The sequence below is a fragment of the Gemmiger formicilis genome (assembly GCF_018784445.1).
In the GTDB taxonomy this organism is placed as follows: domain Bacteria; phylum Bacillota; class Clostridia; order Oscillospirales; family Ruminococcaceae; genus Gemmiger.
Genome location: NZ_WQOH01000052.1, coordinates 212,414 through 308,809, shown reverse-complemented (window position 1 = coordinate 308,809; position 96,396 = coordinate 212,414). Strand labels below are relative to the sequence as shown.

At 60.5% G+C, this 96,396-nt stretch carries 89 protein-coding genes (1 of these 89 running past the window's edge); 35 read left to right on the top strand and 54 right to left on the bottom strand.

Annotation, left to right across the window (positions count from 1 at the left end; genetic code table 11):
* Positions 1 to 91 precede the first annotated feature (91 nt).
* The 4 genes from mgsA to GPK89_RS13950 all read right to left on the bottom strand — a co-directional run bounded on the left by mgsA (position 92) and on the right by GPK89_RS13950 (position 4,020).
* Positions 92 to 496 carry a methylglyoxal synthase gene (gene mgsA / locus GPK89_RS13965; protein ID WP_215694045.1) on the bottom strand — a complete coding sequence of 135 codons (405 nt, stop codon included), beginning with the start codon at positions 494 to 496 and terminating at the stop codon, positions 92 to 94.
* Between the two features lie 36 nt (positions 497 to 532).
* Entirely contained in the window at positions 533 to 1,273 is a 741-nt protein-coding gene (locus GPK89_RS13960; protein ID WP_252261672.1) for an AAA family ATPase, read from the bottom strand.
* A 196-nt stretch (positions 1,274 to 1,469) separates the two neighbouring features.
* Positions 1,470 to 3,260: a peptidoglycan D,D-transpeptidase FtsI family protein gene (locus GPK89_RS13955; RefSeq protein ID WP_215694043.1), complete on the bottom strand. Its 1,791-nt coding sequence runs from the start codon at positions 3,258 to 3,260 to the stop codon at positions 1,470 to 1,472.
* 91 nt (positions 3,261 to 3,351) lie between these two features.
* A complete protein-coding gene (locus tag GPK89_RS13950; RefSeq protein ID WP_215694041.1) occupies positions 3,352 to 4,020 on the bottom strand; it encodes a hypothetical protein in 669 nt (222 codons plus the stop codon).
* A gap of 92 nt (positions 4,021 to 4,112) precedes the next feature.
* Between GPK89_RS13950 and GPK89_RS13945 the strand changes: the two genes are divergently transcribed.
* From GPK89_RS13945 to GPK89_RS13915, 7 genes are all read left to right on the top strand, one after another.
* Positions 4,113 to 4,943: an HAD-IIB family hydrolase gene (locus tag GPK89_RS13945; RefSeq protein WP_215694039.1), complete on the top strand. Its 831-nt coding sequence runs from the start codon at positions 4,113 to 4,115 to the stop codon at positions 4,941 to 4,943.
* A 1-nt stretch (position 4,944) separates the two neighbouring features.
* Positions 4,945 to 5,469 (top strand): DNA-deoxyinosine glycosylase, encoded by a 525-nt coding sequence (locus GPK89_RS13940; RefSeq protein WP_215694038.1) that lies wholly within the window; start codon positions 4,945 to 4,947, stop codon positions 5,467 to 5,469.
* A gap of 49 nt (positions 5,470 to 5,518) precedes the next feature.
* Complete coding sequence (locus GPK89_RS13935; protein WP_215694036.1) at positions 5,519 to 6,148, top strand: 5-bromo-4-chloroindolyl phosphate hydrolysis family protein; 630 nt, start codon at positions 5,519 to 5,521, stop codon at positions 6,146 to 6,148.
* 27 nt (positions 6,149 to 6,175) lie between these two features.
* On the top strand, positions 6,176 to 7,360 hold the full coding sequence (locus tag GPK89_RS13930) for a toxic anion resistance protein (RefSeq protein WP_215694034.1): 1,185 nt from the start codon (positions 6,176 to 6,178) through the stop codon (positions 7,358 to 7,360).
* Between the two features lie 252 nt (positions 7,361 to 7,612).
* On the top strand, positions 7,613 to 8,248 hold the full coding sequence (locus tag GPK89_RS13925) for a LemA family protein (RefSeq protein WP_215694032.1): 636 nt from the start codon (positions 7,613 to 7,615) through the stop codon (positions 8,246 to 8,248).
* A gap of 22 nt (positions 8,249 to 8,270) precedes the next feature.
* On the top strand, positions 8,271 to 9,248 hold the full coding sequence (locus GPK89_RS13920; RefSeq protein ID WP_215694030.1) for a TPM domain-containing protein: 978 nt from the start codon (positions 8,271 to 8,273) through the stop codon (positions 9,246 to 9,248).
* Positions 9,249 to 9,470: 222 nt separating this feature from the next.
* Complete coding sequence (locus GPK89_RS13915; protein WP_215694028.1) at positions 9,471 to 10,238, top strand: SDR family NAD(P)-dependent oxidoreductase; 768 nt, start codon at positions 9,471 to 9,473, stop codon at positions 10,236 to 10,238.
* 101 nt (positions 10,239 to 10,339) lie between these two features.
* On the opposite strand, the gene aroF is transcribed toward GPK89_RS13915, so the two are convergent.
* On the bottom strand, positions 10,340 to 11,359 hold the full coding sequence (aroF, locus tag GPK89_RS13910) for a 3-deoxy-7-phosphoheptulonate synthase (RefSeq protein WP_215694026.1): 1,020 nt from the start codon (positions 11,357 to 11,359) through the stop codon (positions 10,340 to 10,342).
* 295 nt (positions 11,360 to 11,654) lie between these two features.
* Here aroF and ybaK point away from each other — a divergent pair, with 295 nt between their 5' ends.
* Positions 11,655 to 12,149 (top strand): Cys-tRNA(Pro) deacylase, encoded by a 495-nt coding sequence (ybaK, locus tag GPK89_RS13905; RefSeq protein ID WP_215694024.1) that lies wholly within the window; start codon positions 11,655 to 11,657, stop codon positions 12,147 to 12,149.
* Positions 12,149 to 12,865 (top strand): pseudouridine synthase, encoded by a 717-nt coding sequence (locus GPK89_RS13900; RefSeq protein WP_215694068.1) that lies wholly within the window; start codon positions 12,149 to 12,151, stop codon positions 12,863 to 12,865. The genes ybaK and GPK89_RS13900 overlap by 1 nt, the downstream gene beginning before the upstream one ends.
* A gap of 84 nt (positions 12,866 to 12,949) precedes the next feature.
* On the opposite strand, the gene GPK89_RS13895 is transcribed toward GPK89_RS13900, so the two are convergent.
* Together GPK89_RS13895 and GPK89_RS13890 are read right to left on the bottom strand one after the other, a co-directional pair.
* Entirely contained in the window at positions 12,950 to 14,065 is a 1,116-nt protein-coding gene (locus GPK89_RS13895; RefSeq protein ID WP_215694022.1) for a zinc ribbon domain-containing protein, read from the bottom strand.
* Positions 14,066 to 14,337: 272 nt separating this feature from the next.
* Entirely contained in the window at positions 14,338 to 15,510 is a 1,173-nt protein-coding gene (locus GPK89_RS13890) for an MFS transporter (RefSeq protein ID WP_215694020.1), read from the bottom strand.
* 124 nt (positions 15,511 to 15,634) lie between these two features.
* On the opposite strand from GPK89_RS13890, the gene GPK89_RS13885 reads away from it, so the two are divergent.
* Positions 15,635 to 16,540 (top strand): AraC family transcriptional regulator, encoded by a 906-nt coding sequence (locus tag GPK89_RS13885; RefSeq protein ID WP_215694018.1) that lies wholly within the window; start codon positions 15,635 to 15,637, stop codon positions 16,538 to 16,540.
* A gap of 117 nt (positions 16,541 to 16,657) precedes the next feature.
* Here the strand turns inward: GPK89_RS13885 and thrS are convergent, their stop codons facing one another.
* The gene (thrS, locus tag GPK89_RS13880; protein WP_215694016.1) at positions 16,658 to 18,448 is read right to left on the bottom strand and encodes a threonine--tRNA ligase; all 1,791 of its coding nucleotides are present in this window, start codon (positions 18,446 to 18,448) and stop codon (positions 16,658 to 16,660) included.
* A gap of 684 nt (positions 18,449 to 19,132) precedes the next feature.
* Between thrS and GPK89_RS13875 the strand changes: the two genes are divergently transcribed.
* The 15 genes from GPK89_RS13875 (at position 19,133) to GPK89_RS13805 (ending at position 34,485) form a co-directional block, all read left to right on the top strand.
* Entirely contained in the window at positions 19,133 to 19,930 is a 798-nt protein-coding gene (locus GPK89_RS13875; protein WP_215694014.1) for a transporter substrate-binding domain-containing protein, read from the top strand.
* Between the two features lie 279 nt (positions 19,931 to 20,209).
* Positions 20,210 to 20,977: an amino acid ABC transporter permease gene (locus GPK89_RS13870; RefSeq protein WP_215694011.1), complete on the top strand. Its 768-nt coding sequence runs from the start codon at positions 20,210 to 20,212 to the stop codon at positions 20,975 to 20,977.
* Positions 20,964 to 21,680, top strand: a complete 717-nt coding sequence (locus GPK89_RS13865) for an amino acid ABC transporter ATP-binding protein (RefSeq protein ID WP_215694009.1) — start codon at positions 20,964 to 20,966, stop codon at positions 21,678 to 21,680. Before GPK89_RS13870 ends, GPK89_RS13865 begins: the two co-directional genes overlap by 14 nt.
* A 267-nt stretch (positions 21,681 to 21,947) precedes the next feature.
* Positions 21,948 to 22,826, top strand: coding sequence for an ABC transporter permease (locus GPK89_RS13860; protein WP_215694007.1), 879 nt, complete (start codon positions 21,948 to 21,950; stop codon positions 22,824 to 22,826).
* A gap of 18 nt (positions 22,827 to 22,844) precedes the next feature.
* Positions 22,845 to 24,122 (top strand): ABC transporter ATP-binding protein, encoded by a 1,278-nt coding sequence (locus tag GPK89_RS13855; protein WP_215694002.1) that lies wholly within the window; start codon positions 22,845 to 22,847, stop codon positions 24,120 to 24,122.
* A gap of 3 nt (positions 24,123 to 24,125) precedes the next feature.
* A complete protein-coding gene (locus tag GPK89_RS13850) occupies positions 24,126 to 25,100 on the top strand; it encodes a glycosyltransferase family 52 (protein WP_215694000.1) in 975 nt (324 codons plus the stop codon).
* A gap of 136 nt (positions 25,101 to 25,236) precedes the next feature.
* The gene (locus tag GPK89_RS13845; RefSeq protein ID WP_215693998.1) at positions 25,237 to 25,971 is read left to right on the top strand and encodes a 3-deoxy-manno-octulosonate cytidylyltransferase; all 735 of its coding nucleotides are present in this window, start codon (positions 25,237 to 25,239) and stop codon (positions 25,969 to 25,971) included.
* Positions 25,964 to 27,523 carry an aldolase catalytic domain-containing protein gene (locus GPK89_RS13840; RefSeq protein WP_215693995.1) on the top strand — a complete coding sequence of 520 codons (1,560 nt, stop codon included), beginning with the start codon at positions 25,964 to 25,966 and terminating at the stop codon, positions 27,521 to 27,523. Before GPK89_RS13845 ends, GPK89_RS13840 begins: the two co-directional genes overlap by 8 nt.
* Before the next feature lie 2 nt (positions 27,524 to 27,525).
* Positions 27,526 to 28,032, top strand: a complete 507-nt coding sequence (locus GPK89_RS13835; RefSeq protein ID WP_215693993.1) for a KdsC family phosphatase — start codon at positions 27,526 to 27,528, stop codon at positions 28,030 to 28,032.
* Between the two features lie 12 nt (positions 28,033 to 28,044).
* The gene (locus GPK89_RS13830) at positions 28,045 to 30,594 is read left to right on the top strand and encodes a DUF2142 domain-containing protein (protein ID WP_215693990.1); all 2,550 of its coding nucleotides are present in this window, start codon (positions 28,045 to 28,047) and stop codon (positions 30,592 to 30,594) included.
* Positions 30,595 to 30,607: 13 nt separating this feature from the next.
* Positions 30,608 to 31,738, top strand: a complete 1,131-nt coding sequence (locus GPK89_RS13825; protein WP_215693989.1) for a glycosyltransferase family 4 protein — start codon at positions 30,608 to 30,610, stop codon at positions 31,736 to 31,738.
* A gap of 1 nt (position 31,739) precedes the next feature.
* The gene (locus GPK89_RS13820; RefSeq protein WP_215693987.1) at positions 31,740 to 32,459 is read left to right on the top strand and encodes a glycosyltransferase family 2 protein; all 720 of its coding nucleotides are present in this window, start codon (positions 31,740 to 31,742) and stop codon (positions 32,457 to 32,459) included.
* Between the two features lies 1 nt (position 32,460).
* Positions 32,461 to 32,820, top strand: coding sequence for a DUF2304 domain-containing protein (locus GPK89_RS13815; protein WP_215693986.1), 360 nt, complete (start codon positions 32,461 to 32,463; stop codon positions 32,818 to 32,820).
* 101 nt (positions 32,821 to 32,921) lie between these two features.
* A complete protein-coding gene (locus tag GPK89_RS13810) occupies positions 32,922 to 33,209 on the top strand; it encodes a hypothetical protein (protein ID WP_215693984.1) in 288 nt (95 codons plus the stop codon).
* A 58-nt stretch (positions 33,210 to 33,267) separates the two neighbouring features.
* A complete protein-coding gene (locus tag GPK89_RS13805) occupies positions 33,268 to 34,485 on the top strand; it encodes a hypothetical protein (protein WP_215693982.1) in 1,218 nt (405 codons plus the stop codon).
* A gap of 187 nt (positions 34,486 to 34,672) precedes the next feature.
* Here GPK89_RS13805 and GPK89_RS13800 read toward each other — a convergent pair whose 3' ends face one another.
* The 6 genes from GPK89_RS13800 to GPK89_RS13775 form a co-directional block, all read right to left on the bottom strand.
* The gene (locus tag GPK89_RS13800; RefSeq protein WP_215693980.1) at positions 34,673 to 35,113 is read right to left on the bottom strand and encodes a CD1247 N-terminal domain-containing protein; all 441 of its coding nucleotides are present in this window, start codon (positions 35,111 to 35,113) and stop codon (positions 34,673 to 34,675) included.
* A gap of 72 nt (positions 35,114 to 35,185) precedes the next feature.
* Positions 35,186 to 35,746, bottom strand: coding sequence for an elongation factor P (gene efp / locus GPK89_RS13795; protein ID WP_078783163.1), 561 nt, complete (start codon positions 35,744 to 35,746; stop codon positions 35,186 to 35,188).
* Positions 35,747 to 35,863: 117 nt separating this feature from the next.
* Complete coding sequence (locus tag GPK89_RS13790; protein WP_215693978.1) at positions 35,864 to 36,727, bottom strand: TIM barrel protein; 864 nt, start codon at positions 36,725 to 36,727, stop codon at positions 35,864 to 35,866.
* Positions 36,720 to 37,229: a YqeG family HAD IIIA-type phosphatase gene (locus GPK89_RS13785; protein WP_215693976.1), complete on the bottom strand. Its 510-nt coding sequence runs from the start codon at positions 37,227 to 37,229 to the stop codon at positions 36,720 to 36,722. Before GPK89_RS13785 ends, GPK89_RS13790 begins: the two co-directional genes overlap by 8 nt.
* Before the next feature lie 103 nt (positions 37,230 to 37,332).
* Complete coding sequence (rpsU, locus tag GPK89_RS13780; RefSeq protein WP_005928271.1) at positions 37,333 to 37,509, bottom strand: 30S ribosomal protein S21; 177 nt, start codon at positions 37,507 to 37,509, stop codon at positions 37,333 to 37,335.
* Between the two features lie 238 nt (positions 37,510 to 37,747).
* Positions 37,748 to 38,509, bottom strand: a complete 762-nt coding sequence (locus GPK89_RS13775) for a heparan-alpha-glucosaminide N-acetyltransferase (RefSeq protein ID WP_215693974.1) — start codon at positions 38,507 to 38,509, stop codon at positions 37,748 to 37,750.
* Between the two features lie 111 nt (positions 38,510 to 38,620).
* Here GPK89_RS13775 and GPK89_RS13770 point away from each other — a divergent pair, with 111 nt between their 5' ends.
* On the top strand, positions 38,621 to 39,445 hold the full coding sequence (locus GPK89_RS13770; RefSeq protein WP_215693972.1) for a Cof-type HAD-IIB family hydrolase: 825 nt from the start codon (positions 38,621 to 38,623) through the stop codon (positions 39,443 to 39,445).
* 32 nt (positions 39,446 to 39,477) lie between these two features.
* Positions 39,478 to 40,698: a 6-phosphofructokinase gene (locus GPK89_RS13765; protein ID WP_215693970.1), complete on the top strand. Its 1,221-nt coding sequence runs from the start codon at positions 39,478 to 39,480 to the stop codon at positions 40,696 to 40,698.
* Positions 40,699 to 40,923: 225 nt separating this feature from the next.
* Here the strand turns inward: GPK89_RS13765 and GPK89_RS13760 are convergent, their stop codons facing one another.
* From GPK89_RS13760 to GPK89_RS13705, 12 genes are all read right to left on the bottom strand, one after another.
* Positions 40,924 to 41,229 carry an HU family DNA-binding protein gene (locus GPK89_RS13760; protein WP_227595201.1) on the bottom strand — a complete coding sequence of 102 codons (306 nt, stop codon included), beginning with the start codon at positions 41,227 to 41,229 and terminating at the stop codon, positions 40,924 to 40,926.
* A gap of 180 nt (positions 41,230 to 41,409) precedes the next feature.
* Positions 41,410 to 42,372, bottom strand: a complete 963-nt coding sequence (locus GPK89_RS13755) for a carbohydrate kinase family protein (protein ID WP_215693967.1) — start codon at positions 42,370 to 42,372, stop codon at positions 41,410 to 41,412.
* Positions 42,373 to 42,383: 11 nt separating this feature from the next.
* Positions 42,384 to 43,784: a glycoside hydrolase family 32 protein gene (locus GPK89_RS13750; RefSeq protein WP_215693965.1), complete on the bottom strand. Its 1,401-nt coding sequence runs from the start codon at positions 43,782 to 43,784 to the stop codon at positions 42,384 to 42,386.
* A gap of 82 nt (positions 43,785 to 43,866) precedes the next feature.
* Positions 43,867 to 45,264 carry a PTS transporter subunit EIIC gene (locus tag GPK89_RS13745; RefSeq protein WP_215693963.1) on the bottom strand — a complete coding sequence of 466 codons (1,398 nt, stop codon included), beginning with the start codon at positions 45,262 to 45,264 and terminating at the stop codon, positions 43,867 to 43,869.
* Between the two features lie 292 nt (positions 45,265 to 45,556).
* Positions 45,557 to 46,573: a LacI family DNA-binding transcriptional regulator gene (locus GPK89_RS13740; RefSeq protein ID WP_215693961.1), complete on the bottom strand. Its 1,017-nt coding sequence runs from the start codon at positions 46,571 to 46,573 to the stop codon at positions 45,557 to 45,559.
* Between the two features lie 142 nt (positions 46,574 to 46,715).
* The gene (gene carB, locus GPK89_RS13735; protein WP_215693959.1) at positions 46,716 to 49,955 is read right to left on the bottom strand and encodes a carbamoyl-phosphate synthase large subunit; all 3,240 of its coding nucleotides are present in this window, start codon (positions 49,953 to 49,955) and stop codon (positions 46,716 to 46,718) included.
* Complete coding sequence (gene carA, locus GPK89_RS13730) at positions 49,948 to 51,078, bottom strand: glutamine-hydrolyzing carbamoyl-phosphate synthase small subunit (protein ID WP_215693957.1); 1,131 nt, start codon at positions 51,076 to 51,078, stop codon at positions 49,948 to 49,950. Before carA ends, carB begins: the two co-directional genes overlap by 8 nt.
* Positions 51,079 to 51,196: 118 nt before the next feature.
* Complete coding sequence (gene pyrE / locus GPK89_RS13725) at positions 51,197 to 51,793, bottom strand: orotate phosphoribosyltransferase (RefSeq protein ID WP_215693955.1); 597 nt, start codon at positions 51,791 to 51,793, stop codon at positions 51,197 to 51,199.
* Between the two features lie 230 nt (positions 51,794 to 52,023).
* Complete coding sequence (locus GPK89_RS13720) at positions 52,024 to 52,929, bottom strand: dihydroorotate dehydrogenase (RefSeq protein ID WP_215693953.1); 906 nt, start codon at positions 52,927 to 52,929, stop codon at positions 52,024 to 52,026.
* Positions 52,929 to 53,699 carry a dihydroorotate dehydrogenase electron transfer subunit gene (locus GPK89_RS13715; protein ID WP_215693950.1) on the bottom strand — a complete coding sequence of 257 codons (771 nt, stop codon included), beginning with the start codon at positions 53,697 to 53,699 and terminating at the stop codon, positions 52,929 to 52,931. The genes GPK89_RS13720 and GPK89_RS13715 overlap by 1 nt, the downstream gene beginning before the upstream one ends.
* Positions 53,680 to 54,543 carry an orotidine-5'-phosphate decarboxylase gene (pyrF, locus tag GPK89_RS13710; protein WP_215693948.1) on the bottom strand — a complete coding sequence of 288 codons (864 nt, stop codon included), beginning with the start codon at positions 54,541 to 54,543 and terminating at the stop codon, positions 53,680 to 53,682. Before pyrF ends, GPK89_RS13715 begins: the two co-directional genes overlap by 20 nt.
* 178 nt (positions 54,544 to 54,721) lie before the next feature.
* Entirely contained in the window at positions 54,722 to 55,912 is a 1,191-nt protein-coding gene (locus GPK89_RS13705) for a dihydroorotase (protein ID WP_215693946.1), read from the bottom strand.
* A gap of 474 nt (positions 55,913 to 56,386) precedes the next feature.
* Here GPK89_RS13705 and epsC point away from each other — a divergent pair, with 474 nt between their 5' ends.
* A complete protein-coding gene (gene epsC, locus GPK89_RS13700) occupies positions 56,387 to 57,037 on the top strand; it encodes a serine O-acetyltransferase EpsC (RefSeq protein WP_215693944.1) in 651 nt (216 codons plus the stop codon).
* Between the two features lie 209 nt (positions 57,038 to 57,246).
* Here epsC and GPK89_RS13695 read toward each other — a convergent pair whose 3' ends face one another.
* Genes GPK89_RS13695 through rfbC form a run of 6 tightly spaced genes read right to left on the bottom strand, consistent with a single transcriptional unit; the run spans position 57,247 to position 63,633 of the window.
* Entirely contained in the window at positions 57,247 to 59,079 is a 1,833-nt protein-coding gene (locus tag GPK89_RS13695) for a glycosyltransferase family 2 protein (protein WP_215693942.1), read from the bottom strand.
* Entirely contained in the window at positions 59,069 to 59,593 is a 525-nt protein-coding gene (locus GPK89_RS13690) for a transposase (protein WP_252261670.1), read from the bottom strand. The genes GPK89_RS13695 and GPK89_RS13690 overlap by 11 nt, the downstream gene beginning before the upstream one ends.
* A complete protein-coding gene (locus tag GPK89_RS13685) occupies positions 59,593 to 61,467 on the bottom strand; it encodes a glycosyltransferase family 2 protein (RefSeq protein ID WP_215693938.1) in 1,875 nt (624 codons plus the stop codon). The genes GPK89_RS13690 and GPK89_RS13685 overlap by 1 nt, the downstream gene beginning before the upstream one ends.
* Before the next feature lie 3 nt (positions 61,468 to 61,470).
* Positions 61,471 to 62,205: an ABC transporter ATP-binding protein gene (locus GPK89_RS13680; RefSeq protein WP_215694066.1), complete on the bottom strand. Its 735-nt coding sequence runs from the start codon at positions 62,203 to 62,205 to the stop codon at positions 61,471 to 61,473.
* 54 nt (positions 62,206 to 62,259) lie between these two features.
* Complete coding sequence (locus GPK89_RS13675; protein ID WP_215693936.1) at positions 62,260 to 63,057, bottom strand: ABC transporter permease; 798 nt, start codon at positions 63,055 to 63,057, stop codon at positions 62,260 to 62,262.
* Positions 63,058 to 63,066: 9 nt separating this feature from the next.
* Complete coding sequence (rfbC, locus tag GPK89_RS13670) at positions 63,067 to 63,633, bottom strand: dTDP-4-dehydrorhamnose 3,5-epimerase (protein ID WP_215693934.1); 567 nt, start codon at positions 63,631 to 63,633, stop codon at positions 63,067 to 63,069.
* Between the two features lie 198 nt (positions 63,634 to 63,831).
* On the opposite strand from rfbC, the gene GPK89_RS13665 reads away from it, so the two are divergent.
* Together GPK89_RS13665 and GPK89_RS13660 are read left to right on the top strand one after the other, a co-directional pair.
* Positions 63,832 to 64,386 (top strand): 5-formyltetrahydrofolate cyclo-ligase, encoded by a 555-nt coding sequence (locus GPK89_RS13665; protein ID WP_215693932.1) that lies wholly within the window; start codon positions 63,832 to 63,834, stop codon positions 64,384 to 64,386.
* Positions 64,383 to 65,060, top strand: a complete 678-nt coding sequence (locus GPK89_RS13660; RefSeq protein WP_215693930.1) for a hypothetical protein — start codon at positions 64,383 to 64,385, stop codon at positions 65,058 to 65,060. The genes GPK89_RS13665 and GPK89_RS13660 overlap by 4 nt, the downstream gene beginning before the upstream one ends.
* 63 nt (positions 65,061 to 65,123) lie before the next feature.
* Here the strand turns inward: GPK89_RS13660 and acrA are convergent, their stop codons facing one another.
* The 7 genes from acrA to coaD form a co-directional block, all read right to left on the bottom strand.
* Positions 65,124 to 66,224 (bottom strand): acryloyl-CoA reductase electron transfer subunit beta, encoded by a 1,101-nt coding sequence (acrA, locus tag GPK89_RS13655; RefSeq protein WP_215693928.1) that lies wholly within the window; start codon positions 66,222 to 66,224, stop codon positions 65,124 to 65,126.
* A 17-nt stretch (positions 66,225 to 66,241) separates the two neighbouring features.
* A complete protein-coding gene (locus GPK89_RS13650) occupies positions 66,242 to 67,027 on the bottom strand; it encodes an electron transfer flavoprotein subunit beta/FixA family protein (protein ID WP_215693926.1) in 786 nt (261 codons plus the stop codon).
* A gap of 14 nt (positions 67,028 to 67,041) precedes the next feature.
* A complete protein-coding gene (locus GPK89_RS13645) occupies positions 67,042 to 68,211 on the bottom strand; it encodes an acyl-CoA dehydrogenase family protein (RefSeq protein WP_215693924.1) in 1,170 nt (389 codons plus the stop codon).
* Positions 68,212 to 68,286: 75 nt separating this feature from the next.
* Entirely contained in the window at positions 68,287 to 69,159 is an 873-nt protein-coding gene (locus GPK89_RS13640; RefSeq protein WP_215693922.1) for a 3-hydroxyacyl-CoA dehydrogenase family protein, read from the bottom strand.
* A 92-nt stretch (positions 69,160 to 69,251) separates the two neighbouring features.
* Positions 69,252 to 70,037: an enoyl-CoA hydratase-related protein gene (locus tag GPK89_RS13635; protein WP_215693921.1), complete on the bottom strand. Its 786-nt coding sequence runs from the start codon at positions 70,035 to 70,037 to the stop codon at positions 69,252 to 69,254.
* 18 nt (positions 70,038 to 70,055) lie between these two features.
* Entirely contained in the window at positions 70,056 to 71,270 is a 1,215-nt protein-coding gene (locus GPK89_RS13630) for a thiolase family protein (RefSeq protein WP_215693919.1), read from the bottom strand.
* Positions 71,271 to 71,357: 87 nt separating this feature from the next.
* Positions 71,358 to 71,849, bottom strand: coding sequence for a pantetheine-phosphate adenylyltransferase (gene coaD, locus GPK89_RS13625; RefSeq protein ID WP_215693917.1), 492 nt, complete (start codon positions 71,847 to 71,849; stop codon positions 71,358 to 71,360).
* Positions 71,850 to 72,328: 479 nt separating this feature from the next.
* On the opposite strand from coaD, the gene ptb reads away from it, so the two are divergent.
* Positions 72,329 to 73,237: a phosphate butyryltransferase gene (gene ptb, locus GPK89_RS13620; RefSeq protein ID WP_078783194.1), complete on the top strand. Its 909-nt coding sequence runs from the start codon at positions 72,329 to 72,331 to the stop codon at positions 73,235 to 73,237.
* Between the two features lie 229 nt (positions 73,238 to 73,466).
* The gene (buk, locus tag GPK89_RS13615; protein ID WP_215693915.1) at positions 73,467 to 74,534 is read left to right on the top strand and encodes a butyrate kinase; all 1,068 of its coding nucleotides are present in this window, start codon (positions 73,467 to 73,469) and stop codon (positions 74,532 to 74,534) included.
* A gap of 327 nt (positions 74,535 to 74,861) precedes the next feature.
* Here the strand turns inward: buk and GPK89_RS13610 are convergent, their stop codons facing one another.
* From GPK89_RS13610 to GPK89_RS13600, 3 genes are all read right to left on the bottom strand, one after another.
* Entirely contained in the window at positions 74,862 to 75,872 is a 1,011-nt protein-coding gene (locus GPK89_RS13610) for a helix-turn-helix domain-containing protein (protein WP_252261669.1), read from the bottom strand.
* A 107-nt stretch (positions 75,873 to 75,979) separates the two neighbouring features.
* The gene (locus tag GPK89_RS13605) at positions 75,980 to 76,852 is read right to left on the bottom strand and encodes a YitT family protein (RefSeq protein WP_215693911.1); all 873 of its coding nucleotides are present in this window, start codon (positions 76,850 to 76,852) and stop codon (positions 75,980 to 75,982) included.
* A 65-nt stretch (positions 76,853 to 76,917) separates the two neighbouring features.
* On the bottom strand, positions 76,918 to 78,057 hold the full coding sequence (locus GPK89_RS13600; protein WP_215693909.1) for a hypothetical protein: 1,140 nt from the start codon (positions 78,055 to 78,057) through the stop codon (positions 76,918 to 76,920).
* A 244-nt stretch (positions 78,058 to 78,301) separates the two neighbouring features.
* On the opposite strand from GPK89_RS13600, the gene GPK89_RS13595 reads away from it, so the two are divergent.
* Both GPK89_RS13595 and GPK89_RS13590 read left to right on the top strand, forming a co-directional pair.
* Positions 78,302 to 79,024 (top strand): uracil-DNA glycosylase, encoded by a 723-nt coding sequence (locus GPK89_RS13595; protein WP_215693907.1) that lies wholly within the window; start codon positions 78,302 to 78,304, stop codon positions 79,022 to 79,024.
* 82 nt (positions 79,025 to 79,106) lie between these two features.
* Positions 79,107 to 80,090: a helix-turn-helix domain-containing protein gene (locus GPK89_RS13590; RefSeq protein WP_215693905.1), complete on the top strand. Its 984-nt coding sequence runs from the start codon at positions 79,107 to 79,109 to the stop codon at positions 80,088 to 80,090.
* 141 nt (positions 80,091 to 80,231) lie between these two features.
* Here GPK89_RS13590 and GPK89_RS13585 read toward each other — a convergent pair whose 3' ends face one another.
* From GPK89_RS13585 to GPK89_RS13540, 10 genes are all read right to left on the bottom strand, one after another.
* Entirely contained in the window at positions 80,232 to 81,014 is a 783-nt protein-coding gene (locus GPK89_RS13585) for a Cof-type HAD-IIB family hydrolase (RefSeq protein WP_215693903.1), read from the bottom strand.
* A 4-nt stretch (positions 81,015 to 81,018) separates the two neighbouring features.
* Positions 81,019 to 82,017: an NAD(P)H-dependent glycerol-3-phosphate dehydrogenase gene (locus GPK89_RS13580; RefSeq protein ID WP_215693901.1), complete on the bottom strand. Its 999-nt coding sequence runs from the start codon at positions 82,015 to 82,017 to the stop codon at positions 81,019 to 81,021.
* 100 nt (positions 82,018 to 82,117) lie between these two features.
* A complete protein-coding gene (locus GPK89_RS13575) occupies positions 82,118 to 82,768 on the bottom strand; it encodes a metallophosphoesterase family protein (RefSeq protein ID WP_215693899.1) in 651 nt (216 codons plus the stop codon).
* Positions 82,765 to 84,732 carry a BMP family ABC transporter substrate-binding protein gene (locus tag GPK89_RS13570; RefSeq protein WP_215693897.1) on the bottom strand — a complete coding sequence of 656 codons (1,968 nt, stop codon included), beginning with the start codon at positions 84,730 to 84,732 and terminating at the stop codon, positions 82,765 to 82,767. Before GPK89_RS13570 ends, GPK89_RS13575 begins: the two co-directional genes overlap by 4 nt.
* An 83-nt stretch (positions 84,733 to 84,815) precedes the next feature.
* Positions 84,816 to 86,114, bottom strand: a complete 1,299-nt coding sequence (locus GPK89_RS13565) for a putative ABC transporter permease (protein WP_215693895.1) — start codon at positions 86,112 to 86,114, stop codon at positions 84,816 to 84,818.
* Positions 86,115 to 86,173: 59 nt separating this feature from the next.
* Positions 86,174 to 86,794 carry an epoxyqueuosine reductase QueH gene (locus GPK89_RS13560; protein WP_215693893.1) on the bottom strand — a complete coding sequence of 207 codons (621 nt, stop codon included), beginning with the start codon at positions 86,792 to 86,794 and terminating at the stop codon, positions 86,174 to 86,176.
* A gap of 15 nt (positions 86,795 to 86,809) precedes the next feature.
* The gene (locus GPK89_RS13555; RefSeq protein ID WP_215693891.1) at positions 86,810 to 89,155 is read right to left on the bottom strand and encodes a hypothetical protein; all 2,346 of its coding nucleotides are present in this window, start codon (positions 89,153 to 89,155) and stop codon (positions 86,810 to 86,812) included.
* A gap of 18 nt (positions 89,156 to 89,173) precedes the next feature.
* Entirely contained in the window at positions 89,174 to 90,925 is a 1,752-nt protein-coding gene (locus GPK89_RS13550) for a hypothetical protein (RefSeq protein ID WP_215693889.1), read from the bottom strand.
* A 125-nt stretch (positions 90,926 to 91,050) separates the two neighbouring features.
* Positions 91,051 to 92,928, bottom strand: coding sequence for a PTS fructose transporter subunit IIABC (locus GPK89_RS13545; RefSeq protein WP_215693887.1), 1,878 nt, complete (start codon positions 92,926 to 92,928; stop codon positions 91,051 to 91,053).
* A gap of 66 nt (positions 92,929 to 92,994) precedes the next feature.
* Positions 92,995 to 94,107, bottom strand: a complete 1,113-nt coding sequence (locus GPK89_RS13540) for an ABC transporter ATP-binding protein (protein WP_215693886.1) — start codon at positions 94,105 to 94,107, stop codon at positions 92,995 to 92,997.
* Positions 94,108 to 94,236: 129 nt separating this feature from the next.
* Here GPK89_RS13540 and GPK89_RS13535 point away from each other — a divergent pair, with 129 nt between their 5' ends.
* Positions 94,237 to 95,010, top strand: a complete 774-nt coding sequence (locus GPK89_RS13535; protein ID WP_215693884.1) for a helix-turn-helix domain-containing protein — start codon at positions 94,237 to 94,239, stop codon at positions 95,008 to 95,010.
* Positions 95,011 to 95,174: 164 nt separating this feature from the next.
* On the opposite strand, the gene galE is transcribed toward GPK89_RS13535, so the two are convergent.
* Together galE and GPK89_RS13525 are read right to left on the bottom strand one after the other, a co-directional pair.
* Positions 95,175 to 96,200: a UDP-glucose 4-epimerase GalE gene (gene galE, locus GPK89_RS13530; protein WP_215693882.1), complete on the bottom strand. Its 1,026-nt coding sequence runs from the start codon at positions 96,198 to 96,200 to the stop codon at positions 95,175 to 95,177.
* Positions 96,201 to 96,271: 71 nt separating this feature from the next.
* Positions 96,272 to 96,396 carry the 3' end of an AraC family transcriptional regulator gene (locus tag GPK89_RS13525; RefSeq protein ID WP_215693880.1) on the bottom strand. The gene runs 808 nt beyond the window's last position, so the window shows 125 of its 933 coding nt (coding positions 809–933); its start codon lies beyond the right edge, outside the window; it ends in the stop codon at positions 96,272 to 96,274.

Here is a 96,396-nt window from a genome sequence, read left to right as displayed (position 1 = left end):
GCCCCGGAGCCGGATGGCGGAGGGGCCTGCGTGTGGATTCTTAACTTGTCTCTTTGTTCTTCGGTGAACGCCCTGTATCAAAACGTATAATTCACCGCTGCGGATTGATGATTTCGCGCCAATCCAAATCGCCGTGCTCCAGGCCGTGAATCAGAACCTCGGCGGTGGCAATGTTGGTGGCGACCGGGACGTTGTGTACGTCGCAGATGCGCAGCAGGTTCATCTCGTTCGGTTCGCTGGGTTTGGCACTGATGGGGTCACGGAAGAAGAGCAGCATGTCCACTTCCTCGCAGGCGATGCGCGCCACGATCTGCTCGGCACCGCCGTGACCGCCGGGCAGAAACTTTGTCACCTTCAGCCCCGTGTTCTCCTCAATCAAGCGGCCGGTCGTGCCGGTAGCCAGCAGACGGTGCTGCTCCAAAATATGGCGGTAGGCCATACAAAACTGCACCATCAGCTCCTTTTTGGAGTCGTGGGCTATCAATGCGATCGTCATAGAAAATGCCACCATCCTTCGCAGCAGAATTACAAGTTAAAAGGTAAGCGGAACGCGCTGTCCGCACAAACGTTTTGCCATAGCCTGTCCGGCCGCCACGGCGGGGTCGCCCGCAGGCGGCACGGTGCCGTTGGCCCCGGCCAGCTGCAGTACGCGGCTTTCGGGTATCACGGCCAGCAGCTGGGCACCCACGGTGTCAATGCACTCATCCAGGTCAGCCACAGCGGCGTTTTTGCCAAAGCTCTCGCGCCTGACGCGGTTCATCACCAGCCGCACGGCGCTCTGGGGGCGTGCCCCGGCCAGCAGCCGGTCCGCCACAATTTTGCCGTCGCGCAGGGCGACCGGGTCAGGGGTCAGCACCAGCAGGGCCTTGTCCGCCACGGCGGCGGCCGCCGTGAACGGCGCACCCATCCCGGCGGCGGTGTCCAAAATCACAAAATCGAAATAGGGGCGCATGGCGACCAGAAGCCGCCCCAGGGGCGCAGCATCCACCGCGCCGCCTTCATAGGGGGCACTGATGACCGACAGCCCGGGGTAAAGCGGGCTGGGCACAACGGCCTTGGCCCCCTCGCATCGGCCGCAGAGGACATCCTCAATGTCATAGACGGTGCGGCCGTAGACGCCTGCAATAATGTCCACGCTGCGCAGACCCGAATCCAGCTCAATGAGCAGGACCTTCCGCCCCAGCCGCGCCAAACAGGCCCCCAGCAGCACCGAAACCGTGCTTTTGCCGGTGCCGCCCTTGCCGGAGCAGACCATGATACACTGTGCGTTCATGTCGGCTCCCTTCCGCAGTTGTGCAACACTATCTCCCGTATATTCTAGCACATTTCCGGATGAACTGCAACTGGCTTTTTGTCAGAAAAGGACACCTTCTTTTTGAAGAAAATCACGATAAGGTATACTTTTTGATGCACAAATATGGATAAAATGCACAAGGAATGGCGATGGGCTGCGAAAAAATGGAAACGTTTCATATCCCGAACACGGCGTCCAGCACCGCCCGCAGGATGGGCGCGGCGTTGGCCCCGCCCCCACCGTATTCCAGCACGACGGCCACGGCGATCTGCGGGTCGTCGGCGGGCGCGTACCCGATGAGCACCGAGTTGACATAGTGGCTGCCGCCAGGTAAAGTGTCAGCCAGCTGCGGACTGCCCGTTTTTGCAGCGCAGACGACCGGGGCCTCCCGCAGCACGCGGGTCGTCTGGGCCATCCGCTTCATGCCGTCCCGGATGGGGCCAAACACGGCCTCGCCGCCCGGCACGGCGGTGAAGGTCGGTGTGTACTGCCACAGCGTCTCGCCGGTGGCGGCGCTCACGGCGCGGTCGGCGTAGTGCAGGGCGGGGCGCTGGCCGTAGTTGGCCAGCGTGGCGGCGTAGGCGGCCAACTGCAGCGGCGTCACGGCGGTGTTCCCCTGCCCGATGGCTGCCATCAGCGTAAGCCCGGCCTGGTAGTTTCCGTCGCTGGACCAGGTCAGACGGCCCCGGGCTTCGGCGACCTCAACCCCGGTGGGGGCGGCCAGGCCCAGCTGCTGCGCCATGGCGGAGAAAGTATCCACCCCCAGCCGCCGCCCGACATCGTAAAAAAAGATATTGCAGCTGTGTTCCAGCGCGGTGCGCAGGTCGACCGGGCCGCTGTGGCCGTATTGCAGGCAGCCGGGCTGGTAGCCGTTGTAAAAGCCGTACCGCCCGGTGCAATTCACGGTGGCGGCAGGGTCAATGCCTGCAGTCAGCGCGGCGGTTGCCACGGCGGGCTTGAAAGCCGAACCCGGCGCATACAGCCCCTGGGCGGTGCGGTCCAGCAGCGGCGCGGCGGTGTCAGCGGCAAGGACCGCGTAGTCCGCACGGCAGGCGTTCAGGTCAAACCCCGGCACGCTGGCGGCGGCCAGGATGCCGCCGGTTTTTACGTCTACGACCACGGCGGCCCCGGCGCGGCACTCCCGCCCGGCCCCGGCGGCCTTGGTGGTCTGCAGGGTGTGGATTTGCAAAATCAGTGCGTCCTGCAGTGTTTTTTGCAGGGAGCTGTCCACCGTCAGCACCAGCGCGGCCCCGGGTACGGCCTGCCGCAGCTGCGCGGTGCGGCGCACGGCCCCGTCAAACCCGGTGTTGATGAGCACCCGCCCATCCTGCCCACGCAGCAGGTCGTCGTAGGCGGCTTCCAGCCCGCTCTGGCCGATGACGGCATCCATGGCCAGGCCCCGCGCTTTGGCGGCGGGCCATTGCGCGGCGGTGATAGGGCCGGTCAGGCCCAGCGCGTGGGGCAGCAACGTACCGCCCATCCAGCTGCGCACGCCCCGGGCGGCGGGCCGCACCGCGCCGCTCTGCACAAGGCCCGCCGTGTAGAAGGCGGTCAGCATATCAGCATCCGCGCCCCGGGCTACGGCCAGCTCCCCCGCCGAGGCAGCAGAACAAAAGGCAGCAAGCTGTGTTTCCACATCCTTGCTGCCTGTCAGGGTCTCTATGTTTTTTACAGTCTCGCGCAGGTCGGTCCCCGGCGGGGCCGGGATGCGCAGGTATAAATCGTACACGGTGGTGTCCCGGGCCAGCACCACGCCGTTTGCGTCGGTGATGACGCCCCGTGCGGCGTGCTGGGTTATGGTGTAGCTGGCCGAACTGGCCTCGGCGGCTTTGTCGGCGTAGTAGTCGGCGCGGGCAAACTGCATCCAGGCCAGCCGGGCAAAGAACGCCGCAAACACCGCGCCGCACACGACGGCCAGCACCGCCACGCGCAGACGGCGGCGGTGGGCATTTTTGCGGTTGGACATGGAATCACCTCGAAAAATATAGACGGATTTATGGGGCATTAGCCCGCGAAAAATACATATTTATTGTACGCAATTTTCGACGAAAAAGCAATTACTTTTTCACGAAATAGACGCTGGCGCACAAATCGGCGGTATCGGCCAAGGCGGCGCTGGCGGTCAGGCCGTCGGCGTCGGGCATAGGTGCGGTGGCCAGCGTGCCCAGCCAGTCGCCGCTCGGCGTTGTTACGACGTCCCCCGCCGCTAACCCGCAGTCGGCGGGCAGACCGGTCAGCTGCCATGTCCCCGGTGTGACTAGCCCGGCATAAGCCCCACACAACCCGGCAGTCCGGACCAGCGCCACGGTGCAGGTGTCGCCGTCCACGGCGGTGACGATGCCCGCATACCGCCCGCCTGCGTCCAGCACGGCGGCCCCGGACACGGCCCCCGGACAGGCCAGCGTGAAGCCGCCCACGCCCCGGGCAAGGACCCGCGCCGGGGCCACAGCGGCGCTGACCCGCCCGCACCCGGCCAGCCGGCGCAGGGCATCGTTCTCGGCCAGGGCATCGGCACTGCGGGCAAGCTGCTGGTGCAGCGTGAAATTTTCGGTTTGCAGCGCGTCGATCTGCGCCGTATACCGCGCCCCGACGAATCGGTCGATAGAAGCAGCCGTGCCCGGTACAACAGCGGCCAGCCACGGCCCAGCCAGCAAAACGGCGGCCAACACCAACGGCAGAAGCCACCACCGCCGACGCCTGTGGGAATGCGAAAGATCCAGCTGCACAAACATCACCCCAAAGCAGAATATGCCTTGCGGGAGGGGGTTAGACTTTGGTATAATAGAAAACAATGATAAAAGGATGTGGGAGCGATTCCATGAAACCAAGTGAGGTCAACCCTATGAAATATAAACTATTATTACTCGATATCGACGGTACGCTGCGGCCGGGCAGCTGTGAGCGTGTACCCAGGGAAAATGCCGAGGCCGTCTGCGCTGTGCAGAAGGCGGGCGTTAAAATCGCTATTGCCACCGGGCGCGGGCGCATCGGTGTGGGCAAGGGTCTGCTGCGCAGCATTCGGCCGGACTACTGGGTCTGCGCGGGCGGTGCCCAGCTGGTGGACTACAAGGGTGCGGATCTGGCCTTGCACCGTCTGACGACCGAGGAAATGTACGCCCTGGTGGACTTTTTTGAAAATTACGACCTGCCGCTGCGGTTCACCTTCCACGATGCGAACCACGCCTATATTGGCTACGAGGAGTTCGCCCGGCGCGAGCGAGAGAAAAACCTTGCGCTGAACATCGTGGACGGAGAGGATCAGGACCATCACCTGACGGAAATGCCCTTCGGCGCGTTCGGCTTTTTGCCGCAGGCGATGGCCGAAAAATTCCAGGAACAGTACGGCTACCTCGGGCTGAACTTCCTCTTCTCCTACCCCGGCAGCGACGGCTGCGATATCCTGCAAAAGGGCATCGACAAGGGTACCGGCCTGTTGGAACTGGCTAAGCTCGCAGGGCTGGACCCGGCGGACTGTGTGGCCGTGGGTGACGGCGATAACGACGTCGCTATGCTGAAAGCGGCAGGCCTGGGCATTGCCATGGGCAACGGCAGCGCCGCCGCCAAGGCTGCTGCGGATCGCACCGGCCCAGACGCTGAACCCCACGGCATTGCCGAGCTGTGCCGCGAACTGTGGCCGGAGGCGTTCTAAGATGGCCGGGTACACCCACGTCGGCCCCGGGCTGCCGCCGCTGCACGGCGCCCGCGCCAATGCGCTGATTTTAGGCAGCTTCCCCAGCCCCAAAAGCAGGGAGCAGGGCTTTTTCTACGGCCACAAGCAGAACCGCTTCTGGCCGATGATCGCCGCCGTGACCGGGGAGCCTGTACCCGATTGGGCCGACATCGAGGCGAAGAAAGCTATTATTTTGAATCACGGCCTGGCCGTGTGGGATACCATCGGTGCCTGCGATATCAAAGGCGCGTCGGATGCGTCCATCCGCAACGCGGTTCCCAACGATGTAGCTGCGCTGATACGCAAGCTGGGCGTGCAGGCGGTGTTCTGCAACGGCGCGGCGTCGGGGCGCATCTATGCAAAATATGCCGAGCCGCTGACCCACCTGCCCGCTACCGTGCTGCCCAGCACCAGCCCCGCCAATGCCGCATGGTCCCCCGCCCGCCTGCAAGCCACCTGGGGCGCAGCATTGGAACCATTTTTGCAGCTAACCGGTTGCAAGTGAACGGATTTTGTTCTATAATAGGTATATATTATATTGGAGGGACTGTTGCATGACCAACTGGCTGGAAAAAACCAAACGCCCGGTGCTGCCCATCTATCTGGCGGCGCTGGTCTGGCCCATTATGGCGCTGGTGCTGCCCATCTACACGCTGGGCGGGCTGATCGCCACGACGGTCATCAGCGCGGGCGTGTACATCGCGGGCACAAAACTCTGCCCCGTCCGCGTCGTGCGGGTGCCGGTCGCTTACGCCACCGGCAGTGAGGACGTGGACGCCTTGCTCAACGGCGTCACCGCCAACCTGGATGCCCTGCACAAACTGAACGACGAAATTCCCGACAAGCAGCTTTCCGACGCGATGGACCGCATGGAAAAAGCGGGCCGCAGTATTGCGGACACCGTGGCAAGGACCCCGGACAAAGCGCGCAATGTCGATCGTTTTGCCCGCTACTACCTGCCGGAGATGGTCAAGCTGATGGGCGCTTACGCCGAGCTGGAAAAGCAGGGTGTCAAGGGCGATAATGCTGCCCAGATCGAAGCTGACCTGCGCCGCAACGCCGATACCACCGCCGCCGCCTTTGAAAACCTGCTGGACGCGCTGTACAGCGCTGAGGCAATGGATATTTCGACCGACATCGAGGTACTGGACAGCATCCTGAAAAGCCAGAACCTTACGAAATAAAAGTATATGCAGAAAGGACAAACGACCATGGCTGACCTGAACAATGAACTGGATCTGAACGCCCCTGTTGCCCCTACCCTGACCCTGGACTCCGCCCCCGCCGCCCCGACGCTGACCCTTGACCCCGCCGCTGATGAAAAAATCGTCGAGGAAAGCAAGAAGGCAACTCCCGTGCAGGTGGAGGATACCCCCCTCTCCCCTGAGGAGCAGAAGATGGTCAACGATTTTGCCGAAAAAATCGACCTGACTAACTCCCAGATGGTCTTGCAGTACGGTGCCGCCAGCCAGAAAAAGCTGAGCGACTTCTCCGAGACGGCGCTCTCCCGCGTCAAGACTCAGGATATGGGCGAGACCGGCGAGCTTATCACCGGCCTGATTGCCGAACTGCAGGGCTTTGACGCCAACGCCGAGCAGCCCAAGGGTATTCTGGGCTTCTTCAAAAAGACGTCCAACAGCATCGAGCAGCTCAAGACCCGCTATGACAGCGCCGACAAAAACGTCGAGCGCATCAAGGCGAAGCTGGAAGATCACCAGGTCGTCCTGATGAAGGACATTGCCATGCTCGATAAGATGTACGAGTACAACCTCGTCTACTTCAAAGAGCTGACGATGTACATTCTGGCCGGCAAAAAGAAGCTGGCCGATGTGCGTGCCAATGAGCTGAAAGCCGCCCAGGAGAAGGCCCAGCGTACCCAGCTGCCCGAGGATGCCCAGGCCGCCCGCGACCTGGCCGATATGTGCGACCGCTTTGAGAAAAAGCTCTACGATCTGGAGCTGACCCGCAACGTCTCCATCCAGATGGGCCCGCAGATCCGTCTGATCCAGTCCAACGACACGATGATGGCCGAGAAGATTCAGACCACCATCGTGAACACCATCCCCCTGTGGAAGAACCAGATGGTGCTGGCCCTGGGCATTGCCCACAGCCAGCAGGCTATGGCCGCCGAGCGCGCTGTGACCGACGCTACGAACGAGCTGCTGAAGAAGAACGCCGCCACGCTGAAACAGGGCACCATCGATATCGCCAAGGAGTCCGAGCGCGGCATCGTGGATATCGAGACCCTGCAGCAGACGAACAAGCAGTTGATCGAGACGCTGGATGAGCTGAACAAGATCCGCGCCGACGGTAAGGTCAAGCGCGCCAACGCCGAGCAGGAGCTTGGCCGCATTGAGGGTGAACTGCGCCAGAAGATGCTGGAGATCAACGGCTGAGAAGCTGCGTTGTAGGGGGCGGCGTCCCAGACGCCCCGCAAATTGGCACACGATTTCCGGGTGGTTGTAGGGCGGGCCAGCCCTCTGACCGCCGGGGAGGGGTCAAGACCCCTCCCTATATGCACAGCCATCCCGGGGCAGAGTATGTAGGGGCGAACATGGTTCGCCCGCGCCGAGAATGGCAGACGACCGTTTTCCATAACCGTGCGGGCCGGGTATGCCGGCCCCTACGGTGCAATACAGGTATTTGCAATGCAACTTGAACAACAGGAAACCTTTACCATCCATGGCCCGCAGCTGGAAGTGCTGGGCGAGGTCGAGTCAAAGCTGCCCGCCCCGGCCAAAAAGCGCAGCACGGCATCGGTCGTGCTCGTCGCGCTGGCGCTCGTGTCGGTGTTTGGCATCGGCGGGGCAAAGCTGAAAGGAAAATACAACGATACAGCGAAGCTCTACACCGCCATCGACAAGTACAACAACAGCATCCAGACCGATTTTGGCACCCAGGTGGACGCGGCGGCTAACCTCATCAAGCAGGTCGGCTACCTAGAAGACGCCCCGACAGAGGCCCTGCAGGACGCCCGGGTCGCGCTGGAAGTCTGGAACAACACGGCAGCTGACCCCGCCGCCCAGTACAACGCCAACCGCGATTTGTATAACGCAGTGGATGCGCTGTACGCGGCGGTCAATAATAAAGTGGACGCCAGCACCCAGCAGGCCATCAACAACCAGTACAACGCCTTTGTCTCGGCCCAGGCCACCATTGAACGCGCGGCTGCGGCCTACAACCAGTCGGTGGAGAGCTACGAGACGACGACCGCTCAGTTCCCCGCCAATGTGATTTCCGGTATATGGGGCGTGCGGGAAATTTCCCGATTTGCACCCCAATAAACCACAATAACAAGGGAAAATTATGAAACTGAAAACATTTGCCAAACGCGCGGCGGCTGCCGGTGCGGTGGCGGCGGCGCTGGTGCTGACCGCACTGCCCGCCCTGGCTGCGCCCGCCGTGGATGTGGATGCCAAAAACCCGGTGGCCGACCACGCAAATATTCTCTCGGCGGATACCGAGGAATACATCTACGCTATTTCCAGCCAGCTGTCCGATGCCTGCGGTGCGCAGATCGGCGTCTACACGGTGGAGGAAGCGCTGGGCAACACGACGATGGAAGGCTTTGCCTACAACGTCTTTACGGCCTGGGAGCTTGGCTCGGCTGACCAGGACAACGGTGTACTGCTGCTGTTGGCCCCTTATGAGGCAGACGGCGGCGACTACTACATCATGCGCGGCACCGGGTTGGAAAGCCGCCTGAGTGTCAGCACGCTGGGTTCGCTGCTGGATGAATATCTGGAACCCTACTGGGCAAAAGGCGATTATGACACAGGTACGCAGAAAACCGTGCGGGCGCTGGCCGATAGGCTGTGCAGCATCTATGGCGTGACGCTGAGCAGCGATACCGGCAGCACGACGTACCGGACAGGACCGAACATTATGAGTATGATTCTTGTAATTTTTGCCGTTATCCTGATTCTGTGGATCGTCTCGGTGCTGCTGCGCCCGCGCCGTCCACGCCCGCCGCGCGGCCCCGGATATGGCCCCGGCCCCGGCGGCAATGCGGTATTCTGGTACGGCGTGGGCCGTGCCTCCCGGCGTCCGCGCCGCCCGCCGCCCCCTCCCCCGCCGCGCGGTGGTGGGTTTGGCGGCCCGCGTCCCGGTGGCGGCCCCAGGCCCAGCAGCCGTCCTTCGGGTGGGTTCCACTCGGGCGGCGGTTTCAGCAGCGGCGGCGGTGTAGGCCGCAGTCGTCCCTCCGGCGGCTCGCGCCCCTCGGGCGGCGGGTTCCGTTCCGGCGGCGGTTCCACCCGCGGCGGCGGCGTGGGACGGCACCACTAATGTAAAAAGCTTTTCCCCGAGGGGCTGCGCCCGCAGGCGCGTGTCGGAGCGCAACCGCCGTAGGCGGCTCTTAGCGCGTAGACTGAAGGTGGCCTGCAGGGCCGGATGAGGGGCGGCTTCCCCGCGAACGAGGTGTAACGGCAAGGTTCGCCCTCATCAGTCGCCTTCGGCGACAGCTTCCCCCTCGGGGGAAGCCTTTTTTGTAAATGAAGGAGGTTTCCTATGCCCAAATTTGCAGTCATCACCGGGGCAAGCTCCGGCATTGGGGCCGAGTTTGCGCGCCAGCTTTCGGCACGCGGGTATAACCTGCTGCTGGTGGCCCGCCGCGCGGACCGGCTGGAAAAACTGTCCGACCAGTTGACGACGGTCTGCGAGATCATGACCGCTGACCTCTCGAAGAAAAGCGAGTGCCTGCGGCTGGTCAAGGCGCTGGACGACCGCCGCGTGGATCTGTTCATCAACAACGCGGGCTTTGGCGACTGCGGGCCGTTTTTGCAGACCGATTTAGACAAAGACCTGGATATGCTGGCGCTCAACATCCGCGCGGTACACATCCTGACGAAAAGAATCGGCCAGAAGCTTTACAAGCAGGGCTTCGGTGCGCTGCTGAACGTCGGCTCCTGCGCGGGGCTGATGCCTGCCGGGCCGTATATGGCGACCTACTACGCCACGAAATCCTACGTTGTCAGCCTGACCAGCGCCTTAGCCCAGGAGTTGCGCGAGGCCCACAGCCCGGTGTACGCGGGCTGCCTCTGCCCCGGGCCGGTGGATACCGAGTTCAACGCCGTAGCCAACGTGGAGTTTGCGCTGCGGGGCATCACGCCGGAATACTGCGTGCGCTGTGCGCTGGACGGCATAGCCCGCCGCAAGACGGTCATTGTGCCCAGCCCGCTGGTAGCCGCCGGCATGACGCTGGGCCGCTTCCTGCCGCGGCCGGTGTATATCAAGATCGCTGCCCACCAGCAGCGGAAAAAATTGTATAAGCGATAAAAAATCGCGGCTGCCCGGGAAAAGGACAGCCGCGATTTTTGTTTTGTTGTAGGGGCCGATGCTTGCATCAGCCCGCAAAGGCTTCCCCCTCGGGGGAAGCCTTAGTTCAGTTTCTTCCCAAAGAACTCCAGCTCCGGTTTGATGATGCTCATCAGGTCGTCGAACTGGTCGGGGGTCAGGCTCTGGGCACCGTCGCTCTTGGCCTTGGCCGGGTCGTTGTGCGTCTCGATCATCAGACCATCCGCGCCGACGGCCACGGCGGCCTTTGCCAGATCGGGCACCATGAACGCGATACCCGCCGCATGGCTCGGGTCGATGACGACGGGCAGATGGGTCATCTTTTTCAGCATAGGTACGGCGGAAATGTCCAACGTGTTGCGCATGCTCGTCTCAAAGGTGCGGATGCCGCGCTCACACAAAACAACATTGGGGTTGCCCTCGGCCATGATGTACTCGGCGCTCATGACCAGCTCTTCCAGCGTCGAGGACAGGCCGCGCTTCAGGAGCACCGGCACGTTCAGCTTGCCGACGGCTTTGAGCAGCTCAAAGTTCTGCATATTGCGTGCGCCGATCTGGATCATGTCCACCTTGGCGTCCAGGAACAGCGGAATATGCTCGTTGTTCATCAGCTCAGTCACGATGGGCTGGCCGGTGACCTTACGGGCTTCCTGCAAAAGTTCCAGACCCTCGGCGCGCAGACCCTGGAAGCTGTACGGGCTGGTGCGGGGTTTGAACGCACCACCGCGCAAGATGCTGGCCCCGGCGGCCTGCACGCGCTGGGCCACATAGGTGATCTGCTCTTTGCTCTCGACGCTGCAGGGACCGCTCATCACGGCAAAGTAGCCGCCGCCCATTTTGTGCCCGCCCACATCGACAATCGTGTCGTCCGGATGGAACTTGCGGTTGGCCTTTTTGTACGGCTCAGACACGCGGCGGCAGGTCTCGACGACCGGGTTTGCCAGCACCCAGCTTTCAGCAAGGGCCTTGGTGTCACCAATCAGGCCCAGGATGTGGGTGTCGCTGCCGACGGAGTCGTTGATCTGATACCCCATGCCGTTCAGTTCTTTGCAGAAGGCTTCGACTTTTTTGGCGGGTGCGTGCTGTTTCAATACGATGATCATGGTGGGTTCTCCTGTCTTTCCTATCTAATACACGATGGATTTATTTCAATGACGGTATTCTAACACTTTAAAGCGCTAAAGTCAAGCCCCCTTGCGAAATTTGTTTAGGGGTTATATAATAGGAACGCAAAGGCTTCCCCCTTGGGGGAAGCTGTCCGCGAAGCGGACTGATGAGGGGCGGCCTTGCCCATTATTGCCCAACAGAGGGTTGCCAGGAACACGCGCCCCTCATCCGGCCCTGCGGGCCACCTCCCCCCAAGGGGGAAGGCAAAGAGAAGATAAAGAGGTTGCCAATATGCCAAAAGAAGCAAAAACCAATGCAATGCGGATGCTGGAACGGGCGAAGGTCGCCTACTCCGCACATGAATACCCCCATGAGGAAGGCCAGGCTGTGGACGGCGCGAACGTGGCGCGGCTGACCGGGCAGGACCCGGCCAAGGTGTTCAAAACGCTGGTCACCCAAGGTGCGGACCGCAATTATTACGTCTTTGTCGTGCCGGTGCTGGCCGAGTTGGACCTGAAAAAGGCTGCCAAGGCCGCAGGCGTCAAGAGCGTGGCGATGATCCACGTCGCCGACATCAACAAAGTCACCGGCTACATCCGGGGCGGCTGCAGCCCGGTGGGCATGAAAAAGCAGTTCGTCACCGTGTTTGACGAGAGCTGCCTTGCCCAGGACACGATGCTTGTTTCCGGCGGGCGCATCGGCACGCAAATTGAGTGCTCCCCCGCCGACCTTATCAAGGTCACGCGCGGCAAAACGGCGGCCATCACCCAGGAGCACGACGCATGATGCGGCTGGACAAGTACCTGGCCGAGCGCACCGGCATGACCCGCAGCGAGAGCCGCAAGGCCGTGACGAAGGGACGCGTGATGATTGACGGCGCAGTCTGCCGCAAGGCGGACACCCAGCTGGACGAGCACACCGCTGCCGTGGCGCTGGACGGTGTACCGCTGGCAGGCGCGTACCGGAAATACGTCTACATCATGCTCAATAAGCCCGAGGGCGTCGTCAGCGCCAGCCGCGACAAGAAGGATACGACGGTGGTCGATTTGGTGGCGGCGGACTTCCCCCGGCGGGAGTTGTTCCCGGCCGGGCGGCTGGACAAGACGAGCACCGGCTTTGTGCTGTTGACCGACGACGGCGCACTGGCGCATGATATCCTCTCCCCTGCCCACCATGTGAAGAAACAGTACGTTGTAACGCTGGATACCCCGCTGACCGACGCTATGCGGCGCGGCTTTGCTGAGGGTGTGACGCTGGCCGACGGCGAGACGATGGCCCCAGCAGGAGTGGAACCGCTGACCGACGACGGCCTGACCGTGCGTGTGACGCTGCGGCAGGGCGTGTACCACCAGATAAAAAGAATGTTCGGCGTGTATGACGCGGGCGTGAACGCCCTGCATCGCGAGAGCATCGGCGGCGTGGCGCTGGATGCTGCACTGGCCCCCGGCCAATGGCGGGAGCTGACGGAGGAAGAAGAGAAAAAATTGCGGCAGAAAGTGTGATTTCCACCACACGGTAGGGGCATGCCCGACCCCTACAACTCTATAAAAATAAATTCGGCCACTCATTTTTGAGTGGCCGTTTTTTTATTCATGCACATACACCGTTTCACTGGGGGTCAGCGTCACGGTAAAATCCATATCGCTGTAGTTGGAGAGCGTGACCTCGGTGTCCTCAGTCAGGGCGATGTGGCGGAGCGTATCGACATAGTCGGGGTCGCCGTAGAGCCATGCGCTGCAGTACATCGTGCGGGTATTCTCCATCGGCAGGACAAAGGAAAAATATCCGGTGCCCGCTGTGCAGGTCACATCGTAGACGCCGGGTTCGATGTCCTCGCCCACAAGCAGATACAGGCTGTCATCGCTGTCGCTGAGGGTATACGCCGCATCGCTGACCAGCGGATTGGGTGCGGTCTCGGTGGGCAGCGCATCGACCTGGGCGTTGCTGCTGTGGAAGTACAGCGTGCCATTGCCGCTCAGAAACAGCACGGTGCCTGTCGGCAGAGACACATCGTCCCGCTCACTGTCGCTGGCGTCATAGCCGTTGGAGGACAGATCCTCGTAGATTTCAACACCGTGCTCATCGCTGACGATGTGCAGGTCAATGGATGTATTGCTCTCGGCACACTGGATGGTGTAGGTGCCCTCGGGCAGATCCTGCCCTACGGTGTACAGGCCCGCAGTCAGGCTACCATCCCAGTCCGCACCCGCGGCGGGCACAGTGCCGCGCAGGTCGTCATAGGCGTTGCTGTCGGCCTCTATGGCCTGTTCTTCGGAGAATTCGGGAACGGGCTCGGAAACCGAGGAAAAGATTTCACGCTGCAGCAGGACCTGCAGCATGGGCAAAATCAAAAACAGCGCCACAACGATGATAAGCCACGCAACATTGGCACTGCGTCTGCGTCTGGAGGGTGCCTCGATGTGGTGCTCCACCCGGGCCGTGCGCACCGCGGGGCGCGGTGCATTGTGGCGGTCTGTGCCGCTCTCATGTACATGGGCGGTGCGCTCTTCCTCGTCGTAGCCGTCCACCTTGGGGCGGCTGCCGGTGGGCCGCACGCGGTGCAGCACATCCTCGCCGTTGACGCGGTGGTAGTGGGCGCTTTCGCCCCGCAGGGTGTAGGTATGTTCGGGCGGGATGGGCATGCCGCATTCCTCACATCGGCCATTGACGACCCGCCCACCGCACAGGCTGCATTTTTGCATGGTATCGCCTCCTCTTTCCACCATTATACAGGAAGCGACAGGAAAATAACAGGGGGTGGGGAAAATAAATGAAAAAAGGCTTCCCCCCTTGGGGAAAGCTGTTCGCGAAGCGGACTGATGAGGGGCAACGCGGCAAATATCGCCTATTTATATCTGCCGCACACGCGCCCCCATCCGGCCCTGCGGGGCCACCTTCAGTCTACGCGCTAAGAGCCGCCTACGGCGGTTGCGCTCCGACACGCGCCTGCGGGCGCAGCCCCTCGGAGGAAGGCTTAGGAGTTCTTTGCCCGCCTCGCGGCCGTCTTTTTATGCAGCTGCTCCGACAGGATAAACATCAGTACCAGCATGGCGAGCAGTGCCCACGGGTAGAGCTGCATCGTGATATTCTGCGCTAACACGCCGAAAAACGGCGACAGCATCGTCACGCCAACGTAGGCGGCGGCCATCTGGATGCCGGTCATCGCCATGCTCAGGTTTTTGCCGAAGTTGGCGGGCGTCTCGTGGATGATGCAGGGGTAGATGGGCGCGCAGCCCAGTCCGATGACCACAAGGCCCACCGGCAATACAGCGCTGCCCGGCAGAAGCAGCAGCGCAATACCCACGGCGATGAGTGTCTGCCCCAGACGGATCATCTGCTGGTCGTTGAATTTCATCGTCAAAAAGCCGCTGAAAAACCGCCCGACCGTGATGCCCAAGTAAAACAGGCTCGCCCAACTGGCGGCGGTCGTCGCGTCCAGCCCGCGCACCAGTGTGCAGTAGCTGGCAGCCCACATACCGGCCACGGCCTCCAAACCGTTGTATAGCGCAAAGCAGCACATCACTTCCGGCACGCCGGGCACTTTCATCAGCTGCGGCAGGGTGCGATGCTCGAGGGTAAAATCCTCCCCTGCCCCGGTATCGGCGGGGGTCTGCCACAGCGGCAGGCTGAATATCAGCACAGCCGTCAAGACGATTTGCAGAATCGAGATGATGCGGTAGCCGTTCTGCCAGGTGCTGCCCGCCAATGCCCAGCCCATGATGACCGGGCCGCCCGCCGCGCCGATGCCCCACATACAGTGCAGCCAGCTCATGTGGCGGCTCTCGTAGTGCAAGGCCACATAGTTGTTCAGTGCAGCGTCTACGCTGCCGGCGCCGAGGCCGTAAGGAATGGCCCACAAACACAGCTGCCAGAACTGTGTGCAGATGGAAAAGCCGAACAGTGCCACGGCGGTGGTGGCCACGCTCAGCGCCGTGACCCGCCCAGTGCCGAGGCGGGTGTTGAGCCGCTCGCTGGCAAGGCTGGACACGATGGTCCCGGCAGAAATGATCATCGATACGCCGCCCGCCCAGGCGACGCCCGCGCCCAGCTGCGGGTACATGGTGGGCCACGCCGCACCCAGCAGCGCGTCCGGCAGGCCCAGGCTAATGAAGGCCAGATAGATGATGGGCAGAAGCAGAGAAACCATAGTAAATACCTCTTGACTTTTTGTGATTGCGATACTATGATTATATCATCAAACGGTGGGAAATAAAGGCACTATTCCCGTGGAATTCCGGTATAATTTCGCCAAAAATGGAGATGAACAGAAGATGGCACTGTCTGTATGCAGAACGGTCATAGACGATTTTGCCCGGGAACTGCTGAAACATGGCACGGCAGCGTTCCCCATCGCCTGCTACCATGACGATTTGCAGACCGAGCCGGTCCCTTGGCATTGGCATGAGGAACTGGAAGTGCTGGTGGTCAGCGAGGGCACGATCCTGGCCACTGCTGCCGGGGAAAAATACCGCCTGGAAAAGGGCGAGGGGCTGTTTATCAACGCAGGCGTGCTGCACGGCGACTGGCCGCTGAACGCTGGGCCATGCCGCCTGCACAGCATGGTGTTCCACCCGCGGCTGGTGGGCGGCAGCCCGGACAGCGTTTTTTGGCAGAAATATTTGCAGCCGCTGCTGACCGACCCCAGCCGCCCCTGCGCCGTGCTGCGTCCCGGTGTGGAATGGCAGCGTGAGGCGATAAACCAGATGGAGCGGGCGTTCCGCGCGGTGGTCAACGAGCAGCCCGGGTACGAGTTCAAGGCCCGCGCGGCGCTGTCGGAAATGCTGTTCCAGCTGGTGAGCCACGCCCCGGCAGTGCAGGCGCTGCCGAAAAAAGCCCTGCGCAGCGCCGACCGCATCAAGACGATGCTGCAATTCATCCAGGAGCATTACGCCGAGGACGTGTCGGTGGAGCAGATCGCGGCCAGCGCGGCCATCAGCCCCAGCGAGTGCCTGCGGTGCTTCCATGACATGATCGGCACAACGCCGAACCAATACCTGAGGGACCAGCGCACCCAGCGTGCCGCTGAGCTTTTGTGCGGCACGGGGTTACAGGTGTCGGAAATCGCGGCGCAGTGCGGTTTCCAGGATGCCAGCTATTTTGCCCGCGCGTTTCGGCAGGTCTACGGCTGCGGACCGACGGAGTACAGGAGAAAGGCAAGGAGAGCGGGAGCGGTGTAGCGGGAAAAGCCCCTCAGGCCGGTTTCGCGGCCGGAGGGGGCTTTGGCACATTGCCGCTGTTACCAATAAAAAATACCGCTGTCAATTTCCTGACAGCGGTATTTTTATAAACCGATATTAGCCGTTATTCACGCGGTTCTTGATTTCATCAACAACCTTGGCGATGAAGGCATCCAGCTCCATCGTCGTGGTCTCGCCCTTGCGGTCGCGGACGCTGATGTTGTTGGCCTCGACTTCCTTCGCGCCCAGAACCAGCATATACGGTACGCGGTCAACCTGCTGGGCCTGGCGGATCTTGTAGCCAATCTTCTCGTTGGACTCATCCAGCACAACGCGGACACCGGCGGCCTGCAGCTTGGCGGCCACGTCCTTGGCGTAGTCCAGCGTCTTTTCGCTGACCGGCAGCACCTTGACCTGCGTCGGGGCCAGCCAGGTCGGGAAACGGCCCTTGGTCTCCTCGATCAGGTAGGCCATGAAACGGTCAAGAGAGCCGAGGATGGCGCGGTGCAGTACGACGGGGGTCTTTTCGCTGCCGTCCTTGTCCACATAGGTCAGGTGGAACTTGGCGGGCAGGCAGAAGTCCAGCTGGCAGGTGGACAGCGTGTACTCGGCACCGACGGCGGGCTTGACGTTGACGTCCAGCTTCGGGCCGTAGAACGCGGCCTCGCCGATCTCCTCGGTGAAGTGGATGCCCAGCTCGGTCAGGACCTCGCGCAGGGCGTTCTCGGCATGGTTCCACATAGCGTCGTCGTCATGGTATTTCTTCTTGTCAGCGGGGTCGCGCAGGGACAGAACACAGCGATAATCCGTGATGTTGAAGTCCTTGTAGACGTCGAAAATCAGGGCGCAGACGTTGGCAACTTCGCTCTTGATCTGCTCGGGCGTGCAGAACAGGTGGGCGTCGTTCTGGCAGAAGTGGCGGCCGCGCTCGATGCCCTTCAGCGTGCCGGAGGACTCATAGCGGAAGTCGTGGGCAATCTCGCCGATGCGGATAGGCAGCTGGCGGTAGCTGTGGGGCTGGTTGGCGTAAATCATCATGTGATGGGGGCAGTTCATGGGGCGCAGCACGTAGCTCTCGCCCTCCATCTCCATGGCGGGGAACATATTCTCGCGGTAGTGATCCCAGTGACCGGAGGTCTTGTACAGGTTCACCGTGCCGATGCAGGGGGTCATGACGTGCAGGTAGCCGCGCTCGCGCTCCTTGCCCTTGATATAATCTTCCAACTGCTGCCAGACGGTGTAACCGTTGGGCAGGAACATCGGCAGGCCGCGGCCGACGAGGTCGTCGGTCATGAACAGGCGCATTTCCTTGCCGATCTTGCGGTGGTCGCGCTCACGGGCCTCCTGCTGCTGCTTCTCCCAGGCATCCAGCTCCTCCTGATTGCGGAAGGCCACGCCGTTGATGCGGGTCAGCATCTTGTTCTCTTTGTCGTTCTTCCAGTACGCGCCGGACTGCTGGGTGATTTTAAACGCCTTCAGCGCCTTGGTGTAGGTCAGGTGGGGTCCGATGCACATATCAACGTACTCGCCCTGCTGGTAGAAGCTGAACTCGGTCTCGTCGGCCAGATCGGCCATATGCTCGATCTTGTAGTGCTCCTGGCGCTCCTCCATCAGCTTGACAGCCTCGTCGCGGGGCAGGATGAACGGCTTGATGGGAAGATTCTCTTTGCAGATCTTCTTCATTTCTTTTTCGATGGCGGCCAGGTCCTCGTCGGTCAGCTTGGTGTCGCCAAGGTCGACGTCATAGTAGAAGCCGTTCTCGGTGGCAGGGCCGAAGGCAAAATCCGCCTGCGGGTAGAGGCGCTTGATGGCCTGGGCCATGATGTGGGCAGCCGTGTGGCGCAGAACGTGCAGTTCTTCTTCCTGCGGGCACTCGGCAACGGTGCCGTCTTTGTAGATGATCTTCATGATTGTACGCTCCTTTTGCATTTGTGCAATAAAAAACGCTCCATCCCTCACATTCAAAAAGGGATGAAGCGGTAAGCTCCACGGTTCCACCCAAATTGCGCTTATATATAAGGTAAGCGCCGCTCGTGTCGGCTGTAACGGGCCGTACCCGGCGGGGGTTCGCCCCCGCGCTCGGCAGTGGTAAGGCTGCGGGCCGCTGCAAGACCGCTTGCACCACGCAACGTTTGCTGCGGCGGTCGTCTCTGATACAGGACCCTGCACCCCGGTTGTCTGCCTCATGGCTTTGTACAGGATGAAGTTACTCTATTTATAGCACAAGCAAAGTGGGAAGTCAAGGGGGAATTTTTGGGAGGAAAAGCCTCCCTTGTAAAAGGGAGGTGGACGCCGCAGGCGGCCGGAGGGATTCCGACGGGCTTTGCCATAACCGCTCGTCATACCGCGGGTGGCTGGAATCCCTCCGCCTCGCTGTGCTCGGCACCTCCCTTTGACAAGAGAGGCTTTATATTCCGCTCCCGCCAGTTTGCACAAAAAACTTTCCACTCCCCTGCTCTGCCCATGTAAAACGCCGAAGTTATTAAATATACATTGACTTTACATATTTATGCAGTTATACTGTATACATCAACCAAGTGAGGGCTTGGGAAGGTACAAACATTTGAGATACATTGAATCGAGGAGATCATCATGAAAAAAATCACTGCTCTGATGCTCAGCTCCGCTATGATGCTGAGCCTGGCCGCCTGCGGCGGTTCCGCTTCTACCGATACTGCCTCCTCCGAGGCTGCATCTTCTGAGGCTGCATCCTCCGAGGCCGTTTCCACCGAGGAGGCCGCTTCTGCCGACGCTGCCGAACTGACCACCGTCACCGCCGGCAAGCTGACGATGTCCACCAACGCCGCCTTCCCCCCGTATGAGATGACCACCGACAGCGGTGACTTTGAGGGCATCGATGTTGAGGTCGCCGGTGCTATTGCTGAGAAGCTCGGCCTGGAGCTGCAGGTTGACGACATGGACTTTGACGCCGCCCTGCTGGCTGCCCAGAACGGCAAGAGCGACATCGTCATGGCCGGTGTCACCGTCACCGACGAGCGCCAGAAGGTCATGGACTTCTCCGACACCTACGCCGAGGGCATCCAGTCCATCATCGTGCCCGAGGATTCCGACATTGCCTCTGCTGACGATCTGACAGGCAAGGCCATCGGCACCCAGCGCGGCACCACCGGTTACATTTACTGCACCGACGACTTCGGTGAGGACAACGTCATCGCCTACGACGACGGTCTGACCGCTGTGCAGGCCCTGAACAACGGCCAGGTCGATGCCGTCGTCATCGACAACGCCCCGGCTAAGTCCTTCGTGGAGGCTAACCCCGGCCTGAAGATCCTGGACACCGCTTACGCCCAGGAAGACTATGCCATCGGCGTTGCCAAGGGCAACACCGCTCTGCTGGACGCCATCAACAGCGCCTTGGAAGAGCTGTAGGCTGACGGCACCCTGCAGGCCATCGTGGATAAGTACATCACCGCTGAATAAGCGCTTTGCAGCAAGCGGAAAGGCACGCCGGGCCCCGGCGCGCTTTTCTTTTATTTAGTGTGATTTTTCCCGGGAATATGGTATAATACAAATATCGCGCTGTAGGGGTCGCATATATGCGGCCCGCAACCTTCCCGCAGGCAAGAGTTTGCCGGAAAGCTGCGGGCCGGGCATGCCCGGCCCCTACAGGTGTGCTGAATTCAAACAGAAAGAAAGGTTGTGTTGCGGATGGAAGCACAGTTTGAAGCGCTCTCTGAGCTGGCAAAAAGCGGCGAGAAGCTGAACTTCGGGCAGGACTTCTTCGTAAAATTCTACCAGGCATTTCTCTACTCCGACCGCTGGCAGCAGTATATCAAGGGCGTGGGCACCACCCTGCTGGTCACGGCCATTGCGCTGGTGCTGGGCGTGTTGCTGGGGGCCATCGTGGCTATGATCCGCGTGGGCCACGCCCAGCAGAAACCCCACCACCGCAACCCCATCCTTGGCGTGCTGAACGCTGTGTGCAAGGTGTACGTCACGGTCATCCGCGGCACGCCTATGATGGTGCAGCTGCTCATCATGAGCATGGTCATCTTCGCCAGCAGCCGCAACTTTACGATGGTCGGTGCGCTGGCGCTGGGTATCAACTCCGGCGCGTATGTCTCCGAAATCATCCGCGGCGGCCTGATGGCCGTTGACCCCGGCCAGATGGAAGCCGGCCGCAGCCTGGGCCTTAACTACATGACCACGATGTTTGAGATCATCATTCCCCAGGCCATCCGCTCCATCCTGCCGTCCCTGGGCAACGAGTTCATCATGCTGCTGAAGGACTCCTCCCTGATTACCGTCATCGGCGGCAAAGAGCTGTTGTACGCGGCCCAGGGCATCATGAACCGCACCTACGAGGCTATGTTCCCGCTGCTGGGCGTTGCGGCTGTGTATCTGGTGCTGGTCATGCTGTTCAGCGCATTGCTGGCAAAATTTGAGAGGAGGCTGGCGCAAAGTGATCGACGTTAAAGGACTGAAAAAGAACTACGGCGGCCTGCAAGTCTTGAAAGGCGTAGATTTGACCATCAACAAGGGTGACTGCGTTGTATTGGTCGGCCCCTCCGGCTGCGGCAAATCCACGTTCCTGCGCTGTTTGAACCGGCTGGAAGAGCCGGATGGCGGCCACATCATCTTCAACGGCAAGGAAGTCACCGATCACGACATTGACCATGTGCGCCAGAAGATGGGCATGGTGTTCCAGCATTTCAACCTTTTCCCCCACCTGACGGTGAAGAAGAACATCACGCTGGCCCCGGTGCGTCTGGGCCTGATGAAGCAGCCCGAGGCCGACGCCAAGGCCATGGAGCTGCTGGAGCGCATCGGTCTGGCCGACAAGGCGGACACCTACCCCAACATGCTGTCCGGCGGCCAGAAACAGCGCATCGCCATCGTGCGTGCGCTGGCCATGAACCCCGACGTGCTGCTGTTTGACGAGCCGACCTCCGCACTGGACCCCGAGATGGTCGGCGAGGTTTTGGAACTGATGAAGGAGCTTGCCCGCGGCGGCATGACGATGGTCTGCGTCACCCACGAAATGGGCTTTGCCCGCGAGGTGGCGAACCGCATTATCTTTATCGATGAGGGCGTCGTCAAGGTCGACAAACCCCCGAAGGAGTTCTTCGCCAACCCCGAAAACGAGCGCTTGAAAGCATTCTTGTCGAAGGTGCTGTAATTGCATAGAAAAAGCGGTCTGCCGATAGATTTTCGGCAGGCCGCTTTTCGCTTTTATTATGTTGAGTTGTAGGGGCCGCATATGTGCGGCCCGCAGCCTTCCGGGAAACGCCCATTGCCTTTTACGACCGGACCGGGTATGCTCGGCCTCTACTATTATTATAAACGCTTTGGCAAGTTGATTCTTTGCGCATAATGTGGTAAAATAGCACTATTACTATGGATAATTGTGCGACTACGACTTTACACATAAGGAACAGGTATTTTTATGGCTGAAAATCTGCAAACCACCCGCCCGGCCGAGGAGGGCTGGACCACCGTTATACGGCCCAAAACAGGCTGGTTCGATATTGATTTGAACGAGCTGTGGCGCTACCGCGACCTCATCACGATGTTTGTCAAGCGCAACTTTACCGTGCTGTACAAACAGACGATTCTAGGCCCGGCGTGGATCATTCTGAATCCGCTTATCACCACTATTATCTTCAACGTTGTGTTCGGCGGCATGGCCAATATGCCCACCGACGGCGTACCCGGCTTTTTGTTCTACATGGCGGGCAACACGGTCTGGACGTTTTTCGCCAACTGCGTCAACAACACGGCCAATACGTTTGTAACAAACTCGCAGGTGTTCGGCAAGGTCTACTTCCCCCGCCTGACCATGCCCATCAGCCAGGTGCTGACAAGCCTTATCAACTTTGGCATCCAGGCGGTTATGTACCTGATTTTCTGGGGCTATTTCTTCGCCACGGGCAGCGGCATCACCTTTACGCTGTGGGCGCTGGCGATTCCCTTCGTCATGCTGGAAGTCATGCTGCTGGGCCTCGGCGTCGGCATCATCGTTTCCTCTTTAACGACGAAATATCGCGATTTGGCCATCGCCGTGGGCTTCGGCGTGCAGCTTTGGATGTACGCTTCCCCGGTCGTCTACCCGCTGTCGATGCTGGACAATTCCCCGCGTCTGAAAGTGCTGGTCCAGCTAAACCCCATGACGTCGCCTATCGAGATTTTCCGCATGGCGACCTTAGGCACCGGCACGGTCACGGTGTTTGGCATCGTGTACAGTCTGATTTTTACCGCTGCGGCGCTGGTTTTGGGCGTTGTGCTGTTCAGCCGCATTGAAAAAACGTTTATGGATACGGTGTAAGAAAGGGGCGCTTGAATTATGTCTGCAACAGAAAAACGCCCGGTCATCGAAGTTTCGGGGCTGAAAAAACAGTACAAGCTCGGCCAGATTGGCGGCGGCACGCTGACGCATGACCTGCAGAGCTGGTGGGCCCGCGTGCGCGGGAAGGAGGACCCGAACACCGTCATCGGCACCGACCAACGGCTGTTTGGGCAAACCTTTATGGCACTGAACGGTGTTGACCTGACCGTCTACCAGGGCGAGGCGCTGGGCATCATCGGCCGAAACGGCGCGGGCAAATCTACGCTGTTAAAGCTGCTCTCCCGCATCACCGCCCCCACCGAGGGTGAAATCAAGATTCGCGGCCGCGTGGCGTCGATGCTGGAGGTCGGCACCGGCTTCAACAACGAAATGACAGGCCGCGAGAACATCTATATGAACGGCGCAATTCTCGGCATGACCCGCGCCGAAATCGATGCAAAACTGCCGCAGATCATCGAATTTTCCGAGTGCGGCGATTTTATTGACACCCCCGTCAAGCGCTACTCCAGCGGTATGTTCGTGAAACTTGCCTTTGCCGTGGCCGCGCACCTCGACAGTGAAATTATGGTCATGGACGAGGTGCTGGCCGTCGGCGACATGAAATTCCAGCAGAAATGCTTAGGAAAAATGAGCGACGTTGCCAACCAGGACGGCCGCACGGTGCTGTATGTCAGCCATAATATGTCAACGATCCGTCAGCTTTGTACCCGCTGCGTCGTGCTGGACAAGGGCAAGGTCATCTTTGACGGCGACGTCGAGCAGGCTATCGCGGTCTACATGGACACCACTGACGTCAATGTCGTCCACTACGATTTGGCCGATGTGGCCCGCATGACCGGCAGTGCCGGCAAGCGGTTCCGGCTGGAAACGCTGGACTTCGTCGGGAAAGAATCGAGCGTCTTTGCCGACACCGAGAAGATGCGCGTGAAAATCACCTGGCGCGTGTCGGAGCCGTTCGCGGGCATCCACATGAAGATGAACCTCCACGCGCGGGATTCGACGCCGGTGGGCATCACCCACCCGGTGGACCTCGGCCCTGCCGAGCCGGGCAAGGTCTACACCTCGGTGTTTGAGTTTGACCCGAGCCTGCTGGGCGAGGGACAGTATTTCTTCTACCTTGATATTTTTGACGGCGCACTGGCCCATGCGGTTTGCCTGGACAAGCCTGTGACCGAGTTCGCCTTTGAAGTGACCAACAGCGACCTGACGATGCCCGAGTGGGCGTCCGGCTGGGGGCGCATCCACTTCCCGCCGGTCAAGCTGGTGCAGGAGTAAGCCATGAAACCGAATTTGTACATCTGCCACACGGCCTATCAGGTTTTGATAGACCTGCTGCGGGCCGGGCGCTGCGCCTGTGAAAATGGACCCCACACGATGGTGCTTTCCGCGTCCGTGCCCGACACCGCCGCGCTGGCGGCCCGGCTGGACGCGGCCGGCGTTGTTAAGACAGTCATTGTGGACGAGACAAAGTGGCCCGGCACAGTGACAGGCCCCTTTGCCCACCAGCGTGCGGCGCGGGCGTTTGAGAAGCTGTGCGGCTGGAAATTTGACCGCGCAGCGTATGAAAACGTGTATATCCACAACGATTGGAGCGTGCTGGGCCGCTATATGCAGGACTGCCGCGCCGGGTATATCTTGTGCGAAGACACGTTCGGCAGCACCCTTGGCCCCGACCAGCATCTTGTGACCGACCAGCGCGCGGCGGCCGATTTTGCCGCGAAACAGCGCGGAAAAGGCTACCTCTACTGGGGCGACAGCCCATGGTGCGTGCGCATCGAGAGCGAGGACGCCGCGAAGTGTACGCTGTTCCCCGCTGCGCGCATGGTGACGGACAGCAAGGCCATACTGTTGGAGAGCCTGACCGATGCCGAAAAAGCGCTGGTGCGCCGCATATTTTTGACCCAGCCCCTGCCCGAAAAGGCCGACGGCGCAACGCTTTTGCTGCCCCGCAGCTTTGTGGCGGACGGACTGATGACCCAAGGACAGCAGGACGCGATGCTCAAGGCGGTGGCGGAAAAATATGCCGTTGGGCCGCTGTTTATCAAGACCCACCCCCGGGACACGACGGACTATAAAGCCCTGTTCCCTGACGCTACCGTGTTGGAGCGCACGATGCCCAGCGAGGTGCTGAACTTCTGTCTGCCCTTCCATTTTGCCCGCGCCGTGACCGTGCAGAGCTTTGTTTTGCGAGGGTTCACCGCAGCGGATGAAAAAATCCACCTGACGCTGGACGAAGCGAAAAAATTAGTATGACGGTAGGGGCGGGATATGTCCCGCCCTCAACCTGATCGTAATAGAGCGCTTTCCGTAAAGCTGTGGGCCGGGCATGCCCGGCCCCTACATGCGTGGTTCATTTTATATATAAGCCAAATATGCGAGGTATAATACCATGAAAACAATCGCCGTTATCCCCGCGCGTTACGCCAGTACCCGGATGCCGGGCAAGCCGCTGGCGGATGTGCTGGGCAAACCGATGATCTACTGGGTCTACCAGGCCGCCAAGGCCTGCCCGAAGCTGGACGATGTGCTTATTGCCACCGACGACGAGCGCATTGCCGACGCCTGCAAAGCCTACGATATGCGCTACTTGATGACCAGCCCTGACCACGATACCCCCACCGGGCGCATCTGGGAGGTCAGCACCGTGGAGGATGCAGACCTCTACTTGCAGCTGATGGGCGACGAACCGCTGGTCAACCCGGCCGCGTTTGACCTGATCCTGCCCAGCACCCTGCCCGAGGATCCTTATTATGTCGCCGTACTGACCAATATTATGGAACACCCGGCGGATGTCATCGATTTCTCCAATCAAAAGGTCGTGACGAACGCCGCGCGGGAGATTCTGCTGATTTCCCGCAGCCCCATCCCCTACCCCAAAGGCACGCTGGATTTTGAGTACGAGAAAGTCACCGGCATTCAGCTGTACAGCAAGCAGGCGCTGAAATTCTACCACGAGACGCCGAAATCCATCCTGGAAAAGGCCGAGGAAAACGACATGATGCGCTTTATCGAGAACGGCCACAAGGTACACGCCATCGTCAGCCCTTACAAGACGGTCAGTGTGGATACGCCTAAAGATTTGGCGCTGGTAAATGAAATTTTGAAGGAGAAGCAGCATGGCTGATATCAAACTGCTGGACTGCACCCTGCGCGACGGCGGCTATGTCAACAGCTGGCAGTGGGGCTTCGGCTCTGCGAGGCGCATCATCCAGACGCTGACCCGCGCGGGCGTGGACGTCGTCGAGGTGGGCTTTCTGCGCAATGTGGACGGCTACGACCCCGACGTGACGGTCTGCAACACCATCGAGGAACTGAACCGCCTGCTGCCCGACGAGAGCCAGCGTGGCCACACGATGTATTCCGGCATGGCGATGCGCTCGAACTACGATATCTCGAAGCTGTCCCCCTACGACGGCCACGGCATCGAAATTATCCGCATCACCGCCCATGACTACGACATTAAAGACGGCATGGACTTTGCCCGCCGCATCAAAGAACTGGGTTACAAAGTCTCCATCAACCCCATCAACATCATGGGGTACAGCGACAAAGACCTGCTCTGGATCTTTGAGCAGGTCAACGAGATCCACCCCTGGCAGTTCTCCATCGTGGATACCTTCGGCAGCATGCGCCGCCGTGACCTGGAGCGCATTGTCAGCATGGCCGACCACAACCTGGCCCCGGATATCCGCCTGGCGCTGCACCTGCATGAGAATATGGCCCTGAGCTTCTGTCTGGCACAGGAGTTCTTGGACAAGCATCTGCGCCGCGACCTGGCCGTGGACGGCAGCCTGATGGGCATGGGGCGCATCCCCGGCAACCTGCCCATTGAGCTGATCGCCGACTATATGAACGAGTATTTCGGCGGCCACTACAACATTGATGATTTGATGGACGCCATCCAGGACCACATTGCGCCCATCAAGGGTGAGTGCGCCTGGGGCTACACCCCGGCCTACTTCCTGTCGGCCAAGTTCAATCTGCATCGTAACTATGCCGAACATTATCTCGGCAAGGGCGATTTGACGAACCGCGACATCAACCACATCCTGGCGGCCATCGCGCCGGACAAAAAGACTGTGTTTGACGCCGCCTACGCTGATACGCTCTACACCGAGTACAAGAACCGCCGCACCGACGACACCGCCGCGCTGGCTGCCTTGCAGGCCACCTTTACGGGGAAAACCGTGCGGGTGCTGGCCCCCGGCGCAAGCCTTGCCACCGAGGCAGGCCGTGCGGCCGTGGCGGCGGCACAGGCTGACGTGACCGTCTCGGCCAACTTTGTGCCGGAGTTTGTCAAGCCGGACTATGCGTTCTTCACCAACGCCAAGCGCTTTGATGAGGACGCCGCCTACCCCTGCCCGCTGATTTTGACGAGCAACCTGCGCGCTGACAAGGGCGCGGCGGTCGTCAACTATGACCGCCTCTCCGCCACCGACGCCCAGGGCGGCAACAGCGTTTTGATGCTGCTGCGGCTGCTGCGGCTCTGCGGCGCGGCTAAGGTGCTGCTGGCCGGTGCCGACGGCTACAAGGCGGGCACGGCGGCCTACGCTGACGCCGGGCTGCACACCCACACCGGGCGCGGCGTGGCCTACAACGCTCAGATGGCGGGGGCCATCCGCGCAGCGGGCCTGCCGGTGGCGTTCATCACCCCCAGCGAGTACGAGAGGGCCTGACCATGATACGATTGCTGGTGCTGGATGTGGACGGCACAATGACCGACGGCGGTGTCTACTACGACGCCACCGGCAACGAGACGAAGAAGTTCGCCATCAAAGACGGCGCCGGGCTGGTGCTAGCCCGCACGGCGGGCATCCGGGTGATGATCTGCACCGGGCGCGAGTGTGAGGCTGTGCGCCGCCGTGCTGCGGATTTAAAAATCACTGACGTATACCAGAACGTTGGCAAAAAGGCGGCGTTCCTGCGCGGTTTTATGGCCGAGAACCACTACGCGCGGGAAGAAGTCGCCTACTGCGGCGACGATTTGAATGACCTGGCGGCCATGGCGCTGTGCGGTTTTGTGGCCTGCCCGGCGGACGCCGCTGCGGAGGTGAAAGCCCGCGCCGATTACATCTGCCCCCAGCGCGGCGGCGAGGGTGCCGTGCGCGGTGCCGTGGAGAAGATTCTGCGCGGGGACGGACGATGGAAGGACGCCGTGCAAAAGGCGTTTGATGTTGAGCTATAATTGGGAGAACCCATGAAACAACAATGGAAAAACCATAAACCCCTGCTGGCCGCTCTGGCGACGCTGGCCGTGCTGCTGGCGGGCGTGGTGCTCATCTGGCTGGCGCAGGTGCGCCCCAACGTGGGCAAGGGCCGCAGCGAGATCATCACCGATTTCCTGCGTGCGGAGCTGATCCATGACGGTGAGACCGCCGAACAGGTGTTTACCTACGACAAGGATATTTTGACGATAGGCCTTGAATTTTACCTGCCGGGCGCACAGCCCAGCGGCGAGCTGGATGTAGTGCTCTATGACGCCGACACCGGCGAGGAGCTGGCCCGCTCGGTGGGAACGATGGACTATATCGTGCCTGACCAGTACACGACGCTGGGCCTGGACCCCGCCGTGACCGGGCAGGAGGGCCGCCGCTACCGGCTGACCGTGACGCCCCACTACACGACCGACGCGATTCTGGCCGTTGGCCACAGCGACGGCGTGGCGCTTTGGAAAGAGCAGATGTCGGTGGCTGACCGCGCCGTGGACGGCACGATGGCCATGCAGATCACCTACCAGCGCATCGGCGGCTACCTGACCCGGTTCTTCCTGGTCGTGGGCGGCTTTGCGGCGCTGCTGGCAGCATTTGCCGTGTGGGCAGTGCTGAGCAAAAAACTGGCGTTGCACCGTCTGATATTTGTTCTGGCGCTGGGCCTTGGGCTGCTGTACAGCTTTGTGCTGCCGCCCTACGCCGCGCCGGACGAAAAATACCACATCAACCAGAGCTTCACCCTCGCCTGCCGCTGGGCCAACGATTTGTCCCGCGGTGAATGGCGGATGGGCAAAGTGCCCACGACGACCTCCTTCCGCCGCGTAGGCGACGAGGACGCCGATTTGCAGGACGAGAACACGACGGTCTTTACCTGGGAGGAGTTTACCTCCGGGCTGTTCACGACGACGGACCAGCCATTTGACAGCCACCAGGAGTACAACGAACTGCAGACCGACCAGAACCCGCTTTTGTATGTGGTCAGTGCGGCGGCGGTGTTCCTGGCGTATGTGCTGCACCTGGGGTTTGCCCCGGCGCTGTTCCTGGGGCGGCTGGCAAACCTACTGCTGTTTGCGGCGCTGGCGGCGCTGGCCGTGAAGGTCGTGCCGTTTGGCAAGCGGGTGTTCACCGTGGCGGCGCTGTTGCCCATGACGCTGCACCTGGCGGCCAGCTTCAGCCGCGATGCCCCGCTGCTGGGGCTGTGCTTCGCCTTTACGGCGCTGCTGCTGGATGCGGCCTTCGGACCCGAAAAGCAGAAGGCTCTCTCCCCTGCCCGGCTAGCGCTGCTGCTGGGTTGTGGTGTGCTGCTGGCCCCCGGCAAGCTTGTTTACCTGCCGCTGGCCGCGCTGTTGCTGGTGGTGCCCGCAGCCCGACTGGGCCACCACGCCAAAGCAAAAAAGTGCGGCTACCTGGCCGTCTGCCTGGCGCTGGCCCTGCTGCTGAACACCGGCCTGCTGACCGACACGCTGCACAGCGGCGCGGTGCAGGAGCCTGCAGCCGCAGCGGCCGAGCCGGCCTGCAGTGACCGCGCCGCCAAGGGTACGCCGACACCGGCCGACTGGGAATATGAGGCGCAGATCAACGAGAACTCGCTGGAAAACTATGTAAAACGGCTATACTATTATGTGGAGGATAACGCCGTGCCCGCCAAGAGCGAGGTGGACTTCTGGGTGCAGGCTCTGCGCGAGAAGGATGTGACCCCCGCCGTGCTGGGACAGAGCTTCCTTTTTGCAGCGGATAAGGCCAACACCTACACGGACGCGCAGGCGTTCTATACCGAGGCATCGCTCGTGCTGTTCGGCACCGATGTGACGGTGGGTAATGCAGATGCCTACCTGCCCTATTTTACTGAGGGCGGCGCGGTGCAGGCGTACAAGCAGCTGTTCAGCCTGCCCAGCTGTCAGGAGCAGTTTGCCGGGCTGGGCGTTGAAGTCGGCTCAATGGATGACCGCATCCCGCTGGACCGCGCCGAACTGGCAAAAGAGGTCGAGGCCGCCCGCGCGACCCGCAGTACCCAGAGCACGGCGGATGAGGCCGACAAGACTACCTATACGCCCGGGTACATCCTGCGGCATCCCGTGGCCACTGTCATGCTGTTTGTGCGCAGCGCCGTGGAAAACGGCGACCACTATATCCGCACGCTGGTGGGCGGCAGTTTAAGCTACTACACCGTGGATCTGGCCTGGGGCTGGGTCGTGGTGCTGTACCTGCTGCTGGCCTATGCGGCCCTGCCGGTGCAGGGCGCGGCGCTGGCCCCCTGTGGCAAAGCCCGCGGCTGGTGCTGCGCGGCGACAGTGGTCAGCTGCCTGCTGGCTGTGGCCGGCTGCCTGCTGTGGACGCCCACCCATTACGAGACACTGTACGGTCTGCAGGGGCGGTATTTCCTGCCGGTTCTGCCGCTGCTGCTCCTGACCTGCCTGCCCCGCCGCCTGGCCGCCGTGCCCGACGAGGATACGGCGCAGTCCCACCTGACTCTGGCCCTGGCGCTGGTGCAGGCGGGCGTTGTGGTCAATATCATGCTGGCAGTGATTGCACGATAAAAAGGCTTACACTATGGTTATTTGCTTCTTCTCCACCCAATACCTCCCCACTCCCGGCGGGGTCGAGCGGTATACCTGGAACTTGGCGCGGCGGTGCGTCGCGGCGGGGCACCGGGCGCTCGTGGTCACGGCGTCGCTGCCGGGTCTGCCCGCGCGGGAGACCGACCCCGACGGTATCGAAATTTTTCGCCTGCCGTCGTACCCTGTCATGGGCGGGCGGTTCCCGGTGTTGCATCCCTTCGTTGACGCTGGTGACCTGTGGGCGCAGGACATCGACTTTGCGGTCATCCAGACCCGGATGTACCCCCAAAGCGTCTGGGCAGCCCGCCAGTGCAAGCGGCGGGGCATCCCGGCGCTGGTCATCGACCACTCTACCGGCTATATGATGCACGGCGGGCTGGCCGGGGCGCTGGGCAAAGCCTATGAGCACGCCGCCTGCGGCTGTATCCGCCGCTGTGGGTTCCCCTTCTACGGCGTTTCGGGGGACGTCTGCCGCTGGCTGCAGACCTTTGGCATCACGGCGGCGGGCCGCCTGCCCAACGCTGTTGATCCGGATGAGCTGGACAAACTGGCCCGCGCCGAGAACGCCGTAGACTGGCGCACCAAACTGAATGTGCCCGCGGGCGGCAAGCTCATCGCCTTTGTCGGGCGGCTCATCCCCGAAAAAGGCGCACTGCGCCTTGCCAACGCCGTGCAGGCCATCCCCGGTTGTGTGCTGGCCGTGGCTGGCACCGGCCCGGAGGAACCGTCTCTCGCCGCGCTGGGCGGCCCCATCCACGTGCTGGGTGCGCTGCCGCATGAGCAAATCGTCCAGCTGCTGGCCCAGGCGGACGCCTACTGCCTGCCGACGGAATACGCCGAGGGCTTCCCTACCACCCTTTTGGAGGCTGCGGCCTGCCGCTGCCCCATCGTGACGACCCGCACGGCGGGCACCGGGGAGCTGCTGCCCGGGGACGATTACGCAGTCTTTCTGGCTGACGCATCCACCCAAACCATCCGCGCCGGGCTGGATACCCTGATGGCGGATCCTGTTGCTGCGGCCGCCCGGGCCGAAAAAGCCCACGAAAACCTTTGCAGCCACTTTACATGGCAGGCTGTGTTTGCTACAATGATGGAAATTGTAAATGCAGCCAAAAGGAGCTAAGATGTCAAAACTACTCATCGTCATCCCCGCCCATAACGAGGAAGCCAACATCGTGCAGGTCGTGGAGGAACTGACCCGCGACTATCCCCAGTATGATTACGTGGTCGTCAACGATGGCAGCCGCGACAAAACGGCGGCCATCTGCCGCGCCCACGGCTATCGCCTCATTGATCTGCCGGTCAACCTGGGGTTGGCGGGCGCGTTCCAGACCGGGCTGCGCTTTGCCGCCGAAAATGACTACGACTGCGCCATGCAGATGGACGCCGACGGCCAGCATAAGCCGGAATATATCGAAGCTATGCTGAAAGAACTGGAAGCAGGCAGCGATATCGTCATTGGCAGCCGCTTTTTGACCGTGAAAAAGCCCAAGACGCTGCGGATGCTGGGCAGCTACATCATCAGCTGGTCCATACGGCTGACGACGGGCCGCGCCATCTGCGACCCGACGAGCGGGATGCGGATGTTCAACCGCGCTATGGTCGAGGAATTTGCCCAGAACCTCAACTACGGCCCCGAACCGGACACCATCAGCTACCTGATCAAAAACGGCGCGACCGTCAAGGAAGTGCAGGTGGAAATGGGCGAACGCATGGCGGGCCAGAGCTACCTGACCTTCTGGCGCAGTGTGCAGTATATGGTCAAAATGTCCATCTCGATTTTGCTGATCCAGTGGTTCCGCAAGCGGGACACCGAGACCCCCTACCCCGAAAGGAGCCTGTGAAATGTTCGATCAAACGCTCATTCGCATCTGCCTGATCCTGGGCAGCTTCATCACGGCGGGGTATATCCTGCGGCGCGTGCGGCAGGCAAAAGTCCAGATCGAGGATACGATCTTCTGGCTGCTGTTCAGTGCGGCGCTGCTGATTCTGGCTATTTTCCCAGGCATTGCCTACTGGGCCGCCAACCTGCTGGGCTTCATGAGCCCCATCAACTTCGTCTACGTCGTCATCATCTTCCTGCTGCTGGCTAAGCAGTTTTTCATGTCCATCAAATTGAGCCAGCTGGACAGCAAGGTGCGCATCCTGACCGAGCAGGTCGCGCTGAACGAGGAAAAAGTGGAGCGGGACAAGCTGGACCTGTAAAGGCTTCCCCCAGGGGGAAAGGCATTTGCAATAAAAATTTGTATTCCGGCAAAATCTATGCTATAATATAGTATTGACTAAACAGAAAGAAGGTTTCAGATATGGCATATACCCCGAAACTGACCTATAAGGGCCGCCCGCTGGTGCGCTGCGGCAACGATATCTACTACGGCTCCATGAAAGATCCGTTCGTCGTTTACCTGCAGGTGCTCTCCACCAAGAAGGAAAACGGCGTCGACGTGGCCGATAAGGTGCACATCGTCCTGCTCTCCACCGACGAGACGAAGCCCCTGCCCGAGCGCATTGCCCGCCAGGCCAACAAGGTGGGCCTGTACAACGCGCTCTCCTTCGGCGATATCATGCTGCAGGGCGCATTGCAGAAAAAGTAAGCAATAAACCTTTTGCCCCGGTGTACTGCGCCGGGGCATTTCTTGTAGGGGGGCAACTATGCCGCAAAAACGACAACACGCCGCGGCCCTGCTGGAGGTGCTGGCCTGCCTGACGCTGGCGCTGGTGCTGTACCATAGCCTGGCGGGTGGTACGCTATTGCAAGCCGGGCCGTACAACAGCTACGCGTTGCAGGCCGAAAACTGGCTGGCCGGACGCAATTACATCGCCGACGGTGAAAGCTACCCTTGGCTGGAACTGGCTGTCTACGAGGGGCGGTACTACCAGTCCTTCCCGCCGGTGCCCGCCGTGCTGATGCTGCCCCTTGTGGCGGCGTTCGGCGGCTGGCAGGCGCTGCCGGGCGGGCTTATTATGCTGGAGCTGGCGCTGCTCTGTGCGGCGGGGGGCTACCTGTGCTGTATGCGCAGCGGCATGGCCCCGGATACTTGCGCTTATTTTACAGTGTTTGTCAGCATGGGATCCAACCTCTTTTGGATGTCCACCAGCGATGGCGTATGGTTCTTGGCCCAGCTGTGCGGGCTGCTGTTTGCCGTGTGGGGGCTGTACTTTGTCCAGGGGCGCAGCCCGGGACAAACAGCGCTGGCTTCGCTCTGCATGGCGCTGGCCGTGGGTTGCCGACCCTTCTACGCGCTGCTGCTGGCCTGCTGGCTGGTGTGGCGAGCGTATAAACAGCGCAGCGTGTGCGCCATCCTCCCTGCCCTACTGCCCGCCGCAGCGGTCGCAGTAGGCATGATGGCCTACAACTACGTGCGGTTTGGCAGTGTGACGGAGTTCGGCCACAACTACCTGCCGGAGTTTACCCGTGCCGACTACGGCCAATTCAGCCTGCACTACCTGCTGCCAAACCTGCTGCAGTTGCTGCGCCCGGTCACGCTGGACGCCCAGGGCGTGCTGCAATTTGAGAAGTTCAACGGCTTTTTGTTTTTCATAGCAAACCCGCTGTTCCTGCTGGCGATGCTGCGCGGTGCGGCGGTCAGCCTGCCAGGTCGCACAGAGCCGCGCCGGAACGACCTGCCCCTGCCCGCCGCCGGCCGATGCATTGCGGCGGTCTGCGCGGTGCTGACAGCGCTGACCTGTATGCACCGAACGTTGGGCGGCTGGCAGTTCGGCGCACGGTACATGGTGGATCTGTTTCCCTGGCTGCTTATCTGGTTCATGGCGCGGCCCACCTGGCGGCCCGGCGCGGGAGCCAAAGCCCTGTGCGGGATGGCGGTGTTGTTCAATCTGTACGGTGCGGTGTATATGCTGGGGGCGTGAGGCAAGCAGGTGGTGGATGCGGGCGCATATGGAATGCACCCCTGCGGCGTAGGAGACGATGCGTCTGTCGCAAACTGTGCGGGCGGATGCAAGCATCCGCCCCTACATAACGAGAACATACCCAAAATAAAACCCGCCCCGCGGCCAAAACTGGCTGCGGGGCGGGTGCTGTTATGCGGGGGTAAAATTACTGATCCTGCTTGTCGGTCTCCTCGGCGGAGTCCTCCTCGGTGCCTTCCAGCTCAACGTCGAAGGTCGCGCCGCAGTGGGGGCAGACCAGGTCACCCTCGGGATCCATCAGGGTTTCCTCATCCAGGGTGGAGATCTGGCCGCAGTTCGGGCAGGTCACCTCGTACATGGTGCTGTCGTCGTCTTCGTCTTCCTCATCCTCGTCGTCGTCATCGGCATAGAGGTCGCTGACGATATCGTCAACATCCTGATCCAGCGTCTCCAGTTCGTCGTAGACTTGATCCAGGGCGTCGTCATGCTCGGTGACCTGAGCAGCCATCTCTTCCAGCAGGTCCATCATGGCGGCAATGACTTTGCCGTTCTTGGAGTCTGCGTCAAATTCCATACCGGTCATCAGGCCGCGGATGTAGGCGGCCTTTGCATTCAGATCCATAGCCATAATTCAATCCTCCCTAATGTTAAAAAATGCCGGGCGCGGCGGTACGGCCATGCCCGGCAAAGAGAAACAAAATTAGTTCACGCGCTCCATATACTCGCCGGTGCGGGTATCGATGCGAATCTTGTCGCCCTCGTTGATGAACAGGGGCACGCGGATCTCGGCACCGGTCTCAACGGTGGCGGGCTTCAGGGTGTTGGTGGCGGTGTTGCCCTTGACACCCGGCTCGGTAGCGGTGACTTCCAGCTCAACAAAGTTGGGGATCTCAACGCTGAAAACCTTGCCCTTGTAGCTCAGCAGCTTGCAGGTGTCATTCTCCTTGCAGAACTTGAAGTTATCGGGCACGTCAGCAGCACCAACAGGGATATCGTCGTAGGTCTCAACATCCATGAAATGGTACAGATCGCCGTCCTCGTAAGAGTAGGTGACCTCACGGCGCTCGATGAAAGCCTGCGGGAACTTAGCGGTCGGGTTGTAGCTGGTCTCAACAACAGAGCCGGTGATGACGTTCTTGGTCTTGGTACGGACGAAGGCAGCGCCCTTGCCCGGCTTGACGTGCTGGAACTCAACGACCTGAAGGACCTGGCCGTCCTGCTCGAAGGTGACACCGTTACGGAATTCGCCTGCAGAAATCATATAGAAATTCCTCCAATATTAGATTATACATACCTGTATTTATTTTACAGGAAAGTCGGCATTTTTTCAAGCCCTGTTCGGACTTTTTTGCGTGAAATTTGCTAAATTTTGTGTTTTTTATAGGGCGGCATAGGTTTTTGCCAGCGTGGCGGCGTCCTCAGCCTGCGTTCCGGCAGACTCGCAGATTATGGTGGGCGCTAAACCACGCTCCTTCAGCAGCGCCAGCAGCGGCGCGTGGGGTGGGCCAAACTCGGTATCCGCAAAGGTCAGGTGGCACTTTTCCCCACCCTTGGTGTAGGCAATGCGGGAAAAATGCGCGTGGAAGTGTACGGCACGGTCGTCGCCCAAACGCGCCGCCAGCGTGTCCAGCAGGGCGGCGTAATCGGCGGGCGCGGTGGCGGCGGCAAACTGCTCGCCGCAGCTGCGGGCGTACAGATGCCCGAAATCGATGCAGGGCGTGATGCGCTTGTCGACCTCGCACAGGGCCAGCACCTCGTCCAGCGTGCCCAGCTGGTTGATCTTGCCCATCGTTTCGGGGCAGAGAATGCAGTCGCCGTAGCCGGCTTCGTCGCAGGCTTTAACAGCGCGGGCCATCGTGTCCAGCGCCTTTTCCAGCGCAGCCTCCCGGCTCTGCTTGCCGCAGGAGCCGGAGTGGAAGATGACACGCCGCCCGCCCAGCGCCTTGACGAGGGCGCAGCTTTGCAGCAGGTAGTCGATGCTGTTCAGCCGCTTGTCCTCCTCCAGGCTCGACATACTGATATAGTACGGTGCGTGGACCGAGAGGGCGATATTTTGCTTTGCACAGGCGGCGCCCAAGGCGGCGGCCTTGTCGTGGGCCAGCCGCACGCCGCGGCCGCACTGGTACTCAAACGCCGTCAGGCCAAAGCCTGCCGTGTAGGCGGCGATGGCGGCGGGGTCAAACTTTTTGACCGTGTAGCTGTCGGCCAGCCCGGCCGTGCCGAAACGCGGAGTGTCACTCATACAGCTTGCCGCCCTTCTGATAGTATTTGTCGATCCAGTACGGTTCAAACTTGCGCTTTAACAGCACAAATTTGTTTTTGTCGTGGTTCGTGCGGGGCATCAGGTACAAGCAGGGGCAGCCGTACAGCCCGGCGGCCATCCGGTCGGCAAAAATCTGGTCGCCGACCATGGCCATCTCGCTTTTTTGGCAGCCCAGCCGCCGCCGCGCTACCCGCAGGCCGACGGTGAACGGCTTGCAGGCCAGCGGCACCCAGTCCAGGCCGATGCGCTCCGCAAAGGGACGCACCCGCTTGGCGGTGTTGTTGGACACAATGGTCAGTTTGATGCCCGCCGCGCGCATTTCATCCAGCCAGGCCTGGACGGATGGCTCCAGCACCTGGCTGTTGTCACCGGTCAGGGTGTTGTCTACGTCCAGCACCAGCGCCTTGATGCCATGTGCCGCGAGAAAATCCGGGTGGATGCACTCGATGGTTTTGAAAATATATTCAGGGGTTAAAATCATGGGTGTGACCTTTTTAAAGATGGCCGCATCGCTGCCGCCGATAAAATAAAAGTGCAGGCCCGCGCGTAACGCGAACCTGCACAGTCGTTCGTTGTAAGATACCTTACTTAAACTTGCGCTTGCGGGCAGCCTCGGACTTCTTCTTGCGCTTAACGGAAGGCTTCTCATAAGCCTCGCGCTTGCGGACCTCAGCTAACACGCCGCTGCGAGCAGTGCTGCGCTTAAAACGGCGCAGAGCGCTCTCGAGGGACTCGCCCTCTTTGACACGGATCTCCGACATCTTCTTCCCTCCCTTGACCTGAGACAGGAGTTTGCCGGTCAAATACTATTAACCAGTAAACAAGATTATACTATAAAAGCCCCCCTGATGTCAACAACAATTTTCGCTAAAATGAAAATTTTTAAAATGTTCATAAATGGTGGGGTGGTCTGCCCTCAGGCCGCCGCACTTTGCCTTTAGAACTACTTTAGCCTTTAGTTGTAGGGGGCGGCGTCCTCGTCGCCCCGTACCCTCGCCGTCACATCCCCCTGATCCTATGCCACACCCACAGCGCCCCATAAATCACGGGCTGGTGCAGCATATACACAAACAGCGTGTTCCGTCCAACAGCACAGAGCGGCGCTGCCGCAGCTGGGGCCTCTCCCCTGCTCGGGTGCCACAGCCGCGCCAAAAACACGCCGCACCAGAACAAAAACACCCACGGTATGACCGGGAAATAATCCGCCGAGGTGAACCGCGTCAAGTCCGGCAGGCCCAGCCAGAACCAGTTTGCCTTGTACAGCCCCGCAGGCAGGGCGCAGAGGTGCCAATTCTCAAAGCCTAAATACCCATAGGGAAGCTGATTCGTCAGCGCAAACAGCGCCGCAGACGTCGCCAGCCCCATCCCGGCTGGCACGCGCTGCAAAAGCGGATACACCAGGCAGGTCAGCAGCACGGCGGCGGCGTTTAGGTGCAGCACGCCGAACCAGATGGCTTCCGACGGCATGAATACCGCCGTCACAACCGTGAGCACCGCCGCGCACCCGGCCACCAGTAGGCCGTTTTTGACCGGCTTGCGGGCCAGCGGAAAGCTGAATCCCGACAGCACAATAAAGCTCCAACAGATATATTGCTGCCACACATGGCACCCCGGGGCCCAGATATCGTACCAGCGGCTGGCATGGCCGAACACATATACCCAGTCGTACATGCCGTGGTAGACCAGCATATTCAGCAGCGCCAGCCCGCGCAGGGCGTCCGGCAGCCACATCCGGTTGGTTTTGGTGCGCAATACAGGCATGTTACCGCCTCTTTCTCAAATTTTACCGATACTTTATTGTAGCACAGTTGCCTGCACCTTGCAATCGGTGCGGTTTTGCGATACAATATCCTGGATAAGGAGTGTGAAACTATGCAGGACATCCGCCTTGTGGCGCTGGACCTTGACGGTACGGTTTTCAACGATAAAAAGGAGATCACCCCCCGCACGCTGGCGGCCATCCGCACGGCCTGTGAGCGTGGCGTGGCGGTGCTGCCCGCTACCGGCCGCACGGCAAGCGGTGTGCCGGAGGCGTTCACCGCCATTCCCGGCGTGCGGTACGCGCTGACCTCCAACGGTGCCAGCGTCGTGGACCTGCAGACCGGCGAGCAGCTGGTGAACCAGCCGTTCAAGACCGAGGACGCGCTGAAAATCTATGATATCCTGGAGGGTGGTGCCGGCATGATGAGCATTTTCATCGGCGGCAAAAGCTACACCACCCGCGAAAACGCCGAGCAGCACATGGACATGGTTCCGGAAAATCTGCGCACCTACTTCCGCACGACCCGCCTGGAAGTTGCGGATATGCACAAAACGCTGCGCGACCACGCCCACGAGATTGAAAAGTACAGTATGATCTACGCCACCGAAGCCGAGCGCGACGCTGCCTGGCACGAGGTGCTGGCCGCCTGCCCCGGCATGGAGCTGACGAGCAGCCTGCCCTGCAACATGGAAATCAACGCCCCCGGTGTGACAAAGGGCAGCGGCCTGATGGCGCTGGCCCGCACGCTGGGCCTGACCCGGGCGCAGGTCATGGCTGTGGGTGACTCCGGCAACGACTGCGCCATGATCGAGGCTGCGGGCTTGGGTGTGGCGATGGGCAACGCCACCGACGATATCAAGAAAATTGCCGATGTTACGACGGATGATAACAATCATGACGGTGTGGCAGCTGCGATTGAGAACTATGTTTTATAAGATATGAAATAAAATATACGAGAGGTAAACCTATGAAGAACGTTCTGGTAGGGCAGTCGGGTGGCCCGACTGCTGTCATCAACTCCAGCCTGGCGGGTGTCTACGAGACCGCGAAGGCCTGCGGTGCACCCCATGTCTACGGTATGCAGTATGGCATTGAGGGCGTGCTGGAGGGCAAGCTCGTTGACTTGGACACGGTCCTGGGCGATAAGATGGATATTGAGCTGCTCAAGCGTACGCCGTCCAGCTTCTTGGGAAGCTGCCGCCACAAGCTGCCCGACCCCACGGTGGACGAGAAGCCGTTTTTGCAGCTGTTTGAGCTGTTCAAGCAGTACGACATCGGCGCGGTGTTCTACATTGGCGGTAATGACTCGATGGACACGATCTCCAAATTGAGTGCCTACGGCAAGACCGTAAACAGCGAGATCCGCTTCATTGGCGTACCCAAGACCATCGACAACGACCTGATGCTGACCGACCACACCCCCGGCTACGGCAGTGCAGCGAAGTACATTGCCACGATTTTGAAGGAAGTCATCTGCGATTCCAGCGTCTACGACCTGCGCAGCGTGACGGTGGCGGAGATCATGGGCCGCCACACCGGCTGGCTGGCCGCTGCCGCCAGCCTGGCCGCAGGCCCGGACTGCAACGGCCCCGACCTGATTCTGCTGCCCGAGCGCCCCTTTGACGAGGAAGCGTTCCTGGCCCGCGTCGCAGAGCTGGAAAAGGAGCGCCACAATGTCATTATCGCAGTCAGCGAGGGCGTGAAGAATAAGGACGGCGTTTTCTTGTGTGACCTGGTCTCCACGGCCGGGCAGCTGGACGCCTTCGGCCACAAGGCAATTTTGAGCGGCACGAGCCGCTACCTGGCGGACCTGATCCGCGTGCGCCTGGGCTGCAAGACCCGCGCCATCGAATTCTCGACGTTGCAGCGCTGCGCCAGCCACCTGGCCAGCCGCACCGACGTGACCGAAGCCTACCAGGTGGGCGGCGCAGCGGTGGAGGCCGCCGTGCGCGGCGAAACCGCCAAGATGGCAGCCATCAAGCGCCTGAGTGACCAACCCTACCGCGTGGAGACCGAGATGGTCGATGTGACGCAGGTCGCAAACTTTGAAAAAACGGTCCCCGACGAATGGATCACCGCGGACGGTATGCACGTCAACGAGAAGTTTGAGCGCTACGCCCGCCCACTGATCCAGGCCGAGCTGACGCCCATCTACATCAACGGCGTGCCGCGGCATATTCATCTGTGATAGAGCAAAATGCCTCCCTTGTCAAAGGGAGGTGCCGAGCTATGCGAGGCGAAGGGATTCCTGCCCGGCTGCGGGCGTGAGCGCGTGTAAGGCAACGCCCGTCGGAATCCCTCCGGCCGCCTTCGGCGTCCACCTCCCTTTAACAAGGGAGGCTTTTTTGTTTGTTACAAACAAAAAAGGACCCGCATCCCTGCGGATCCTTAAAAGCTATCAATCTGTACGAGATCAGCCGGAGACCTTCTCCTTCAGGCGGCCGCTGGCCTTGAAGCCGGGGATAGCGGTCGGCTCCAGCTTGCTGGTGACCTTGGTCTTGGGGTTGGTGAAGTTCTTGGTCTGGCGCTCACGCATCTCGAAACGGCCAAAGCCTGCGATGGTGACCTTGTCGCCGCTCTTGAGCACATCGCCGATGGTGCCGAAAATACCGTCCATAACCTTCTCCACTTCAGCGGCGGTCATGTTGGTGTCATTGGCAACCTTGGTAATCAACTGAGATCTCGTCATGATATTTTTAACTCCTATCCTTATAGGCACACATAGCCTTTATTATTACGTTGTTTATTATAGAGAAAATTGTGCGCAGAATCAAGAGTTTTTTCGCAAAAAGGCGGTTTTTCGGCAAAAATCATAAAATTTGCGAACGGAATCCGGCAAAAAGTGGCATATGGCAAAAAATGCACGTTCTGCGCTGGAATATCCGAGCGGCGCAGCGCGTTACAAGCCCATCTGCGCGGCGTCGGGGTAGCTGGCGATCGCACCGCTGCCCTGTACGCTGATGCCGCAGAATTTATTAGAGAACGCAAGCCATTTGTCCAACCGTGGAGCGGTCAGACCGGCCAGCGCAGCGCGGTCAGCACCGGCGGCGTGCAGCTGCCACAAAAACGACCCGATAAAGCCATCCCCTGCCCCGGTGGTATCCACGGCCCTGACGGGCTGGCAGGGCGCGCAGCCGTGCGCAGAATGGGTGTAGGCGTGGGCCCCGGCGCTGCCGCATGTGTAGAGCACGAGCTGCACGTTCCCGACAAAGAGCGTGGGCAGTGCGGTGTCAATGTTCGCTGTGCCGGTCAGAAATTCCAGCTCCTCGTCGGAGATTTTGACTATGTCGGCCAGCGGAAGAAATTCCAGCACGGTGCGGCGCAGCGCCTCGCGGTCGGGCCAGAGCGGGAACCGCAGGTTCGGGTCAAAGCTGATGATGGCCCCGGCCTGCCGTGCGGCGGCAATGGCGGTCTTGTGGGCCTCGCGCATGGGGCTTTCGACCAGCGCTACGCTGCAAAAATGCAGAGCAAACGCTGTGTCAAACAGGGTGGTGTCCACCTGTTCCGGCGCGTAGAGCAGATCCGCCGACGGCTTGCGGTAGAAGCTGAAAGTGCGGTTGCCGTCGGCTTCCAGAGAGACAAAGGCCAGCGCGGTGTTGGCTTTGTCTGTGAAGGCAATGTGCGCCGTATCGATGCCGCAGGCCGCCAGCTCGTCGGCAATTTTATGGCCGAAGGGGTCATCGCCCAGCTGGGTCAACAGCGCGGAAGCACCGCCCAGCTTGGTGAACGCGCCGCAGACATTGGCGGGAGCACCGCCTACCCGGGGCGCAAAGGCGGGTACCTCGGCAAAGGCGCAACCGCTTTTGGACGGTATCATGTCGATCAGCGCTTCGCCAATCGCGTACAAAGTATCACGAGCCATAGCGGACCTCCTTACAGATTCAGCGGGTAGACTGCGGCGGTAAAGTTGGCGGGCCGCAGTGTGACCTGGCCCCCGGCGGGGTAGTACCGGGTGGACAGAACGGCCGCGCCGTCGTTGAGGAAAATTTCCAGCGAGGACGCATCCCCCACCACCCGTAGACGGCGGCATGGCGCATCCAGCACCACACAGCGGCTCGTGCGGCCGCCGGACATGGCGGCGTCGGTAAAGGTCAGGCAGCAGGTGCGGTCGGCGTCACTGTAAGCCAGCGTCAGCCCGCCGTCAAAGCCCAGAGAGAAGTCCCCGCCAGGGGCAGCAACCAGGTCGAAGCAGGCATCCACGGCCTGCTCTGCACCGTCTGTGGCGGTCACAGCGGCCCCGCGGCGGGCGGCCAGCTCGGACACCGGGTTCTGCAGGATGTGCCCGGCATTGTCCCGGGTCAGCACCCGGGGAATCGTCATGCAGTGCTGCCAGCCGTAGGCCACGGTGGCGGCGTTGCCATAGGCGGCGTCGGGCATACCCATCCAGCCGATTTGAATGCGGCGGCCCGTCTCGTCGGTAAAGCTCTGGGGCGCGTAGTAGTCGAAGCCAAAATCCGCGTGGTAGAAATCGCCGAGGATGCAGTCCCTGCGCCAGTCGCCGTAGATCGGGAAGTATCCGCAGCCGTAGACGTTCTGGCACTCGATGCCTTGGGGGGACACGGCCAGGAACCACTGGCCGTCCAGCTGGAACAAATCGGGGCACTCCCACATAAAGCCGAAGGGCTCGGGCGTGGTCAGCGTGTTGGTGTGTCGCCAGGTATACTTGTCCTCGCTTTCCAAGACAAGCACCTCTCCCCTGTCCTCGACCGTGCGGGCACCCAGCACCATGTAATAGCGGCCCTCGCAGGCAAAGACTTTGGGGTCGCGCACATGGCAGGTCAGCCCGGCGGGATAGTCCTTGTTATACATAAGGCACTGCTTGCTGTCGATGTGCAGCCCATCGCGGCTGACAGCCAGGCAGACATTGTGGCCGCGCCCTTGTTTGATGTAGTCAAACGCCCCGGGGTACTTGACGTTGCCGGTGTAGTACAGGTACATCGTGCCGTCCTCGACGAGGGCTGAGCCGGAGTAGACGCCGTGGCAGTCGAACGGCTCATCGGGGTAAAGCATCGTGGGCTGGTAGTCCCAGTGGAGCAGGTCACGGCTGGTGACATGCCCCCAGTGTTTGACGCCACCGTTCACATCGAAGGGACCGTACTGGAAGAAAGCGTGGTAGGTATCGCCAATCTTGCACAGGCCGTTGGGGTCGTTGAGCCAGCCCACCATCGGCTGGATGTGGAATTTCTGGCGGTGGGGGTCGCTGGCGGCTTTCTCCGCACCCAAGGATTCCACCAGGGGAACCAGTTTTTTCAAGTCACGCTGTAAGGCGTTCATGGTATTACCTCATTTGTTTGAATAGAGATTGTAGGGGCGGATGTTTGCATCGACCCCTACAAGGATGCGGTCTAAATAAATTTTATGCTTGTTCCCTCACATCCTCCGGCTTCCAAATCACCCAGGTCACGGCGAAGGCGACGCCGAAGGAAATCGCCATCATGATGATGTACTGCAAGGGCATATGAAGATGCAGCAGGATACCGAAGATGCCGGTCACGCCGGTGCCGGTGGCACCCAGGCCCACAATGCTGGCGTAGAGAGCACCGCAGGCACCGCCCGCCAGGCCGCCCAGGAAGGGCTTAAAGTAGCGCAGGTTGACGCCGAAGATGGCAGGCTCAGTGATGCCCATGCAGGCAGACATGGCGGAGGGCAGTGCCATGGATTTGACCTTCTGATCCTTGCTCTTGAGGGCGACGGCCAGGGCTGCACCGCCCTGGGCCACGTTGGCGGCGCTGGCCAGCGGCAGCCAGTATGTGTAGCCGAACTTGGATAGCTGGCCGAGGTCAATGATCGTGTACATATGGTGAATGCCGGCCACGACGGTGACGGCATACAGACCGCCCATGATGAAGGAACCGATGCCGAAGGGCAGCTGGATGAGGGCCTGCACGCCGTTGATGATGCCGTCCTCAATGGTGGTGAAGATGGGGCCGATGACGGCCAGCGTCAGATAGCCGGTGACGAAAACGGAAACCAGCGGGGTGACAAACAGGTCAAACATGGCAGGCACGACCTTGTGCAGCCGCTTTTCAATCTGCGACATGACCCAGACTGCAATGACGACCGGGATGACGTGGCCCTGGTAGCCCACCAGCGGGATGGAGTACAACCCGCCGAACACCGGCTGATAGGTCTGCACGCCCTGGGACGCGACGGTCCAGGCGTTTTGCAGGTTGGGGTGGATCATGATCATGCCGATGACCGCGCCCAGGTAAGGGTTGCCGCCGAAGACTTTCGCGGCAGAATAGGCAATCAGGATGGGCAGGAAAGTGTAGGCGGTGTTGGAAAAAATCTGTGCAAAGACGTAGACCGAGCCGGAGGTATCGATGTTGAGGAAGCCGTTGTTGACCATGAAGTTCAGCGCTTCCATGATGCCCATGAGGAAGCCCGACGCCACGATGGCCGGGATGATGGGCACAAAGATGTCACCCAGGGTCTTGATGGCCCGCTGGTACCACGGCGCTTTGGCGGCCGCAGCCTGCTTGACTTCCTCTTTCGTTGCGCCGGTGATGTCCGCCAGCGCGGTGAACTCGTCGTAGACTTTGTTCACGGCGCCGGTGCCGAAGATGATTTGTAATTGCCCCTGTGCCTCAAAAACGCCCTTGGCACCCTCGGCATTTTCGAGGGCTTTCTTGTTGACCTTGCTGTTGTCGGCGATGACTAGGCGCAGGCGGGTCGCGCAGTGGGCTGCGGATACGATGTTGGATGCGCCGCCGATGGCATCCAGAACTTGCTGTGCCGCGTGTTTGTAATCCATAATGACTCTCCTTCTTGTGATGGTGTAGAGGACTGTGAAATCAATTTCATTTGATGATTTTATTATAAGCGATGTTGTGCGGAATTTCTATTCGCGGGTTGCAACAATCTACAAAGCATGTGTTATCGATTTCACACAGTTTCACATGGAAGTAAGGCAAAATGCACAAATTTATGGGTGCTGAGTTGTAGGGAACGTCCATGGGCGGCCCGCAGCTTTGCGGCAGATGCCCGCTTGTGGGAAAGCTGCGGGCCGGGCATACCCAGCCCCTGCATGGCAGCGGGTCGGAACGCTACAGCGCCCAAACATTCTCGTCGGCATTTTCATCCCCGGTAGACGCCCGGCATTTCAGCTCCCAGCTTAGTTGCAGGTCGCGGGGTTTGGTGTGGGGGTCGGCCAGCATTTCCAACAGCAGGCGGGCGGCCTTGTCCCCTGCCGTGCGATAGTGCAGGTGGACGCTGGTCAGCGGCACATAGGCAACACGGCCCGCACGGCTGTCGCCCACGGCGGCGATCATGATGTCCTCTGGCACGCGCAGGCCATGGCTGCGGCAGTATTGCAGCGCACCGATGGCAATGGTGTCGGTGGCGCAGAACAGGCAGTTGATGCCGGGGTCGCGTTCCAAAAGCTGCTGCGCCTGCTGGTAGCCGGACTCCATGTTGAACCGCGCCACGCTGACCCGCTGGGGGCGCGGTACCAGCCCGGCGTCCCACAGTGCGGCCTCGAACCCGGCCCGGCGGGCCTGGCCGACGGACTTGTCCAGCATGGTGGCCCCCAGGAACCCCGGTGCGCGGCGGCCTTTTTCCAGCATATGCGCAGTGGCGGCGCGGGCTGCACCGAAATCGTCGTGATACACGCTGGAATAGCCGCCGTACTGCTGGCCCAGAATGACGACCGGGATTTTCAGACTGTCCAGTACGGCTTGGTGCTCCGGCGTGAAGATGGTGGCGATGAGGATAATGCCGTCCACGGCGTCGTGCCGCAGCGTGTCCAGCGCTTTGACCTCGCGCTCGTTCTCGTTGGCTGTGTTGACCAGCAGCAGTTGGTAGCCCTGTTCGTCCAGCACGCGGCTGATGCCCTCCACCATGCGGGCGCAGCTCTCACTGCTGAGCTTGGGCATAATGACGCCGATCTGCCGGGTACGGCGGGTGCGCATCATCTGCGCCTGCATACTTGGGCGGTAGCCGGTCTCGGCCACGGCCTTTTCAATGGCTGCGCGCTTGTCGGCGCTCAGGTAGCCGTTGTTGAAATACCGGCTGACCGCCGCCTTGGATACCCCCGCATAGGCCGCAAATTCCGTGATATTCATATAGGATGCCCCCAATGATATGATATTGATTTCAGTATAGTTCGTTTCTATGGAATTGTAAACCCCTGCAACCGCCCTATAATAGCAATCCACAACAAAACGCCTGCACCTCTTTTACAGGTACAGGCGTTCAAGCTATTTGTTATTTCCCATTTGCCGCTTCGCGGTGCAAATTCGCGATATCCACCAGCTCCATCTGGCTGATATCGTGGTCGCCGCGCAGGGCGTCCACCAGCACGCTGGCGGTGTCCATGGCCGTGATGGTCGGGATGGACAGCTCGGTGGCCTTGCGGCGGAACTTGACCGAGTCGCGGTGCGGGTCGCGGCCATGGGGGCTGGTGGAGATGATGTAATCCACCAGGCCGCTTTCCAGCAGATCCAGCACGTTGGGGCGTGCGCCGCTCATCTGGCGGACGACACTGCAGGGTATCATCTCGCCGTTCAAGTACTTGGCTGTGCCGGGTGTGCCGTAAATCTTATAGCCGTAGTCGTGCAGCTTCCAGGCCAGCTTGGCAGCTTCAGCTTTGTCGCTGTCCTTGACCGAGATAATGACGCAGGAGCCGGGGCCGGGCACCTTGAACTGGTAGCCAGCCGCCACCAGGCCCTTCATCATGGCCTCGTGGAAGGTGGGGGCGATGCCCAGCACCTCACCGGTGGACTTCATCTCGGGGCCCAGCATCGTGTCAACGCCGTGCAGCTTCAGGAAACTGTACACAGGCACCTTGACGGCGTAGTAGGGACTCTGCCCATTGCGCCACAGACCGGTGCCGTAGCCCATATCCTTGAGCTTTTCGCCCAAGGTGCAGCGCACGGCCAGATCGACCATCGGCACACCGGTGACTTTGGAGATATAGGGCACGGTGCGGGAGGAACGCGGGTTGACCTCGATGACGTAGACGCGGTCATTCTGCACGGCGTACTGCACGTTGACCAGGCCCACGACCTTCAGCTCGCGGGCAAAGCGGCCGGTGTAGTCGACCAGCGTGTCAATGACCTTCTGGCTGAAGGTCGTGGGCGGGTAGACGCAGATGGAGTCGCCGGAGTGAACGCCGGTACGCTCGACCTGCTGCATGATGCCGGGCACGAGGTAATCCGTGCCGTCGCAGATGGCGTCGACCTCGCACTCGGTACCCAGGATGTACTTGTCCATCAGGACCGGGTGACTCATGTCAACGTGCTTCGTGATGACGCCCATGTACTCGATAACGTCGCTGGAATTGTAGGCCACGATCATGTTCTGGCCACCCAGAACATAGGACGGACGCATCAGGACTGGGTAGCCGACCTCCTGCGCCGCCTGCAAAGCCTCGTCCAGCGTAAAGACGGTGCGGCCCTCCGGGCGGGGGATGCCGCAGCGCTCGAGCAGCTCGTCAAAGCGTTCGCGGTCCTCGGCCTCGTCGATGGCATCGGCAGGGGTGCCGAGAATCGGCAGGCCGATCTCGTCCATGTGCTTGGCCAGCTTGATGGCAGTCTGGCCGCCGAACTGGACAAGGCAGCCGTCCGGCTTCTCGGTCTCGATGATGTGGTCAACACTCTCGGGGTTCAGCGGGTCAAAGTAGAGGCGGTCGCCGGTGTCAAAGTCGGTGGAGACCGTCTCGGGGTTGTTGTTGACCAGGATCGCCTCGCAGCCGTGCTGCTTCAGCGTCCAGACCGCGTGGACCGAGCAGTAGTCGAACTCGATGCCCTGACCGATGCGGATGGGGCCGGAGCCGAAAACGAGCACCTTCTTCTTGTTGGGGTCGCTGCGCTCGGCGATAAACTGCTTGGCCTCGTTATCCTCGTCGTAGGTGGAGTAGAAATACGGCGTCTTGGCGGAAAATTCCGCGGCGCAGGTGTCGACCATCTTGAAGGCGGCCTTCGGCGCTTCGGGCAGGGTGTCCACGCCCGCCAGGCGTTTGATGGTCTTATCCAGGAAACCGAACCTCTTCGCGTTCAGATATTTTTCCGTCGTCAGTTCGCCGGTTTTCAGGCCCATTTCAATGTCGGCCAGGTGCTGCAATTTGTCCAGGAACCACCAGTCGATCTTGGTGATGTCATAAATCACATCATGTGGCACGCCGCGCTTGAGGGCTTCGTAGACGCAGAAGGCGCGCTCGGAGTCCTGCACGTGCAGGTGTTCAATGACTTCCTCGGTGGTCAGCTTTTCAAAGTCGGGCAGCGTCATCGTGTCAAGGCCCAGCTCAGTGGAGGAGACGGCCTTCATCATGGCGTGCTCGAAATTGTTGCCGATGGCCATGACCTCGCCGGTGGCCATCATTTGGGTGCCCAGAGACTTGTCCGCATAGACGAACTTGTCAAACGGCCACTTCGGGTATTTGACGACAACGTAGTCGAGGGCCGGCTCAAAGCAGGCGCAGGTCTCGCCGGTAACGTCGTTGGTGATTTCGTCCAGCGTATAGCCAAGGGCGATCTTCGTAGCGACCTTGGCGATGGGATAGCCGGTAGCCTTGGATGCCAGCGCGGAGGAGCGGGACACGCGGGGGTTGACCTCGATGACCGCATACTCAAAGCTGTCCGGCTTCAGGGCAAACTGGCAGTTGCAGCCGCCCTCGATGCCCAGTTCGGTGATGATATCCAGCGCGGCGGTGCGCAGCATCTGGTACTCTTTATCGGAGAGGGTCTGGCTGGGGGCCACGACGATGGAGTCACCGGTGTGGATGCCGACGGGATCCAGGTTCTCCATGTTGCAGACGGTGATAACGTTGCCCTTGGAGTCACGCATGACCTCGTACTCGATTTCCTTCCAGCCGGAAATGCACTTCTCTACGAGGATTTGGTGGATCGGAGACAGGCGCAGACCGTTGGTGGCGATTTCATGCAGCTTCTCGCGGTCCTCGCAGATGCCGCCGCCGGTGCCGCCCATGGTAAAAGCAGGGCGCACGATGACCGGGTAGCCGATGACCTCGGCAAAGTCCAGTGCGTCGTCCAGATCCTCCACGACTTTGGAGGGGATGATGGGCTGGTGCAGCTTTTCCATCGTGTCCTTGAACAGCTGGCGATCCTCGGCGCGATCGATGGTGTCGGGCTTGCAGGCCAGCAGGCGGACACCGCTGCGGTCCAGGAAACCGCTGCGGGCCAACTCCATGGAGAGGTTCAGGCCCATCTGGCCTCCCAGGTTAGGCAAGATGGCGTCGGGTTTTTCTTTTTCAATGATGCGCTCGACGACCTCGGCGGTCAGCGGCTCAATATATACATGGTCGGCGATGTCAGGGTCGGTCATGATGGTAGCGGGGTTGGAGTTGACCAACACCGTCTCGACGCCCTCGGATTTCAGCGCACGGCAGGCCTGGGTACCGGAGTAGTCGAACTCCGCCGCCTGACCGATAATGATGGGGCCGGAACCGATGACCAGCACCTTTTTGATACGCGGGTCTTTAGGCATTGTCGATCACTCCTTTCGCAGCCAGCATACGGCTGACAAACTCGTCAAACAGGAACTCGGTATCCTTGGGGCCGCCGTTGGCCTCGGGATGGAACTGCACGGTGAAGCAGTTCCATTTAAAGTAGTCAACACCCTCGCAGGTGCCGTCGTTGGCGTTGAAGTAGCTCATCTGGCCTACGTCCTTGGACAGTGTCTCGTCCTCCACCGCGTAGCCGTGGTTCTGGCTCGTGATGAAGGTACGGCTCTTGCTGATGTGGCTGACCGGCTGGTTGGCACCGCGGTGACCGTATTTCAGCTTGCAGGTCTTAGCGCCCGCGGCCAGCGCGGTGAGCTGGTGGCCCAGGCAGATACCGAAGGTCGGGATGCCGGTGTTCAGCATTTCGCGGATGTTTGCAATGATTTCCACATTCTCCGCCGGGTCGCCGGGGCCGTTGGAGAGCATCAGGCCGTCGGGGTTAAGTTTAGCCAGTTCGGCGGCGGTGGCCGTGCCGGGCAGCACGGTCACGCGGCAGCCGCGCTTTTGCAGACAGCGCACGATGTTGTTCTTGCAGCCCAGATCCAACAGTGCAACGTGCAGAGGCGTGTCGCCCCACTCCCCTGCCTGGGTCGGCTCATAGGTCTTGGCCTCGCGGCAGGTGACGGTCTTGACGGCGTTGACGACGGCATAAGCGGCAATCTCGGGCAGCAGCGCGGCCTTCTTCTCCGGCTCGGCGTCAGGGTCAAACTCGGTGGTGATGGCACCGTTCATGACGCCGCTCTCCCGCAGGGTGCGGGTCAGGCTGCGGGTGTCGATGCCCTCAATGCCGATGATGCCGTTTTTCTTCAAGAAGGAATCCAGCGTTTCCTCGCTGCGGAAGTTGGAAGGGGTCTTGCACGCCTCGCGCACAATGTAGCCCTTGGCCCAAATCTTGCCGCTCTCAGTATCCTCGCTGTTCATGCCGTAGTTGCCGATGAGCGGATAGGTCTGGGTGATGATCTGGCCGTAGTAGCTGGGGTCAGTCAGCGTTTCCTCAAAGCCGACCATACCGGTGGCGAAAACGACCTCGCCGATGGTGGTGCCGGGGCAGCCCACGCTGACCCCGCGGAACACCCGGCCATTGGCCAATATCAGATATGCCTGCATAGTGTAAGCCTCTCGTTTTTGTTATCTATAAAGTAAACGTGTGCAAGAGAAGAGGTAAGAGAGAAAAGAGTAAATTCAGGAAGCCCTCTTATCTCTTCTTTACTTCTCATTTCTCTGCTTACAAAGTCTGCTTCGCAGCTTCCTTCATCTTGCGACTGCCCAGGTGCACCAGCGGCAGCTTGCCCTCCTTGCAGATGGGGCATTCCTCGGGGGCATAGTTGGGCAGGTCGAGCTTGAGCGCACTTGCCACAATGGGGATCGGGGACGGTGCCTCGGCGCGGGTGCGGTCCACTACGCATGCGATGCCCACGCAGATGCCGCCGTTTTCCTCGATGACACGCTTGGTTTCCAGGCTGGAAACACCGGTGGTCACAACGTCCTCGGCGATGACGCAGCGCTCGCCCGGATGGATGCGGAAACGCTTGAGGGTCATGACATTGTCAACGCGCTCGGTGAAGATGGCGCGCTTGCCCATCTGACGGCCCAGCTCGTAGGCGTAGACAATGCCGCCCATGGCGGGGCCGACTACAACGTCAATGTTCAGTTCCTTGAGCTTCTCGGCGACCGGGGCCATGACCTCAGCGGCCTTGTCCGGGTACTGCTGCAAAAAGGCCATCTGGCAGTATGCGCCGGAGTGACGGCCGGAGGACAGCAGGAAGTGCCCCTCCAAAAATGCTTCACATTCTTTCAAAACGTCCAGAGCTTCGCGTGCCATAGTTTGTTCCTCCTGTATGTTATTCAACTTATAGTAGCATATTCTGTATAAAAATGCAAGATACATGAATGCTTATCTTGGTGACAGCTTCCCACTTAAGGGGAAGCTGTCGGCGGCCCTGACCGCCGACTGATGAGGGGCGACCTTGCCGTTGCTGCCCGTGAAGGGGCGGCGGTGCAAGCATGCCCCTCATCCGGCCTTCGGCCACCTTCCCCCTAGGGGGAAGGCTTTTATCTTGCGCAGCCGCGGATCTCCTCCAGCGTCTTGACGCCGTGAGCGTCCATCCATTGGTTGATCTCGCTCGTGATGCGGGTGCAGGCTTTCGGGTCCAGGAAATTCGCGGTGCCCACCTGCACGGCGGCCGCACCGGCCATGATGAACTCCAGCGCGTCCCTGCCGGTCAGGATGCCGCCCAGCCCCACGACCGGGATGCTGACGGCCCCCACGGCCTGCCAGACCATGCGCAGGGCAATCGGCCGCACCGCCGGGCCGGACAGGCCCGCGAAGGTGTTGTTGAACACCGGGCGGCGCTTTTCCAGATCGATGGCGCAGGCCTGGAAGGTGTTGCACAGGCTGATGGCGTCCGCGCCTGCAGCCTCGACGGCCTTGCACATCTCGGGGATGCTCTCGGCCTGGGGGCTCAATTTGACGATGAGCGGCACATTGCAGACTTTGCGCACCGCAGAAACGACCTCGCTTGCATCCGCCGCGCGGATGCCGAACGCCAGACCACCCTGCTTGACATTCGGGCAGCTGATGTTCAGTTCAATGAAATCCACGCCCGCAGCGCAGAGCATCATGACGCCCTCGACGTTCTCGTCGATGGTGTGGCCGCCCAGGTTGGCCCAGACGGTAGTGCCGCACTGGCGCATGGCGGGCAGCTCGTGGTCGATAAAGTGTTGTACGCCGGGGTTTTGCAGGCCGATGGAGTTCATCAGGCCGGAGGGCGTCTCGTACAGGCGCTCGCCCTCGTTACCGGGCTGGCCGTGCAGGGTCAGCCCCTTACCGGAGATACCGCCCAGCACCCGCAAATCCTCGATGCCCGCGTACTCGGGGCCGAAGCCGAAGGTGCCGCTGGCCGCGACGACCGGCCCGGCCAGGCGCTTGCCGAGGAAATCAACGTGAAGATCTGCCATCAGTCAAACACCTCCTGTGCGCTAAAGACCGGGCCGTCCTTGCAGACCGTGACCGGGCCGATTTTCGTGTGGCAGGTGCAGCCCAGGCAGGCACCCAGACCGCAGGCCATCTTCTTTTCAAGGCTGGCCAGGCAGGGCACACCCGCGTCGGCGCAGAGCTTGGCCACGCCGCGCATCATGACCATGGGGCCGCAGGTCAGCACAATGTCATAGTTGCGCACGTCCAGCAGGTCCGTTACCAGGCCGTGGTGGCCCTCGCTGCCGGAGTCGGTGGCCAGGTGGATAGTGTGGCACCAGGGCACAAAGCTCTCCATGCCATAGCTGGCGTCGCGGAAGCCGACGTAGAGGTCGGGCCGCACGCCCGCGCGGCACAGCTCCTTGCAGAGCAGCAGCAGCGGCGCGGTGCCGATGCCGCCGCCCACGACGGCAATGCGCTTGTGGCTGGCGGCCAGCGCGGCGGTGTCAAAGCCGTTACCGCAGGGGCCTGTCACGGTCAGGGCATTGCCAGCCTGCAGCGCAGCCAGCTTGCGGGTGCCCTCGCCCTTGACCTGATACAAAAAGGTCAGTGCGCCGGTCTGGTTATCAAAATCGTCCACGCTGATGGGGCGGGACAAAATCGGCGTGGCGTCCGCTGCCCAGGCGCGCAGCATATAAAACTGGCCCGCATGGGGTTCGCGGCTGGGATCCTGCCACTGCACGACCAGGCGCATGATATCGGAAGCGACAACTTCCTGACGCAGGACCGTTAAATTACAGCTTGTTGCATTCACCTTGGATATCCTCCCGCATGCGCACGCACTCGTTGTAGGCGGCCTCGTCAAAGGCGACGCCGGGCTGTTTCTTGTAGGCCAGCAGGATGCCGCGGCTGGAATTGACGACGCCGCCGTTGCCCTTGGTCAGGTACTGGGCAATGTCGGCCGCCTTGCCGCCCTGCGCACCGTAGCCGGGGATCAGGAAGAAGGTGTCCTTGTAGGCCGCGCGGATGGCAGTAGCTTCCTCGGTGTGGGTACCGCCAATGACCAGGCCGATGCTGGAATAGCCGTGCTCACCCATGTAGTCCTTGCCCAGGGCGGTCAGACTGTCGCCGACGAGGTCATAGACGTGGCGGCCATCGTCCAGCTTTTTGTACTCAAAATCCTTCGCGCCGGGGTTGGAGGTGCGGCAGAGGACGAACACGCCCTTGCCCTGCTCGGCGCAGTACGGCAGATAAGGGCTGATGGAATCCAGGCCCATGTAGGGGGCCAGTGTGATGATATCGGCCTCAAAATCGCCGGTAAAGTGCGCCTTGGCGTACATTTCAGCAGTCTTGGCAATGTCACCGCGCTTGATATCGGCAATGACCGGCAGGCCGGTGGCGCGGGCCATTTTCAGCGTTTCGGCGTAGGCGCGCATACCGTCCAGGCCCAGGGACTCGTAGTAGGCGATCTGCACTTTGTAGCAGCCCGCCACGCCCTTGGTGGCGTCAATCAGGGCGCGGTTAAACGCGACGACATTCTCCCCTGCCGTCCTGGCGGTGTCGGTGGTGGGCAGGTAGCTGATTTCGGTATCCAGCCCCACGCAGACAGGGCCGTTCGCGGCAACGCTCTCGTACAGTTTGTCCATGTTGGTAAGCATGCTGATTCCTCCGTTTGATGTATACAAATTGTGGCTTTGTGGCTCTGCAATATAATGTATATAATGTTGGAAATCGTAGGGGCGGATTCTATATCCGCCCGCGGGGCTGTGCCAGCGGCAGCCTTGCACGGGCGCATAGGGAATGCGCCCCTACGGGTGTTTTGTGCGTGAAGTGGCGTTACTCTTCAATCTGGAACGTAACCTTTCCGCCTTTGATCGTTGTTACGACCTTGCCGTAGAGCAGCGCACCGTCATAAGGGCAGTTCTTGCTCTTGCTGTGCAGCTCGTCGGCGTGGACTTCATACATATGGTCGATATCCACCAGCACGACATCGGCGTCGTAGCCCGGTTCCAGCAGGCCCTTGTGGTCGGCCAGGCCCAGCACGGCGGCGGGGCCTGCGCTCATCAAAAAGCTGAGCATTTCCAGCGGGATGCGCTGCTCGCGGCAGAGCTTGGTGTAGCAGACGCCGAACGCGGTTTCCAGGCCCACCATACCGGCGGCTCCCTTCTCCTTTTCTTCGGCGGTGTGGGGAGCATGGTCGGTGCCGATGCAGGTTACGGTGCCGTCCTTGATGGCGTCAATCAGTGCGTTCACGTCGTCCGCCTTGCGGATGGGCGGATTGACGCGGTAGGTCAGGCGGCTGTCGTCAAACCACAGGTGATGGGGCGTGACCTCGCAGCTGACCCGCGCACCCTTCATCCGGCTCATCCGCACGGCGTCCACGGATTCCTTCGTGGAGACGTGGCACATATGCAGCCGCGTGCCGTAATATTCGGCCAGGTGGCAGTTGCGCACCGTCTCGATGTTCTCAGCCAGGCGGTAGTCCCATGGGCTGATCTCGCGGTCCTCGGCGTGGGACATGATGGTTAGGCCGCGCTCGGTGGCGATCGCAAAGGCGCGGGCCATGACGGCATTGTTCATGACACCGTTGCCATCCTCGGTGATGAATTTGACATCCTCGGGCAGGGTCAGCAGATGATCCAGCGTTTTGCCGTCAAAATCTTTCGTGATGGAGACGGTCTGGTTTGCGTCGCACAGCCCCACGCGGGCGGCCTCAGCCTCGACGGCGTGGGCAATTTCGGCGGAAGAGCAGACAGGCTTGGTGTTGGGCATCAGGTTCACGAAGGTATACCCGCCCGCTGCTGCGGCGGCAGAGCCGGTGGAGATATCCTCTTTATACTCAAAGCCGGGGGTGCGCCAGTGGCAGTGGGTGTCGATGAAGGCAGGCAGCACGGTACGGCCCTTGGCGTCGAGCACCGTCTCCCCTTCCGGGACAAGCAGCCCCAGGCCGACAGCGGCGATCTTGCCGTCGCGCAGCCAGACCTCAACAGGTTTGCCGGCGCTGTTCTTTGCGTTGCGGATCAGCATGGTGGGAACCTCCTTACCATTTCCTTTTGCCCAAAGGCCCCTAGGGGATTTGGGCAAAAAAAAACTTTTCCCAAAAGGGAAAAGTCAAAAAGTCACACTCAAATCAACAGCAGGAAAAAACACTGCACCGTGAATTTTGAAGCAAGAAACAAACTGCATCATCATTCTGGCAAGCTCCTTCCCGTCATTTTTACATGGGTTTTACTTATTGTACCATGCACACGCGGCAGTGTCAATGCAAACGCCCGGATTGCGAAAGTAGGGATTTCCTGAATTTTTGCGCCGACTTTTGTACAAATTGATAAAAGTGTATTTACAGCGTGTGCCGATGCGGCCAACCTTACAGCACCCCCCCTCGTTTTTGTGTGGTTTGGGTTCAGTATACCGTGCAGCGCGATTTTTTGCAAGCATTGCACCCGGCACAAAAATATGCTATACTATAAATTATTATGGTGAAGTTAAGAGGAATGAACTATGGGCCTTTGGGAAGATGCAAAAAATATCCGCGATAAAGACCCCGCCGCGCGCAATGTGGCGGAGGTTATTATCCTGTATCCCGGCTTTCATGTGTTGGTCACGCACAAGATTGCGCATTTTTTGTACAACCATAAGTGTTTCTTTCTGGCGCGGTTCGTCAGCCAGCTGGCACGCCACCTGACCGGCATTGAAATTCACCCCGGCGCCAAAATCGGCCGCAAGCTCTTTATCGACCACGGCATGGGCATCGTCTTTGGCGAAACGGCGGAAATCGGCGACAACTGCACGATCTACCACGGTGTGACCCTGGGCGGCACCGGCAAGGATACTGGCAAGCGCCACCCGACGCTGGGCAACAACGTCCTGATCGGCGCGGGGGCCAAGGTGCTGGGCCCGGTTTATATCGGCGATAACGTCCGCGTCGGCGCGGGCAGTGTGGTGTTGAAAAACCTGCCCGCCAACGCCACCGCCGTCGGCGTCCCCGCCGAGGTCGTGCGGGTCGGCAGCGTCAAGTGCGTTCCGGCGGACGACCTGGATCAGCAGGATCTGCCGGATATCGTCAACCAGCGTATCTCCGAACTGGAAGCCCGCCTGAGCCGCTTAGAGGCCGAAAAGCAGGGCGAGTTCCCGCCGGATAAAAAAGAATAATAAAAACGCACGCCGTGAAATTTACGGCGTGCGTTTTTTGTCAGTATGGCTTCCCCAGAGGGGGGAAGCTGTCAGCGGCCCCGCCCGCTGACTGATGAGGGGCAAACTTACCGGGAATTTCCCACTGACGGGCAATAGGGCAAACCCGCCCCTCATCCGCCCTCGGTCGGGGCCTCGGGCACCTTCCCCCACGGGGGAAGGCAATCAACTCATTTCAAATTCCGCAAATCTCCGCTCTCACGGAAATCTTCATAGTCCAGAGACAGTGATGGGCTGTAATAGGGGTCGTGCAGGATGTTGTCCCTGCCGTGTACGGCATACAGGCGGTCGTGCTCGGCGTCAAAACGAGCTTTTTTGGCCGGGTCGTTCTCGTCCGAGCCGCGGCTCTTGCTCTCATAATGGTAAAGCTCGGCATAGGGCGTCCAGACGATGCGGTAGCCGGCATCCCGCACCCGCAGGCAGAAGTCCACGTCGTTGTAGGCGACGGTGAACTCCTCGTCCAGGCCGTGCACTTCGTCATAAACGGCGGTGCGCACCAGCAGGCAGGCGGCCGTCACGGCCGAAAAATCCTGCACGGTGGCCAGGCGGAACATATACCCGCTGCCGCCGCGCTTGTGGTACTTGTGGCTGTGGCCCGCGTAGCCGCCCAGCCCGGTGATGATGCCCGCGTGCTGGATCGTGTCGTCGGGGTAGTAGAGCATCGCGCCGCAGATGCCGACGCCGGGCTGGCTGCACTCGCCCACCATCTGGGTGAGCCAGTCGCCGTTGATGACCTCGACGTCGTTGTTCAGCAGCAACAGATACTTGCCCGCAGCGTACTTGCGGCCAAAATTGTTGATGCGGCTGAAATTGAACCCGCCCTTGTAGGTCACGACCCGGGCGCGGTCGTAGCGGTCGGGCAGCTTTTTGTAGTAGGCCGTTGTGGCGGGGTCGGTGGAGTTGTTCTCAATGACGATGACCTCAAAATTTTCATAGGTCGTCTTGGCGTAGATGCTGTGCAGGCATTTTTCCAGATCGTCGGTGTGATCTTTGTTGGGGATCAAAATAGACACGAGGGGCTGCGGCTCCGGGATGTCCCAGACGACGTGGCAGGTGCCGGGGAAGCGCCCGGCCTCCACCCTGCCCTGCCGCCCGGTGGCAGCGAGGTGGTCGGCGACGGCGCGCTGCGCGGCCTGCTCGACATAGGGCTTAGCCGCCGTGCCGCCGCTGGTGGATGCCGCATGCACGCGCCAATAGTACAGCACCTGCGGGATGTGCAGCGGCTTGGCTGCGGGGTCAGTGCGCTGCATTTCATCGATGAGGCGCAGGAATAAGTCGTGATCCTGCGCACCGTCGCACGTGGGTCGTTCGCCGCCGACGGCATTGAACAGCGATTTTTTGAAGACAGCCAGGTGGCAGATGTAGTTGACCGCCATCAGGTACTCGGGCGCGTAGTCGGGCTTGAAGTGGCCGACGCGGGGATGCTCGGGCGTTTTTTCAAACAGGGCCTCGTCGCTGTACGCGAAGGCTGCACCGCTTTCGGCCAGGGCCTTGCCCATGCAGTAGACGGCGTGGGGGGCCAGCATATCGTCGTGGTCGGCCAGGGCCAGGTAGTCCCCGGTGGCGAGCTTGGCGGCCTCGTTTGTGTTGGCGGCGATGCCCTTATTCTCAATTTTGGCGTAGACAATGCGCTTGTCCTGCGCGGCGCGGGCCTGCACGGTTTTGGCAACGTCGGGGTGGGCGTCATCGCTGGCATCCACCAGCACCAGCTGCCAGTTCGGCGCGGTCTGGGCCTGCACGCTGTTCAAAAACTGCTGCAAAAACTGCGGTGGCGTGTTGTACAGCGGCGTCAGGATGCTGATGGTGGGCCAGGTCTTAGCGGCCGGGTCGGCACGCTGAACGTCTAATGTCTGTTTTGCGGGCAGGTACCGCGCCTTTTTGCCGAAGAACCGCCGTTTAAAAAAGCCGACGGCCCGCCCGGCCATGACGCCGACGCCCTGTTCTTTCGTCAGGGTCCGCGCATAGCCGAACAGCTCTTTGATGCGTTTTGTCTCAAGGCTCATGGGGTGGCTCCTCATAAAAGCAATCTTTGTGCCAGAGGCGGGGGTTCGTGTCGATATACTGCCAAATTTGTGCGTAGCCATGTTCGGTGCGTACAACATGGTCATGGAAAGATTTTTGCCAGATGGGGCGGGAAAGCCGCTTGGAAACGACACCTTTAAATTGCTGTATAACGGTAGAGATTGTAGGGGCGACCATTGGTCGCCCGCCCGGCCCATTCTGGATTAACAACAACAAATGAACATGGTTTGGCATTATGGCGTACTTTTCTAACGAGATATGCGGATACTGTTTTGGGATTTCCCAAATACACCGCTCTACAACTTTTCCTGCTTTGGACAACGCGGGTGGGTGCTGCGGGCGAGCAATGCTCGCCCCTACATTCTCGGCTTCCGTGAACGTATCATTTTCCCACAAAATCCTCTGTCGTTCGTGCGTGCAAATCGTGATGAAATACGCGCCGTTCTGTGCGTAATCGTACTCCGTAAGGCGGTTGATTTTCCGTTTTGGCTTCATCACTTCAACCCGAAATTTTCAAACAGATTGTTGAAATGTGGGTTGTAATAAGGGTCGTAATTGTCGATATACTGTTTATATTTTGCGTAGAAATTCGCTTTCTCGCGCTCGTATCGGCGGGCGTTCTCGCTCAGGGTGTCCAGGCCTCGGCTCTTGCTCTCGTAATGGTAGGCCTCGGCGCGGGGCGTGTAGACGTTCAAAAGGCCTTTCTGCCACAACTTCAGGCAGTAGTCCACGTCGTTGTAGGCAACGGCGAACTTTTCCTCGTCCAGACCGCCAAATGCACGGTAGAGTGCGGTTTTCGTCATCAGGCAGGCACCGGTCACGGCCATGTAATCCTGCGTCGTGACCAGGCGGTACATATCGCCGACGGCCGTGCGGGGGTAACTCTTGTGGCTGTGGCCCGCGCTGCCGTTGATGCCCATGAGCACGCCCGCGTGCTGGATCGTGTCGTCGGGGTAGTAGAGCTTTGCGCCCACCGCGCCCACATCGGGCCGCTGGCTGTAGCTCAGCAGTTCGCGCAAAAAGTCGGGTGACAAAATCTCGATATCATTGTTCAGCAGCAGCAGGTGCTCACCCTCGGCAAACGTCGCGCCAAAGTTGTTGATAGCCGAGAAATTGAACGGGCCTTTCCCCTCAAACGTCACGACCCTGCAGGTCGGGAACCGGTCATGCAGCGTTTTATAGTAGGCAAATGTCGCCGGGTCAGTGGAGTTGTTCTCGATGACGATGGCCTCAAAATTGTCATACCCGGCGTTTTTGTACAGACTTGTCAGACAGCGGTCCAGGTCGTCGGTGTGGTCCTTGTTGGGAATCAGCACGCTGATTTTCGGGTGGCCGGTCAGCTCGTACTTGACCTGGAACGCGCCGGGTGCATCGGGCACCGCCATGGCGTGCCCCGGCAGGCTGAGACGTTCGAGCTGCGCGTCGATGGCCCGCTCCCCCGCCGCGATGGCGTAGGGCTTGGCCTCCATGCCGGCTGCCGTTGAGCCTGCATGGCCGCGCCAGATGTAGAGTACTTTCTTGATATGCTCGATGTGCTGGGCTTTTTCAGTCAGGCGCAGAATCAAATCGTGGTCCTGTGCGCCGTCAAACTCTTTCGATTCATAGGCCCCGGCGGCATCCAGCAGCGGGCGGCTGAACACGGCCAGATGGGTAATGAAGTTGACCCCGCGCAGGTAGTCCGGCGCAAAGTCGGGCTTGAAGTGGTAGCCGCCCAGCTCCTTCAAATCGGCGGAGAGGACAATTTCATCACTGTACACAAAATCTGCACCGGTGTTTTGGATGGTCTGTACAACCTCGAACAGTGCGTTTAAATACAGTACGTCGTCGTGGTCCAGCAGGGCAACAAAATCGCCGGTGGCCAGCTCGAACCCACGGGTCGTGTTGGCCGCAATGCCGCCGTTCTCAATCGGTTCATAGACGATGGTGCCGGGCACGGCCTTGGGCAGGCGGCTTTCCAGCCGCTTGTCGGCGTCGCTGGCGTCCACCAGCACCAATTCCCAGTTCGTGTAGGTCTGTTTGACGACACTTTGCAGCATTTCGTCAAAAAATTTCGGCGGCGTGTTGTACAACGGGACGATGATGCTGACCTTCGGCCCCTGCAAATGTGCAGCGCGTTGGGCTTTCAGCTCCCGGCGCAGCGGGATATCTGCCCGATGCCGCCAGTCGTCGTGGTGCATGGCCAGACCGACGCGAAATTTCACGTCGCGCCACAGCTGCTCGGCCCCTTGCTCCCGCAAGGTGCGCACACTGCGCCCGGCCAGATCCCGCAGGTGGGCGGGATTCAAAAGCCGCCGCGCCATGCCGCCCACGCTGTCCTGTACGGCAAGGTCGGCGGGGCGCTCGTTGTTCGGTTTTGCATTTTCGGGCATCGTTTATTCCTCGGTAACTTTCGCAGGCATGGCGTCCTTTTTCTCGAACCTGCGGTACTCGGCGGTGATCTCCTTCGTCGGGCCTAAGCGGCGCAGATGGCCGTGGTCGAGCCAGGCGACCTTGTTGCACATACGCTCGATCTGGTCAATGGAGTGGCTGACCAAAATGACCGTGGTACCGCCGGAAAGCAGCTCCGCCATGCGCTTTTCGCACTTTTCCTGAAACAGGAAATCGCCCACCGACAGAATCTCGTCGGCAATCAGGATATCGGGCTTCGTCATCGTCGCCACGGCGAAGGCCAAACGCGCCACCATGCCGGAAGAGTAGTTTTTCAGCGGTACGTCGAGAAAATCCTGCAATTCGCTGAACTCGACGATATCGTCAAATTTTGAGTCGATGTACTTGGGCGTGTAGCCCAGCACCGTGCCGTTTAAATAGATGTTCTCCCGCGCGGTCAGGTCCATGTCAAAGCCCGCGCCCAACTCAATCAGCGGTGCAATCGTGCCGTTGACCGTGACGCGGCCCGCGCTGGGCTTATACACGCCGGAAATGACTTTCAGCAGCGTGGACTTGCCGCTGCCGTTTAAGCCAATCAGGCCGTAGAAATCGCCGGGCATGATATCAAACGATACATCGTCCAAAGCAAAAAACTCGTCAAAGCGCACACCGCCGTGCAGCAGCGCCACGAAATACTCTTTCAGGCTCTCGTGCTTTTCTTTGGCAAGGTTGAAGCGCATCGAAACATGGTCGATGGAGATAATGGGTTTCTGTTCTGCCACTTCGATGCCCCCTTACATGTACAGGACGAATTTGTCCTGGTTCTTTTTAAAGACGCAGACGCCCAGCCCCAGGCTGAGTGCGGCGCAGAGGAACGGAATGAGCACCATGTTCGGGGTCAGCCCTTCGCCCCACATGACGCAGGAACGCACCGAGGTGATGTACCAGTAGATGGGGTTCAGGTTGATGATGTACTGCATCCAGCTTTCCATCTGGCGCGGGTCGTAGAAGATGGCGCTGCCGTAGACGAGCAGGGTGCAGAACACTTCCCAAATGTGCATGATATCGCGCACAAAAACGTAGAGCGTTGACAAAATCAGCCCGATGCCCAGGCTGAAAATAAACAGCATGACGATGGGATAGACGGCCAGCAGTACGGTCTTGACCGAAATGTGCGACCAGGTCAGCAGCGCCACGATGAAGAGTGCCACCAGGCTGAAGAAGAAGTTGACCAGCGCAAAGCAGCACTTTTCCAGTGGGAAAATGTACTTAGGGATGTACACTTTTCGCAGCAATGGGCCGTTTTTCAGCACGCTCTCCATGGCCATGGTCGTACTCTCGCGGAAAAAGTTGAACATCAGCTGGCCGATGATGAGGAACAGCGGAAAATCCTCAATACCCTGGCCGCGCTGGTTGAACAGCGCACCGAACACGGCCCACATGACCAGGCAGGTCAGCAGCGGGTTCAGCACGCTCCAGGCTACGCCCAGCACGCTGCGGCGGTATTTCAGCTTGAAGTCGCGGGTGATAAGATTTTGCAGCAGGTAGCGGTACTTCCAGAACCCTGCAAAGGTGTTTTTCAGATTTTGCACAGCTTATCCTCAATATTTTTCAAAATACTCGAACTTCTGCTCGGCGAAGGGGGTGTGCTCCTTATCCTTGGCGCTGGTCTTGTGCGCACAGCCGCAGTCAGGCCACTGCACGTTGACGGTCGGGTCGTCGTACGGGATGCCGCCCTCGGCAGTCGGGTCGTAGACGTCGGTGCATTTGTAGCAGAACTCGGCCACGTCAGACAGCACGACAAAGCCGTGGGCAAAGCCCTCGGGAATCCAGAGCATCTTTTTATTCTCGGCGGACAGCGTCACGCCCACCCACTTACCAAAAGTCTTGCTGTTGGGGCGGCAGTCCACGGCGACGTCGAATACCTCGCCCAGGGTCACGCGGACAAGCTTGCCCTGGGTGTGCTTGGTCTGGAAGTGCAGACCGCGCAGCACGCCCTTGGTGGAGCGGCTCTGGTTGTCCTGCACGAAGGGCTTGTCGATACCGGCAGCGGCGAACTCGTCGATTTGGTAGGTCTCCATGAAATAGCCGCGGTCGTCGCCAAAGACGGTCGGCTCAATGATCTGCACTTCAGGAATCTCAGTCTTGATAAAATTAAACTTGCCCATGGTTGGAATCTCCTTTTTCTATATTTTATAGGACAGTATATACATAACAATACAGATTATATTATACTCCATTATAGCGCATTGGGCAAGATGGCAGTAAAATTTTGTCGCTGCTGTAACAACACGTCCGACTTTTCCGTCTTGTAGGGTGAGGGCAGATGTGCTATGATAATACGAAATGAAAGGATGGTGCGGCAGATGACAAAACGCGAAGCCCGCGCACAGGCCAGGACCCTGCGTGCGGCTCTGGATATGCAGGCCGTGGGGCGCGGCATGGCGGCAGTGCTCTTTCCCCTGCCCTGCTGGGCGGCGGCAGGCACGGTGCTGGCCTTTGCAGCCATGCCGGATGAGCCGGATACAGCGGCCATTTTGCGCCAGGCGCTGGCGGACGGCAAACACCTGCTGCTGCCCCGCGTGTTGAGCAAAACGGCCATGGACTGGGTGGAGATCCCGGATTTGGCTCTGCTGCGTCCCGGCGCTTTTGGGATTTTAGAGCCGCCCGCCGACTTGCCCGCTGCCGATCCGGCAGTCTTTGCGCGGCCGCTGGCGCTGATCCCCTGCCTGGCTGCTGGCCGCGACGGTGTGCGCCTGGGACGCGGCGGAGGGTATTATGACCGCTTTTTGGCACACTATAAAGGAGCAAAGCTATTGCTCTGCCCCGAAGCGGTGCTGACGGATACCCTGCCCTGCGACGATTGGGACGCCCATTTTGCGCCCGAAGAAATTTTGACCGAGAAAGGAATACAAGTATGAAGAAGCTGCTTTTTGCAACAGCCCTGCTGGCCGCGCTGCTTTTGAGCGCCTGCGGCGGCAAAACCAACGACGATGATTTTATGAACAAGCCCGCCGTGACGCCCGAACCGGGCATGGAGATCGACCCGGAATTTGGTGTTGACCCCGAGCTCGAAACCGATGAAAATGCCCAGTCGGCACCGGACGCCGAGCTGAGCGATATGGTGGACGCAATCTATAAGATTCAGCCGGTGGAGCTGATGGGTATGGAGACAACGGCCATCGACCTGACCGACGAGACCTGGTACGGCTATCTGGCCGGGCTGACTGCGGACAATGTGGGCAAGGTGGACGCGGCTGTCATCAGCGAGCCGATGACTGGCAGCCAGGCGTACAGCCTTGTGCTGCTGCGCCTCAGGGACAAGGCCGATGCCCGCGAGGTCGCCGATTCGATGGAGGAAAATATCAGCATGCGCAAGTGGGTCTGCGTGGAGGCAGATAAGGCCCGCGTGGTCAGCTTTGATGATAAGCTGCTGTATGTCATGGCAGACAGTGAGCTGGTCGATGTCGATCTGTTAGCGGATGCTGCTGCAAAGGCCTTTAATGCGACATTCGATGTCGATGATTCCCTCGTCAATGAGGACGAGAGCGAGCTGCCCCCGGAGCTGCTGTCCGCCCCGGCCGTGGCGGACTAACCATACAAAAAACAAAGAGCCGTGCCCTTTGCGGGGCACGGCTCTTGTTGTTTACAGGCGGGATCAAGCCTTGGCGGCCTTGATCTCCTTGATGAGTTCGGGAACGACCTTGTACAGATCGCCGACGATGCCGTAGGTGGCAACGTCGAAGATGGGGGCGTTCTCGTTCTTGTTGATGGCGATGATGTTCTCGGAGTCCTGCATACCGGCAACGTGCTGGATGGCACCGGAGATGCCCAGGGCAACGTAGATGCGGGGATGCACGGTCTTACCGGTCTGGCCGACCTGGTGGTCAGCAGACAGCCAGCCCTCATCGGTGACGGCACGGGAAGCACCGACAACACCGCCCAGAGCCTCGGCCAGCTCCTCAGCCAGCTTGATGCCCTTCTCGGGGTCAGCGGAGATACCGCGGCCGACGGAGACGACAACGTCAGCACCGATCAGGTCGACGAGCTTCTCAGCGCTCTTCTTGATGTCGAGCACCTGAACATGGATGTCGTCGGCAGTCAGAGCGGGCGCAACATTCTCGATGACGACCTTGTCAGCACCGGCCTGGTCGAACGCCTGCATCTGCATGACGCCGGGGCGGACGGTGGACATCTGCGGGCGGAAGCGCGGGCAGATGATGGTAGCCATCAGGTGGCCACCGAATGCGGGGCGGGTCATCTTCAGGTTGGTGTTTTCCTCGAACTTGGTGTTGTCCACATCAATGTTGGAGGTGGTGCGCAGGAAGTTCTTGTACTTCTCGACATCGACGTCCAGATGGGTGCAGTCGGCGGTCAGGCCGGTGTGCAGGCGGGCTGCGCAGCGGGGGCCGAGGTCACGGCCCAGGTTGGTCGCGCCGATCAGCATGATCTCGGGCTTCTTGTCCATGATGAGGTCGCACAGCGCCTTGGCATAGCCATCGGTGGTGTAGTCCTTCAGCAGGGGGCTGTCGATATTGTAAACACGGTCAGCGCCGTAGCCGCCCAGAGTCTTGAGGTCAGCCTCAGCCAGGCCGCTGCCCATGACAACGCCAGCCAGCTCAACGCCAAGGTCGTTGGCCAGCTTGCGGCCCTCGCTCAGCAGCTGATAGCTGATGGACTGGATGTCGCCTTCGCGCTGCTCGCAGAAAACCCACACGCCCTTGAAGGCGGCGGTGTCCATTGCATTGAATTCAGCCATTGTTCGTTTCTCCTTCCTCAAATCAGGTGCTTGTCGTTCAGGATGCCGACCAGCTGGGCAGCGTCCTCGACCTTGATGCCGGCGCCCTTGACCGGAGGAGCAAAGGACTTGTAAACGTTCGTCGGGGAGCCCTTCAGGCCGATGGTATCGGTCTCGATGAGCGGGTCATCCTTCAAAGCGTTGTAGTCAAAGACCTCGAGCGGCTTGTCGTAGCACTCGAAGATGCCGGAAACGCTCATGTAGCGCGGGGTATTCAGCTCCTTGATGCAGGTAAGCAGGCAGGGAGTCTGGACCTTCAGTTCCATGTAGCCGTCCTCCAGCTGACGCTTGACAGTCAGGGAGTTGCCATCCTTCTGGATGTCGGTGACATAGGTGACCTGGGGCAGGTGCAGCTTCTCAGCGATCTGGGGGCCGACCTGGGCGGTGTCGCCGTCGATGGCCTGACGACCGCAGAAAACGATATCCTCGGGGCCGACGCCGATCTTGTTGACGGCAGCAGCCAGAATCTGAGAGGTGGCGAAGGTGTCGGAACCGCCGAACTCGCGGCCGGAAACCAGCACGCCGCGGTCAGCGCCGCGGGCCATCAGCTCACGCAGCATACCCTCTGCCGGCGGCGGGCCCATGGTGACGACGACGACTTCGCAGCCGGTCTCGTCTTTCAGCTGCAGGGCAGCCTCAACGGCGTTGAGGTCATCAGGGTTGGTGATGGTCGCCATTGCAGAACGATCCATCGTGCCGTCAGCCTTGACAGCGACCTTGCCCTGCGTATCGGGAACCTGTTTGACACAAACGATTGCTTTCATTACGTCTGTCCTCCTTACTTCAGCAGCGCGCCGCTGATGACCATCATCTGCACTTCGCTGGTGCCCTCGTAGATCTCGGTGATCTTGGCATCACGCATCATGCGCTCGATGGGGTAATCGCGGGTGTAGCCGTAGCCGCCGAACAGCTGCAGGCAGCGGCGGGTGACATCGCTGGCGGTGCGGGCGGCAATGAGCTTGGCCTCAGCAGCCTCGACGCTGTAACGAACCTTCTGGCCGTCCATGGCAGCCTGCTTCTTCTGGGCAGCTGCGTAGACCAGATACTTGGCAGCGTCAACGCGGGCCTTCATCTCGGCCAGCTCAAACTGGGTGTTCTGGAACTGTGCGATGGAGCGGCCAAACTGCTTGCGCTCCTTGACATAGGCGACAGTCTCGTCGATGGCGCCCTCGGCAATGCCCAGAGCCTGGGAAGCGATGCCGATACGGCCGCCGTCCAGCGTAGCCATGGCCAGCTGGAAGCCCTTGCCCTTCACGCCCAGCAGGCGATCCTTCGGGATGATGCAGTCTTCCATGATCAGCTCGCAGGTGGAAGAACCGCGAATGCCCATCTTGTCCTCGGGCTTGCCGACCTTGAAGCCGGGATCGGTGCGCTCAACGATGAAGGCGCTGATTTCCTTCTGCTTGCGGCCGCGCTTGTCGGTGACAAAACCGGTGACGGCGATGATGATGAACACATCGGCAAAACCGGCGTTGGTGATGAAGATCTTGGAGCCGTTCAGCTTCCAGTGGTCGCCCTCGTCAACGGCGAAGGTCTGCTGGCCCTGGGCGTCGGTACCGGCACCGGGCTCGGTCAGGCCGAAAGCGCCGATCCACTCGCCGCTGCACAGCTTGGGCAGGTACTTTTCCTTCTGGGCGGGGGTGCCGTTCTCGTAGATAGGCGCAGCGCACAGAGAGGTGTGGGCAGACAGGATAACACCGGTCGTGCCGCAAACCTTGGACATTTCCTCAACCGCCATGACGTAGGACAGCACGTCGCCGCCTGCACCGCCAACGGACTTCGGGAAATAAATGCCCATCATGCCCAGCTTAGCCATCTTCTCAACGGTCTCTTTGGGGAAGTACTCCTCCGCGTCGACCTTCTTGGCCAGGGGCTTGACTTCGTTCTCAGCAAACTCCTTGTACATTTTCTGGACCATTTGCTGCTGTTTAGACAGAGTAAAATCCATTACTTAATCCTCCCTATATCAACAAACGCGGCCCGGCACGGTACATTGCCGCGCCAGGCGCGTAAGTTTACGAAATTACAGAGCGTCGACCGGGGTCTTGGTGCGGTCAGCGTTGTAGACGTAGAAGCCCTTGCCGGTCTTGCAGCCCAGGTTGCCGCCGCGGACCATCTTGCGGATCAGCGGGCAGGCACGGTACTTGCTGTCGCCGGTCTCCTTGTACAGAACGTCCATGATGGCCAGGCAGATATCCAGACCAACAAAGTCACCCAGTTCCAGGGGGCCCATCGGGTGGTTGGCACCCAGCTTCATGGCGGTGTCGATACCGGCGATGTCGGAGACGCCCTCCATCTTGATGAAGGCGGCCTCGTTGATCATCGGGATCAGGATGCGGTTGACGACGAAGCCGGCAGCCTCGTTGACCTGAACCGGGCTCTTGCCGATCTCGGTGCTGATCTTCTTGATGGCCTCAACGGTCTCAACGGGGGTGTTGACACCGGCGATGACCTCGATGAGCTTCATGCGGTCAGCAGGGTTGAAGAAGTGCATACCGACCAGAGGACGAGACAGGCCCTTGCCAATCTCGGTGATGGACAGAGAAGAGGTGTTGGAAGCGAAAACGCACTCGGGCTTGCAGATTTTATCCAGCTCGCCAAAGGTGGTCTGCTTGACCTTCATATCCTCGAAAGCAGCCTCCACGATCAGGTCGCAGTCAGCGCACAGATCCTCTTTCAGGCCAGCGGTGATAGCAGCCATGCGGCGGTCGACTTCAGCCTGATCCAGCTTGCCCTTGGCAACCAGCTTGGCATAGCCAGCGGCGATCTTGTTCTTGCCGCCCTCGGCCCACTCCTGCTTGATGTCACACAGAGCAACGGTGTAGCCCTCGACCTGTGCGAAAGCCTTTGCAATACCCTGGCCCATAGTGCCAGCGCCAATAACGCCTACCTTCATAGTAGTTACCTCCAATTTAAGATAAAAGATAATAGATAAAAGATAAAAAAACCTGTGTGCGCGCTGCGCACGATTTTAAGATTTATCTAAAATTAGTTGTTCGTGAAAACCGGCTTCGGTTTCGGCTTCTCGCGGCTCAGGAAGCAGCCCATGCCCTCGACCTGGTCGTGGGTCTCGAAGCAGTCGCCGAACAGCTTCTCCTCGACTTCAACAGCCTTCTCGATGGGCAGGCTGATACCGTCGTTGATGGCCTTCTTGCAGTTGCGCACGGCGATGGGCGCGTTCTTGGCAATCTTGCCAGCCAGCTTCAGCGCGGCGGGCATCAGCTCTTCCTGGGTGTACACAGCGTTCACCAGGCCGATGCGCAGGGCTTCGTCCGCCTTGATGTTCAGGGCAGAGTAGACCAGCTGCTTTGCCATGCCCATGCCGACGAGACGTGCCAAGCGCTGGGTGCCGCCGAAGCCCGGGGTGATGCCCAGGCCCACTTCCGGCTGGCCGAACACGGCGTTGTCGGAGCAGAGGCGGATATCGCAGCTCATGGCCAGCTCATTGCCGCCGCCCAGCGCGAAGCCGTTGACAGCTGCGATGACAGGCAGCGGGAAATGCTCGATCATCAGGAACACATCGTTGCCCAGCTTGCCGAAAGCCTCGCCCTCGGCCTTGGTCATAGTGGACATGGAGCCGATGTCAGCACCGGCAACGAAGCTCTTGTCGCCAGCGCCGGTCAGCACGACACAGCGGACGGCGTTCTGATCGATGGCCTCGAAGGCGGCCTTCAGGTCAGCCAGAACCTCCGGGTTCAGCGCGTTCAGCGCCTTCGGGCGGTCGATGGTCAGGACGGCAACGGCGTCCTGAATTTCAGTGGTAACAAAGGACATTTTGATTTCCTCCGGTAATTACATCTCAACGATGGTGGCGCAGCCCATGCCGCCGCCGATGCACAGGGTAGCCAGGCCCTTGTGAGCGCCGCGATGCTTCATGGCGTACAGCAGGGTGACCAGAATACGGGCGCCGGAAGCGCCGACGGGGTGACCCAAAGCGATAGCGCCGCCGTTGACGTTCAGCTTGTTCTGGTCGAAGTGCAGAGCCTCGCCGACGGCGACAGACTGCGCAGCGAAAGCCTCGTTGGCCTCGATCAGATCCATGTCGTCCACGGTCAGGCCGGTCTTGGCCATGACCTTCTTGGTGGCGGCGATGGGGCCCAGGCCCATGACCTCAGGCTCTACACCGGCCAGAGCGCCGGCAACCCAGGTGGCCAGAGGCTCAACGCCCAGCTCCTTGGCCTTCTCCTCGCTCATGATGACCAGAGCGGCAGCGCCGTCGTTGATGGCGGAGGAGTTGGCGGCGGTGACGATGCCGTCCTTCTTGAAGCAGGGCTTCAGCTTGCCCAGAACCTCCATGGAGCTCATGCGGGGGCCTTCGTCGGTATCGAACACGGTGTCGCCCTTCTTGCCCTTGATGACAACGGGAACGATCTCGTCCTTGAAAGCGCCGTCGGCGATAGCCTTGGCGGCCTTCTCCTGAGAATGGAAGGCAAACTCGTCCAGCTGCTCACGGCTGATGGGGCTGTAACCGTACTTCTTCTGGTAGGTCTCGTTGGTGCAGACATTCTCGGCGGTCATGCCCATGTGCATGTTGAAGCCGGTGGCATCCCACAGAGCGTCATTGACCATCGTGTCGACCAGCTCGCTCTTGCCCATGGGGGAGCCCATGCGGTAGCCGTAGCGGCCCTTCATCATGGCAAACGGGGCCATGTCCATGTTCTCCATGCCGCCTGCAACGACGATGTCGGCATCGCCGGCCTCGATCATCTGGGCAGCCATGTTGACACAGTTCAGACCGGAGCCGCAGACCACGTTGACGGTGACAGCGGGGGTCTCGATGGGCAGACCAGCCTTCAGAGAAGCCTGACGTGCAACGTTCTGGCCCAGGCCAGCCTGGATAACGCAGCCCATGTAGACATGGTCGACCTGCTCGGGCTTGACGTGTGCGCGGTCCAGAGCCTCCTTGATGACAATGGAGCCCAGCTCTGCAGCGGGGACATTGGCGAGGGTGCCGCCGAACTTACCGATGGCAGTACGGCAGGCGCTGGCAATGACGATCTTTTTCATAAGTAGCCTCCTAAAATAAGTCTCTTTTGGATGGACTATTGAGTAACTATCTATCTTCAAGCCGACGATACGTGCGGCATGAATGCGCTATAACTCCCCTGCTTCCCTCTTGACGATGAGGGCCTTTTCAACGTTGCGGGGCACAAAGCGGGAAACATCCTGCCCATAGTGGGCAGCCTCCCGCACGATGGTGGAGGAAAGGTAACTCCACTTGATGGCCGTCGCCAGGAACACTGTCTCGATCTCGGGCATCATGGCGAAGTTTGTGTGGGCCAGCTGAATCTCATTCTCGAAATCCGTGACTGCCCGCAGGCCGCGCACCATGACGGTCGCGCCCTTCTGCTTGGCGAAGCTGACCGTCAGGCCGTTGAAGGAGTCGATCTCGACGTTCGGGATATTCTTGCAGGCATCCCGCAGCATGGCAACGCGCTCCTCGACCGTGAAAAGCGGGGTCTTGGCACTGTTGACCAGCACCGCGACAATCACTTTGTCAAACATACGGCTGGAGCGCTTGATAATATCGAGATGCCCGTTGGTGACGGGGTCGAAGCTGCCGGGATACATGGCAATGGTTGGCATGAATGTGTGAACCTTTCGGTTTGGAATAACGCCTTACCTGTTAAAAATTAAACAACTTTAGGGGTAAAGCTAGGCACCTGCGCCGACGCTGGCTCTTTGGTTGTCCATTGGGTCAGGAAGTACGGCGGACTGGTGCCGCTGCGGTCAAGTGTCCTTGAACCGCTAATATAGTTTTACCATCTTGTTAAGGTTTTGTCAATGACGAATTTGTTGAAATTCAGTTAAATTTGAGAAAAAAACCAAGCTGACTACCTATTTATATAGGCAGACGCAGAAAAAATCTTTTTTGGACAGTTTATCGGCTCCATTTGTAGGGGCGGGCATCGAACCCTGCAAAGCGGGAAACGTCGAAAAAACAATTTTTTAACACCCTTCTCCCCTTCCCCCTCTTGACCCATGGACTATAACGTGTTATTATTTTAACATACGGGGCTTTGAGAGTGTCCCGCGTCTGAAAGAGTAAAACGAGGTGCTGTAAAATGAATTTTGAGGACCTGATCGCAAAAGTAAAGACCTGTGGCAAGCAGAAGCTGGCCGTTGCCGCTGCCGAGGACGACGCTGTCCTGGAGGCTGTTGACGCTGCCCACAAGCAGGGCATCGCCGATGCAATCCTCGTCGGTGACGAGGCAGCCATCCGCAAGATCGCGGCCGAGCTGAACATCGACCTCTCCGACTATGAGATCATCAATGAGCCTGACAAGGTGCAGGCTTCTCTCAAGGCCGTCAAGCTGGCCCACGACGGCGTGGCCAATATGTACATGAAGGGCCTGCTGGATACCAAGACCTTCCTGAAGAGCGTGCTCGACAAGGAAGTCGGCCTGCGCACCGGCAACACCCTGTCCCACGTCGCCGTGTTCGAGGTCAAGGGCATCGAGCAGCTGCTGTTCCTGACCGACGTCGCCTTCATGACCTACCCGACATTGGAAGATAAAGTACATATCATCGAGAATACCGTTGCTGTGGCCCATGCCTGCGGCGTCGAGTGCCCCAAGGTTGCGCCCTTGGCCGCTGTTGAGGTCGTCAACCCGAAGATGCCCTGCACCGTCGATGCCGACGAGCTGCGCAAGATGAACGCCGAGGGCAAGATCACCGGCTGCGTCGTCGACGGCCCCCTGTCCATGGATATTGCCATTGACCCCGAGGCTGCCCACCACAAGGGTGCCCAGGACCGCCCGGCCGCCGGCCATGCGGATATCCTGCTGTTCCCCGACATCCAGGCGGGCAACCTCGTCTACAAGACGCTGGTCCATACCGCCGACTGCAAGAACGGCTGCATCCTGACCGGCACCAAGGTCCCCGCCATCCTGACCAGCCGCAGCGATTCCTTCCAGACGAAGGTCAACTCCATCGCGCTGGCCGCTGTTGTCGCGGCTGGACTGAACCAGTAAAAAATGCCTTCCCCCGAGGGGCTGCGCCCGCAGGCGCGTGTCGGAGCGCAACCGCCGAAGGCGGCTCTTAGCGCGTAGACTGAAGGTGACCGAAGGCCGGATGAGGGGCGGGTTTGCGGCAGCCATCCATTGGCGGGCAATCACAATAAGGCTGCCCCTCATCAGCCGCCTGCGGGCGGCAGCTTCCCCCCTGGGGGAAGCCAAAGAATGTAAAAAGGAGACGTTCACAATGTCCATCAAAACTCTGGTCATCAATCCCGGCTCCACCTCCACCAAGGTCGGTGTGTTCGAGGATGAGACCCTGCTGTTTGAAGAAACGCTGCGCCACCCCACCGAGGAAATCGCCAAGTATGCCAGCGTCATCGACCAGAAGGACTTCCGAAAGGAGATCATTCTGGACTTCCTGAAAGAAAAGGACTGCGATCCCAAGACCCTCAACGTCATCGTGGGCCGCGGCGGCCTACTCAAACCCATCCCCGGCGGCACCTATGCCGTCAGCGATGCCCTGCTGGCTGACCTGAAGGCCGGTGTCCAGGGCCAGCACGCCTCCAACCTGGGCGGTATCCTCGCCCGCGAGATCGGTGATTCCCTGGGCGTGCCCAGCTACATCGTTGACCCCGTCGTCGTTGATGAATTGACCGATAAGGCGCGCATTTCCGGTATGCCGGAGTTGCCCCGCCGCTCCATCTTCCACGCGCTGAACCAGAAGGCCGTTGCCCGCCGCTTTGCCAAGGAGAACGGCAAGCGCTACGAGGATCTGAACCTCATCGTCATCCACATGGGCGGCGGCGTCTCGGTTGGTGCCCATGACCACGGCCAAGTCGTGGACGTCAACAATATCCTGGACGGCGAGGGCTGCTTCAGCCCCGAGCGCAGCGGTACCGTGCCTGTGGGCGACCTGGTCAAGATGTGCTTCAGCGGCAAGTACACCCAGAAGGAAATCTACAAGAAGATTTGCGGCAACGGCGGCTTCAACGGTTATCTGCATACCAACGATGCCCGCGAGGTCGGCAAGATGGCGGAGTCCGGCGACGCGCTGGCAAAACAGGTCTGGGAGGCATTCTTCTACCAGATCGCCAAGGACGCCGGCGCTATGGCCGCTGTCCTGCACGGCAAAGTAGACCAGATCATCCTGACCGGCGGCATTGCCTACAACCCGTTCACCGCCAAGACCCTGACCGATTACCTCGGCTGGATCGCCCCTGTCACCACTTACCCCGGCGAGGACGAGCTGCTTGCCCTCTGCCAGGGTGCTCTCCGCGTTATGACCGGCGAGGAAGAAGCGAAGAACTACTAATTTAATAATAGTAGTGCCCCTGACAGCAACCATGCTGCCAGGGGCATTTTGCGTTTGTAAGGGGCAGCGTCCTCGACGCCCCACGGAGTGGTGCTTAGTTTATTGGGCGGTTGTAGGGAGGCCTGCCCTCAGGCCGCTCTACATAGAGCCATTTCTGGGACAGAGGATGTAGGGGTGGATTCCATATCCGCCCACGCGGCCTTCCTGCGAAGGGGTGTTTGCCATACACGCGCGGGCCGGGCATGCCCGGCCCCTACGGTGTGGTGAGAGATATACAGTGCAAGAGCGGCCCGCGCCCCCGGGAGGGATAAATCCCATCCACTGCGACTAAAACAGATGTGCCAACAACTTTTTTACGGCGGGTATCCTGCCGATACGCCAGAACACTACCGCCCCGAGTACCCGCAAAAGGATAGCGTCCACGTCAAACCGGAATGGTGCGGTATCGGTGCGCACAAACAGCTGCGTGACCTCGATCACACTGCCGCCCAACACGGCAAGCCAGACGGCGGCCCCTGCCCCGCGCCAGCGGGGCGAGATGCGCGGCAGCAGCAGAACCGGCACGGAAAACACGAAAAAGTTCATCCAGAAGGCAAAATGTCCGCGGAACGCATACCCGCCGCCGTTCAAGTACCCCTGCCCCGACACCAGACAGAGCAGGTACTGCATGATTTGCCGAAACGGCACCAGATTTACATTTGCCTGCCACGACGGGTCGCGCCAGAAATCCAGCACCGGGAACGCTGCACATCCGGAAAATGCTGTGGCAAAGTACAAATCGAACAGCCACAGCCCAGCCACGGCCATAGCAGATGCACGGCGAAAGGCCCGCGTTTCCGCCAGGCCATCCGTGCAGAGCAGGCGCAGCAGCCAAAAGGCGAATGTCGCAAAAACAAACGGCAGAACGACAAGCAGTAGCAGAGACGTTACGCTAAGACCATGGATGCCCGCCCCGCCCATCAACAGCCGCAGAAATTGCAGAGACAAAAACGCTGCGGCAAACAGCAGCAACCCGGCCAGCACTGAGCAGGCACGGCGGCGGCGCAGCTGCGGGCCAAGCTCCCGCGTGTAGCTGGCAAGCTGTTCCGCTGTGCGTGTCTCGGCGGCCTGTACCGCAGGCGGCTGGGGCTGGCTCTCCCCTGCCAGCAGCTCACCAACGCTGATGTCCAAAGCAGCGGCCAACGGCAGCAAAAACGAAACATCCGGCAGGCCCTTTCCAGTCTCCCAACGGCTGACTGCTTTGTCCGTCAGTTGAAGTTTGTCGGCCAGCTGGCGCTGCGTCCAGCCCTTGGCGCGGCGTTCGGCGGCGATAAACGTTCCGATTTTTGTGGCATCCATAAGAAAACCCTCCTGCATTGTTTTGCCCTTATCATAAAGAAACACGCCGATTTTGGCAACCTATGCTTCATAGAATTGCGCAAAATCAGCGTGTGTATGATACTTACTTATTCTGACTTGTTCTCGTTCTTCCCCAATTCCAACTGCCTAAAGCCCTCGCCGTGGACTTCGTTGGATTGGAGCATGATGATGAAACAGCCGGGGTCGATGGCTTGGACAGCGTGCTCGATCTCGTACAGTTGCTTGTTGGAGCAGGCACAGAGCACCACGTCCTTCGGCTGGCCGCCGTAGCCGCCGCGGCCCTGCAAAATCGTCGAGCCGCGGTCCGCTACCCGGTCAATCTCAGCACAGGCGGCCGCGCCGTCGTCGGTGATAATCATTGCCAGCATCGACGACGAGAAGCCGAACATCATCTTGTTAATGACGGCGGACACAATGAAATTGAACATGATACCGTAGATAATAGAATCCACATCCTGGAAAACCGCGCCGTTGAGCAGAATGACCGCCAGCGCCGCCGCAAAGGTGATGTTGCCAAATGGCAGGTGCGGGTGCTTGGCCTTGATGCCCATGGTGATGAAGTCCAGGCCGCCGGTGCTGGAATTGTTCATGTAGATCAGTGCGTCGCCGATGCCGCCCACCACGCCGCCGCAGATTGTGGCCAGCAGGCGGTCGCCCTGATAAACCGGCATGAGCGGCAGCAGATAGTCGGTGAACACCGCAAACAGCACCATGCAGTAGACACTGCGAATAAAGAACGATTTGCCGAGCAATTTATACGTGCAAAGGATAATGGGAATGTTGATGAGCACATTGCTCAAACCCATGGGGATGCCGAACAGGCGGTACAGAATGGCGCAGATGCCCGCAACGCCGGTGACGGGGACTTCGGACGCGACCGCAAAGCTGTAAATGCCCGCCGCCGAGATAAAGCAGCCCAGCATTTGCAGCAGGAAGTTCACGGATTTGTTTTTCGTCATAGGGGATCCTCCTCAACAAAAAGGCCGGGAGCAAACAATGCTGCTCCCGGCCAAGCGTTTTACGCTCAAACGTTCTTTTTAATCTTGGATGCGCTGTATGTGTTCAGGGCAGAACTGTTCAGGTTATGCTCCAGTGCGGCACCGGCGGCGTACAGCTCGCTCTGGACGTCGGTGGACTTCATGCTGCTCAACAGGTCGTACATACTGTTCAGCTCGTCCACGGTGTAGGTCTTGAACGGATCAATCTTACGGGCAACCAAAATCGTCGTGCCCAGGTTGATGGTGGTCCAGTGGTTCAGCCCGGCCTCGTCCAGCGGGTCGGTCAGGTTGTTGTACTCGTCGCTGCCGTAGCTGCTCAGGTCGTCCGGCGTGTACAGCTGGGAAGCTGCGTAGTAAACGGCCTGGCTGGCGTCCAGACTGCTGCCCATGGCGGCCATCGCCTGCGGCACATAGGTCATGGCGGCGGTGTACAGGGCGCTGTTGCTGGCGGTCTCGGCGGTGGCGGTCGTGTTCAATTCGGCCATGCAGCTTTCGGCGGTGGCCATGATGGCGGCCTTCTGGTCGTCATCGGCCATCGAGTAGGTGGAGTAATCCACCAGCGGGAACTGCACAGCCTCGATGTAGTAGCAGTCGTTGTTGACGAAGTCGGTGTACTCGTCCTCGGCCACAGGCGTCGTACCGTCGGGGCCGTAGGTCATCTTCAGCAGAGCCTTGGCCTTCTGGGCGTTGAGCAGGTAGGTCTGCAGACTCGTCTTGGAAATGCCATTGGCGGTATACAGGTCGCCGTTGGTGGACCACAGGTTGTCGGCAGTGTCGGCGGCCTCGGCGGTAGCGGCGTCATCCAGCACGCCGTTCATCTCGGTAAAGCGGCGCTCGACCTCGGCGTAGTAGGAAATGGCGCGGTCGGTCAGCTTGGCAACATACTCACTGCCGGTGGCAGTGACTTCCTCATCACCGATGGTGCCGGTGCAGGTGGCCTTCAGCACGGCCTTGACGTCGGAGGCAGTCTCGCCGGTGGCAAGCTCTGCCGCGTTGGCGGCGGTGTTGTAGGAGTTGTACTGGGCCAGCAGGTAGATACCGGCCGGAATCTCGATCCCGCCGATGGAGCCGACGGTGGACGGCGTGGACATGGCGCAGCCAGCCAGCGCCAGCACCATGGAAACAGCCATGGCAAGGCTGAACAGCTTGGTTTTAATGGAACGCATGGATTTGGTTCTCCCCTTTATGATTGGCTTTGCGGCACCACGCCGCAGCATAAATGATATTATACCGCATTTTTGCCGCTATTGCAACCCCTGCGGGGGTGTGATATACTTGTGAAAAATGTGTGAGGGCACCTATGTAGGGGCCGCACATGTGCGGCCCGCAACTTTCCCGTGAACGACCGCCTGTTTTACACGCGCGGGCCGGGCATGCCCGGCCCCTACAAAGCTACCGAGGAGATTCACTATGCTTTTAACCGCCGAACTCGACAGATTATCCGCCACCGATTGGCAGCCGTTTTTTGCGCAGGAGCGGGCAAAGCCGTATTTTGCGGAATTGGACGCCTTTGTGACGGCGGCTGCGGCGGAAAAGACCGTCTACCCCGCGCCGGAAAATATCTTTGCGGCGTTCCGCGCCTGCCCGGCATCGTCGGTGCGGGTGGTCATCCTGGGGCAGGACCCCTACCATGAGCCGGGCCAGGCTATGGGGCTTTCCTTCTCGGTGCCGGACGGCTGCAAGGCCCCGCCGAGCCTGCGCAACATCTTTAAGGAATTGGAGAGTGAGTTCGGCCCCGGCTGTGCCGCCCACACCGACCTGACCCCCTGGGCGCAGCAGGGTGTGCTGCTGCTGAACACCGTGCTGACCGTAGAGCAGGGCGCGGCCAACGCCCACGCGAGCCATGGGTGGGAGACGTTCACCCGCGCGGCGCTGGAATACGCCGCCGCTGCAGGCACGGCCCCGCTGGCCGCCGTGCTGTGGGGCAAGCCCGCCCAGAAATACGCGGCGATTTTTGAGAAAGCCGCCGCCCGCCGCCCGGTGCTGGTGCTGGAATCTGCCCACCCCAGCCCGCTTTCGGCCTACCGCGGGTTCTTTGGCTCGGCACCGTTTGGCAAAGTAAATGCTTTTTTAGAAAATAACGGTGTATCGAAAATTGACTGGTATCTGCCCGCAAACGCAACCCATAGTTGACAGATTGCCGGGGCCGATTTATGGTGTGCAACCGGGGATTCTGGTAGGATAAGGGCAAGGAAATTGAAGGAGGTACACCCAAATGATCTTTGCAGACAAACTTATCACCCTGCGCAAAAAGGCGGGCTGGTCCCAAGAGGAACTGGCCGAGAAACTGAACGTGACCCGGCAGTCGGTATCCAAGTGGGAGGGCGCACAGTCTGTACCTGACATTGACAAAATCTTGCAACTGAGCTGCCTGTTCGGCGTGACGACCGACTACCTTTTAAAAGACGACGCGGCCGAGCCGGAGTACACCGAGGACGATACCTCGCCTCTGCCCCGGGTGACGCTGGCCCAGGCCAACGACTACCTTGCCAAGGCCCAGGCCAACGCGCCCAGGCTGGCGCTGGCGACGGCGCTCTGTGTCGTCTCCCCCATCCCGCTGCTGGCGCTGGGGGCGTTGAGCGAGGCCGGCCTATTCGGCATCTGGGATGACCTGGCGGGGGGCATCGGCTTCATTGCGCTGCTGGTCATCATCGCCGCAGCGGTGGCTATTTTCATGCAGTGCAGCGCGTCGGTGCGGGCGTATGAATTTTTGCAAAAGCAGGCCATTGAGACTGAGTACGGCGTCACCGGCCTTGCGAAGGAGCGCCGCGACGCCTTTGCGCCGCAGTACGACAAGGCCAACATCCTCGGCACGGTGCTCTGCGTTTTGTCGGCGGTGCCGGTGTTTGCTGCCATGATGGTTGGTGCGTCGTTTTTGGTGTCGGCGTCCATCTGCCTGGTGCTGGCCCTGGTGGCCTGCGGCGTCTACGCCTTTGTGCGGGTGGGCACGGTGCGGGACGCCATGGATCAGCTGTTGGAGGAAGGCGACTACACCCGCCCAAACAAAGCCATCAAGAGCCGCATAAACGCGCTGACTGCCGCCTACTGGCTGGTGGTGGTCGCCATCTTCCTGTGGTACACCTTCGGCCCCCAGGGAAACGGCCAGCCGCAGTACAGTTGGTTCATCTGGGCCATCGGCGGCGTGGTGTACGCCGCGCTGGTAATTGCGGTCAAGGCGTTTATGAAGAAGAATCGGTGAAAATAGCAGCACCCCCAACCAAAAACGGTTGGGGGCGTTATTTTTGTAGAGATGTAGGGGCCAGGCATGCCTGGCCCGGTCGTGCAAGACAGACGAGCAGTTATGGCAAGGCTGCAGGCCGGGCATGCCCGGCCCCTACAATCAAATCAGATGGAAATGTTCCAGCGCCTTTGCCAGGCCGTCTTTCATAATATCATCCGTGACATAATCCGCAGCCTGCTTGGCGGTATCACAGGCGTTGCCCATGGCGACGCCGATGCCCGCATAGTCCAGCATCGTCACATCATTGCCGCCGTCACCAAAGGCGATGCACTGCTCCCGGGTCAGCCCCAGGTGCGCCAGCGTGTGGGCCAGGCCGTTAGGCTTGCCGCCGCCCTCGGGTAGGATATCGCAAAAATCATCCGCCCAGCGCACAGCCAGGCAGCCGGGGCAGCGGCGCAGGAACTCGGCCTCCTTCTCCGGCGGCAGGAACGCGCTGAGCTGGTAAATATCCTCGTGCTGGATCAGTGCGGCAACATCCCCGGCCCCCAGCTCCAGCTTTTTGGCAAAGTCACGGCTCCAATCGTTGATAAGGTTGAACCGGCAGAAGTCCTTGCCTACAAAACCGACGGACAGCTGTTCTTTTTCAATGTACGGCAGCAGCGTTTGCAGCGATGCCGCCGGGATGTACTTGGTGTACAGCAGCTCGCCGTCGGCCAGGTAGCAGTACTGGCCGTTCATCGTGACATAGCCGTCAAAGGGGATGCCGTCCAGCGCGTGCAGGTACGGCAGATGTACCGGCGGGCGGCCGGTAGCAATAAACGTTTTGACGCCGTTTTTGCGCAGCCGGGCCAGCGCGTCCACCGTTGAGGCGGGCAGGTGTTTGGCCTCAAAAGGCAGCAGCGTACCGTCAATGTCAAAAAATGCAGCTTTGATATCCGCCATGGGGTTACTCCCTCTTCAGATTGCGGCCCATCAGCGCCATCAGGGCGTTGCGGGCTTCGAGCTTGCCGTCGAGGATGGCCTCCACAGCCTGCACGATGGGCATTTCGACTTTGTACTTTTTGGCAAGGTGGCAGGCGGCGGGCAGCGCGTTGATGCCCTCAACGACTTGGCCGACCTCAGTCTTGGCGTCCTCGACGGATTTGCCGCGGCCAATCAGCATACCGGCGTGCAGGTTGCGGCTGTGCATACTGGTACAGGTGACGATCAGATCGCCCATGCCGGACAGGCCCGCAAATGTCTCGGGCTTGCAGCCCATGGCGATGCCCAGACGGGAAAGCTCGGCGTTGCCGCGGGTGATAAGGGCGGCCTTGGCGTTGTCGCCGTAGCCCAAGCCCAGCGCGATGCCGACGGCCAGCGCAATGACGTTCTTGACCGCGCCGCCCAGCTCGGTGCCGCGGCGGTCGTCGTTGGTATAGACGCGGAAGGTCGGTGTGTTGAAAATTTTCTGCACAGTCTTGGCGGCGTCCTCGTCGGCGCTGGCGGCCACGATGGCGGTGGGCATATCGCGGGCGACTTCCTCGGCGTGGGTGGGGCCGGACAGCGCCACGACCCGGGCTGTGCGCTTTGCCTTGGTGAGCTCGTCCTCAATAATCTCGCTCATGGTCATCAGGGTCTTATCCTCAACGCCTTTGGCGACATCGACGATGATCTGGCCCTCCGGGATGTGCGGGACGGCCTTTTTGGCGGTGGCACGCACAAAAGGAGACGGCACCGCAAAGAGCAGAATATCGCGGCCCGTGCAGGCCTCGGCGATATCGGCGGTGTAGTGCATGGCGGCGGGCAGTTCCATACCGGGCAGGTTGGGATGGCGGCGGGTGGTGGAAAGCGATTTCAGCTCTGCCGGGATCGCGCTCCACACGGTCACATCGCGGCCATTGGCGGCCAGCAGCCGCGCCAGCGCAATACCCCAGGTGCCGGCACCGAATACGGCAATTTTAGTCATAGAAATAGTTCTCCTTGTAACGAGAAGGTTTGGAATGTAGGGGCGAGCATTGCTCGCCCGGGAACCGTGCGGCAGCCTGGCGGGCGACCAATGGCCGCCCCTACCGATGGTTGCCCAGCAGCCCGGCAAACAAGCGGTGCCGGGGCTTGGGGACGGGGGCGTCCACATCCAGATAGACCCTCTCAAAGCAGTTGACGATGCGGGTGGTGCCGTAGGTGTGCTCCCGCGGGATGGAGGCACCGTAGTTCAAATGGATGTGCCCATGCAGCATATACTGCGGGTGATAGCGGTCCAGCAGCGTGGAAAACGCCGTGAACCCGCGGTGCGGCAGGTCGGTCATGTCGCCGTAGCCGTGCAGCGGCGCGTGGGTGACTAAGATGTCCACCCCGCCGTGGCGGTCGATCTTGCCGCGCAGGCGGTTGACCCGTTTTTTCATTTCGGCTTCGGTAAACTGCCAGGCACCGGTGTGGTAGCGGCAGCTGCCGCCCAGCCCCGCCACCCGCAGGCCGTTGTGGACATAGACCTCGTCATCAATGCAGATGACCCCCTGCGGCGGGAGCAGGTCGTAGCTTTCATCGTGGTTGCCGTGTACGTAGAGGACCGGCATCGGGGCCATGGTGGCTAAGTATTCCAGATAGTGGCGGCTCAAATCGCCGCAGGCGATGATCAGCTCGACCCCTTCCAGCTTGTCCGGGGTGAAATAGTCCCACAGGGCCTTGCATTCCTCGTCGGCGATAGCTAGAATCTTCACAGCTCGGCCTCCTTCTCCACCGGGAGAAGATCGCGGTGGATGCCCTGCATACGGTACATCGGCTTCGCGATATCGGCTAGCTCGTCATATTCGGGAATGTGCCCGTCCACGGCGTCGCACAGGTAGTCCATGTGGGCAATCTGCTCCAGGTCCAGCCCATGGCGGCCGCTGTTCTTGACGCTGCCGTCCTGCGCCGTGATGCGGCAGTGGAACGGATCGATCATACCGGAAGTGACGCCGGAACGCAGGATCTGTGCCAGATGGTTGACATCGGGCGGCAGTTCGCGGCTGAGCAGCACGTCCATGACGCCGCTGTTCATGCCCCACCAATAGTTGACGGCGCGGCCGTCGGTGCCGGATTTATCCCGCACCCAGCCGCCGTTCAAAACGGTGCGGATGACATTCTCATAGAACTGGCCCCAGTGCCAGAACGGCGTAGCCAGGTCCTGCAATACGCCGCCGGGGCGCACCAAAAATGTGCCGAACTCCCGCTGCGGGCGGTTGGGCATCGGTGCGTCGCGGCCCGAAATAACCGTGATGCCCTTCTGGGTGAAGGTGTGCAGCGGGTCGGCCTGGTCAGGCAGGCAGGTCCACAACAGCTCAATGCGGGCGCGGGGATTCGCCATGCGGGCGCCCAGCGCAAAGGCGTTGATGTTGGCGGGTACGCCAAAGCTCGGGTAGTCGGCCACATAGCCGATGCGGTCCGTGCCCGCCATGGCACCGGCAATCGCGCCGGTGATGAACTTGGCCTCGTACACGCGGGTGTAATAGGTGCGGATGCTGGCGTAGGGCATCTCCATCGAGCAGTTCAGAATGCGCACCTGCGGGTGCTTGACGGCGGCGCGTAAGGACGCACCCACCAGCTTGGGACTGGTGGTGAAAACAACGTCTGCGCCGTCGGCGATGGCCTGCTCGACCAAGGCATCGGCGTTCTCACCGGGAACGGCGTTGAAGTAGGCGGTCGTCTCGACCTGGCCCGCAAATACGGTGTCCAACTGGGTACGTCCAAACTCGTGCTGGCTCGTCCAGGAGCTGGTCCCGGGGGTGCGCTCGTGGACAAAGGCAACTTTCAAGTGGCTGGGTGCGGTGTGTTTGCCGGGCAGGATGCGATCCAACAGCCCGGTCTGCTTCGGCTCGGCGGGCTTGTCGCTGACACGCACGGGGTCAGCCTTTTGCAGGGCCAGCACATCGTCCCACAGGGCGTCGAGCTTCTCGCTCAACTCATTGGGGCTGAGCTTGGCAAGCTCCTCTTTGGTGTAAACGCGCAGCAACAGCAGCAGTACGTCGCCCACTGTGCAGCGCAGTTTTGCGCCGCCGTGGGCCAGAAAAGCCTTTTCGACCCAGTTGTAAAGGGATAATACCTCGACGCGGTCGTCGCCGCTCCACTTTTCATCCGGGCCTTTGCCCAGGATTTTTTGCAGGCGGGCATAGCTGCCGGGCTTGGTGAAGGTGAGCAGATAGTTCTGTGTGATGGGGTAAAAGTGCATGAACTCGTAGTACATCTGCACGGCGGGGTCGTCGCTGTACTGCGGCACGACGCGGATGACATTGCCCAGAATGCTGGTCGCGTCAAAGTATTTCAGCACGCTGACGCGCTTGTTGCCCTCCTGCACATAGAAGCGACCCATGTACTCATAGCAGCGGATGGGGTCGCGGATGCCCTCTTCCAGATGAGACAGGCAGAGGTTGACCCACTTACTGGCAAACTCGGTCTTGAGGTCCAGCAGCGGCATAAAGTTGGATGCGAACGCTGCGGTGCGGCCAGTCGTTTTGGTGCCCACCAGCAGATTCAGCGGGATATCCACCTGGCCGAGGGGAATTTGATTTTCCACCGGGACATTTTGCAGGATATCGTCCAGCACAGGCAGAAACGGCGATTGCCCGGCAAGCATTTTCTCCCGGTAATCGCGCAGTGCCAGCTTTTGGGCTTTCAGGTACAGTTCATTTCCCTCGTTGCGGTTCACAGCCGGTCGCCTCCTCGATTCTTATACAACAGATACAAAATTATTATAACACATATGTGCGGAATATACAAAGATTTTTGCAATTACCCTGTATGCACCGCCTTCGGGTACACCTTATACATCCGGTCATTGTCGTAGTGCTCGTCTAAATAAGTTTCGATGCTGTTCGCGGCGGGAACGCCGTTCAGGCGGTCGTTGTAGCGCACCAGCGCAGCCGAGCTGACGAGCATATCCGCCGCCATGAACACGCAGAGCGCCCAGGTCAGCACCGTGCCGAAGCGGCGGGGCAGCTTTTCGATGGCGGCAGAAATCGGCGGGTACAGCACTTTGAACCACGCCACCGCCGCAAAGCCCCAGAAGAAGCAGTACAGCAGGTTGATACGCCCGCCCAAATTGAACGGTATCGCGCTGTAATCCCAGAACACCGCGCCGAACACGACCTCGGTAAAGACGCTGCACAGGTACTCATAGGCGCCGCCCAGCAGCGTGCCGGTGACAAACAGCCAGCTGGCGGGTTTGTCCTTGTAGCGGTAGAGCAGCTGTGTGACCAGCGCGATGGCGAGGCCCCACACGATGGAAAACGGGCCCCACACCACGCTGGAACGGCTCATCCACTCGCCGCCTGTGACGCGGCAGAAAATGGTCTCGGTGATATCGCCCAAGAACGCGCCGATGAAGAACAGCAGAATGATTTTGTAGGGGCTGCACCCGGCGGCAAAGGTGCCGCTCTGCTGCCGCTCGGGGCGGGCAAAGGTCAGGGCCGGGTGGGCTTTGGCCATACGGCGCTCCACACGATCCAGGATCCACATACCGCCGCGCACCGTCATGTTGGCAAGGCGGTTCTCGATGGCCTCGGCGGCGGGCCACTTGTAGCGCAGGCCCGCCATAGCCAGCAGCGTGCCGACCAGATCAATGCCCAGCACCACCAGCGATGCCCACAGCACTACGGCGGCCAGGCCATGGGGAATCAGGCTGAACAGCGCCAGCAAAAGCGGGTTGCCCCACTTGAGCAGCACAACGCCCAGCACGCCCCAGGTGGCCGATGCACCCAGGCAGATGTAACCGTCCAGGTTGAACGGCATAGCGCTGTAATCCCACCAGCGGGTGTGGGAGGTGCGCTCCAAAATGTGCCCGCCGATCCACTCAATGACGGTGGCGTAGACGGCGCTGAACACAAAGAGGAAGAACCAGCCGTCGCGGCTCATATCCCCCAAAGCAAACGTGATGACCAGACCGCCGATGCCGTACAAAATGCACAGCGGGCCGCTCAGAACGCCCCGGTCCTGGTACTTGCGGCGGACCGCCGCCGTAAAGACGACCTCCCCCACCCAGCCCAGAAACGAGTAAGTGAAAAATAGAAATGCGATTTGGTAGAATGTCATAAAGGTAACTCCTGTTTAGGGGATAACGTTTGCAGGGGCGGATGCAGGCATCGACCCCCCTACGTGGAGAGACGTTCTCTTTCTTTTTTGCTGAATACACACCCGCAGTAATCCTGCCGGTACAACCCATACTCGGCGCTCAACTGTAAACTGCGCTTGTAGCCGTCCTTTTTGCGGAACTCACTGGGCAAAAACGGTACGCCGTACTGCTTGCCCAGTTCGGTGCCCAGGTCGTTCAGGCGGATAGGATCCTTCATGGGCGAGATGGACAGCGTCGTGCAGTACCAGTCAAAGCCGTGCGCGGCGGCATAGCGGGCGGCCTGTTCCAGCCGCAGCCGGTAGCAGACCGTGCAGCGTGCGCCCTTCTCCGGCTCGCTCTCCAGTCCCTTCACGGCGGTGTAAAACTCCTGCGGGTCGTAGGGCAGCTCCACCACCGGGTAGTGGTAGCCCGCCTCCTCCACAAAGCGCTCCAGCTCGGCCTCCCGGCGGTGGTATTCCTCCGGTGGGTAGATGTTGGGATTATAGTATAAGATCGTGATGTCGAAATGCGCGGCCAGGCGTTCCAGTGTCGCGCTGGAACAAGGCGCACAGCAGGCGTGCAGCAGGAGCTTTGGCCGCGTGCCGTCCAGTGTGCGCAGGACCTTTTCCATTTCCAGCTGATAGTTGATGCGGTTTGGCATGAAGAAACCTCGTTTTTACACGGTGACGGCCACGCGGCGCTTGCGGCGGGCGAACACACTGTACCCCACCGTGCCCAGCAGGCTCAAGGCGGAAATGACCTCGAACACGCGCCAGAAGCCGGGGGCCTGGTACCAGACACGCACAGTGCCGGTGTAGTTGGCGGGGATCGTAAGCACAATACGCTCGTTCTCGCCGCTGGTGATGGTAAAGGGTTGGTCGTTTTCGTCGGCCGCGTAGTAGTTGCCATAGTTAAAGATAGGCAGCGAAATGGTTGTCTCGCCGCCGTCGTTCTGTACGCTTACGTAGGCGACGCCCTGCTTTTTCTCATAGCTGACCAGGTGCAGGTCATCGCTGCCCGGCTTGGGCTGCGCCCAGATCGTCTCATAGGAGCTGGTGCCGTCGATGAGGTACTCCCCCACGCCGATGCAGCTCGTCGGGTTTTCGTAGCTGAACACATTGTAGCTGACCTCGCGCTGGCCGTTGAGCATCTGCGCCTGCATGGCCCCGGTCATAAACAGGGCGGCAGCGGCCAGCACTACGGTGGCGGTCAGCCCCAAGCGGCGGTCACGCGCCGTCAGCAGCTTGACGGCCATAACGACCGCCAGGCAGAGCAGCACCGTCGCCAGCGAGAGGAAACGCCACGGATACTGGAACAGCCCGGCCAGCTTGCCCGCCGTGCGGCCCAGCGTGGTCTGCACGTAATCCCAGGGGAAGATGTGCAGCGCCAAAAACACCGTCAGCGCAAAGAACCCGGCGGCCGTCGTCAGGATGGACGCGGCCTGGCCCTGGGCGTCGCGGCGGCGCAGCAGGCAGAACACGACCAGCCCCAGCCCCAGAATCAGCGGCAGCCCCAGCGAGAGCATCATGTCGGGGTTCGTGCCCGCATCTGCGCCCGCAAAGCCGTTGTAGAAGGGGTTGAACAGCTGTATCAGGTAGAGGCCCTGGAACTGAATTTTGCCGATCAGAGGGCCATTGACCATGAAGGGAATCGACGAAGTGGAGAGGAAGAACGGCACCAGATACCACGCGCTCAACCCCACGGCCAGCAGTGCGGCCTTGACCCAGGCCAGCAGCCGCGCGGGGCGCAGCGTCTCCCGCAGGCGCAGCAGGCAGAAGAGGATGAGCAGCAGCGCCGTCAACTCGCAGGAGAGCAGATGGCTCTGCACCATGGCCGCCATGCCCAGCGACATGGGCAGCCAATCGGCAAAGCGGGGCTTGTCCCTGGTGTAGATGCCGTACAGGCCCGCCAGCACCAGCGGGAAGAAGGCCATGGCCGTGAATTCGCCCGCAGCGGCGCGGGTGTAGACGCAGACGAGCCGGTAGCAGGACAGGGTGTAAAGCAGCGCCCCCAGCAGGCCCAGGCGGCGGCTGGCCGCGATTTTGGCAAAGCTGTAATAGGCAATGGCGCAGGTGGCCAGCGTCACAGCAAACAGGTAGATTTGGTAGCAGGTGCGCAGCGGCAGCCACAGGTTGTACAGCAGTGCGGGCAATAGCAAAAACAGCTCGCAGTAGCACAGCGGGTTCGCGTAGCCGTAGCCGTTCAGCGTCGTGGTGGTGAACCGCACCGGGAACTGCCCATAGGACAGCTCTGCCGCCATGGCAGAAATGCGCTGCAGGTGGTAGTCCATATCGTGGCCGAAGTAGAGATAATTGCTGAACAGCGGCAGGCAGGCAAACGCCGTGATGGCGATGAGCGCCAGCGGCAGCCGCAGGGCACGGCGGCTGGCAGCGCCCTCCTCCCCTGTTTTGGCAAACAGCAGCCAGAGCAGGAAGTCCACGACCGCGAAGAACAGCGCAAAGCCCAGCAGCCGGGTGACGCGGTAGATGGGCTGCTCGGTCAGGGTGATGGCGTAGAGATAGAGCTGGCCCTGGCCGTTGTAGTGCAGCGTGGCGGTCAAATCGTTGAGCTGTGCGCCGCTGCTGACCCACAGCCGGGTAGTCAGGGTGCGGTGGCAGTCATCCAGCCGCAGGGTGTCGGCGCTGACCGCCGAGGGAACCATGGCGCTGGAAAAGCTCAGCGTACCGGCGGAGTTGAGCATATTGAAGGTGGGCGCGTCGGGCGTCTGGCAGGAGAAATACTGCACCGTCACCTCATACGCGCCGGACCGCACCGACTGCCCGGCAGAAGGAAAATCCAGCGGGTCACTGGTCTGGAAGTTCGTCTGGTTCCACACCTGGAAGTGATCCCCCTCGTTGGAGGCAATGTCCGGGAAGGGGTTCTCGAACAGGTCGGGGGTCATCGTCAGCTTGTAAGGCGCACCGAACAGCCCGGCCGCCAGCACGCAGAGCACGGCCAGCTCCACCGCCAGCAGGGCAGCGAACAGCCGGTTGCGCTTGCAGAAAGCAAAGAAATGTTTCATCCGTAAATCCTCTTTTAGTTAGCCGTCCCAGATCATGAGCTTGGCATTCACGATACCGCTGTCCTCCACGGTGGCAAGGTAGTCACCGTTGGCGTCCCGCGGGGTCTGGGTGCAGTCCAGCAGGCAGATGGCGCGGGCTTCCTCGGTGCCGTCGGCCAGGCGGACTTTGTACTTGATGACTGCATTATCGGGTACGCAGGCGCTCTGCACATAAACCTGCACGCCGTCCATCAGGTCACTGTCGGCGCTTTGCAGCCTGCCGCACCAGGCCAGGTCGTACCCGCCGTACTTGCGGTAGGTCTGGTAGGCGTAGGTGTTCCCGGCAGGGGCATCGTAGGTCGTGCCCAGCACGGCAGCGTGCAAGTCGCGCCCGGTGAACCGGCTGAAAAAGGCCGTCTCGGCGTCGGCGTTGCTGTCCCAGACATTCTCATTGCAGAGAATGAGATCCCCGGGCTGGACGGCATCTGCCAGGCCGGATTGGATGGTGCGCACAAAGAACTGGTAGTTATCCAGATTCTCGGCGTGGTGAGTGCGCACGACGCCCCGCAGGTAGGAGCAGTTCAGGCAAAGCCCGGCGGCCAGCGCGGCGGTCAGGCCCAGCCGCGCCAGAATGGACAAAATTTGGGACAGCTTGCGGCAGGCACCCGCCAGCGCAGCCAGCAGCACGGCCACCACCAGCGCAAAGCCGATGGAGCTCGCGGCGGCGGGGATGTAGCCCCACTTCCAGGTGATGGCCCCGGGAGCCTGGTAGCGGGCGGACAGCGCCAGCAGCAGTGCGGGCAGCGCCCAGACCGCCAGGCCAAACCCGGCGGCGGCGCCCAACATTTTGCGGTTCAGTTTTTCGCGCGGCACAGCGAAGAAAAGCAGCAGTCCGGCCAGCACGCCCAGCACCAGCGGCCACAGCCGGTCGCCGTTGGAGAGTACGCCGCAATCCTCCTGCAAAATGCGGGAGTTCAGCCCGGGGATGGACGCAGCCATCTGCTGCACCAGCACGCGCAGCACCTGGGGGATATCCAGTGAGACCTCGTTGCCGGTGCCGCCGCTGCGACCGCACAGCATATGGAATATGAGCGCCACGCCCATGCCGCCCAGCGCGGGGGCGGTGTTGAACAGCCCGGCTTTGACGCTGCGAGCACGCAGGCACCAAACCACAAAGGCCAGCGCCGCGAACATATAGCCAATTTCATAAGTACCGCAGGCGACGAAGGAGAGCAGCGCTGCCGCTGCAGCCCAGCCGCGTCGGTGGGAATTCTCCCACCCAAACAGGCAGAGCCAGGCCGCCATGGCCCAGAACAGCGCCCGCTGGGGCACGGCGTAGTAGCTGTACATACCCTCGTTCCAGATGGGGGCCGCCGCCATGGCCAGCGTAAAGCCGCCCAGCGCCAGGGCATCCCCGCTGCCGAACCGCGCGGCCACCCGGCTGACCAGGAACGCCGCCGCCCCGGTCCAGGCAATGATGTAGAGCCGGTAATGGCTCAAACTGCCGTAAAACAGCAGCGCTACCGCGTTGGGGTAGTGGAACGGAAAGAACCGAACCTCCTGCAGGGTGAAATACCGCAGCCGCCCCTGCAAGTCCTGCAATAGGTATTGCCAGAAGGGCATCCGTTGGAAGTCGTACATCCAACGGTTCAGCGTTAATTTGTCGTCCCCTTCCGGCGGGATGCTGATGGTGACGCGCAGATACAGCACGCCCACCGCAAACACTACCAGATAGGCCGCCGCTAAAAATAACCAGCGGTACCGCCGGTAAAACGTCTTGACCTGTTCCATGGGGGTAAAGGCCTCCTCTTTTTGACACACATATATTCATAGTATAGCATAAACCCCCGCTGCACGCAACGCACAGCGGGGGTGGAAAGCGGATATTCTGCGGCAGGAACAAAGAAAACGAAGATTTACGATTTCACAGGCTTCTTCAGCATACCGACCAACAATGTGGTCAGCAGACTGCCAGCCGCCAGGGCAGCCAAAAAGCCCAGCGGATTGCCTATGACGGCAAGCAGGAACAATCCGCCGTGGGGCGCAGGGCAGCCGCAGCCAAACAGTACGGTCAGGAACCCGGCCAGTGCACTGCCTGCCATGCAGGAAGGTACGACCCGCAGCGGGTCGCGCAGGGCAAAGGGCAGCGCCCCCTCGGTCACAAAGGACGCGCCCATCACAAGGTTCTGCGGCACGGTGCGGCGCTCGGCCTTGGTGAACCGCGTCGGGAACAGCAGGCAGGCCAGTGCCAGCCCCAGCGGGGGGATCATACCGCCCGCCATGACGGCGGCCATGAGGTCATATTGGCTGTTGGTCACAGCCAGTGTGCCGGTGACGTAGGCCGCCTTGTTGATGGGCCCGCCGTAGTCGGTGGCCATCAGCGCACCCAGCACGGCACCCAGCACCAGGCGGCTGCCGCCCTGCAGCTTGGCAAGCGCCAGCGACATCCAGCGGTTGAACCGCCCCAGCGGCGGGTTGACGACCATAAGCATCAGCCAGCCGACAAAAAGCAAGCTCAACAGCGGCACCAGCAGCCCGGTCTTGATGTGGTCCAGATCCTGGGGGATGCGGCGGAACAGTCGGTTCAGCAGGCGTACCACCAGCCCGGCGGCAAAGCCCGCAATGAGGCCCCCCCAGAACCCGCTGGGGATCCAGCTGAGTTTGGTGGCCGTTGTCATGCCGGTCTGGGCCAGGTAGCCGCCCATCAGGCCGGGCATCAGGCCGGGCCGGTCGGCAATGCTGTACGCGATGAACGCGGACAGAATCGGGTACATCATGGAGAGCGCGGCGTTGCCGACGTTCGTCATCATCGTGGACCAGTTCGCCGGGCCGCCCAGGTGCTGCAAAAGCAGCGAGAGCGCCAGCATCACGCCACCCGCCACCACAAAGGGCAGCATATGGGAGATGCCGCTCATCAGGTGGCCGTAGTACTCGCGGCCCAGCTCCTTCCAGTCGTTGGTGCGGAAGGCGTGGCCACCGCGGTAGATGGATGCTTTGCCGGAGACGGCCTTTTCCAGCAGGGCATCCGCGTTGCGCACGGCCTCCCCTGCCGAGGTGTAGACCAGCCGCTTGCCCACAAACCGCGCCAGTGAGATCGAGCGGTCTACCGCCACGATGATGCAGTCGGCGGCCTGGATCTCGTCCTCGGTCAGTTCATTGCCCACGCCGCCCGCGCCGTTCGTCTCCACTTTGATGGTCAGGCCCCGGGTCTGAGCGGCCTGCTGTAAGGCCTCGGCCGCCAGGTAGGTGTGCGCAATGCCGGTGGGGCATGCCGTCACACCCAGCAGCCGGTAGCCCGGCTCGTTGGTGGGCGTCGGCGGGGGCGCGGCCGGGTCGTCCTGGGCTTCGCGCCGGGCAATGGCGCGGCAGAATGCCTCGGGCGTCTCGCTCTGGCGCAGACTGGCGCAGAAATCGGTATCCAAAAACAGCGTTGCCAGCTCGGCCAACACCTGCACATGCAGGTCGTTGGCCTCGGCGGGGGCAGCGATGAGGAACAGCATCTCCAACGGCTGGCCGTCGGGCGTATCGCAGGGCAGCGGCGGATCCAGCGTCAATGCGGCCAGCTGCAATTTCTCCACCGCGGTGCTCTTGGCGTGGGGGATCGCCAGTCCATTGCCCACGCAGACGCCGCCCAGTTCCAGCCGGGCGCGGACATCTGCCGCAAAGACTGCCGTGTCCGTCAGGACTTTGGCCCCATCCAGCAGCGCCACAAGCTGTTGCACCGCGCCCTGCAGGGAATCCGCCCGCTGGCGCAGTGCGACACAATCCGGCCGCAGGTAGTTGGCAATGCGCATCGTCGTTCCTCCGTTTACTAAAAAAGCGGTTCCGCCGCAACGGAACCGCTATGAGAGCTTGAAGAATTAGTTGAGCAGGGTCTTCTCGGTCTCGGGATCGAACAGATGGATCTTGTGGGTATCCATGGCAACGGTGATCTTGTCGCCGCGGCGAGACTTGGAAGTGGGGGCAACACGAGCCATCAGGTTCTGGCCCTGATAGGTCAGGTACAGGTAGATCTCAGCGCCCATCAGCTCGGAAACCTCAACCTCAGCGCCAATGTGGCTGTTGGAATGCTTGTCCAGGAATTCCTCATCGTCCTTGATATCCTCGGGACGGATGCCAACCTTCAAGGTCTTGCCAACGTAAGCGTCCAGCTTGCCGTCAGCGGTCTTTTCCTTCGGCAGAGGAATGTCGGTGCCAGCCAGATCAACGGTGAACTGGTCGCCGTTCTTCTTCAGGGTGCCGTCCAGGAAGTTCATCTGGGGGCTGCCGATGAAGCCTGCGACGAAGATGTTGCAGGGATAATCGTACAGGTTCTGCGGGGTATCGACCTGCTGGATCATGCCGTCCTTCATGACGACGATGCGGTCGCCCATGGTCATGGCCTCGGTCTGGTCATGAGTAACATAGATGAAGGTGGTAGCCAGCTTCTTGTGCAGCTTGATGATCTCGGTACGCATGCTGGTACGCAGCTTAGCATCCAGGTTGGACAGAGGCTCGTCGAGCAGGAAGACCGCCGGGTTACGAACCATTGCACGGCCCAGGGCAACACGCTGACGCTGACCACCAGACAGAGCCTTCGGCTTACGGTCGAGCAGGTGCTCAATCTCCAGGATCTTAGCAGCCTCGCGGACGCGCTTGTCGATCTCGTCCTTGGGCATCTTGCGCAGCTCCAGACCGAAAGCCATGTTCTTGTAAACGGTCATGTGCGGGTACAGAGCGTAGTTCTGGAAGACCATCGCGATGTCGCGGTCTTTCGGGGGAACGTCGTTGATCAGACGGTCGCCGATGTACATCTCGCCGCCGGAGATTTCCTCCAGGCCAGCGATCATACGCAGGGTGGTGGACTTACCACAGCCGGAAGGACCGACGAAAACGATAAACTCCTTATCCGCGATTTCCAGGCTGAAATCGGGAACAGCGGTAACATTGCCGGGGTAAACTTTCTTGACGTGACGGCAGCTAATGGAAGCCATAATGCTCATCCTCCATAAAATTCAGTGGTATTCAGCCCATGTAGAGGGGGCTGTTTCTGTTGACATGATTATAATAACAGGTTATAATCTATTTGAAAATAGCATTTTATTGATATCGAGGTGCCGAAATTGATATTTGACCCAGAAATTTACTGCAATGCTGCCGAGAACGCCGAGCTGGACGGCAGTACCCCCCTGACCCTGACCGGGAACGGCCTGTGGGTGGGGGTACTCTCCCGCGGGGAATGCCTGCTGGACGGCTTTGACCGCCCAGGCCAGAGCGGCGATATCCTGCTGGGGCCTGCTCCCCTGACGCTGACGCCCCAAACGGACTGCCACCTGCTGGCTGTGCGGCTGACCGGCCACTGCACGGACGCCTACCTATTACAGTTGGGTGCGGCCCGCTGGGCTGACGGCGCGGCCTGCCCCGGCGCGGCCGAGTTGATTGCCCAGCTGCACGGCATCCACACGGCGGCGATGGCCTATGCGCTGCTCTGCGCCGTGGGCAAGGCTGACGAGACGGCCCGTCCCCTGCCCCCGCTGGTGGCCGAGGCTGTGGCGGCCATCCGGCAGAACTACATGGCCCTCTACGGCGTGGAGGAACTGAGCGAGCAGCTCGGCGTGACGAAGAGCCATCTGGTGCGGGTGTTCAAGCAGGAAATCGGTATCCCACCCGGAAAGTACATGACGAATGTGCGCATCGAGGCCGTGAAGGCGCTGCTGCTCAGCGATGAGTATAACCTGGATATGATTGCGGGCCTGACCGGGTTTTCCGGCGCAAACTACCTCTGCCGCGTGTTCAAGCGGGAGGTGGGCCTCTCCCCTGCCGCCTGGCGTGCCGCCGCTGCGCCGCTGCCCGCCGTGCCCAAACTGCCGCCGCGCAGTCAGGAAATGTATGTGTAAAAGAATATGGCAGGAGCAGTAGGGGCCGGACATGTCCGGCCCGCAGTCTTCCCGCAAGCTTCCGTTTGCCATACACACCCGGGCCGGGCATGCCCGGCCCCTACTGCGCGATGACATAAAAAACCTCCCGATGCAAGAGCATCAGGAGGCTTTTTTATGCAGTTTTATTTCGCGGTCTTATACCCATCGGGGTTGTGGCTCTGCCAGTTCCAGCTGTGGGCGCACATTTCCTCAATGCCGTACTGGGCCTCCCAGCCCAGCTCGCGCTTGGCCTTGCTGGGGTCGCACCAGCACTCGGCAATGTCGCCGGGGCGGCGCGGGTCGATGACGTAGGGAATCTCTTTGCCGCAGGCCTTGCTGAAGGCGTGGATGACGTCCAGCACGCTGTAACCGTGGCCGGTGCCCAGGTTGCAGATGAACAGGCCGGGCTTCTCTTCCAGCTTCTTGATGGCTGCCACATGGCCGCGGGCCAGGTCAACGACATGGATGTAGTCACGCACGCCGGTGCCGTCGGGCGTCGGGTAGTCGTTGCCAAAGACATGGACCTTCTCGAGCTTGCCGACAGCGACCTTGGCGATGTAAGGCACCAGGTTGTTGGGGATGCCGTTGGGATCCTCGCCAATCAGGCCGGACGGATGGGCACCGATGGGGTTGAAGTAACGCAGCAACGCAACATTCAGCTCGGGATCCGCCTTGCAGCAGTCGGTCAGGATCTGCTCGGTGAACACCTTGGTTGTGCCGTAGGGGTTCGTGGTGCCGCCCACGGGGAAATCCTCGCGGATGGGCACGCTGGCGGGGTCGCCGTAGACCGTGGCAGAGGAAGAGAAGATGATGTTGTGGCAGTTGTGGCGGCGCATGACATCCAGGATGTTCAGCGTGCAGGCCAGGTTGTTGGAGTAGTACTCGATGGGCTTGGAAACGCTCTCGCCCACGGCCTTGTAGGCGGCGAACTGGATGACGCAGTCAATGTCCTCGTTCTCAGCAAAAATCTTCTCCACGGCGGCCTTGTCGGTCATATCGGCCTCGACAAAGCGGAAGCCCTTGCCGGCAATCTTCTTGACGCGGGCCAGGGCCTCGGGGCAGGAGTTGTAGTAGTTATCGGCCACGACGATGTCGTACCCTGCGGCCAGAAGTTCCACACAGGTGTGGCTGCCGATGTAACCGGCGCCACCGCTAACCAAAATTGCCATAACAGTCGTCTCCTTATATTTATGCTTTTGTTGCCTGTGGGCGGGCGCTCTGCCTGCCCTTTGTCACTATTTTACTTTTTCTGCGGTGATTCTGCAATAGAGGTTTTAGATTCTGCTTTATCTTTTTGTTGCCTGTTTTGCCGCTTAGCGGGCAGCCCCTGCTGGATGCGCCGGTAGGCCGACGGTGTGTGGCCTG

Coding starts and splice junctions, on each gene's coding strand:
- mgsA (WP_215694045.1), bottom strand. CDS start 496: ATGACGATCGCATTGATAGCCCACGACTCCAAAAAGGAGCTGATGGTG.
- GPK89_RS13960 (WP_252261672.1), bottom strand. CDS start 1,273: ATGAACGCACAGTGTATCATGGTCTGCTCCGGCAAGGGCGGCACCGGC.
- GPK89_RS13955 (WP_215694043.1), bottom strand. CDS start 3,260: ATGTCCAACCGCAAAAATGCCCACCGCCGCCGTCTGCGCGTGGCGGTG.
- GPK89_RS13945 (WP_215694039.1), top strand. CDS start 4,113: ATGAAACCAAGTGAGGTCAACCCTATGAAATATAAACTATTATTACTC.
- GPK89_RS13940 (WP_215694038.1), top strand. CDS start 4,945: ATGGCCGGGTACACCCACGTCGGCCCCGGGCTGCCGCCGCTGCACGGC.
- GPK89_RS13935 (WP_215694036.1), top strand. CDS start 5,519: ATGACCAACTGGCTGGAAAAAACCAAACGCCCGGTGCTGCCCATCTAT.
- GPK89_RS13930 (WP_215694034.1), top strand. CDS start 6,176: ATGGCTGACCTGAACAATGAACTGGATCTGAACGCCCCTGTTGCCCCT.
- GPK89_RS13925 (WP_215694032.1), top strand. CDS start 7,613: ATGCAACTTGAACAACAGGAAACCTTTACCATCCATGGCCCGCAGCTG.
- GPK89_RS13920 (WP_215694030.1), top strand. CDS start 8,271: ATGAAACTGAAAACATTTGCCAAACGCGCGGCGGCTGCCGGTGCGGTG.
- GPK89_RS13915 (WP_215694028.1), top strand. CDS start 9,471: ATGCCCAAATTTGCAGTCATCACCGGGGCAAGCTCCGGCATTGGGGCC.
- aroF (WP_215694026.1), bottom strand. CDS start 11,359: ATGATCATCGTATTGAAACAGCACGCACCCGCCAAAAAAGTCGAAGCC.
- ybaK (WP_215694024.1), top strand. CDS start 11,655: ATGCCAAAAGAAGCAAAAACCAATGCAATGCGGATGCTGGAACGGGCG.
- GPK89_RS13900 (WP_215694068.1), top strand. CDS start 12,149: ATGCGGCTGGACAAGTACCTGGCCGAGCGCACCGGCATGACCCGCAGC.
- GPK89_RS13895 (WP_215694022.1), bottom strand. CDS start 14,065: ATGCAAAAATGCAGCCTGTGCGGTGGGCGGGTCGTCAATGGCCGATGT.
- GPK89_RS13890 (WP_215694020.1), bottom strand. CDS start 15,510: ATGGTTTCTCTGCTTCTGCCCATCATCTATCTGGCCTTCATTAGCCTG.
- GPK89_RS13885 (WP_215694018.1), top strand. CDS start 15,635: ATGGCACTGTCTGTATGCAGAACGGTCATAGACGATTTTGCCCGGGAA.
- thrS (WP_215694016.1), bottom strand. CDS start 18,448: ATGAAGATCATCTACAAAGACGGCACCGTTGCCGAGTGCCCGCAGGAA.
- GPK89_RS13875 (WP_215694014.1), top strand. CDS start 19,133: ATGAAAAAAATCACTGCTCTGATGCTCAGCTCCGCTATGATGCTGAGC.
- GPK89_RS13870 (WP_215694011.1), top strand. CDS start 20,210: ATGGAAGCACAGTTTGAAGCGCTCTCTGAGCTGGCAAAAAGCGGCGAG.
- GPK89_RS13860 (WP_215694007.1), top strand. CDS start 21,948: ATGGCTGAAAATCTGCAAACCACCCGCCCGGCCGAGGAGGGCTGGACC.
- GPK89_RS13855 (WP_215694002.1), top strand. CDS start 22,845: ATGTCTGCAACAGAAAAACGCCCGGTCATCGAAGTTTCGGGGCTGAAA.
- GPK89_RS13850 (WP_215694000.1), top strand. CDS start 24,126: ATGAAACCGAATTTGTACATCTGCCACACGGCCTATCAGGTTTTGATA.
- GPK89_RS13845 (WP_215693998.1), top strand. CDS start 25,237: ATGAAAACAATCGCCGTTATCCCCGCGCGTTACGCCAGTACCCGGATG.
- GPK89_RS13840 (WP_215693995.1), top strand. CDS start 25,964: ATGGCTGATATCAAACTGCTGGACTGCACCCTGCGCGACGGCGGCTAT.
- GPK89_RS13835 (WP_215693993.1), top strand. CDS start 27,526: ATGATACGATTGCTGGTGCTGGATGTGGACGGCACAATGACCGACGGC.
- GPK89_RS13830 (WP_215693990.1), top strand. CDS start 28,045: ATGAAACAACAATGGAAAAACCATAAACCCCTGCTGGCCGCTCTGGCG.
- GPK89_RS13825 (WP_215693989.1), top strand. CDS start 30,608: ATGGTTATTTGCTTCTTCTCCACCCAATACCTCCCCACTCCCGGCGGG.
- GPK89_RS13820 (WP_215693987.1), top strand. CDS start 31,740: ATGTCAAAACTACTCATCGTCATCCCCGCCCATAACGAGGAAGCCAAC.
- GPK89_RS13815 (WP_215693986.1), top strand. CDS start 32,461: ATGTTCGATCAAACGCTCATTCGCATCTGCCTGATCCTGGGCAGCTTC.
- GPK89_RS13810 (WP_215693984.1), top strand. CDS start 32,922: ATGGCATATACCCCGAAACTGACCTATAAGGGCCGCCCGCTGGTGCGC.
- GPK89_RS13805 (WP_215693982.1), top strand. CDS start 33,268: ATGCCGCAAAAACGACAACACGCCGCGGCCCTGCTGGAGGTGCTGGCC.
- GPK89_RS13800 (WP_215693980.1), bottom strand. CDS start 35,113: ATGGCTATGGATCTGAATGCAAAGGCCGCCTACATCCGCGGCCTGATG.
- efp (WP_078783163.1), bottom strand. CDS start 35,746: ATGATTTCTGCAGGCGAATTCCGTAACGGTGTCACCTTCGAGCAGGAC.
- GPK89_RS13790 (WP_215693978.1), bottom strand. CDS start 36,727: ATGAGTGACACTCCGCGTTTCGGCACGGCCGGGCTGGCCGACAGCTAC.
- GPK89_RS13785 (WP_215693976.1), bottom strand. CDS start 37,229: ATGATTTTAACCCCTGAATATATTTTCAAAACCATCGAGTGCATCCAC.
- rpsU (WP_005928271.1), bottom strand. CDS start 37,509: ATGTCGGAGATCCGTGTCAAAGAGGGCGAGTCCCTCGAGAGCGCTCTG.
- GPK89_RS13775 (WP_215693974.1), bottom strand. CDS start 38,509: ATGCCTGTATTGCGCACCAAAACCAACCGGATGTGGCTGCCGGACGCC.
- GPK89_RS13770 (WP_215693972.1), top strand. CDS start 38,621: ATGCAGGACATCCGCCTTGTGGCGCTGGACCTTGACGGTACGGTTTTC.
- GPK89_RS13765 (WP_215693970.1), top strand. CDS start 39,478: ATGAAGAACGTTCTGGTAGGGCAGTCGGGTGGCCCGACTGCTGTCATC.
- GPK89_RS13755 (WP_215693967.1), bottom strand. CDS start 42,372: ATGGCTCGTGATACTTTGTACGCGATTGGCGAAGCGCTGATCGACATG.
- GPK89_RS13750 (WP_215693965.1), bottom strand. CDS start 43,784: ATGAACGCCTTACAGCGTGACTTGAAAAAACTGGTTCCCCTGGTGGAA.
- GPK89_RS13745 (WP_215693963.1), bottom strand. CDS start 45,264: ATGGATTACAAACACGCGGCACAGCAAGTTCTGGATGCCATCGGCGGC.
- GPK89_RS13740 (WP_215693961.1), bottom strand. CDS start 46,573: ATGAATATCACGGAATTTGCGGCCTATGCGGGGGTATCCAAGGCGGCG.
- carB (WP_215693959.1), bottom strand. CDS start 49,955: ATGCCTAAAGACCCGCGTATCAAAAAGGTGCTGGTCATCGGTTCCGGC.
- carA (WP_215693957.1), bottom strand. CDS start 51,078: ATGCAGGCATATCTGATATTGGCCAATGGCCGGGTGTTCCGCGGGGTC.
- pyrE (WP_215693955.1), bottom strand. CDS start 51,793: ATGGCACGCGAAGCTCTGGACGTTTTGAAAGAATGTGAAGCATTTTTG.
- GPK89_RS13720 (WP_215693953.1), bottom strand. CDS start 52,929: ATGGCAGATCTTCACGTTGATTTCCTCGGCAAGCGCCTGGCCGGGCCG.
- pyrF (WP_215693948.1), bottom strand. CDS start 54,543: ATGCTTACCAACATGGACAAACTGTACGAGAGCGTTGCCGCGAACGGC.
- GPK89_RS13705 (WP_215693946.1), bottom strand. CDS start 55,912: ATGCTGATCCGCAACGCAAAGAACAGCGCCGGCAAACCTGTTGAGGTC.
- epsC (WP_215693944.1), top strand. CDS start 56,387: ATGGGCCTTTGGGAAGATGCAAAAAATATCCGCGATAAAGACCCCGCC.
- GPK89_RS13695 (WP_215693942.1), bottom strand. CDS start 59,079: ATGAGCCTTGAGACAAAACGCATCAAAGAGCTGTTCGGCTATGCGCGG.
- GPK89_RS13690 (WP_252261670.1), bottom strand. CDS start 59,593: ATGAAGCCAAAACGGAAAATCAACCGCCTTACGGAGTACGATTACGCA.
- GPK89_RS13685 (WP_215693938.1), bottom strand. CDS start 61,467: ATGCCCGAAAATGCAAAACCGAACAACGAGCGCCCCGCCGACCTTGCC.
- GPK89_RS13680 (WP_215694066.1), bottom strand. CDS start 62,205: ATGCGCTTCAACCTTGCCAAAGAAAAGCACGAGAGCCTGAAAGAGTAT.
- rfbC (WP_215693934.1), bottom strand. CDS start 63,633: ATGGGCAAGTTTAATTTTATCAAGACTGAGATTCCTGAAGTGCAGATC.
- GPK89_RS13665 (WP_215693932.1), top strand. CDS start 63,832: ATGACAAAACGCGAAGCCCGCGCACAGGCCAGGACCCTGCGTGCGGCT.
- GPK89_RS13660 (WP_215693930.1), top strand. CDS start 64,383: ATGAAGAAGCTGCTTTTTGCAACAGCCCTGCTGGCCGCGCTGCTTTTG.
- acrA (WP_215693928.1), bottom strand. CDS start 66,224: ATGGCTGAATTCAATGCAATGGACACCGCCGCCTTCAAGGGCGTGTGG.
- GPK89_RS13650 (WP_215693926.1), bottom strand. CDS start 67,027: ATGAAAGCAATCGTTTGTGTCAAACAGGTTCCCGATACGCAGGGCAAG.
- GPK89_RS13645 (WP_215693924.1), bottom strand. CDS start 68,211: ATGGATTTTACTCTGTCTAAACAGCAGCAAATGGTCCAGAAAATGTAC.
- GPK89_RS13640 (WP_215693922.1), bottom strand. CDS start 69,159: ATGAAGGTAGGCGTTATTGGCGCTGGCACTATGGGCCAGGGTATTGCA.
- GPK89_RS13635 (WP_215693921.1), bottom strand. CDS start 70,037: ATGTCCTTTGTTACCACTGAAATTCAGGACGCCGTTGCCGTCCTGACC.
- GPK89_RS13630 (WP_215693919.1), bottom strand. CDS start 71,270: ATGAAAAAGATCGTCATTGCCAGCGCCTGCCGTACTGCCATCGGTAAG.
- coaD (WP_215693917.1), bottom strand. CDS start 71,849: ATGCCAACCATTGCCATGTATCCCGGCAGCTTCGACCCCGTCACCAAC.
- ptb (WP_078783194.1), top strand. CDS start 72,329: ATGAATTTTGAGGACCTGATCGCAAAAGTAAAGACCTGTGGCAAGCAG.
- buk (WP_215693915.1), top strand. CDS start 73,467: ATGTCCATCAAAACTCTGGTCATCAATCCCGGCTCCACCTCCACCAAG.
- GPK89_RS13610 (WP_252261669.1), bottom strand. CDS start 75,872: ATGGATGCCACAAAAATCGGAACGTTTATCGCCGCCGAACGCCGCGCC.
- GPK89_RS13605 (WP_215693911.1), bottom strand. CDS start 76,852: ATGACGAAAAACAAATCCGTGAACTTCCTGCTGCAAATGCTGGGCTGC.
- GPK89_RS13600 (WP_215693909.1), bottom strand. CDS start 78,057: ATGCGTTCCATTAAAACCAAGCTGTTCAGCCTTGCCATGGCTGTTTCC.
- GPK89_RS13595 (WP_215693907.1), top strand. CDS start 78,302: ATGCTTTTAACCGCCGAACTCGACAGATTATCCGCCACCGATTGGCAG.
- GPK89_RS13590 (WP_215693905.1), top strand. CDS start 79,107: ATGATCTTTGCAGACAAACTTATCACCCTGCGCAAAAAGGCGGGCTGG.
- GPK89_RS13585 (WP_215693903.1), bottom strand. CDS start 81,014: ATGGCGGATATCAAAGCTGCATTTTTTGACATTGACGGTACGCTGCTG.
- GPK89_RS13580 (WP_215693901.1), bottom strand. CDS start 82,017: ATGACTAAAATTGCCGTATTCGGTGCCGGCACCTGGGGTATTGCGCTG.
- GPK89_RS13565 (WP_215693895.1), bottom strand. CDS start 86,114: ATGACATTCTACCAAATCGCATTTCTATTTTTCACTTACTCGTTTCTG.
- GPK89_RS13560 (WP_215693893.1), bottom strand. CDS start 86,794: ATGCCAAACCGCATCAACTATCAGCTGGAAATGGAAAAGGTCCTGCGC.
- GPK89_RS13555 (WP_215693891.1), bottom strand. CDS start 89,155: ATGAAACATTTCTTTGCTTTCTGCAAGCGCAACCGGCTGTTCGCTGCC.
- GPK89_RS13550 (WP_215693889.1), bottom strand. CDS start 90,925: ATGGAACAGGTCAAGACGTTTTACCGGCGGTACCGCTGGTTATTTTTA.
- GPK89_RS13545 (WP_215693887.1), bottom strand. CDS start 92,928: ATGCGCATTGCCAACTACCTGCGGCCGGATTGTGTCGCACTGCGCCAG.
- GPK89_RS13540 (WP_215693886.1), bottom strand. CDS start 94,107: ATGGCTTCCATTAGCTGCCGTCACGTCAAGAAAGTTTACCCCGGCAAT.
- galE (WP_215693882.1), bottom strand. CDS start 96,200: ATGGCAATTTTGGTTAGCGGTGGCGCCGGTTACATCGGCAGCCACACC.